General features: G+C 39.3%; 106 protein-coding genes, 4 pseudogenes and 1 riboswitch (2 of these 111 cut by a window edge). Of the genes and pseudogenes, 42 read left to right on the top strand and 68 right to left on the bottom strand.

Translation table 11 applies throughout. The features are described 5' to 3' along the window. Positions 1–71, bottom strand: the 5' portion of a protein-coding gene (locus ACIPUA_RS09390) for a hypothetical protein (protein ID WP_449059588.1). 208 nt of this gene lie to the left of the window's left edge; 71 of the gene's 279 nt are visible here — the first part of the coding sequence; its start codon is at positions 69–71; its stop codon lies off the left edge, out of view. Beyond that, positions 68–313 carry a DinI-like family protein gene (locus ACIPUA_RS09385; RefSeq protein ID WP_449059587.1) on the bottom strand — a complete coding sequence of 82 codons (246 nt, stop codon included), beginning with the start codon at positions 311–313 and terminating at the stop codon, positions 68–70. The genes ACIPUA_RS09390 and ACIPUA_RS09385 overlap by 4 nt, the downstream gene beginning before the upstream one ends. A 219-nt stretch (positions 314–532) precedes the next feature. On the opposite strand from ACIPUA_RS09385, the pseudogene ACIPUA_RS09380 reads away from it, so the two are divergent. Next, positions 533–697 (top strand): annotated as a pseudogene (locus ACIPUA_RS09380) (NADP-dependent isocitrate dehydrogenase); the annotation flags it as partial. A gap of 146 nt (positions 698–843) precedes the next feature. Here the strand turns inward: ACIPUA_RS09380 and ACIPUA_RS09375 are convergent. Next, a pseudogene (locus ACIPUA_RS09375) lies at positions 844–1,008 on the bottom strand (integrase); the annotation flags it as partial. Positions 1,009–1,014: 6 nt separating this feature from the next. Between ACIPUA_RS09375 and ACIPUA_RS09370 the strand changes: the two are divergent. Then, positions 1,015–1,176, top strand: coding sequence for an antitermination protein Q (locus ACIPUA_RS09370; protein ID WP_307862899.1), 162 nt, complete (start codon positions 1,015–1,017; stop codon positions 1,174–1,176). A gap of 80 nt (positions 1,177–1,256) precedes the next feature. On the opposite strand, the gene ACIPUA_RS09365 is transcribed toward ACIPUA_RS09370, so the two are convergent. Together ACIPUA_RS09365 and ACIPUA_RS09360 are read right to left on the bottom strand one after the other, a co-directional pair. Continuing rightward, a complete protein-coding gene (locus tag ACIPUA_RS09365; RefSeq protein WP_449059586.1) occupies positions 1,257–1,571 on the bottom strand; it encodes a tetratricopeptide repeat protein in 315 nt (104 codons plus the stop codon). 269 nt (positions 1,572–1,840) lie between these two features. After that, positions 1,841–1,996 carry a hypothetical protein gene (locus tag ACIPUA_RS09360; protein ID WP_164975497.1) on the bottom strand — a complete coding sequence of 52 codons (156 nt, stop codon included), beginning with the start codon at positions 1,994–1,996 and terminating at the stop codon, positions 1,841–1,843. A 173-nt stretch (positions 1,997–2,169) separates the two neighbouring features. Here ACIPUA_RS09360 and ACIPUA_RS09355 point away from each other — a divergent pair, with 173 nt between their 5' ends. Together ACIPUA_RS09355 and ACIPUA_RS09350 are read left to right on the top strand one after the other, a co-directional pair. Then, positions 2,170–2,415, top strand: a complete 246-nt coding sequence (locus tag ACIPUA_RS09355) for a hypothetical protein (protein ID WP_129466007.1) — start codon at positions 2,170–2,172, stop codon at positions 2,413–2,415. Positions 2,416–2,716: 301 nt separating this feature from the next. Then, positions 2,717–2,938, top strand: coding sequence for a hypothetical protein (locus tag ACIPUA_RS09350; protein WP_042843476.1), 222 nt, complete (start codon positions 2,717–2,719; stop codon positions 2,936–2,938). A 163-nt stretch (positions 2,939–3,101) separates the two neighbouring features. On the opposite strand, the gene ACIPUA_RS09345 is transcribed toward ACIPUA_RS09350, so the two are convergent. Then, positions 3,102–4,094 (bottom strand): hypothetical protein, encoded by a 993-nt coding sequence (locus ACIPUA_RS09345; protein WP_042843477.1) that lies wholly within the window; start codon positions 4,092–4,094, stop codon positions 3,102–3,104. Positions 4,095–5,256: 1,162 nt separating this feature from the next. Here ACIPUA_RS09345 and ACIPUA_RS09340 point away from each other — a divergent pair. Then, positions 5,257–5,715 carry an Hsp20 family protein gene (locus ACIPUA_RS09340; RefSeq protein ID WP_042843480.1) on the top strand — a complete coding sequence of 153 codons (459 nt, stop codon included), beginning with the start codon at positions 5,257–5,259 and terminating at the stop codon, positions 5,713–5,715. 112 nt (positions 5,716–5,827) lie between these two features. Here ACIPUA_RS09340 and ACIPUA_RS09335 read toward each other — a convergent pair whose 3' ends face one another. The 6 genes from ACIPUA_RS09335 to ACIPUA_RS09310 all read right to left on the bottom strand — a co-directional run bounded on the left by ACIPUA_RS09335 (position 5,828) and on the right by ACIPUA_RS09310 (position 11,563). Then, a complete protein-coding gene (locus ACIPUA_RS09335) occupies positions 5,828–6,718 on the bottom strand; it encodes a dihydrodipicolinate synthase family protein (protein WP_166685085.1) in 891 nt (296 codons plus the stop codon). Positions 6,719–6,890: 172 nt separating this feature from the next. Continuing rightward, positions 6,891–7,778: a MurR/RpiR family transcriptional regulator gene (locus ACIPUA_RS09330; protein WP_048607391.1), complete on the bottom strand. Its 888-nt coding sequence runs from the start codon at positions 7,776–7,778 to the stop codon at positions 6,891–6,893. Positions 7,779–7,970: 192 nt separating this feature from the next. Beyond that, entirely contained in the window at positions 7,971–8,444 is a 474-nt protein-coding gene (nanQ, locus tag ACIPUA_RS09325; RefSeq protein WP_048607389.1) for an N-acetylneuraminate anomerase, read from the bottom strand. A gap of 12 nt (positions 8,445–8,456) precedes the next feature. Beyond that, a complete protein-coding gene (locus ACIPUA_RS09320) occupies positions 8,457–9,947 on the bottom strand; it encodes a sodium:solute symporter (RefSeq protein ID WP_042843484.1) in 1,491 nt (496 codons plus the stop codon). Positions 9,948–9,998: 51 nt separating this feature from the next. Beyond that, positions 9,999–10,868 carry an N-acetylmannosamine kinase gene (gene nanK, locus ACIPUA_RS09315; protein ID WP_048607387.1) on the bottom strand — a complete coding sequence of 290 codons (870 nt, stop codon included), beginning with the start codon at positions 10,866–10,868 and terminating at the stop codon, positions 9,999–10,001. Beyond that, positions 10,865–11,563, bottom strand: coding sequence for an N-acetylmannosamine-6-phosphate 2-epimerase (locus ACIPUA_RS09310; RefSeq protein WP_048607385.1), 699 nt, complete (start codon positions 11,561–11,563; stop codon positions 10,865–10,867). The genes nanK and ACIPUA_RS09310 overlap by 4 nt, the downstream gene beginning before the upstream one ends. A 762-nt stretch (positions 11,564–12,325) precedes the next feature. Here ACIPUA_RS09310 and ACIPUA_RS09305 point away from each other — a divergent pair. Beyond that, on the top strand, positions 12,326–12,742 hold the full coding sequence (locus ACIPUA_RS09305; protein WP_048607383.1) for a hypothetical protein: 417 nt from the start codon (positions 12,326–12,328) through the stop codon (positions 12,740–12,742). Between the two features lie 742 nt (positions 12,743–13,484). On the opposite strand, the gene ACIPUA_RS09300 is transcribed toward ACIPUA_RS09305, so the two are convergent. Together ACIPUA_RS09300 and ACIPUA_RS09295 are read right to left on the bottom strand one after the other, a co-directional pair. Beyond that, the gene (locus ACIPUA_RS09300; RefSeq protein WP_449059585.1) at positions 13,485–13,799 is read right to left on the bottom strand and encodes a BON domain-containing protein; all 315 of its coding nucleotides are present in this window, start codon (positions 13,797–13,799) and stop codon (positions 13,485–13,487) included. Between the two features lie 246 nt (positions 13,800–14,045). After that, positions 14,046–14,255 (bottom strand): hypothetical protein, encoded by a 210-nt coding sequence (locus ACIPUA_RS09295; protein ID WP_042843491.1) that lies wholly within the window; start codon positions 14,253–14,255, stop codon positions 14,046–14,048. Positions 14,256–15,184: 929 nt separating this feature from the next. Here ACIPUA_RS09295 and ACIPUA_RS09290 point away from each other — a divergent pair. Then, positions 15,185–15,574, top strand: coding sequence for a nuclear transport factor 2 family protein (locus tag ACIPUA_RS09290; RefSeq protein ID WP_449059584.1), 390 nt, complete (start codon positions 15,185–15,187; stop codon positions 15,572–15,574). 68 nt (positions 15,575–15,642) lie between these two features. Here ACIPUA_RS09290 and ACIPUA_RS09285 read toward each other — a convergent pair whose 3' ends face one another. Next, complete coding sequence (locus ACIPUA_RS09285) at positions 15,643–16,485, bottom strand: MBL fold metallo-hydrolase (protein ID WP_449059583.1); 843 nt, start codon at positions 16,483–16,485, stop codon at positions 15,643–15,645. A gap of 201 nt (positions 16,486–16,686) precedes the next feature. Continuing rightward, a complete protein-coding gene (locus ACIPUA_RS09280; RefSeq protein WP_449059582.1) occupies positions 16,687–18,339 on the bottom strand; it encodes a methyl-accepting chemotaxis protein in 1,653 nt (550 codons plus the stop codon). A gap of 366 nt (positions 18,340–18,705) precedes the next feature. On the opposite strand from ACIPUA_RS09280, the gene ACIPUA_RS09275 reads away from it, so the two are divergent. Continuing rightward, positions 18,706–19,044: a GlpM family protein gene (locus ACIPUA_RS09275; protein ID WP_042843497.1), complete on the top strand. Its 339-nt coding sequence runs from the start codon at positions 18,706–18,708 to the stop codon at positions 19,042–19,044. 163 nt (positions 19,045–19,207) lie between these two features. Next, on the top strand, positions 19,208–19,606 hold the full coding sequence (locus ACIPUA_RS09270; RefSeq protein ID WP_042843498.1) for a hypothetical protein: 399 nt from the start codon (positions 19,208–19,210) through the stop codon (positions 19,604–19,606). A 44-nt stretch (positions 19,607–19,650) separates the two neighbouring features. Here the strand turns inward: ACIPUA_RS09270 and ACIPUA_RS09265 are convergent, their stop codons facing one another. Together ACIPUA_RS09265 and ACIPUA_RS09260 are read right to left on the bottom strand one after the other, a co-directional pair. Then, positions 19,651–20,433 carry a class I SAM-dependent methyltransferase gene (locus tag ACIPUA_RS09265; RefSeq protein ID WP_071548155.1) on the bottom strand — a complete coding sequence of 261 codons (783 nt, stop codon included), beginning with the start codon at positions 20,431–20,433 and terminating at the stop codon, positions 19,651–19,653. A gap of 87 nt (positions 20,434–20,520) precedes the next feature. Further along, positions 20,521–21,012, bottom strand: coding sequence for a hypothetical protein (locus tag ACIPUA_RS09260; RefSeq protein WP_042843500.1), 492 nt, complete (start codon positions 21,010–21,012; stop codon positions 20,521–20,523). Positions 21,013–21,138: 126 nt separating this feature from the next. Here ACIPUA_RS09260 and ACIPUA_RS09255 point away from each other — a divergent pair, with 126 nt between their 5' ends. Then, the gene (locus tag ACIPUA_RS09255) at positions 21,139–21,483 is read left to right on the top strand and encodes a DMT family protein (protein WP_042843501.1); all 345 of its coding nucleotides are present in this window, start codon (positions 21,139–21,141) and stop codon (positions 21,481–21,483) included. Between the two features lie 48 nt (positions 21,484–21,531). Here ACIPUA_RS09255 and ACIPUA_RS09250 read toward each other — a convergent pair whose 3' ends face one another. The 3 genes from ACIPUA_RS09250 to ACIPUA_RS09240 form a co-directional block, all read right to left on the bottom strand. Further along, positions 21,532–22,683, bottom strand: coding sequence for a pyridoxal phosphate-dependent aminotransferase (locus ACIPUA_RS09250; RefSeq protein ID WP_449059581.1), 1,152 nt, complete (start codon positions 22,681–22,683; stop codon positions 21,532–21,534). A 306-nt stretch (positions 22,684–22,989) separates the two neighbouring features. Further along, complete coding sequence (locus ACIPUA_RS09245) at positions 22,990–23,334, bottom strand: hypothetical protein (protein WP_042843503.1); 345 nt, start codon at positions 23,332–23,334, stop codon at positions 22,990–22,992. Positions 23,335–23,531: 197 nt separating this feature from the next. Further along, positions 23,532–23,756 carry a HEAT repeat domain-containing protein gene (locus tag ACIPUA_RS09240; RefSeq protein ID WP_042844310.1) on the bottom strand — a complete coding sequence of 75 codons (225 nt, stop codon included), beginning with the start codon at positions 23,754–23,756 and terminating at the stop codon, positions 23,532–23,534. A 293-nt stretch (positions 23,757–24,049) separates the two neighbouring features. Between ACIPUA_RS09240 and ACIPUA_RS09235 the strand changes: the two genes are divergently transcribed. Further along, positions 24,050–24,427 (top strand): hypothetical protein, encoded by a 378-nt coding sequence (locus ACIPUA_RS09235; protein ID WP_042843504.1) that lies wholly within the window; start codon positions 24,050–24,052, stop codon positions 24,425–24,427. Between the two features lie 50 nt (positions 24,428–24,477). Here the strand turns inward: ACIPUA_RS09235 and ACIPUA_RS09230 are convergent, their stop codons facing one another. Both ACIPUA_RS09230 and ACIPUA_RS09225 read right to left on the bottom strand, forming a co-directional pair. Continuing rightward, a complete protein-coding gene (locus tag ACIPUA_RS09230; protein ID WP_042843505.1) occupies positions 24,478–24,849 on the bottom strand; it encodes a hypothetical protein in 372 nt (123 codons plus the stop codon). Positions 24,850–25,236: 387 nt separating this feature from the next. Next, entirely contained in the window at positions 25,237–25,485 is a 249-nt protein-coding gene (locus ACIPUA_RS09225) for a DinI-like family protein (RefSeq protein ID WP_042843506.1), read from the bottom strand. 584 nt (positions 25,486–26,069) lie between these two features. On the opposite strand from ACIPUA_RS09225, the gene ACIPUA_RS09220 reads away from it, so the two are divergent. Further along, positions 26,070–27,530: an alanine/glycine:cation symporter family protein gene (locus tag ACIPUA_RS09220; protein WP_449059580.1), complete on the top strand. Its 1,461-nt coding sequence runs from the start codon at positions 26,070–26,072 to the stop codon at positions 27,528–27,530. Positions 27,531–27,713: 183 nt separating this feature from the next. Then, complete coding sequence (yddG, locus tag ACIPUA_RS09215; RefSeq protein ID WP_042843509.1) at positions 27,714–28,607, top strand: aromatic amino acid DMT transporter YddG; 894 nt, start codon at positions 27,714–27,716, stop codon at positions 28,605–28,607. A 63-nt stretch (positions 28,608–28,670) separates the two neighbouring features. Here the strand turns inward: yddG and yidA are convergent, their stop codons facing one another. Beyond that, positions 28,671–29,483, bottom strand: coding sequence for a sugar-phosphatase (gene yidA, locus ACIPUA_RS09210; RefSeq protein WP_048607371.1), 813 nt, complete (start codon positions 29,481–29,483; stop codon positions 28,671–28,673). Positions 29,484–29,718: 235 nt separating this feature from the next. Then, the gene (locus ACIPUA_RS09205; protein WP_042843512.1) at positions 29,719–30,102 is read right to left on the bottom strand and encodes a helix-turn-helix domain-containing protein; all 384 of its coding nucleotides are present in this window, start codon (positions 30,100–30,102) and stop codon (positions 29,719–29,721) included. Between the two features lie 333 nt (positions 30,103–30,435). On the opposite strand from ACIPUA_RS09205, the gene mgrB reads away from it, so the two are divergent. Together mgrB and ACIPUA_RS09195 are read left to right on the top strand one after the other, a co-directional pair. Further along, positions 30,436–30,582: a PhoP/PhoQ regulator MgrB gene (gene mgrB / locus ACIPUA_RS09200; RefSeq protein ID WP_042843513.1), complete on the top strand. Its 147-nt coding sequence runs from the start codon at positions 30,436–30,438 to the stop codon at positions 30,580–30,582. Positions 30,583–30,812: 230 nt separating this feature from the next. Next, positions 30,813–32,195: an amino acid permease gene (locus ACIPUA_RS09195; protein ID WP_042843515.1), complete on the top strand. Its 1,383-nt coding sequence runs from the start codon at positions 30,813–30,815 to the stop codon at positions 32,193–32,195. An 86-nt stretch (positions 32,196–32,281) separates the two neighbouring features. Here the strand turns inward: ACIPUA_RS09195 and pagP are convergent, their stop codons facing one another. Beyond that, positions 32,282–32,857 (bottom strand): lipid IV(A) palmitoyltransferase PagP, encoded by a 576-nt coding sequence (gene pagP / locus ACIPUA_RS09190; protein ID WP_042843516.1) that lies wholly within the window; start codon positions 32,855–32,857, stop codon positions 32,282–32,284. A 690-nt stretch (positions 32,858–33,547) separates the two neighbouring features. On the opposite strand from pagP, the gene ACIPUA_RS09185 reads away from it, so the two are divergent. The 3 genes from ACIPUA_RS09185 to thiD all read left to right on the top strand — a co-directional run bounded on the left by ACIPUA_RS09185 (position 33,548) and on the right by thiD (position 36,958). Then, complete coding sequence (locus ACIPUA_RS09185; RefSeq protein ID WP_094301208.1) at positions 33,548–35,104, top strand: YjjI family glycine radical enzyme; 1,557 nt, start codon at positions 33,548–33,550, stop codon at positions 35,102–35,104. Beyond that, on the top strand, positions 35,076–35,942 hold the full coding sequence (locus ACIPUA_RS09180; protein ID WP_449059579.1) for a YjjW family glycine radical enzyme activase: 867 nt from the start codon (positions 35,076–35,078) through the stop codon (positions 35,940–35,942). Before ACIPUA_RS09185 ends, ACIPUA_RS09180 begins: the two co-directional genes overlap by 29 nt. A 218-nt stretch (positions 35,943–36,160) precedes the next feature. Further along, the gene (gene thiD, locus ACIPUA_RS09175; protein ID WP_071548152.1) at positions 36,161–36,958 is read left to right on the top strand and encodes a bifunctional hydroxymethylpyrimidine kinase/phosphomethylpyrimidine kinase; all 798 of its coding nucleotides are present in this window, start codon (positions 36,161–36,163) and stop codon (positions 36,956–36,958) included. Between the two features lie 35 nt (positions 36,959–36,993). On the opposite strand, the gene yegS is transcribed toward thiD, so the two are convergent. From yegS to ACIPUA_RS09140, 7 genes are all read right to left on the bottom strand, one after another. Beyond that, a complete protein-coding gene (yegS, locus tag ACIPUA_RS09170) occupies positions 36,994–37,893 on the bottom strand; it encodes a lipid kinase YegS (protein ID WP_042843519.1) in 900 nt (299 codons plus the stop codon). Positions 37,894–38,330: 437 nt separating this feature from the next. Then, the gene (gene trhP / locus ACIPUA_RS09165) at positions 38,331–39,716 is read right to left on the bottom strand and encodes a prephenate-dependent tRNA uridine(34) hydroxylase TrhP (RefSeq protein ID WP_042843520.1); all 1,386 of its coding nucleotides are present in this window, start codon (positions 39,714–39,716) and stop codon (positions 38,331–38,333) included. Between the two features lie 124 nt (positions 39,717–39,840). Then, positions 39,841–40,530 (bottom strand): envelope stress response regulator BaeR, encoded by a 690-nt coding sequence (gene baeR / locus ACIPUA_RS09160; RefSeq protein WP_042843521.1) that lies wholly within the window; start codon positions 40,528–40,530, stop codon positions 39,841–39,843. After that, on the bottom strand, positions 40,517–41,920 hold the full coding sequence (gene baeS / locus ACIPUA_RS09155; protein ID WP_042843523.1) for an envelope stress sensor histidine kinase BaeS: 1,404 nt from the start codon (positions 41,918–41,920) through the stop codon (positions 40,517–40,519). Before baeS ends, baeR begins: the two co-directional genes overlap by 14 nt. 2 nt (positions 41,921–41,922) lie before the next feature. Then, positions 41,923–45,012: a multidrug efflux RND transporter permease subunit MdtC gene (mdtC, locus tag ACIPUA_RS09150; protein WP_449059578.1), complete on the bottom strand. Its 3,090-nt coding sequence runs from the start codon at positions 45,010–45,012 to the stop codon at positions 41,923–41,925. Then, positions 45,012–48,134, bottom strand: a complete 3,123-nt coding sequence (locus ACIPUA_RS09145; protein WP_449059577.1) for an MdtB/MuxB family multidrug efflux RND transporter permease subunit — start codon at positions 48,132–48,134, stop codon at positions 45,012–45,014. The genes mdtC and ACIPUA_RS09145 overlap by 1 nt, the downstream gene beginning before the upstream one ends. Continuing rightward, a complete protein-coding gene (locus ACIPUA_RS09140; protein WP_449059576.1) occupies positions 48,134–49,384 on the bottom strand; it encodes an MdtA/MuxA family multidrug efflux RND transporter periplasmic adaptor subunit in 1,251 nt (416 codons plus the stop codon). Before ACIPUA_RS09140 ends, ACIPUA_RS09145 begins: the two co-directional genes overlap by 1 nt. Positions 49,385–49,783: 399 nt before the next feature. On the opposite strand from ACIPUA_RS09140, the gene ACIPUA_RS09135 reads away from it, so the two are divergent. Both ACIPUA_RS09135 and ACIPUA_RS09130 read left to right on the top strand, forming a co-directional pair. Beyond that, positions 49,784–50,197 carry a hypothetical protein gene (locus ACIPUA_RS09135; RefSeq protein ID WP_419402287.1) on the top strand — a complete coding sequence of 138 codons (414 nt, stop codon included), beginning with the start codon at positions 49,784–49,786 and terminating at the stop codon, positions 50,195–50,197. Between the two features lie 81 nt (positions 50,198–50,278). Beyond that, a complete protein-coding gene (locus ACIPUA_RS09130) occupies positions 50,279–51,463 on the top strand; it encodes a hypothetical protein (RefSeq protein ID WP_449059575.1) in 1,185 nt (394 codons plus the stop codon). A gap of 72 nt (positions 51,464–51,535) precedes the next feature. On the opposite strand, the gene ACIPUA_RS09125 is transcribed toward ACIPUA_RS09130, so the two are convergent. The 7 genes and pseudogenes from ACIPUA_RS09125 to purM all read right to left on the bottom strand — a co-directional run bounded on the left by ACIPUA_RS09125 (position 51,536) and on the right by purM (position 61,261). Next, on the bottom strand, positions 51,536–52,891 hold the full coding sequence (locus ACIPUA_RS09125; RefSeq protein WP_449059574.1) for an MFS transporter: 1,356 nt from the start codon (positions 52,889–52,891) through the stop codon (positions 51,536–51,538). A 583-nt stretch (positions 52,892–53,474) separates the two neighbouring features. Continuing rightward, positions 53,475–54,755, bottom strand: a pseudogene (gene mgtE, locus ACIPUA_RS09120) (magnesium transporter); the annotation flags it as partial. Between the two features lie 363 nt (positions 54,756–55,118). Continuing rightward, positions 55,119–56,648, bottom strand: coding sequence for an exopolyphosphatase (ppx, locus tag ACIPUA_RS09115; protein WP_042843533.1), 1,530 nt, complete (start codon positions 56,646–56,648; stop codon positions 55,119–55,121). Between the two features lie 4 nt (positions 56,649–56,652). Continuing rightward, entirely contained in the window at positions 56,653–58,722 is a 2,070-nt protein-coding gene (gene ppk1 / locus ACIPUA_RS09110; protein ID WP_042843534.1) for a polyphosphate kinase 1, read from the bottom strand. Positions 58,723–58,778: 56 nt separating this feature from the next. Then, a complete protein-coding gene (gene speG / locus ACIPUA_RS09105; RefSeq protein ID WP_042843535.1) occupies positions 58,779–59,366 on the bottom strand; it encodes a spermidine N1-acetyltransferase in 588 nt (195 codons plus the stop codon). A 204-nt stretch (positions 59,367–59,570) separates the two neighbouring features. After that, a complete protein-coding gene (gene purN / locus ACIPUA_RS09100; RefSeq protein ID WP_042843536.1) occupies positions 59,571–60,221 on the bottom strand; it encodes a phosphoribosylglycinamide formyltransferase in 651 nt (216 codons plus the stop codon). Next, positions 60,221–61,261, bottom strand: coding sequence for a phosphoribosylformylglycinamidine cyclo-ligase (gene purM / locus ACIPUA_RS09095; protein WP_042843537.1), 1,041 nt, complete (start codon positions 61,259–61,261; stop codon positions 60,221–60,223). The genes purN and purM overlap by 1 nt, the downstream gene beginning before the upstream one ends. A 354-nt stretch (positions 61,262–61,615) precedes the next feature. On the opposite strand from purM, the gene upp reads away from it, so the two are divergent. The 3 genes from upp (at position 61,616) to hda (ending at position 64,476) form a co-directional block, all read left to right on the top strand. Continuing rightward, entirely contained in the window at positions 61,616–62,242 is a 627-nt protein-coding gene (gene upp, locus ACIPUA_RS09090; RefSeq protein WP_042843538.1) for a uracil phosphoribosyltransferase, read from the top strand. A 110-nt stretch (positions 62,243–62,352) separates the two neighbouring features. Next, a complete protein-coding gene (gene uraA, locus ACIPUA_RS09085) occupies positions 62,353–63,648 on the top strand; it encodes a uracil permease (RefSeq protein ID WP_042843539.1) in 1,296 nt (431 codons plus the stop codon). A 126-nt stretch (positions 63,649–63,774) separates the two neighbouring features. After that, on the top strand, positions 63,775–64,476 hold the full coding sequence (gene hda, locus ACIPUA_RS09080) for a DnaA inactivator Hda (protein ID WP_042843540.1): 702 nt from the start codon (positions 63,775–63,777) through the stop codon (positions 64,474–64,476). 144 nt (positions 64,477–64,620) lie between these two features. Here the strand turns inward: hda and arsC are convergent, their stop codons facing one another. Next, on the bottom strand, positions 64,621–64,977 hold the full coding sequence (gene arsC, locus ACIPUA_RS09075) for an arsenate reductase (glutaredoxin) (RefSeq protein WP_166686889.1): 357 nt from the start codon (positions 64,975–64,977) through the stop codon (positions 64,621–64,623). Between the two features lie 12 nt (positions 64,978–64,989). Continuing rightward, positions 64,990–66,453, bottom strand: a complete 1,464-nt coding sequence (gene bepA, locus ACIPUA_RS09070; RefSeq protein WP_129465984.1) for a beta-barrel assembly-enhancing protease — start codon at positions 66,451–66,453, stop codon at positions 64,990–64,992. A 197-nt stretch (positions 66,454–66,650) separates the two neighbouring features. On the opposite strand from bepA, the gene ACIPUA_RS09065 reads away from it, so the two are divergent. After that, positions 66,651–67,715 carry an AI-2E family transporter gene (locus tag ACIPUA_RS09065; RefSeq protein WP_042843543.1) on the top strand — a complete coding sequence of 355 codons (1,065 nt, stop codon included), beginning with the start codon at positions 66,651–66,653 and terminating at the stop codon, positions 67,713–67,715. A 52-nt stretch (positions 67,716–67,767) separates the two neighbouring features. On the opposite strand, the gene bcp is transcribed toward ACIPUA_RS09065, so the two are convergent. Next, a complete protein-coding gene (gene bcp / locus ACIPUA_RS09060; protein WP_042843545.1) occupies positions 67,768–68,238 on the bottom strand; it encodes a thioredoxin-dependent thiol peroxidase in 471 nt (156 codons plus the stop codon). A gap of 14 nt (positions 68,239–68,252) precedes the next feature. Next, a complete protein-coding gene (locus ACIPUA_RS09055) occupies positions 68,253–68,810 on the bottom strand; it encodes a glycine cleavage system transcriptional repressor (RefSeq protein ID WP_042843546.1) in 558 nt (185 codons plus the stop codon). A gap of 324 nt (positions 68,811–69,134) precedes the next feature. On the opposite strand from ACIPUA_RS09055, the gene dapA reads away from it, so the two are divergent. The 3 genes from dapA to purC all read left to right on the top strand — a co-directional run bounded on the left by dapA (position 69,135) and on the right by purC (position 72,266). Beyond that, complete coding sequence (gene dapA / locus ACIPUA_RS09050; RefSeq protein ID WP_042844313.1) at positions 69,135–70,007, top strand: 4-hydroxy-tetrahydrodipicolinate synthase; 873 nt, start codon at positions 69,135–69,137, stop codon at positions 70,005–70,007. 16 nt (positions 70,008–70,023) lie between these two features. Beyond that, positions 70,024–71,076, top strand: a complete 1,053-nt coding sequence (gene bamC, locus ACIPUA_RS09045; protein WP_042843547.1) for an outer membrane protein assembly factor BamC — start codon at positions 70,024–70,026, stop codon at positions 71,074–71,076. Between the two features lie 476 nt (positions 71,077–71,552). Next, entirely contained in the window at positions 71,553–72,266 is a 714-nt protein-coding gene (purC, locus tag ACIPUA_RS09040; RefSeq protein ID WP_042843549.1) for a phosphoribosylaminoimidazolesuccinocarboxamide synthase, read from the top strand. A 66-nt stretch (positions 72,267–72,332) separates the two neighbouring features. Here the strand turns inward: purC and ACIPUA_RS09035 are convergent, their stop codons facing one another. From ACIPUA_RS09035 to ACIPUA_RS09015, 5 genes are read right to left on the bottom strand one after another with little or no spacing between them, the layout of a single operon-like run. Further along, positions 72,333–73,181: an energy-coupling factor ABC transporter ATP-binding protein gene (locus ACIPUA_RS09035; protein ID WP_449059573.1), complete on the bottom strand. Its 849-nt coding sequence runs from the start codon at positions 73,179–73,181 to the stop codon at positions 72,333–72,335. Next, entirely contained in the window at positions 73,165–74,010 is an 846-nt protein-coding gene (locus tag ACIPUA_RS09030) for an energy-coupling factor ABC transporter ATP-binding protein (protein WP_430264653.1), read from the bottom strand. The genes ACIPUA_RS09035 and ACIPUA_RS09030 overlap by 17 nt, the downstream gene beginning before the upstream one ends. An 11-nt stretch (positions 74,011–74,021) precedes the next feature. Beyond that, positions 74,022–74,726: an energy-coupling factor transporter transmembrane component T gene (locus tag ACIPUA_RS09025; RefSeq protein WP_129465979.1), complete on the bottom strand. Its 705-nt coding sequence runs from the start codon at positions 74,724–74,726 to the stop codon at positions 74,022–74,024. Then, positions 74,727–75,308, bottom strand: a complete 582-nt coding sequence (locus ACIPUA_RS09020; protein WP_042843553.1) for a membrane protein — start codon at positions 75,306–75,308, stop codon at positions 74,727–74,729. A gap of 34 nt (positions 75,309–75,342) precedes the next feature. After that, positions 75,343–75,768 (bottom strand): PPC domain-containing DNA-binding protein, encoded by a 426-nt coding sequence (locus ACIPUA_RS09015; protein ID WP_042843555.1) that lies wholly within the window; start codon positions 75,766–75,768, stop codon positions 75,343–75,345. A gap of 717 nt (positions 75,769–76,485) precedes the next feature. Here ACIPUA_RS09015 and ACIPUA_RS09010 point away from each other — a divergent pair. Together ACIPUA_RS09010 and ACIPUA_RS09005 are read left to right on the top strand one after the other, a co-directional pair. Beyond that, positions 76,486–76,938, top strand: coding sequence for a DUF441 domain-containing protein (locus ACIPUA_RS09010; protein ID WP_449059572.1), 453 nt, complete (start codon positions 76,486–76,488; stop codon positions 76,936–76,938). Positions 76,939–76,945: 7 nt separating this feature from the next. Then, positions 76,946–78,967, top strand: a complete 2,022-nt coding sequence (locus ACIPUA_RS09005) for a tRNA(Met) cytidine acetyltransferase TmcA (RefSeq protein WP_449059571.1) — start codon at positions 76,946–76,948, stop codon at positions 78,965–78,967. Here ACIPUA_RS09005 and ACIPUA_RS09000 read toward each other — a convergent pair. Beyond that, on the bottom strand, positions 78,948–79,139 hold the full coding sequence (locus ACIPUA_RS09000) for a YpfN family protein (protein ID WP_042843559.1): 192 nt from the start codon (positions 79,137–79,139) through the stop codon (positions 78,948–78,950). The genes ACIPUA_RS09005 and ACIPUA_RS09000 overlap by 20 nt on opposite strands. A 600-nt stretch (positions 79,140–79,739) precedes the next feature. Between ACIPUA_RS09000 and ACIPUA_RS08995 the strand changes: the two genes are divergently transcribed. Next, on the top strand, positions 79,740–80,132 hold the full coding sequence (locus tag ACIPUA_RS08995) for a DUF454 family protein (protein WP_094301207.1): 393 nt from the start codon (positions 79,740–79,742) through the stop codon (positions 80,130–80,132). Positions 80,133–80,189: 57 nt separating this feature from the next. On the opposite strand, the gene ACIPUA_RS08990 is transcribed toward ACIPUA_RS08995, so the two are convergent. The 4 genes from ACIPUA_RS08990 to ACIPUA_RS08975 all read right to left on the bottom strand — a co-directional run bounded on the left by ACIPUA_RS08990 (position 80,190) and on the right by ACIPUA_RS08975 (position 83,177). After that, on the bottom strand, positions 80,190–80,858 hold the full coding sequence (locus ACIPUA_RS08990; protein ID WP_042844315.1) for a M15 family metallopeptidase: 669 nt from the start codon (positions 80,856–80,858) through the stop codon (positions 80,190–80,192). Between the two features lie 11 nt (positions 80,859–80,869). Next, complete coding sequence (gene dapE / locus ACIPUA_RS08985) at positions 80,870–82,000, bottom strand: succinyl-diaminopimelate desuccinylase (RefSeq protein WP_042844316.1); 1,131 nt, start codon at positions 81,998–82,000, stop codon at positions 80,870–80,872. 13 nt (positions 82,001–82,013) lie between these two features. Beyond that, on the bottom strand, positions 82,014–82,388 hold the full coding sequence (locus ACIPUA_RS08980) for an ArsC family reductase (protein ID WP_042843560.1): 375 nt from the start codon (positions 82,386–82,388) through the stop codon (positions 82,014–82,016). Between the two features lie 168 nt (positions 82,389–82,556). Next, a complete protein-coding gene (locus tag ACIPUA_RS08975; protein ID WP_042843561.1) occupies positions 82,557–83,177 on the bottom strand; it encodes a LuxR C-terminal-related transcriptional regulator in 621 nt (206 codons plus the stop codon). Positions 83,178–83,792: 615 nt separating this feature from the next. Here ACIPUA_RS08975 and maeB point away from each other — a divergent pair. The 5 genes from maeB (at position 83,793) to ACIPUA_RS08950 (ending at position 92,568) form a co-directional block, all read left to right on the top strand. Beyond that, positions 83,793–86,072, top strand: coding sequence for an NADP-dependent oxaloacetate-decarboxylating malate dehydrogenase (maeB, locus tag ACIPUA_RS08970; RefSeq protein WP_042843562.1), 2,280 nt, complete (start codon positions 83,793–83,795; stop codon positions 86,070–86,072). Between the two features lie 128 nt (positions 86,073–86,200). Beyond that, positions 86,201–87,073, top strand: a complete 873-nt coding sequence (locus ACIPUA_RS08965; RefSeq protein WP_181468513.1) for a ChaN family lipoprotein — start codon at positions 86,201–86,203, stop codon at positions 87,071–87,073. 128 nt (positions 87,074–87,201) lie between these two features. After that, on the top strand, positions 87,202–87,996 hold the full coding sequence (locus tag ACIPUA_RS08960) for an energy transducer TonB (RefSeq protein WP_071548144.1): 795 nt from the start codon (positions 87,202–87,204) through the stop codon (positions 87,994–87,996). 117 nt (positions 87,997–88,113) lie between these two features. Beyond that, positions 88,114–90,168, top strand: a complete 2,055-nt coding sequence (locus ACIPUA_RS08955; RefSeq protein WP_449059570.1) for a S9 family peptidase — start codon at positions 88,114–88,116, stop codon at positions 90,166–90,168. 141 nt (positions 90,169–90,309) lie between these two features. Then, positions 90,310–92,568, top strand: coding sequence for a TonB-dependent receptor domain-containing protein (locus ACIPUA_RS08950; RefSeq protein ID WP_449059569.1), 2,259 nt, complete (start codon positions 90,310–90,312; stop codon positions 92,566–92,568). Between the two features lie 62 nt (positions 92,569–92,630). Here ACIPUA_RS08950 and xseA read toward each other — a convergent pair whose 3' ends face one another. After that, entirely contained in the window at positions 92,631–93,998 is a 1,368-nt protein-coding gene (xseA, locus tag ACIPUA_RS08945) for an exodeoxyribonuclease VII large subunit (RefSeq protein WP_071548142.1), read from the bottom strand. 171 nt (positions 93,999–94,169) lie between these two features. On the opposite strand from xseA, the gene guaB reads away from it, so the two are divergent. The 3 genes and pseudogenes from guaB to ACIPUA_RS08930 all read left to right on the top strand — a co-directional run. After that, positions 94,170–95,636, top strand: a complete 1,467-nt coding sequence (gene guaB, locus ACIPUA_RS08940) for an IMP dehydrogenase (protein ID WP_042843566.1) — start codon at positions 94,170–94,172, stop codon at positions 95,634–95,636. A gap of 83 nt (positions 95,637–95,719) precedes the next feature. Beyond that, entirely contained in the window at positions 95,720–97,297 is a 1,578-nt protein-coding gene (gene guaA, locus ACIPUA_RS08935) for a glutamine-hydrolyzing GMP synthase (RefSeq protein WP_048607329.1), read from the top strand. A gap of 179 nt (positions 97,298–97,476) precedes the next feature. After that, positions 97,477–97,742: pseudogene (locus ACIPUA_RS08930) on the top strand (tyrosine-type recombinase/integrase); the annotation flags it as partial. A gap of 209 nt (positions 97,743–97,951) precedes the next feature. On the opposite strand, the gene ACIPUA_RS08925 reads toward ACIPUA_RS08930, so the two are convergent. Then, positions 97,952–98,803, bottom strand: a complete 852-nt coding sequence (locus ACIPUA_RS08925; protein ID WP_048607324.1) for a universal stress protein — start codon at positions 98,801–98,803, stop codon at positions 97,952–97,954. A gap of 10 nt (positions 98,804–98,813) precedes the next feature. Further along, a complete protein-coding gene (locus ACIPUA_RS08920) occupies positions 98,814–100,301 on the bottom strand; it encodes a SulP family inorganic anion transporter (protein ID WP_042843572.1) in 1,488 nt (495 codons plus the stop codon). A 573-nt stretch (positions 100,302–100,874) separates the two neighbouring features. Here ACIPUA_RS08920 and ACIPUA_RS08915 point away from each other — a divergent pair. Beyond that, a complete protein-coding gene (locus ACIPUA_RS08915) occupies positions 100,875–101,747 on the top strand; it encodes an SDR family oxidoreductase (RefSeq protein ID WP_369104954.1) in 873 nt (290 codons plus the stop codon). Positions 101,748–101,798: 51 nt separating this feature from the next. Here ACIPUA_RS08915 and ACIPUA_RS08910 read toward each other — a convergent pair whose 3' ends face one another. From ACIPUA_RS08910 to ACIPUA_RS08900, 3 genes are read right to left on the bottom strand one after another with little or no spacing between them, the layout of a single operon-like run. After that, on the bottom strand, positions 101,799–102,116 hold the full coding sequence (locus ACIPUA_RS08910; RefSeq protein ID WP_042843574.1) for a DUF1634 domain-containing protein: 318 nt from the start codon (positions 102,114–102,116) through the stop codon (positions 101,799–101,801). Continuing rightward, positions 102,113–102,964: a sulfite exporter TauE/SafE family protein gene (locus ACIPUA_RS08905; RefSeq protein ID WP_042843575.1), complete on the bottom strand. Its 852-nt coding sequence runs from the start codon at positions 102,962–102,964 to the stop codon at positions 102,113–102,115. Before ACIPUA_RS08905 ends, ACIPUA_RS08910 begins: the two co-directional genes overlap by 4 nt. Positions 102,965–102,967: 3 nt before the next feature. Continuing rightward, positions 102,968–103,717, bottom strand: coding sequence for a GntR family transcriptional regulator (locus ACIPUA_RS08900; RefSeq protein WP_449059568.1), 750 nt, complete (start codon positions 103,715–103,717; stop codon positions 102,968–102,970). Positions 103,718–104,124: 407 nt separating this feature from the next. Here ACIPUA_RS08900 and alr point away from each other — a divergent pair, with 407 nt between their 5' ends. From alr to rlmA, 3 genes are all read left to right on the top strand, one after another. Then, entirely contained in the window at positions 104,125–105,357 is a 1,233-nt protein-coding gene (gene alr, locus ACIPUA_RS08895; protein ID WP_042843577.1) for an alanine racemase, read from the top strand. 224 nt (positions 105,358–105,581) lie between these two features. Continuing rightward, entirely contained in the window at positions 105,582–106,319 is a 738-nt protein-coding gene (locus ACIPUA_RS08890) for a phosphatase (protein WP_042843578.1), read from the top strand. 288 nt (positions 106,320–106,607) lie between these two features. After that, positions 106,608–107,432, top strand: coding sequence for a 23S rRNA (guanine(745)-N(1))-methyltransferase (gene rlmA / locus ACIPUA_RS08885; protein WP_042844319.1), 825 nt, complete (start codon positions 106,608–106,610; stop codon positions 107,430–107,432). A gap of 43 nt (positions 107,433–107,475) precedes the next feature. Here rlmA and mntP read toward each other — a convergent pair whose 3' ends face one another. The 8 genes from mntP to pabB all read right to left on the bottom strand — a co-directional run. Continuing rightward, entirely contained in the window at positions 107,476–108,057 is a 582-nt protein-coding gene (gene mntP / locus ACIPUA_RS08880; protein ID WP_042843579.1) for a manganese efflux pump MntP, read from the bottom strand. 47 nt (positions 108,058–108,104) lie between these two features. After that, positions 108,105–108,247, bottom strand: a riboswitch (yybP-ykoY riboswitch). A 151-nt stretch (positions 108,248–108,398) separates the two neighbouring features. Continuing rightward, positions 108,399–108,857 (bottom strand): DUF986 family protein, encoded by a 459-nt coding sequence (locus ACIPUA_RS08875; protein ID WP_042843580.1) that lies wholly within the window; start codon positions 108,855–108,857, stop codon positions 108,399–108,401. A gap of 89 nt (positions 108,858–108,946) precedes the next feature. Continuing rightward, positions 108,947–109,798, bottom strand: coding sequence for a PTS mannose transporter subunit IID (locus ACIPUA_RS08870; protein WP_042843581.1), 852 nt, complete (start codon positions 109,796–109,798; stop codon positions 108,947–108,949). A 13-nt stretch (positions 109,799–109,811) separates the two neighbouring features. Beyond that, positions 109,812–110,612, bottom strand: a complete 801-nt coding sequence (locus ACIPUA_RS08865; protein WP_042843583.1) for a PTS mannose/fructose/sorbose transporter subunit IIC — start codon at positions 110,610–110,612, stop codon at positions 109,812–109,814. Between the two features lie 82 nt (positions 110,613–110,694). Beyond that, positions 110,695–111,657: a PTS mannose transporter subunit IIAB gene (manX, locus tag ACIPUA_RS08860; RefSeq protein ID WP_215573047.1), complete on the bottom strand. Its 963-nt coding sequence runs from the start codon at positions 111,655–111,657 to the stop codon at positions 110,695–110,697. A 668-nt stretch (positions 111,658–112,325) separates the two neighbouring features. Next, the gene (locus tag ACIPUA_RS08855) at positions 112,326–113,690 is read right to left on the bottom strand and encodes an L-serine ammonia-lyase (RefSeq protein ID WP_131680768.1); all 1,365 of its coding nucleotides are present in this window, start codon (positions 113,688–113,690) and stop codon (positions 112,326–112,328) included. A gap of 279 nt (positions 113,691–113,969) precedes the next feature. Then, the gene (locus ACIPUA_RS08850) at positions 113,970–114,530 is read right to left on the bottom strand and encodes a CoA pyrophosphatase (protein ID WP_042843585.1); all 561 of its coding nucleotides are present in this window, start codon (positions 114,528–114,530) and stop codon (positions 113,970–113,972) included. Then, positions 114,523–115,343, bottom strand: partial view of an aminodeoxychorismate synthase component 1 gene (gene pabB / locus ACIPUA_RS08845; RefSeq protein WP_042843586.1) — the 3' portion only. 550 nt of this gene lie beyond the right edge of the window; only the last 821 of its 1,371 coding nucleotides appear in the window; the start codon falls outside the window, past its right edge — the gene reads right to left on this strand; the stop codon is at positions 114,523–114,525. Before pabB ends, ACIPUA_RS08850 begins: the two co-directional genes overlap by 8 nt.

The raw sequence follows: 115,343 nt of genomic DNA, 5'->3' as shown, positions 1-115,343 counted from the left end.
TTAACGCCCACCTTCACATCTGTAATTCGAGGAACAATATCGATATTACTTTCTCCGCGATCATTCTTCATGCCGGTACCCACGAATCATCTTGCCAAATTTCTTCCAATAGTTGCCCTATCTCTTCTTTCTCATCATCAGTTTTAGTTCCACTAATCGTAAGTGATTGTGATGAGCTCATAGCGACGCGTAAACTCAATGGACCGAACCGGTCACCAATCCTTTTTATAATCTGTTCCTGCAGTGCATTTCTAGTTCTGTCAGAAGGCTTTTGTTTTGACTCTTTATCAAATAGTATCTCTATACGTGGCATAATAAACACTCCAATTGCACTGTGATAATATACAGTGTATTTATATACAGTAATTTATCAAATTGCAAATCTTAATTGGCTCTAAAAGCATTCCCCAAAACTATTTACCACTACGATATAAATCAACGGGTTATATGTATAATTGAAACACCTAAAACCACAAACAATAAAGTTTAAATTTATTTAAAATCAATATGATATAGATTAATTGGGAATATACTGCTGCGCCACATGGGTTGGACTGAAGCCGCTGACTTAATCGTTAAAGGTATGGAAGGCGCAATCGCGGCTAAGACTGTAACTTACGATTTCGAACGTCAATTAGAAGGCGCTAAATTACTGAAATGTAGCGAATTCGGTGACGCAATCATTAAACACATGTAATTTATTACGTGGTGTGATTAACAACGGGAGCCTAAAAACTCCCGTTTTATTTTGCCTTGAAAAATTCCTCTACAAAACTCCAGCAAAACTCTTCTGCAAAACAGGCTACAAAATAATCGTTATTTTATAGCTAAAACCTGCCAATTTTATCCTCGATCATCATGATATTTATCTGTCATTACCTAGCTCTTATGGCCCAATAAAGTTTTAGTACCGATGCCTTGATCTCTATATAACCTTTCTAATAAAGAACGTTGATCATAAAAACTTGGCGGAGTTCCATCTTCCCTCTTCAAATCTGTCTGATCCCTAAGCGGGTGCCGTCATCTGCGGCGTTTAGTGTAATTAGACATTTAGTGCCTGATCTTAACGAAAGGACATGGCGCAGAAACTGGAAGCCGTTCTATGAAAAATTAACGAGCAAATATTTTATTGAAGAGGGTGTAGCTGAATATGCGTTTAGCAAAGTAACGAAATAAATTATTATGATGCTAACTCAGGGGCTATTTTAAATGAAAATATCGAATCAGCAGAAGCAGAATTAGCACCAGAATGAGTATTACCGCCATTCGGCGCATAATTCATCATAATCTTCAATGCCGTTTAAGCACGCTTTTTTAAATAATTCAGAAGCTTTGTCTTTATCTTGTTTAATCACATCGCCATAATAGTAAAGGTATCCTAATTCTAGCTGAGCATCTGCATAGCCTTGATTGGCAGACTTGATATACCACTCAATAGCCCTAGAGTAATTTTTACTAACACCTTTTCCTTCAAAATACATTTCTGCCAAATAGAATTGTACCATAGGGTCACTTGGCTTGTTCGCATACTTTTTGTATATTGAGATCAGGGGATAGATTAGCGCAATCATGATCCGAACCTGCTGCAAATAAAGAGTAAGTAAACATCATAATTGGCAAATACTTTATTTTTATCATAAATTTTCCGTGTAAGGTCTTTAAGGCCTCTATTTAAAAAACGAATAAAATAAATGTAACTAAAGCCAAATAATAGCTAATTATCAAAACTATTTGAATACACTATAAGCATAGATAATTAGCAAAGTTTTCACATGAATTAAGTGTAAGCAAATGCGGAAAGAGAGTACGAATATGAAGACATGGCTGGCGTTAGTTTTATTTAGTCACCATTTTCTACTTTATTTTTAGTGTTTTCGCGTTGAGCATCTGCCTTAGCTTTGTTACTCAGTATTATCATTGTTACCCACACAAGGAATGCAACCGCTGAAATTACCAAGATACCAGCAATCCATAAAATGACTTCAAAAGTAATCATATACTACCCCATAGAAACTCAATAAATTTAGATTAAGTTAGTTTAATGTGTTTAAATTGCAAATATATTAAGTATGTTGAGCAGTAGACCTTTTTTTGAGAAAGTGAATAGAGATGAATTAAATTGCAGGGGGAAATGGTGGATGAACAAGAAGATTTAATTAAGAGTTAGCCGTGGACTGGTGCTGCATTGAAAGTCGCACTGGTAATGACAGTAGAAACAATGAAGCTAACACCATAGGAAGCGGAGGGCAGAACATTACTGTTGTAGCTTGCCCACTCGCAAAACCATACAGAGAAATAATGGCAATAGCCGAAGAGTATGGTGAAAGGGAAATACCTAAATCAATGCGCGATATGCCGTTAGATATTAAACAAACAACAAGAATTCACAATGACCCGCCTAGAGCGGGCTTTTAATAGAAACTAAAATTGTACAAAAATACTGCAATAAAAATAATTAGCGGAATGAAAAATGAAGCAAAGAATGAATTAAAGCACCCTGACATAGATGTGTCGCCTTTATATTTATTATCCATATAAAGCGTTATAGCTATGAAAGAAACAAACGAAACAAGGAAAGCGATGAGAAGTGCGGAAAAAACATCAGCCATAAATCATATAATCTCTAAGTTGCTTTAAGCTACCAGCACTATACATAAGTTAAATATTTATAGCCATCAGCTAATCACTGGTGGCTTTTTAATTTATGGAGACAGTCATGTCAGATAAAAAAGAAATAGCCACCCTATCTATAAAGATATCAGTCGATAGCGCTGACTTAGACAAGTTGGAAGCGCAACTAAAGCGCATTGAAGGGCTGATGGTTAGCACGGGATTAAAACAGCCAGCAAGTGGTGGGTTTGTTGCGAGCCCGTTCTTTGTTAAAAATGGTCAGTTATCTATTAAAACAAATGCAATGCTTGAACTCAATCAGTCATAACGCCATTTCAAACAACAAAATATTCCAAGGGATACGCACTGCACGGTCTTTTTTTGTATATAGCCACCGCAAATCATCAAATCACATAGTCACTTTAATGAAATTGCGGTTGGCTACATTGATACTGTCTATCAATTTAGTGAATTTTAAGGGGGAAGTAGCACTAATGTGTTAACTTGTTGAAACCTAACTTAGGTTCAATAAACCAGTGAATGGTTGAGTTAAAGGTTAATAAAAGAGCGATGCTGATAGTTGATAGCGTTAGTAGTATGACGACTAATGAGCTATATTCCACATGGAAATAAGTTAGGGTTTGTAAAAAAATAAAACAAATAATAGGATGAATCAAATAAACACCTAAAGCATTGTTTGATAGTTTAGCATATTTATCTGTTGATGAAGCGAAATAAATAATACTAGAACCTAAAACTATACTTATACAGAATTTTAAAATATAAATAACAAAAAAAGATGATAAAAAATCAGCGTGAGTACTGTTTATGATTAATCTATTGATACTTTCCTCATAATAAAGTGCGGCTATAGCCAAGGTTGTGCTGATTACAATTATCAAGTAAGGTTTTTTTCTAAGTGAGGATACTTTTTCATTATTAATAAAATAAGCGATGATAAAGAATGGGAAGTATATAATAATAGAGAAAAATTTTGATAAGTTAATTAAATAATTGTTGGCTAAATAAGAAAGAACCAATGATACCATCAAAATACAAGATAATATTGAAATGTTAGATTTTAATCTTGGTGGTAATAATAAAAAAAAAGCTTGCCAAACAGGAGTGGCTAAAAAAAACCATACTCCATTTTGAGGCTCAAGGATATAAACTTTCAAACTTAATTCGCCTGAAAAGTACAATGGAATTGCATCAACTGTTTGAAATGTTAAGTAAATTATAAAGGATGAAAGTAAGCTAAACTTCAAAGATTTCCACGTAGTATTTTTCGTTACGAATGCAACTATAAATACAAACATAGGAATTAATGTTAAGTCGAAAATATCAATAAGAAATGAAACCTTACTTTTATCAGCTAAATTTAAGTAGAAACTAAAAACAATAAAAGAACTCAATATGAGCTTCAAAGTAGGCCAATGTGGTTGGGTAATGTCATTTGACTCTGGCTTGATTTGTTGTTTCATATGGGCGCTCTTAATAGAAATTAGTTCATTATACTGCATTGATATACTTATTTAAAATGAATTCATTGGGTTAATTCAGAAACAGTTTCAATTTATCTTGAATAAATATTAGCTCTATGAATTTAAACCTAAGCTACTGTAATTTATAATTTTTTATTGCCTGAAATCTACATCTATCCTAATATTTACCCTCTACACGCTGAGGGGGATTGATATGCGTAATTGGCTTGGGTACTTAATCTATTTCTCTATTATATTTGCTATAGCAAAATGCTCTATGACTATAGCTCCAAATGCCAACTTCCCGGGTTGATGTTTACCCTAGGAAACATGGGGTTCTTGGCTTGGGGTGACAGTGTTAATTGTCATCATATTTCTAATAACGTATTGCACTTTTACTGTATTCCCACACTATGTGCCACCAACTAATTAACTTCAATTTGCACTCCCTCTAAGCTAATATCATTGAAACTAATTGATGGGATGGTGAGATGAAAGGATACATAGTTACTACCTTGCTAATGATTACTAGCTTTGGTTTTAATGCACATTCGAGCAATAGCATTGACTCATTAGTAGCAGATACAAAAAGGTCTAATTATGGTGATTGGGATTTTATTTATGCTGAAAAAATGAACTATGACTTATGTAAGCTATCAGTAGAGGCTATTTATACGTCTGGTGCAATGGAGCATAAATTAACATCAATAAGTAACCTTAAATACACGTACACATTAACAACATGGACACCAAAACATGTAGTCAGGATTGATTGCAACGGACATGGTGGAAATATAATGATATTGACTGCTGATTATATTGTTCAATAGTTAATCTAGCCTGTCCTTGGTCTGGGTGGTTAAAGATATTTACTGCTCGATATCTAAAAACAGGCGCTTTAAATCGTAAGAATTTGCCATTGTTTACCTCTGCCATCATGATATTTATCAGTTATTTTTTGAGACTTATTCCCCTTAGCGCTTTCTCTTTCAATATAAGTTATACCGTTAGGCGGGCGGGGTAGGCTCACCTGAATTCACATCTCTATAATATAAAAATAGGTAAAAATCATGTCATGGGGTTGAAAAATGACAATTCGTTCTTATCTATATTGTGGGTAAGTCACCTTTACCCTAGTTCAATTAATATTGGAGGAGGAATTATGACTAACATTAGACCTTTTTCACTATTTCCAGCAATTTCTGACAATATGTTGTCGAATCGGTTTGATCAGATAGATCGCTTATTTAGCCAATTAACCGGAAGTAAGCCTGTATCAGTACCAGCCCAGACTTATAATCTAAAACAAATTGATGATAACCATTATGAGTTGACGGTTAGCGTTCCCGGATATCAGGAAAGTGATTTAACGGTATCATTGAAAGGAGGGCGCTTACTGGTAGAGGGGAAAAAAGAGGAAAAAATACAGGAGGATAATGAAAAATGGCTCCATCGTGGAATATCACAAGGGCAATTCACTTTGCAATTCGATCTTGGTAAAAATGTAAAAATAGAGAAAGCTAATCTATCCAGTGGGTTACTGGCTATTAATATTGAATATGAACTGCCAGAAGAAGAGAAACCACAAATGATAGCGATTGAGAATAAAGATAATAAATAATCAATCTTAGTTATGTTGATGCAACAGGGCTGCACGTTATGTGTAGCCCTCATTAATTGATAACATGTTAAGGTATAGGCTATTTTATCAACACTGATTTATACCAAACTGACTATAAGAAATCAGCGGCTTTAAACTTCTCTAATACTTTAGCCTTTTGTTCTACAGTTAATGGGCGTAGCGGGCGACGCGGGTTACCTACATCAATACCATGTAATTGCATGGCAACTTTTCCGGCAGCCACACCACCGTATTCCACTAATACACGAATAATTGCAATGACTTTATCCATACATGCGGCGACACCTTGGTAATCACCTATGTTAAATTTTTCAATGATTTCAAGATAGAGGGGTGCAGCATAATTATAGGTACTTCCAACTGCACTTAATGCGCCACATGCTAACCCAGCAGGTATGAATTCATCGACTCCAAATGGGATATCATATTTACCCTCATTAACGCGTATACAGCGTTGGAATTCATACATATCAGGAGAGTTGAATTTCATACCAGATAAATTTGGGATAGTTGTACCCGCGACTTGTAAAAAACTCTCCATATCAATGTTTAAACCAGACATTGTAGAGTGATAGTAATAAAAACCTTTAGATGGGGCATTCTCAGCGGCTAAACGACAATATTCGACTAAATCATCCACATTACTGGGTTTAAAGAAGCAAGGACCAATGACGGATGTGGCACGAATATCTAATGTATCTGCATGACGTGCCAAGTCTATGGTGTCAGCGATACTTAATGCACCAGTATGAATAATTAACTCTAATCTTCCTTGGCTAGCCTTAGCCCAGCGCTCAGCCACTTTTTTACGCTCTTCAACAGAACAATGAATACCTTCCCCCGTTGTTCCTAATACATAAGCACCGCTTACACCACTTGCAATAAGATGTTCTGCGATTTTATCAATGACAGGGTAGTTTACACTACCATCGGCGGCAAAAGGTGTATGAGGCGCAGCAATTAATCCAGAGAGTTTGTTCATAATAAGTCCTTTGGAGGTTAGCTTCTTAATTTTTTTGTATTTGGAGTTTAGCTCTATATTAGGGAGCATTAGCTGTGAACGCAATAACGAAATTCGCGTTGAAGGAAGATAAAAATGAAAGTGTGATCTTTAGCTGATTTCTGTTGAAAACCGATAAAAATGCATATTGAATTTAGGCAGAATTAATGCTCTTTAATGCATTGAGTGTCCGTAGTTTTTGTTCTTTTACCATATCAGGCTGAGCTTGAACAAGTAGGGTATACAATAAATCTAAAACAAACAATTGCGCCGTTTTTGTACCAATGGAGTCACCTTGTAATTTCCCTTGGCGATTACCATTAATCAAATGGTAATCAGCATATTCCATAATTTGTGATCCTAAATTATGTGTTAGTGCAATTGTGCATGCTCCTGCTTGTTGTGCAAGTTTTAATGCATGAACGGTTTCTGGAGAATTACCCGAATGGCTAATACCAATGGCGATATCACCTGGTTTTAAGAGGGACGCTTGCATATACATAAAATGGTTATTGGTAGCTGCATCAACACGATAGCCAATACGCATTAGCTTGTTTTTCAGATCTTCTGCGGTGATCCCCGAGGAGCCGACACCACAAATAAAAATATAATTTGACGAAAGCAATGCATTTACTGCCCCCTGTACTTGTTTTATATCAAGTAAATTCAAGGTCTCTGACAGCACGTTGTTGATAGTTGCTTGTAATTTTAAACCAATAGTGTGGATGTCATCTTGCTCACTCACTTCTGCATCCAAAATTGGCGATTCTTCACTATCTGATGTCGCCATTTCTATCGCTAAGTCCATTTTAAAGTCTTGGAAGCCTTTATAACCAAGAACACGACAAAAACGTACAACAGTGGCTTCACCTGCTTTTGTCGCTTGGGAAAGTTGAGCTATGGAAAATTGTGTCGTTTCAACAGGGTGAGACAAGATGTAATCAGCAATGCGCTGAGAAACACGCGTCAGGCTATTTTTCATCGCCCCTAACGTATCGAGTATTTTACCCGGTTTCAGTTTGGAAGCTGCCTGTGTTGTCATGTAAATTACCCTTGGTTGCAGAAGAGAGAGGTGAGACAAATTCTGCGAATAAGAGTACCAATTATAATCAGTTAAAAAAAGCCCTTAGTTTACAATTATGTGATGATGATAAAAACACTTTACTCTAAGAGTATTAATAGACAACTGATTGATACATTAGAAATAAAGTGTTTTCGTTAAAAGCAGACTAAATTAGTTTGCTAATGTATTTAAGCGTACTTTGATAACTGCTTTCTTTACGGTGCTTTTTCCTCTTTTTGAAGTAATACCCGGTTTATGTGGTTCATAAGGCATAAAAATGACAAACATATTTGGTACTAACGATACTGTTTGGCAATATTCGATTGTATCAGCCAGTTGATAGTCATCCGCATCATTATAAGGTGTTACATTTTTAGCGGAATTTTGTATTCCATAATCTATTACTTCGTCACCGGATAGTAATATTTGCACGTCAATATAATGATGATGTAATTCAGCACTCTTTTGTTCACGGCCTTGGGTTTCGAATGTCATTACATTGACAAATGCATTATCACCATCAATAGGGTAGCTTCCCGGTTCTAAAGATGCAGGATTGAGTGCTAATGTTTTTTCGATTAGGTTGCGTAGGACTGAGTTTATTTCAGTCATTGTTGCCACATCGGATACATGACCAAACAACATAAGTAACTCCTATTAATTTTCGTGAATTTCACTATCATCTAGTGACACTTGTTTCGCAGCTGAGAAAAATGGCGCCGTAACCGCCCCCACAATAACCACTGACATTGCACCGATCACGCCATAGAAGAAAAAGTTAAGGTCACTAGCATAACGTGTCGCCAATACCGCAATGATACTTACAATAATACCTGCAGCTGCACTGCCTGCATTCGCTCTTTTAATAAAAATACCTAGCATAAACAGCCCTGTCATGGGACCACCCATTAACCCAATTAGACTATTAAATGCATCCCATATTTCAGACTCATCAGATAAAACTAACCAAATAGTCGCTAAGCTGCTAAATACACCTGCAATAATAATTACCAACCTAGCAATTTTCATTTTCTGTTCAGCAAGGCGCTCAACTTTACTTAGGCGAATATAAATATCGGAATTAAAACAACTTGAAATACTATTTAAGCTACTGGATATACTCGATTGTGCGGCGGCAAAGATAGCTGCGATAATTAGCCCTGAAATACCGATAGGCATCTCTGTGACAATAAATAAGGGCAAAATTCCACCAGTATTAAAACCTTCAGGTAATAAGCTTGGGTTTTGTTTGTAATAGACAAATAGGGCTGAGCCAATGGCAAAGAAAAAAATAGGAACAATAGCAACTAATTTAGCATTAGTAATTAAAGTGCGTTTTGTTTGCTCAATAGAATCAGTAACAATGTAGCGTTGGACTACATCCTGACTTGCAGTAAATTGTTGAATATTTGCAAATAAAAAACCTATCATTAAAACTGGAATAGTACTGTCAGTCCAGCTCCATCGTAATTGTGCATCAGGGAAAAATTTATCGGCTTGAGCAGTTGCAGTATATATTTCACTTATCCCACCATCGACTTTAAAACAGATCACAATAAAGATTAAAACAGCACCGGCAGAGAGTAATAGCCCTTGGATAACATCAGTCCAAATAACACCTTCTATGCCGCCCATCCATGTATAAATAATACATAATAGGCTAATAAGGACAACTAATATAATAGGGTCAATCCCAATAAAAGGACGTAGTGCAAGTACAGTTAAATAAGTGATAATTGCAATTCGACCTATATGGAATAACATAAAGGATAAACTAGCAAATAAACGACTGCGTATATCAAAACGTGCTTCTAAATATTCATAAGCAGAAGTTATTTTTAATTTCCGAAAAAAAGGAATATAAAAATAAAATACTAAGGGCAAGATGGCGATTGCTAAATATTGACCAATAATAAAAGTCCAGTCTGAGGTATAAGCTTTTGCTGGAATTGACATAAAGGTAATTGAACTCAGAGTGGTTGCAAAAACAGAAACCCCAGCAGCCCAACCTGGAACTCGGCCACCTGCACGGAAATAATCATCTGCTGTTTTTTGGCGTTTTGAAAAATAAACACCAACAAGTAGCATTGCTGCTAAATAACCAAACAGTACTGCATAATTAACGAAACCAAAATCATGTAATTGCATTTTTTAGTCCTGCCATATGTAAGGTAGTAGGTAAAATGTACGACAGTTTTTTTATTGTTCTCTAGCCCAGAGAGCTGCGCCCCAAAGCCCTGCATTATGATGATAGTGGGCTGGTAAAACCGGTACTTGTAGCGCAGAAGGTTGCTGTGCAATAGTTGTTTGAATCAGTTCAATATAGCCATTAGCTAACCCAACACTACCGCCAAGAACAACGCAGTCGGCATCTGTTATTGCTTTAATATCTACAATTAAATTAGCGATGGTATTTGCTGAACGTTGAATAATTTCTTTTGCTTGTTTATTTCCCTGGTGATAGGCAGTAAAAATAGCTTTGGCATCATGACCAGCAAGTTCATCGATAGCTTGTGAAGCGATTGCACGACCAGAAGCGATGGCTTCAACACACCCATAACGCCCACACCCACAAATAGGTCCGTAGGGGTCTGCAATGGTATGGCCTAGGTGGCCTGCAACACCTCGCTTTCCGAGTTGAAGTTTCCCTTGTTGAATAAGCCCACCACCAACACCGGTTGATACGGTAATAAATGCCATATCGGAGATGGTTTCATGACGATAATGATATTCAGCCCATGCAGCAGCTTGAGCATCATTTAGTATCCAGCAGGGTAAACCAGTTAATGTGGAAAGTGTTTGTTTCAAATGAAAATCTTTTAAGCCACCTAAATTAGCAGGATTCAATGCGGTCAATATACCGCCACAAATGATCCCTGTTGAAGCTACAGCAACAGCATCAGCATGCGCTTTAAGTGGTGAGGTTATGAGCTTTAATGCTTCATATAGTTGTCGTGGTGAAGTGCTAGCAGGAGTCGTTATTTGAGTATGTTGTGTGAGTTGGTTATTTGGGTTAATTAATGCAGCCGAAATTTTTGTTCCTCCAATATCAATCGATAATATATTCATTTCACCAACTCCTGCTGTAATTTTAATGCCTGAGTAAACCAACTACAGACGTGCTCAAGGCGAGTTAATGCCGAACCGACAGTGACAGCCCAAGCCCCAGCATGCATGCCTCTCGCTGCAATAATTGGCGTGTTATAGCGGCCTTCAGCAATGACACGGCAGCCGTTTTCAGCTAAGGCTGTGACTAGCTGTAAGTCAGGTAATTTGGGAGGTTCTCCGCCAGTGTAGCCTGACATAGTTGAACCGATAAATTCTGTACCTAATGCATGGCAATACATCCCTTCATTGAAATTTGAGCAATCGGCCATCGCTAATTTACCTAAGTGATGTATGCGAGCGAGTAATTCATTGACAGGAACTGGTCGTAGACGGTCGGTGCCATCAAAAGCAATGATATCAGCACCTTCTAGCGCTAAGGCATCGACATCACTTAACCACGGGGTGATCCTTATAGGGCTATCCAGTAAATCACGTTTTACAATACCTATAATTGGAACATCAATAAGCGGGCGAGTGGCTTTTAGGTTTTTTATACCTTCGATTCGTACTGCGATAGCACCGGCATTTACTGCAGCTTGAGCCATTGCGGCCACAATTTCAGGCTTGTTCATTGGGCTATTATCAACAGGCTGACAAGATACAATTAGCCCACCTTTTTCTTGAATATCTTTAGTCATTTTTTCAATTAAGACCATATTGAGCTCACTTTTGTGAAATTTAACTCCGATTGATGTTATTTTATGGAGTTAAGTTTCTCAAATGAAAGAGTCGTAATCTGTGAATAAGATCAAATATTAATCCGGAATAATAAGCTCAAGATAAATAACCCAATAAATGAGAAATACATTATTTGGCTTATATTTCAATATGTTTTATGTGTTAAGGCAATACAACAACCCTTTACCATTGCGTATTTTAAATTGAAATAATACACAGTTGTATTCGGTAGGTGGCTTCTAGGTAGCGATATAACCATATAAAGATATAACGTGAGAATTGAGGTTAACAACGTAATGTATGCTCACGAATATCAATTGAAAGCGTTAAACATTGACGAAATTTTAGTTGTTTAGATAAGAAAAATAACTTCACTTATAGCTTGCGTGAAACTAGGGCTGGGGTTAAACCAACAGTTCTAGTCATCGCTTAGGTTCCTAGAATACAGCGATTTAATAGCTTAATTTTTACTCACAACACATGCTGTATTTTTGAAAGGTATAATAACCTAGCTTTATGACAAGTTTAACAGGATGTCGAACAGTTATAACATTTGAAGAAAAACCAATACTACTCATAATAGTATTGGTTTTTAATTAATTATTATATTTAACAATAATTGTTACATTTAATATGGATATTGGGTCGTCAATATAGTCAGTGAAACCTAGCTTAAAATAAAAGTTTTGCTATTCTATTCATATTCTCACTGTTATTTAATTAGAAGTTAGGAAAGTAGGATGAAATTTAAGCTTGGTAAGGTATCTATATTAAGGGCAATCATTATTATTTTTCTAATGGTGATATCATTTATTTTTGGTATATCAATGACTAAAACGATAAATTTTGACCCTATTGAACAGTCTAAAATCAATGTTGCTAACGTATTAGCATATCCAGATGCCGCTAACTTTAGGAATATGGAATATTTTTTCAGTAAAAAAACACAAAACGGGGGGCGTTTAGGCTATATCTGTGGTGAGGTTTTTATGTTTAATAATGATGATCTACCAGATGGGTTTAAACGTTTTGTTGTCAAAGTATATGAGCCACCTAAGGGGTTAATTCTTCTATCTTTTCCTATTATAGAGGGTGGTGATGATGCCTTACTATCTGAACGAATTGATGATGTCTGGAAACTATTTTGCCATGCGTAAATGCGCCATTTTACCTCTTAATTTAGGGGGTAGGAGACAGCTTATGGTTCTAAGTTCTGAGAAAAAGTCGTATCTTGTTAAATTTAGCGTCTATTTATTGTTTATCATTCAAGCAAAAATATAACAAGGCTCATTTGTAGGCTGGGGGAGAGAAACTCTCTGGAAAAGATGAGAAACCGGTATATTACAAACTAAAAATGGTTCCCTAGGATGGGATGGGTTATTGAACCAAAGAAATAGGGCGAAAATAAGCTTATAATCGTTATGAACAATCTTAAATTTGCATTATAATATCTAGATATATTTTTTATAATGGATGCAGTTTAGTGAAAAATGTTGGTAAATTTCTTGGTTTTATGGTTGTACTGCAGTATTCTTTGACTGCTGTCGTTATTTCACTATCCGCATTACTAATACAAAATTGGTTTTTTTTGTAATGTTAGAATAGGTTTATACCCTATTTATATTAAGAATATAATTTACCTGCCTATTTTTGCCCCCATTGAGGGGGAAGGTCTTAGCAAAATAGACTTAGACTTAGATATTGAATGAGTTTGCTGGGGTTCCTTCATATGAAGGATAGTGGTTTTATTAATGAGATAGTTCTAAAGTTTAGGCGATAATACATAAAAGTTAGCGATAATAAATATAGGTTTTATCTTTGTGTCTCTCATATTTGCTCATTAAATATGAATACGATATCAATAAATGCCTCTTTAAAAGAGGCATTTATTGTTTGTAATTAGCGAATTTTCATAGAGTTAATAACAGATTGTACCCCAGCAACTTTTCTTGTTGTTTCAATCGCTTTATTGACATCTGCTTGAGAGTTAACAAAACCACTGAGTTGGACTTGCCCTTTAAATGTTTCTACACTAATTTGCGTTGACTTTAAGTTTTTTTCAGCAAGTAAAGCTGATTTTACCTTTGTGGTTATGACCGTATCATCAATATAGCCGCCAGTGCCTTCACTTTTAGACGATGGTGCACAAGCTGTTAATGTAATGCCCATAAAGATAACGACCAGTATAGATGACATTGCTTTGAAGGCTTTCATATCAACTTCCCCTTATCAGTAAGTAACATCAGTTTTGCATTGGTTTTGATGTGATACAGAGTAAATGTACAACACTTTATACTTTTGTTAAAACTAAGAACACCGATAACATTGTTAAATATAATTGATGACTATAATTATGGCAAAATTTCATGAGAATTTTTTATGTTTTTGATTACAGTAAACTAATATATTAATATTTTATATTTGTTGATCAGTTTATAGTTATCAATGTCAAGGAGTAAGCTAACCATTGGAGCAGTGTTCAAAACTATGCTTAGCCTGTTTAATAGCATGTTTTTCTATATCCCTTAATGTTAAATTCATGGTATCCAACCCCTTGATATCTATTTTGAAACTATGAGTTGAGTTGTCATCCCCAATTAACGTTATGTTTAAACCAACAATTTTTGTGTTTTCTCCACAAATATTTATTTGTGTTAGGTTAAAACGCATGAGTTCACCTTTTTTATAATATAGCTTGATTATTTAATTATTACTTAAATAATCTACGTTAAGTAAACTTGTATTTCCTTAACAAAGGGTTAGATATTGTAACAAAAAGGAGGGGAGAATTAAAATAAGTACGAAAAAACAAGTTTTACACTGTATGGATAACACCATTTACGGGTGGCTGAATACCAATTTTTTGGTAACGGTTACTATTGGCTATTTTGATTATAAAGAGCATATAAACGTAAATTAGGTTTTATCGGCTGTTGCGTTACTTTTAATGGTGCAAGCAATAGAGCTTGGAAACTATCTATGCATAATATTCCTCCTTGATGATTTTTGCATTTAACGCGTTGGTAAGTTATCTAACTTACCAAGAACAATGGCATATCCGAGATATCTAATATTAAATTGCGGAGTACCTAGCTTGCTTACGCTGAGGGCGTTAGCTAAAAATAGTTACTAATTAACTAGATACAAAATGAGACTAAAGGGGGGATAAGGAGTGAAAAAAAGCCCCTGCAAGCAGGGGTATCTAATGGAAATGTAGATTTATAGTTATTGTTATAGCTGCCTATAGTTTAAATGGGCAACTACAAGATGATACCAGTGATTATGTTTTAAACCAAATTAGAGTATGTGTTTAGATAGAAAAAATTTTGGGGGGATAATTTAGGGAGATTAATGTTGCAAAAACCCGTATTGTGCTGTGCAGTCAACAATAAATGCGACAAATTGGCCGTTATTTTAATGATGATTACCGTGCTATTGTTACAATAGGTGAGTAATAGCAGAACGATTGTTAACAGGAAGGTTGTGGTTAAAATATTACATATGTCAGTATGAAAGTTAATAACTCAGACTTTGGCTTGAAATGAAAAATAAAAGACCCATAACAATTAGGGAATAGCTTTTGTCACTAAGGAAAAATAATGAATAATATGCAACTAGTAAAACAAGCATTGAATGCAGTATTGGGAGAAGATATTGGTTCAAGGCCTGTTGCTCAAAAATACTTTTCAGATGAATATATCCAAATTGTTGATGGTAAAAAAATTAATTTTAATGAGTTTATCGCGCATTTACAGGTACTGAAACAGGCAACTCAGTCTATAACTATAACCATTAAATCGATAGCGGAAGGGGAAAATTGTGTACATACCCAGCATTTAGCAAAAGCGATTAAAAAAGATGGTTCAGTTAGCGAGTTCGAAGTATTTGCCTGTTTCCAGATTGCTAATAATAAGATCATACGTTGTGAAGAATTAACAAGAATGCTAAAAGGTGCCGGTGCAGACCAAGATTTAGGCTCAAGAACTTAACATTGATTATTTAAATACAAAATAAAGCTCAGTTTAAAAACTGAGCTTTATAAATTCTATGTATGCGATTAACTAGGGTAGGTTAGTTGTAACCCTGCGCCAACTTCTTGAACAGCAGCATATTGGGCTAGGTGTATTTTTGCATTGAGGTCAGTGCAGTGGCATGGGTGAATGTGCATTAAATCTTGCTGATTAAAGTAATTTCCGGTGCATTCTAAAACTTCTTTCGAGGCTTGTTGTAGATGGAACCCTCCGATTACAGTAACTATTTTATTAATCCCTGTTACCTTTTTAGCGTACTCTGTAATATTACAAATTCCTGAGTGGGAACAGCCTGTTATCACAATCAGTCCTTCACTTGTTTTGATAGCAAGTGCAGTGTCATCAAGGACATAGTCATCAACCTCGTTGTTATCATTATCGAGGGTGGTTCCAATGGGCTCTTGCCCTTCAAAGTTATTTTCCCGAGGGATTTGCCCTAAAAACACGATATTGTTTGAAAGGTAATAAGGTTCAGTCGTTTCAATACAATCAAAATAGGCAGATAAAATATCTTTTGGAGTATTCGCTCCAATCACTTTGGACTGAAATTTTTTTTGTATAAGTGCATCAGGATGGTAAATAAGCTGTTTCGTTTGCTGTGCTTCAATATTACGGCGGTCAAAATGTTGGATTAGGTGCCCTAAGCCCCATGTATGGTCATTATGCCCATGGGAAAGTACAAGATCAGTAATATTAGCAAGGTCGATATTTAAAATGTGTGCATTATCAATAAAGATGTTGGAATAGCCAGTGTCGAATAATATTTTTTTTCCATCGGCTTCGATATGGTAACAAACGCCGGGCTCCCCGCAAAAATAACTATCGATTAAGGTATTGTTGTCGACAAGGACTGTAATTTTTATTGTCATCATTAGCTCATTGTTATTAGTTCAGAAGTCATCGGGATATGTTATATCAGATAAAAAGTAAAAAATATTCAATGACTACTAAATTGACGCTTAGAAAGTAAAGTATTAAAGAGGAGGAACTATGGATAGGTATTGTCAAGGAAATTGCCCTATAAAGAGCAATTTCCTTGATGGCTGCTATTGTAAATGGTTAAGTTTAGATTAGTCTTTTACCTCACTAACATCACTAGTTTCTAATTCTTCCCCATCTTTAGGCTCAGTATGGAAAATAGAAATAATTTCTTCCAGTAAATCAGATTGAGATTCTAAGGCTTTTAATGATGACTGTAATTCACGGGTCATTGAAGCATTAGCTTGTGTTGTACTATCTAGCTCGTTAATAGCTAAATGAATTTGGCTAACACCGTGAGTTTGTTCGTTGGAGGCGAGAGCAACGCTTTGGATCATTTCATTAATGTTCGATGTATCTTGGGCAATCGAAACGATATTGTCATTTGCATCGGCTGCTAATTGGAAACAATGATTAATTTTATCATTTGAATTATTAATCAAGAGTTTAATTTCTTTTGAAGCTTGAGTACAACTAATGGATAACTCACGCACTTCATTAGCAACCACAGCAAACCCTTTACCATGTTCACCTACTCGAGCAGCTTCAACTGCAGCATTCAAGGCTAATAAATTAGTTTGAAAGGCAATATTATCGATGGTGGAAGTGATTTTGCTAATCTCTTTAGAGAAATCGACGATATCATCCATATTTTCTACGACATCAGAAATCAGTTCATTACTTTTTTCAATTGTGACACTCGTCGCCGACATGAGCTGGCATGACTGGTTGGTATTAGCCGTATTTAATTTAAATGAGGAGTCCAGCTCTTCTACACTCGCCGCAGTTTCCACAATCGCAGCTGCTTGTTGGTCTGCACGAATGGAAAGGTCGTGATTCATTTGAGTAATATCACTCAGTTCAACTTTGATGTGGTGAGTGTTGTCATAAATATTTGTTACAATATCGACTAGCTTACTTTGCATGTTAGAAACATGCTGCTTTAATAGTTTTATTTCAAATAAGCCCCGATTATCAAAACTATGGTAGAGAATACCCTGACTTACTTTTTCAATACCATCAATAACTTGGTTTAATGGTCGAATAAAGAAAAACTGTAAAATAAACCGGATAAACAAGGTTACAAGGGTAATTATCGTCATGATGACTATTAGCCCTATGATGCTTTGTTTATACAGCTGTTCACTCGCTACAGCAATATCGTGATAGTTTGCATTTAATTGCTGATGGTAATTAATGTAGTTTTTTTCGAACGTATCTTGGAACCCTTGGGTGGGCTGATTTAAAAAATCATACGTTTTACCTTGTACTAAAAAGACCGAGAGCTCATTTAAGGCGGCATAGAGTTCTTTATAAGCCTTTTCTAATTCAGAATAAGCTTCACTATTTTTATAGAGAGAAGATGAGGAAAACGCTTTCCAGTAACTATCAGTCTCTACCATTTTTTTATGATAAAACTCAATAAGACTATCAATATCAGTATTGGATGTTTTCATCTTGTTGATGATAAGTAAATGTCGAGAACTGGCGCGGTTTAAGGTGTTTCTAGCTTGTAATAACGATTGCCATGTGTTGTTTAATTCTGTTTGTTCATTATAAATAGTATCGAGTTTAGTTAATGTGGTTTGATACTGCTTTAAAGAACTAAAGAAAAACCAGCAAGTTGAAAGCAATAGAATAATAAGAAGCCCTGAGATTAACCAAACAAGGGTAGTTGTTTTAAAACCGGATAAAGCAAATTTAGCTGAGCTAAATTTAGTTATTTTTGAAGTATCAGACATCATTAATTATTTCCTTTCATACCATCGAGTAGTATGTTTGCACACATACAAATTCCGACTTCTAAACATAACGTTGTTAACCTCGAGCATATTCAAGCAGTCCGATAGCTAAAAAGTTATATGTAGTCACGCGAAAGCATCAGGCGTAGGGACTAATTGAATGTATCGGCACCAATTCCGGATACTTTATATTCAACAATTTGACTTAGCTCATAAAATTGAATAAAAAATAAGTGTTTTTACGCATGCAGGAGGAGTGGTGTTACAAAAGGCAAATAATTTGTGCATTATTGGTAGCTAGAATGTAGTTATCATTCTTTTAATCGAAGATAATCACATTCTAAGCTTAATTTAACTTTTGAGTGTCTTATGTTGTCATTATTTTTTAAATGCATTTTAGGTGCTTTAGCGGTGCTAATTATTGCGTTATTATCTCGTAGTAAAATTTATTATATTGCTGGATTAGTTCCTTTATTTCCTACATTTGCCTTAATAGCTCATGTTATTGTGGTACAAGAACAAGGAACGGAAGCGCTAAAAAAAACAGCTTTATTTGGCTTATGGTCTCTCATCCCTTATGCAATGTACTTATTAACCGTGTATTTGTTTGCAACTAAAATGACGGCCTTGGCAAGCTTAAGTCTTGCTACGGTTGTATGGGTAATTACAGCGATAATATTAGTTTATATATGGCAACTTGCTCAGTGAATTATATTAAAAATAGCCACTAGGTTATTTAAATATATTGACATAAGGTTCCTATATTTAGTGTATTATGTGAAAAAAAGAATTCCATGATTTTAAGAGTCGCAAAATATTAAGGCTAAACTATAATGATATGCAGTGTTCTCCATAGAGCTTTAAGATAAAAATGTTATTAAGATCCTTAGTTTTACTATTAGTCGCTGGTTGTGCGTATATTGCGGGTATTATGACAGAACTCGCATTAGATCCTGAATTAGATACTGAAAGTCGAGTAAAAAGCTCTGTCGAGGATTTTCTTGCTTACCCATCAGCGGCAAATTATAAAAATGTTCAGTACTATGTATTAACAAAAAGTGATGAAGGGGACGAAACAGGTTATTACTGCGGTGAGGTTTTTGGCTTTGAGAATGAGCTACCTCATGGGTATAAAAGATTTATTATACGCTTACATAAAAATAGAGCTGGGAAGGTGATGGTATCCATTCCTTTCGTAGAAAAAACAGATGATATAATCCCCCCTGAACAATTTGAGGCAGTATGGGATAGATACTGCCATAGAGCTTAGCATCCTATTGCTCGTTAACGGTAAGTTAACGAGTTCTTATAAAGCTAATTTGTTTTGATGGCCAAAGTGGCTAAAAAAGTTGGCAAATAATTATCAATAACAAACCGTGGGTTGGGTTGCCAGTCTTCTTCAAAGCCCACAATATGAAAACCTACTTTCAGTTGCCCGCCAATTAAATCAGTTAATGAGTGACCAAAGACAAAAGCGTCTTGGTTAGCTTGTTTTTGTGCTATTTGTTCGGAGGATAAGGTGGCTAGCTCAGAAAATGGCATCTTATAGGATGGTTTAATAATACCTTGTTCATCGTAATGTTTATTTCGTTCTCCAACAAAAACTATTGGATTAAAGAAACTGGATAATAACCGGCCATTAGGTTTTAAAATGCGATAACACTCCTGCCAAACAGGTGTAACGTCCGGAATATACAGATTAGAGATGGGATGGAATATTATATCAAATGTTTCATTCGCAAAAATATCTAATGAGCGCATATCCCCTTGAACTGTTTTCAATGTTAAGTTATCTCTTTCGGCGACTTTTTGGTCTTTTTCAAGTTGCTTTTGAGATAAATCGAAAACAGTGACATCTGCCCCAGCAGCTGCTAATACAGGGGCCTGTTGCCCCCCTGCGGAGGCTAAACACAGGATCTTCTGACCATTAATATTGCCTAACCAAGTTTCATCAACGGGGCTAGGTGTAAGATGGACTTTCCATTTCCCTTGTTTAGCGTCATTAATAGTCTGTGAGTCAACAGGAGTTGACCAAGCTAATTGTAATTCTGCTTGTTTATCCCAAGCTTGTTGATTTGTAGTTATGATATCAATCATAAAGTGTACTCCAAAATACAATAATTTGTTCTAGTGTAATAGATAGACGGAAAAACTGAAACAAAAAAGTGTACCAATTAGTACAATTTAATTTCCTATTACGAGATAATAGTGCGTCCCCTGAAAGTCAAAACTGGCAACGTTATGCATACCTATTTTTAAATGTGCGGCAAGAGACCTGTGGTTAGCCGCATTGATGAAAGCCACAGGTTTTCCGGTATTGAAAGCACATATGTTGTCGTAAAGAGATTTGAGAATATTGTTTCCTCTATAATTAATATCAATACATACAGGGCCATAGAACCAATTGCCATTCATTAGCCCACTGTTTTGTTCAAGAATTAAATGGGCGATAGGGGGTAATGCGGTAGATGTGCTGGCAAAGCTAAATACAACGCCAATAATTTTTTCAGCGTCACGTGCAACAAATGTTGATAAGCTATTGGCATACATTGCACCCACTTTGGGTAATGGGTACTCCCCTAAAAGACCACCTTGCTGAGATTCGGCATTAGCTTGTAATAATATTGCAACTTCAGGGCAATCTGCTTGTGTCATTAATTCATATTTAATCTTCATTATTACCTCTAACAGGGGAAAATAGGTTTGGGCAGATGGAATAAACGCTTTGGGTGGGATAAGATTGTAATGTGATGTTATTCAACTCATAATAGCGGCCTCAAATTTCTGGCTTATTAAAATAGAATGCTAACTAAACTTTACCCCGTATTTTTACTTGTAATTTCAAATGTATTTATGATGTTTGCTTGGTATGGTCATTTGAAATTTACAACGAAGCCGTTGTATATAGTCATTTTTTTTAGTTGGTTAATTGCATTGGTAGAATATTGTTTCGCTGTACCAGCCAATCGGCTAGGGCATCAATATTATACTGCGGCTGAATTGAAAACGATGCAAGAGGTAATAACGCTCTGTGTTTTCGTTCTATTCTCAGTATTGTATTTGGGAGAAAGTTTTACGGTTAACCATGTGATTGGTTTTATTCTTATTTTTGCAGGAGCTTTTTTTATTTTTAAGGGGCCATTTTAATTAATAAAGTAATCGAAAGGCCCCATGAATCCGATAGGTGCTTAGTATTTAAACCCATCCTTTCTTATGAAATTGCTTTAATATAACAACAAATTGCAGCATTTCTTCTGGCGTTCCTAGAGTGAGCCGGTTCCACCCAATAATTGGAGGAAATTCGCGGCCAACCATCACATGAGCATCAGCCATACGTTGTTGATAAGTTTTCACATCACCGTTAACCTTATGAAAAATGAAATTGGCTTGTGAAGGCGCATATTCCAAACCTAATTCATTGAACGCTTTTTCTACTATCATGCGAGATGTGTTATTAGATTTAAGACTATGTGCGATAAATGGTTTATCTTTTAACGACGCTATAGCAGCAACAGCCCCTGCCGCATTGGTATTATCGATGGATAAAAACTCATCAACAGCAGCAATGGTCGCTGGGGAAGCGACACCATAACCAATTCTTAAGCCTGCTAAGGCGAATATTTTTGAAAATGTACGAGTGACAATTAAATTATTTTGATCTTTTTTTACTAATTCTATCGCGCTAGTAAAATTAGGGTCTTCAACATATTCTGCATAAGCTTCATCGACAATAAAAAATAAATTATCAGACTGACTATTCATCCACTTTTCGAGTTGATTGTGAGGTGTAATCATCGCAGTAGGGTTATTGGGATTGCAAATATAAACTATAGATAACCCTTCAAAATCTTTTGTGGCTTGCTCCATTTTCGCTAAGTCAAAAGCAAGCTCTGCGGTTAGCGGGATTTTCGTAACTTTCACACCCAGTGAAAGAGAGTAAAGTTCTGCATAATTAAAGGTTGGGTCCGGCGTCACTAGTTGAATTTTTATTCCACGTTGGTTGGCTCGGTTTGCTAACATTGCGACAGCAGCTTGGATAATTTCTGATGAGCCGTTACCAATACTGATGTGCTTGTCAGATAAACGGTAAAGTTCTGCAATATTAGTTAAGAGTTCAGCACGTGCGGCATCTGGATAACGAAATGCACCCGGTAGTGCGTTAATAACTGCCTCTCTAGCTTTTACTGACATGCCTAACGAATTTTCATTAAAATTAAGCAATAGTGGATGTTGTTCGTCAGGCAAAACAGGGCTATTTGTTTGTGCAATAGATTGATTTGAAAAAGCATTAATTGCAATGCTACCTGCAATCAATGAAGTTGATTTAAGAAATGAACGACGATCCATGATTATTCCCTGAAATTATTATTTTTGAATCTGTTAGGTTACTTAAAATCGTATTAAAGTAAATAATTATTTGCTTTTTTTGATTTTTTATTCACCTAGCAATTGAGGGAATGATCAGGTTTTATCTATATTGATAACGCACTTAAGTGTATAGCATTATGGCTGGCTTTTAGGGGCTCATGTTGGTAATGCAAATATAATTAATTATGTAGTTACGAATTGGCCCTCGTAGTGATAAAAATGCGGTGTGAACCACCGCAAATATTTCTAGTCGAGTTATATCAAGGGGTGGCTTGATATAAAACATTATTGGCCTTGGACTGGTGTATTGGGTGTGATTTCAATAACGGCGACTTTGACCATATATTGTTTCCCGTTTTCTCCTTTAGGGGCATCAACTGCAATTTTTTTCAGTGCTTCATCTGGCTGAGTTGTTTGGATAGCAGTTGAATATTGCATCATTCCTTGATAGCGACCGGTATTGTTAAATTGGCGAAAGTTATCACATGGTCTATTATTATATTGCTGTTGATTTTGATACCCACCACGGTGCCAAGAACCATTTCCGTAGCCATCCCCAGGGTACGCAAATGTAGAAAAACTAACAGCGATTAAACTTGCACTGATAATTAATGGTTTTAATATATTCATGGCTTATCTCCTTTGGAATATTTATTAATTATCATTCTGTCAATATATTTAATTAGTTCAATCGGATTTACTTATCTAAATGAATAAATCACTATTGTGACAATATTTTTCCATTATTTATTCACAATGAAAATATATTGTTAAAACAATTAAGTTAAAGTTAATGTTTTCATCGGGTAATTTTTGGTTTTTTTATTCTATTGTTTTTCATAGAAAAATTTTGCTAGCTTGCTGAGTGATATAATAGAGGCGACAGCAATATCTTTATTATAATCATCACATAAAACTAATAACCTATCGATTGCATCTTGTTGTTCAATTGAACATTTATAATCACCTAATGCAGTAATTGCTGCTATTTTAACATCATTGTTGTTACCGTAGGTTAAATCAACTAGATTTTTTACAATTTTTTCTTTCATAAATGACTTAGAAAATAATAAGTAGGGGTAACCAGTATAAAACTGAGAAGAAAAATATAAAATGTTTTTTTTATCAATACTAAATATAAAAATATTAATATGAAAAATATTAGTTCTGTCGATTAATTTTGGTGTATCTGAAAAGTGAGGAGTTTTTGTCATTATCTTTAAGGTTTTATCATACTTTTAACGGTATTGAGGGCAGTGAATATCAAAGGCTCAAATTGTTCACAAAAATTGATATGATGCATTTATAATATTCTCAAATGTCATAAATGAAGAAGGGTAGTACGTTGAAACGTATAAAAACAAAATTGTTGATTGTTCTGTTGTTAGCACTTGGTGTGTTTGGCTACCATTCTTATACCAGTATCGGGGATTCTGATGTTAAGAATGAGGCGCAACGTTTGGTTGAAGCGAAGCTGGGTAATGCAAGCAATATTGAGTTTAATGATGTTGAAATAATGCAAAAAGGTGAGTTTAAAGAGGGAGAAAACTACCGTGTGTGTGGGAAATATCATTTACCTTCACAAGAAAACCCTTTGCCGTTTGTCGCAAATGTTATCATCAAGGATGGGCGTTTTTCTGAACATGAACAGTTGATTATAAGTGAAACGCAGGAATTACAACTTTCAATAGAAAGATTGTGTTCTAAAAAAGAAACAGATTAACAAAAAAGAGCTCAAAGCGAAATTTGAGCTCTTTGACTTTAGCCTAGTAATTAAGACTTATTTAATAATAGCTCAGTTTGTAGTTTACAAGCTGAGATTGAATCGTTCAGTGATTTTTGAAAATCTGCTTCGTTAGCAAAATTAGATTTGTTACTGCGTATAGCATCAATGGCAGTGGCTAGGTTTTGACGAAGATCGGATTCAAGAGTTTCTAATTGCTTCAGATCTACATTCTCACTTTTCAATTTAGCAATAGTTGCTTGGGTTAATTCACTATTGGTTTTGTTAGTGCTGTATGCTTCACTTAGCGTTTGACCGGTGATTTCGCAATAATCATTGGCTAATTCGCTTATATTTAAAGGGGCATTTTCTGCCATAGCAAGGACTGGAGTCAGGCAAAAAGCCAGTAATAAACGCTTCATAATCATACCTCTATTTTGCACACGATGAATAGTAACTCTATACAGTATCAGCGAAATACTATAGCAGATTAGACCTAAAACGGGGGGTATTGATAACTTTATAGCATGATTTCATAAAAAAGAGCCAGTATAAATACTGGCCGCTATAATCAGCAAAAGCAATGTAAATGAAAATTACGTTATATACTTTAGCATATAACGATAAAAAATAAAGCGATTTACCATAATTTTAAAAAAGTTAAGGAGAAGTATGACCTTGATCAGACTTTAAACTGCGATAAGGGTAGGGGTGAGTTGAGGCTACACAAATTGAAATCAAAAAATTAACCAGCTGAACACTTTTGTTAAGGTTACAGCTGGCTATGTAATAAAAGGCTTATTGATCAATTATTGCTGTAACCAGTGCCCATGCTTTAAGACATCTTCAACAAGTTCATGCAGCACTATATGGACTTTATTATCATCGTGAAATCCATTAGTTTGGAAAGTTGTTGGCCCACTGTCGTGGGTGATCAGCAAATAACTACCAGGATATACTTCCAAAACCCGGGCTTTTAGCTCATCTGTAAAAGCTTGGTATGATTTTTCTGAGAGTTGAGATGTAGAGTCATCAGACAGCTTTATCGTAATTTCCATATGTTAACCTCTTGTCTAAAAAGCGAAATTTCAATCAGTTTATTGTTAACGCAAAGTATAATCAACTATCTTATTTAGATGATACGAATTGGTCTGGTTGTTCATTGGTTGGTTGATATGATTTATTAAATTTTGATTTTAGATTAAAAATAAATATAGCTTAACCGACTCGTTTAATTATAAGTAATCGTGTTAGCTGTTATTGTATTTAAATTCATTTCTTGCTAATAAGTTAGCGGGAGTTATTAATCTCATTAGTTATGCGATTAAAAAAAAAGCTAAAAATCAAACGTTTGATTTTCTGTAAGTCAAATAGAGGAGGGGTGTTTTATCTGTCTGTTTTAAAAGAATTTTGTTGCTATTTTCTCTAAAGAAATGAGTTCGGAATCTCCATTAATAGAAAATGAATGAATAATAAATCGAAAAAAAATTTACATTAAAGATAAAAAAATATAATTTCAAAAAACAAAAAGAAATATTTTATTTTATTTTTTGTTTTCTATTCTTTAATAATTATAAAGAGTAGATGCGTGCTAATTAGCAGCTAATTCTTCATTAGTTAATTTAATAAAAAGGAGAGCGATTTGATAGAACATATAAACACATTAACTAATTTTATTTGGGGTTATTTACTCATTTATTTACTGTTGGGAGCAGGGTTGTACTTTACTATTCGCTCAGGTTTTATCCAAATTAGGCATTTTAGGCATATGTTTGGGGTGTTAAAAAATAGTAAACAGACAGATAGTGCAGGTATTTCATCATTTCAAGCATTGTGTACCAGCCTAGCAGCCAGAGTCGGAACGGGCAATTTAACTGGGGTAGCAATCGCGCTAACCGCTGGTGGGCCAGGTGCTATTTTTTGGATGTGGGTTGTCGCATTGCTGGGGATGGCAACTTCATTTGTTGAATGTACTTTAGCTCAACTATATAAAACTAAAGATGACCAAGGTAATTACCGTGGGGGGCCTTCTTATTACATGCAAAAAGGGCTAAATCAGCGTTGGATGGGGGTATTGTTTTCAATTTTCCTCATTATTGCATTTGGTTTAGTTTTTAATGCAGTCCAAGCCAATTCTATTGCACAAGCAACGGCTGTTGCTTTCGATTTTAATCCTGTTTATGTCGGAATTGGTTTAGTTTTATTAAGCGGCGTTATTATTTTTGGTGGGTTAAAATCTATTGCTAAGGTCGCTGAATTAGTTGTTCCTGTTATGGCTACAGCTTATTTATTATTGGCATTTTGGGTTGTGGGGCACCACATAGAGCGGTTACCTGAAGTATTTATGTTGATTATTAGTAATGCATTTGGTCTACAAGAGGCGGCTGGTGGGGCGATTGGGTATGGTGTTGCTCAGGCTATGACTCAAGGTATTCAACGTGGGTTATTTTCGAATGAGGCAGGGATGGGGTCAGCACCAAATGCAGCTGCATCGGCGTCACCTTATCCCCCTCATCCTGCTTCGCAGGGCTATGTACAGATGCTCGGTGTTTTCATGGATACGATAGTGATTTGCAGCGCGACTGCGATTATTATCCTTTCTTCAGGGGTTCTCGATGGTGGTGTCGAAAAAATTAATGGCATCGAATTGACACAGTTAGCGCTGTCTTCAGCAGTCGGGAGTTGGGGAAGCACATTTATCGCGATTGCTATCTTCTTTTTCGCCTTTACTTCGATAATTGCAAATTATGCTTATGCAGAAAGTAACATGATTTTTCTAGAGAATAACCATACGGCTGGTTTGTTTATTTTCCGTTTGGCGGCATTGGGGATGGTGATGTTTGGTGCTCTTGCAGAAATGCCATTTATTTGGAAATTAGCCGATTTGTCAATGGGGCTGATGGCAATCACAAATTTGATCGCTATTCTTTTGTTATCGGGTATCGCATTTAAATTAGCAAAAGATTATAAGCAGCAATTAGCGGCGGGGAAAATACCCACTTTTGACATTAATCAGCACCCTGAGTTGAAAAAACAATTTGAAGAAGGAATTTGGGAAAAAGAACAGGTTGATAAATGGGTTGAAAAAGAATCTTCGCGTTAGTGGTTAAAGCTTCATTATGAAATTCTTAGGTGAGAAACCTAAGAATTTTTTTATGTACGATTAGAACGTAATACCAGTAAAAGATCTTGCATTATAATTCTTTGAGCTATAAGGTTTTTTAAAATATTAAGCGCCACCATTTTTGGTATAAAACATTTTTAGAACTAAATAGCTGGGAATATTATGAAGTTAAATCAGTATGCTGCAACGTTTTACGGGGTCATTTCTATCTTATTATGGAGTACGATGGTTGGGCTGATCCGCAGTGTAAGTGAAAACTTTGGTCCTGTTGGTGGTGTTGCACTCGTTTATACGATTGGCTCAATAGTGTTAGTTCTTGTAATGGGGGTACCAAAAATAAAGCAGTACCCTAAACGCTACTTATTTTGGGGAACGATACTATTTGTATGCTATGAGCTTTGTTTTGTTTTAGCGTTGGGGTTAGCAAACAGTCGACAACAAGCGATTGAGCTGGGTATGGTGAATTATTTATGGCCAAGTTTAACAATTGCTCTCGCAGTTTTTTTTAATCGGCAACGTTTCACTCTATTATTAGCGATTGGGCTAATTTTAGCCTGTATGGGGCTTGTTTGGGTTATTTCAGGGGACCAACCGCTTTCAATTAATGCTGTTCTTGCAAATATTCAAAGTAACCCCCTTTGTTACTTTTTAGCCTTTAGCGGGGCGATTATTTGGTCTTTTTATAGTAATGTGACTAAGCGCATTTCGGGGGGCAATAATGGCATGGTGCTATTTTTCATTTTGACCTCAATCGGCTTATGGGTGCTTTATTTTTTTAGCTCACCAACACCATTTATTATTACTAGCCAAAGTATTTCGCTTTTAGTCGTTGCCGCTATTGCAACAGGGGGAGCTAATGCCTTGTGGACACTGGCTGTGATTAAAGGCAATGTGGCATTTTTAGGAACACTTTCTTACTTTACTCCTGTTATTTCAACAGCTTTCGCTTCAGTATTATTGAGTACTGCATTGACATTCAGTTTTTGGCAGGGTGTTTTTATGGTCACAGTTGGTTCGATTGTCTGTTTTTGGGCGACCCGACAAAAGCGCGTATAGGAGCAGTAGCCCGCAGCGCTTGCGACGTGCGAGCGCTGGTAAAGCGAATGAATTCTAAGCTAGTTAGACATTAATAAACTTATTAATGGCGATAGCAACACCGTCTTCATCATTTGTATTTGTGACAAATTTTGCCATTTTCTGGATAGGCTCTAAAGCATTAGCCATCGCAACTGAAACACTTGCATATTGTAGCATTTGGATATCATTATTTTGATCGCCAATACTCATCACTTTGTCGGGTGTGATTCCTAATTTTTCGCAAATACATTGTAAGGCGGCACCTTTACTTGAGGTTTTTGTCGATATTTCAAGAAAGTAAGGGCTGGTTCGGATTAATGAATAACTATCAAACACATTCTCAGGGATATAGCTAATGCCGACTTCCAGTTTTTCTGGGTGGTCGATGATCATAAACTTGGTAAAAGCGAGCGAGTTATCCATCTCATTAACAGGGCTATATATCAGCGGTGTGTTGGTTAAATAAGCATCGGCAACAGTGTAATGGCTAATATGACGGTTTGTGGTAAACATACAGTTATCTGCGAGGGCATGCATGTGAACGCCGATATTTCTAGCCAGCTCTTCAAAATATTGGAAGTCATCAAAATCTAGCAGGTTTTCAATGAGGTGGCTGCCATCATTTGCTTGATGGATAACACTACCATTATTACTTATACAATAATTGTCAGAGCTATTTAAACCTAATTCTTTTAAGTATGGGAATATGCCAGAGAAAGGGCGGCCTGATGCTAAGACAATATGAACACCCTTTTGTTGTGCTTGCTTGATAGCGTCTTTTACTGCGGGAGATATTTGGTGCTGGGAATTAAGTAACGTGCCATCTAAATCAATGGCGACCAGTTTGATTGACATCCAATGCCTCCTAAAATTAGTACTTTTCTCCCAGTACCTTACTCCAATTATTTAGAATGTAAATTACCTAACTCGATGTAACAGGTGTGATCAAGAGTATAAGACCGCAAGAAGATACTGGCGAACAGAACACAAGATAATGTGACTGTTCAGAAAACCGATTGAAATGACAATGTTTTATGGCATTAAAACTAAAAATAGTAATAAGCTTTTAATTAATGCGATAAAAACATACTCACTCATAATCACCAGTTAAGTGCAACGGTTGTTTGACATCAAGCTGAATTTGTTCATTTTGCCTGAAATCAAACGGCGTAATGCCATACTCTTTACGGAACATGTACGTAAAATGGGATTGTGAACCAAAACCGAAATCCAAAGCGATATCGAAGATTGATTGGTTGCTGTTACGCAGTAAGTTAACCGCACCAGCAAGGCGGCGTTGGCGTATGTATTTACCTAGTGAAATCCCGGTGACTTCTTTGAAAATTTTTTGCATATGCCAAAGTGAATAGCCAGAGTAAGCCGCGAGTTCTTCTAAGTGGATCACGCGTCCTAAGTGTTCTTCTATCCATTTACTCAAAGCATAAACAAGAGCTAAGTGGTTATCTTGTGGCATCTTATATTATTTCTAGTTTTACGGTAGCAGAAGTATACACAACTTCATTTCACCATGACAAAGGCTGCTTGTGCGGTATTTCTCATTTTTTGGGCAAAAAAAGCACAATCAGAATAAGTTAACGGGCAATAGTACTTAAAATGAGCAAGATTTTTGTAAAAACAGGTTAATTGCTTATTTTCCTCAAATTTGTGACCGCAAATTAGAGTAGTATTCATTCTGCGAATGTATTGCAGCTAATGTAATTAGCACAGTCAATGATAAAGCGACCGCGCCTTACCATTGTAATCATTTGAAAAATAAAATCATCATTGATATTTGAAGGAATGTTAGGTGTTTGGTCGTAAAATATTTATTGCTATTATCGTCATCTTAAGTTGCCTTTTTCTCTATCTTTTAGCGATGGACAGCCTTTGCGATCAAGGAGGAGAAAACTTTATTTTTGGTATTTGCGGTGTAACTGACTTGTTACCATTTTGAATTTGCTTTTTAATGCACAATACTTGATATTGAGTCGGGATAATTTTCTGCCAGTATCGTTATGTAATACGATGAAAAATAAAAACAACTAATAACACCTCCTGATGGGCTGTATTAATGTGAAACAGAGCCAGAAGAATGTAGTGTTAATAAGAAAATTCAAATAAACTTGTACGATTATCATAATTTTGGACGATAAAAAGCAAGTAATAGGACGAAAGGGTAAAGTTATGGCGCAACAGCAACAGACGCTAAAGCGGGGATTAAAAAATAGGCATATCCAGTTGATTGCTTTGGGGGGCGCTGTTGGTACAGGGTTATTCCTCGGGATTGCAACAACAATTCAAATGGCAGGGCCATCTGTTTTACTTGGTTATGCATTATGTGGGTTTATTGCTTTTCTCATTATGCGTCAGTTGGGCGAAATGATAGTTCAGGAGCCTGTGGCAGGTTCATTTAGTCATTTCGCATTTAAATATTGGGGCGGTTTTGCAGGTTTTCTGTCTGGGTGGAATTATTGGGTGATGTTTATCCTCGTTGGGATGACTGAACTGACTGCCGCAGGGAAATATATGCAACATTGGTGGCCTGAATTACCTATTTGGGTGTCAGCCGCGGTATTTTTTATCGCAGTAAATGCCATCAATTTAGTGAATGTGCGTTCTTATGGTGAAACAGAGTTCTGGTTTGCGTTAATTAAAGTTATTGCTGTTATTGCCATGATCATCTTTGGTTGTTATTTATTATTAAGCGGTCATGGTGGGCCACAGGCGAAAGTCAGTAACTTGTGGGAGTACGGTGGTTTCTTCGCGAATGGCTTTAATGGGCTAATTATGGCTCTTGCGATTATCATGTTTTCGTTTGGTGGCTTGGAATTGGTGGGTATTACGGCTGCTGAAGCAGAAAACCCAGATAAAAGTATTCCCAAAGCGATCAATCAAGTGGTTTACCGTATATTGATTTTCTATATTGGGTCATTAGCGGTGTTGTTAGCGTTATACCCTTGGGTTGACCTTGACGGAAAGACTAGCCCATTTGTGTTAATTTTCCACGAGTTAGGTGATTTACTGGTCGCAAACTCGTTGAATGTCGTTATTTTAATAGCTGCACTCTCCGTGTATAACAGTGGAGCATATGCGACTAGCCGTATGTTGTATGGCTTAGCGCAGCAAAACAATGCGCCAAAATTCCTTTCAAAAGTGAATAAGGGTGGTGTCCCTGTTATGGCTCTACTTGTTTCTGGTATTGCAACTTCAGGTGGGATCTTAATTAACTTTCTGATGGAAGGTAAGGCTTTCGAATTATTGATGTCTCTGGTGGTAACCACATTGGTTCTTAATTGGATTATGATTTGTGTGTCAAACTTGAAGTTTAGAGCTGCAATGAATAAACAGGGCATTGAAACGAAGTTCAAAAGTATTTGGTATCCATTTGGTAATTACCTGTGCCTAGCCTTTTTGCTATTGATTCTAGGGATTATTTTGACGATGGATGGCTTACGTATTTCGGTATTAATTATTCCGTTGTGGATAGCCGTTCTATGGGTCGGTTACCAATTCTCTGGGGCTAAAAAGCAGGGGCTTGCTAAAAAACAACAAACAGAGCAAGCTTAGTTAATTGATTTATATATAAATGGCCGGCAGATAAAAATCTCCGGCCATTTTTTATGGTATCTCATCAGGTCACTAAAAAGGGTTAATTACCATTGCCAACGTAACCAAGCAAATAAGACGTTCCCGTTATTATAGGTCCCTGGGATATAAGTAGCTTGCAGTGAGAGCTTGTCATATTCCACTGACACTAAGGGAAGTGGCGCTGGGATGGGAATATAAAACATGTCCCGACGCGCCGTGACACTCAAGGTAAAACCAGCCCCCATGCGAAAACCATCTATGTCTCCAGGAACCCACATTTTTTGAAATGCATATCCAGCAATCGGTTCCCAGTCATTATGTGAATCTTTGAATGCCATTGCGTAGAGAGCATGCCAATCATTATCCTCATCATAACGATACTTACCCAGACCAAACCCCCAAGGCCTTTCGTTGTATTCGTCTGTTTTCTTTTTGTCATACATTGCACGGTTATGCCACGTGACGGCAGGAACATAGAGTTCATATTTATCGGAGTCCCATGTGTTACTCACGTTGTTGGTAAACTTGTTCCATAAGTTTGTTGATTGACCGTCGGCAATCGCGGGCGATGGTATGCTGATTGCAGCGCCTATAACGAATGATGCGCTTACCATAAATTGTATATTTTTATAAACTCTCATTGTAAATCCAGTTTTGTATCGCAGATATAATAATGACAATTAGCTCGCTAATAATCATAAAACTAGCATTATTATAATAATTTTGAGCCTAATTATTTTAATTAAGATATACGCAATATCATAGTATTTATTGCCTTGTTAAGGGGAATAACTCAATAGCCATATCAAAACGGTTTAATTTTGAAGGTCCAAAACCATAGCTATTTAACATTAAGTATAATTCTAGCTTATAAAACAACCATTCCAAGAGTCCAATTTTCCTAAAAAACGCATCAATACTAAGTATAGATATTCTATTGACGAAGTATCAAGTGATAGAAGTGGTAGAAAACGGGATAAAAAATGCAGGAGACACCCGTAATGCGAGTGAGTAACAACTTGTAATCTCAAGAAAATAAGTGAATACAGCTAATAATGTAGATGGCGTAGACATTTATAGAAAAAACGATGTAAACAAATCAAAAAAGCATGATGAATGTCAAATAATCAGTAGGCGCAATGGGATGAAATGGAAGTTATAAATAGGAAATACAAACTGCCAAATAGGTGAATGATGATAGGGCTGATTTTCCTTTGATTTTTCAGATGATGAGTCTCATAAAATAGTAATTTTTAACCATTTTAGTGGTAATCATTTCTGGAACGTAGCAGGGAAAACCATCAGTGCCTTAAATAATGAGGACCATCACTATGATGAAGCGCCAGAAACAACTTACTGAATATCAAGCCAAATGTTTGGCGATTACGACAGATAAAATATTATCACCTAAACAAAAATCGAATTTTTTAGCGATAGAAGCGGATAGCCATATTCCTTACCTAGCAACCAGCCAAGCCTTAGCTGATGCATTAGAAAATGGTGTGATTTGCGATATGTATGAAGGGAATGCGCCGTATAAACCTCGCTATGTATTACCTGATTACGCTAAGTACCTTAAGCAAGGTTCCGATTATTTAGAGCTTCCTCCTGCTGCGGATTTTGATGATGCATTAAACCACTTGATGATTGTGTATCATCACGTCCCGTCGGTAACAAATTTTCCTGTATTTCTTGGGTATTTAGACCAACTATTGATGCCTTATGTTGGCGAGCTTACTGAGGAACAGCTGTATCCAAAATTAAAACGATTTTGGATACAGCTAGACCGGACTTTGCCGGATGCGTTTATGCATGCGAATATTGGCCCAGATGACAACCTAATTTGTCGTTTGATTCTACGTATTGACGCAGAGTTAAAACAAGTTGCACCGAACTTAACATTTGTGTACCACCCGCAGCGCACCCCTGAACCACTTTTCCTTCAAGTAATTGAAAATATTTGTGAATGTAGTAAGCCACATATTGCGAATGATATTATTCATAGTGCGGCATTTGATGGCCTAGGTTATGGTATTGTCAGTTGTTATAACTCACTACCGATAGCGGGTGGTGGTAGCACTTTAGTACGGCTAAATTTACGGGAAGTTGCATTACGTAGCCAAAATGCGGCAGATTTTTTAACTGTCCAGTTGAAAAAGTACTGTGAATTGCAAATGGAGTTAATCGAAACGCGTAGTGCATTTTTATTTGAAGGATCTAATTTCTTCCAAACCAGTTTTCTTGTGCATGAAGGGTTAATTGAGCCGCAGCGTTTTACCCCGATGTTTGGGATTTATGGATTAGCAGAAGCCGTTAATATTTTGATGGAAAAAGACGGTATTCAAGGGCATTACGCACCAGATTCCCCTGCATTACCGCTAGCTTATCAAATTAGTGAGCAACTGGCGGATTTCGTTGAAACGACCCCCGTAAAATATGGTTATAAAAACCGAGCAATGCTACATGCGCAATCAGGGATTAGCTCTGATACTGGAACCACACCTGGGGCGCGTATTCCATATGGGGAAGAGCCAGACCCAGTTTCACATATCCAAACGGTGGCACCTCATCACAAATACTATTTATCTGGCATCAGCGATATTTTGACTATCGATGAAACTATCAAACAAAATCCACAAGCACTATTACAACTATGCAAAGGGGCATTTAGCTGCGGAATGCGTGAATTTACCGCAAACGTAGCAAGTAATGATTTAGTCCGTGTCACCGGGTACATGGTGCGTTTATCTGATATTGAAAAGTATAAAACGGAAGGCTCTAGAAGTAATACAACGTGGTTAGGGGAAGAAGCGACTAAGAATTGTAATATTACCGCCCGTCAGCAACGAGTGATTAGCCATGAGCAATCGATGCGCTATACTGAATAAGGTTATTCCTTTTTCTTGCGTGGATGGCCCCGGTAATCGGCAAGTCATATTTTTGCAAGGGTGTAATTTACGGTGCTTAAACTGCCATAACCCCTATACCATGGCTATTTGTGATCACTGTGGGGACTGCGTTGTAACTTGCCCCCACGGTGCTTTATCACTCATTGATGGTCAAGTCGTTTGGGATAACGTAGCTTGCCAGCTTTGCGATACGTGTTTGCAGACTTGCAGTAAAAACGCGAGCCCAATGACCACGGTTCTTAGTGTTCATGATGCTATAAATAGCCTATCGAGAAATGTTGCCTTCCTCAATGGGGTCACGGTCAGTGGCGGGGAGGCGACCACTCAGTTGCCTTTTATTATTGATTTGTTTAAAACCATTAAAAACTCACCTGAACTGAATCATTTAACCTGCTTTATTGACAGTAATGGGCATCTTGCTTCTACAGGCTGGCGCAAAGTTATCGAATATACGGATGGTGTAATGATAGACCTGAAAGCATGGAGTGATGAATGTGCATTGCGGTTAACGGGTAGAGATAACCAACGGGTATTTCAAAGTATTCAATTGCTGGCTGAAGCGAATAAATTGTATGAATTGCGCCTATTATTTATTCCGCAGCAAACAGATTATTTACATCATATTGATGAATTAGCGAATTTTTTAACTAGGCTTCCTACGGATACACGGGTAAAAATTAATGCATTTCAGCAACATGGTGTAAAAAATGAAGCGGCTAATTGGCCGTCAGCAACCAAAGTGCAAGTAGACGATTCTGCCCAGCAACTTCAGCGCCGTGGTGTTAGGAATATTTATTTACCTAACGTATATTTATAAGATGAATTAATCCTTTTTATGTGAGATATACCTTTTTTAAATCTAAGTCATTCAATTTCACACACTAATTGCTGGTATTTGTTAAATGATATGAGACAATCATGGCAATTTATTGTCTGGTTTTAAGCACATTTCCAGTAACTGATAACGGCTAATAGATTTCTAGCGTGAATGTGATTGTTGCATTCATACGCTTTCACATAAAAAGGAGGGCACTCATGAGGATCAACGCATTAACCATCGCTGGGACAGACCCATCTGGTGGGGCAGGTATTCAAGCCGATTTAAAAACCTTCTCAGCATTAGAGGCCTACGGTACCAGTGTGATGACGGCATTAGTGGCTCAGAATACGAAAGGCGTCCAATCAGTACAGGATTTGCCTGCTGAGTTTGTTGCTGCGCAGTTAGAGTCTGTACTTAGTGATGTCCGGATCGATAGCGCTAAGATTGGTATGTTGTTTAATCAACGTAACATCACCGTAGTGGCTGAGGCTCTGAAACAGTATAATATTCCATATGTTGTTTTGGATACTGTAATGGTAGCCAAAAGTGGCGATCCATTACTGCTACCTGATGCGGTTGACTCACTGAGGCAACAGTTAATTCCGTTAGTTTCACTCATCACACCAAATTTGCCAGAAGCGGCTGTATTGCTCGATGAAAAAATAGCGCAAAATGAAAGCCAAATGCTAGCTCAAGGTTATAAGTTACTTCAAAAAGGTTGCCAAGCGGTATTAATGAAAGGCGGGCATTTAAGCGATGCAGAAAGCCCTGACTGGTTGATTACCCCAGAAGGTGAGTGGCGGTTTACTTCTGTTCGTGTTAACACGAAAAATACCCATGGTACTGGGTGTACATTGTCCGCCGCATTAGCTGCATTACGACCTCGTTATGCAGATTGGCAGACGACTGTCACAGAAGCAAAGGCCTATTTGCAGGCCGCGTTAGAAAAAGCGGATAGTTTGGAAGTTGGAACAGGGATCGGCCCTGTACACCATTTCCATGCATGGTGGTGATTGCTAAGCCCTTCTTCAAGGGCTAATTCATTGTATTAAGCTAATAAGTTACATTGCGGCGGTAATCGGCATTGTATTGCACCAGCTTGTACTTTAAACGTAAATGTATCCCCTGAAAGGGGTTCACCGTCTAAGTTTAGTATCATGTCATGGGGAGAGGAAATTTTAATCCATGATAGTTTCTTTTCAATAAGATGCTCATTCTTATCGGTTGAAAATAAATTGGTGAAAAATGCGGGGATCACGTCTCTGGCAGGGATAATCAATAAATTAAGGGCACCATCGTTAATTAATGCTTGAGGGGTAAGTTGTTGCCCTCCACCAGCTTGTTTGCCATTACCAATAGCGATAACTAAAGTTTCGCCTTCCCAGCTAAAGTTGTTGCCTTCAATATGGCAAATATCCGTTTTTAGAGTGTCAGGGCGAAATAGGCCATTAATGACATAAGCCGCACCGCCTAATGCAGATTTTAGGGCTTCGGGAGTTTCTGTGGTGATCCGCGTACCAAAACCGCCTGTTGCCATGTTAAGAAAATAATACTTTTCATTAACCCGTATGATATCAATGGCGACCGACCTGCCTTTTATCGCAAGTGCTAATGCGGCCTCAACATCTAAAGGAATATTTGCGCTGGTGGCAAAGTCATTTGCCGTCCCCATGGGGAGTATACCCAAAGTAGGGCGTGTCTCTGAGGGGAATTGCATCAACGTGCTTGCAACCGCATTAATGGTGCCATCACCTCCAGCCGCGATAATGGTGTCAACACCGTTTTCTATCCCTTGGGCGATAAACTGGCGAGTGTCAGTTTTTTCCCACGGAATACGCACTTGTATTTGATGGCCTTCTTCGCGTAGGTGAGCAATTGCTTTGCGTAATTCGGGGTTATTAGATTGTTTACCATTAAGAATAAGCATAGCTGATTGATATTTACTCATAAATATTTATCCATGCGGCTAATATTTAAAATAAGTATAAAAGAGTTTTGCTTATTTTGTTACAGAAAAAGAGAGAGCAAGAGCATTATAGGAGAAAGAGAAAAAATAACAAAAAAGAAATGGCTAGCTCAAGGGAGATTGAGCCAGCCAAGGAGGTGGTTCCTAGTCTTATTTTATGACTTTCTAGTTCTTCGTTTTCGAGAGTGACTATACGATATTGAATAGCCAATTGATGTGATCTGTTGCATAAAATTGGATATTAGGTGCACTTTTTAATGAAAATGTCAATGACGAGAATGATTATCAAATGAGAAGAGCATGTAAAGTGAAATGAACAACGGTATTATTAGCAAAAAAAGCTAAGAATTTGAATAAATAACCTTCAAATTCTTAGCTTGTATATTATAGGATACTTTAGTAAACCTATCTTTATCTAACTAACCCGCAAGGTGGTTTTCTGACTGAGTTTGATGTGGGTCTCGCGTTGTCGCACCAGCAAGGTTGCGGATCAATAAACCAAAATTGACGTCGATATCTTCAGGAATTGGTAGATAAACAATATGACCATTACCCGGAGCGACTTCAACGGCGTCACCTTTGCGGTTTGTTAGTGCTTCTAAGGTAAAGACAATATTGCCAGCAGGTGTCATTATTTCTAGGCTATCACCGACACTAAATTTATTTTTAACGTCGACTTCTGCTAACCCATTAACACGTTTACCGGTAAATTCACCCACAAACTGTTGGGTGTCGGAGACGGAATAGCCATATTCGTAGGTTTGATAGGCGTCATGAGTATGGCGACGTAAGAACCCTTCGGTGTAACCGCGATGTGCTAACCCTTCTAAAGTGGAGAGCAAAGTCGGGTCAAAAGGTTTACCAGCTACAGCATCATCAATCGCACGGCGATAAACTTGTGCTGTTCGAGCACAATAATAGAATGACTTAGTCCTACCTTCAATTTTAAGCGAGTGAACACCCATTTTAGTGAGGTTTTCAACATGCTCAATCGCCCGTAAGTCTTTAGAGTTCATGATATAAGTACCATGCTCATCCTCAAAGGCAGTCATGTACTCCCCAGGGCGCTTAGCTTCTTCAATCATGAAGACTTTATCGGTTGGTGCGCCAGCACCCAGCGTTGGTGCGACATTCTGGACAGGGATCGGCTCATGGATATGAACAATGTTACCGACATCGTCTTCTTTGCCTTCTTGAACTTTATATTCCCAGCGGCAAGCATTAGTGCATGTGCCTTGATTTGGGTCACGCTTATTAATATAACCAGACAACAAACAACGACCAGAATAAGCCATGCATAATGCACCGTGGACAAAAACCTCAAGCTCGATTTCAGGGACTTGCTGGCGGATTTCTGCAATTTCTTCGAGTGATAATTCACGGGATAAAATAACGCGTGTTAAGCCCATTTGTTGCCAAAATTTCACCGATGCCCAGTTAACCGCATTGGCCTGTACGGATAAATGAATATCCATTGCAGGGAAGGCTTCGCGTACCATCATGATAAGACCCGGGTCTGACATAATTAACGCATCGGGGCCCATTTCAATGACTGGGGTTAAATCACGAATAAAGGTTTTTAATTTAGCATTATGTGGGGCGATATTAACGACCACATAAAACTTCTTACCAAGGTCATGAGCTTCTTGGATACCTTTGGCTAAGTTTTCGTGATTAAACTCGTTGTTACGTACGCGTAAGCTATAACGAGGTTGTCCTGCATATACTGCATCTGCGCCATAAGCAAAGGCATAGCGCATGTTCTTCAATGAACCGGCAGGGGATAAAAGCTCTGGTGTAAACATGGTTATTCTCTATCTGATGTCAAGTCAGCACTAACTCGGGAGAGATAGTGTTTTTAAGGGATGGCGATTTTAACTCTATTTCAGTCAAAATCCAAATATCCCACAAAAATAGTATGTCTATTGGTTAGTATTCATCCCACCGATAACCAAGACCATAGATTGAACGTATAAAAGTTTTTTCGCTATCAAGAGATTCTAATTTGCGGCGTAAGTTTTTTACATGGCTATCGATAGTACGGTCAGTAACAACACGGTGATCGTCATACAAAATATCAAGTAATTGGTCGCGCGAAAAAACTGTTCCCGCATTATCAGACATAAATTTCAGTAACCTAAATTCAGCAGGAGTTAACTCAAGTAACTGGGAGCCATAACGAACTTGAAATGCATTTTCATCAATAATCAGTTTGGTTTGGTGTTGTGGCGGAACAATGTTAGGTTGGCAGCGACGTAAAATCGTTTTAACACGAGCAACGACTTCGCGTGGGCTAAATGGTTTACAAATATAGTCGTCAGCGCCAATTTCTAGCCCTAATAAACGGTCTATTTCTTCTGTTTTGGCGGTGACCATAATAATAGGGATATCACTGAATTTACGTAATTCGCGGCAAATTGAAATACCATCTAAGCCGGGTAGCATCAGGTCTAATAAAATGAGCGCGGGCTGATGTTGTTGTACGTAAGGGAGCACTTCATCACCACGCGAAAGTAACGCGGGCTGGTAATTAGCAGCTTGTAAGTAATCATAAAGGAGTTGCCCAAGTTTAGGTTCATCTTCCACTATCAATACGGTCAAATTGCTATTTTCCACCATGGTCACGACCTTTATCCTTTGATTGAATAGGTAAATTAATGGTTATTTTTACACCGCCTAATGAAGAAGGAGTGGCAGTAATTTCCCCATTATGGGCTTCAACAATATTATAGCAAATGGCAAGCCCTAAACCGGAGCCACCACTTGCGCGATTTCGTGAGCCTTCTGCACGATAAAAACGCTCAAACAAGTGCTGGCATTGTTCAGTGGTTAAGCCGGGGGCACTATCTTGCCAAACAATACAAAGTTGATGTGGGCCTTGTGTCACCTTAATGACTATTTTTCCTTGAGGGTCGGTATAACGCAGGCTATTTTCCATTAAATTATAAAACAATTGGGTTATGCGGTCTGGATCTGCAAACATAATCGCTTGTTCGCTTAATTGCTTTTCAACGGTTAATTGCCTTGTTTCTAAGCGCCAACGAGCTTGCCCAATAGCCATTTCAATCAATGGGATAATATCGGTTGATTGCTTGCGGTAAACTAACGAACCCCTGTCCGATAGGGAAAGTTGGTGCAGGTCATTGACTAACTTAATTAAAGTTTGAGTTTCATTTAGTAATGAATTAATGGTTTCAGGCGTCGCTTGGCGTACGCCATCTTGTACGGCCTCAAGTTCCCCACGAAGCACCGATAACGGTGTGCGCAATTCATGGGAAATATCCGCCATATAATCACGGCGCATTTGCTCGTTTTTTTCAAGAGTCGAAGCGAGATGGTTAAAATCTTTTGCTAATTGGCCGAGTTCATCACGACCTGTATCAGGTACTCGAGTGGTAAAATCCCCATTGGCAAGTTGGTTGGTACCTTCTAACAAGCGCTTGATAGGCTTTAAAAAGCTGCGGGCAAGAAAGATAGTGGCTATCAGTGCGACAAATAGTGATAAGCCAGCGATAACCCAACTAGTATACATTTGTTTACTATCAAACCGTCGGTCCAGTGCACTGCTAATGCCATCTTCATAACTCGCCACTAACCAGCCAACAGTATTACCGTTATTAATGATGATAGGCTCACGGAGTACCTTGTTCGGTAAGGGGGTGTCCCGACCAAAGATCAGAGTATCTTGCGTGTCATAGACCCAAAATATGGTGCGCCAACGTTGGCGCATGGGTCCACGATGCTGTTGGTGCTCAACCGATCTCAAAATGCGAAAGAATGTCCTTTCATCACTAAGGAGAAAGCGCCAGTTACCCGTTTCTTCATACTGATCAGCGAGTGCCGCAGAGACGAGTTCGAGGCGTTGTTGATCGTTTTCTTTAATATAATCAATAAAGCCATGTTGGAAACTCATACGCACACCTTGGTGCATGATCACCACTAACAACAGGCAGGTTGCAAAAATAGCCACAAAAAGTCGGGTACTTACACTATTAAGCCTGATTTTCATGATTACTCTCCACTAACTGCCGTTGGAATTGTTCTTTTACGTTGCCAATATTGTCTTAAACTATCAAAACTTAGGTATACAACGGGGGTGGTAAATAAAGTCAGTAGCTGACTCATAATGAGCCCTCCGACGATTGTGATACCAAGGGGTTGGCGCAATTCAGCACCGTCACCGCTACCTAACATCAGTGGAAGTGCACCGAAAATTGCGGCTAATGTTGTCATGAGTATTGGGCGAAAACGTAACAAACTAGCACGGAATATGGCTTCACGAGCGGTAAGTCCCGCGGTTCTTTGTGCTTGAATAGCAAAGTCGACCATGATGATGGCATTTTTCTTCACAATACCGATTAACAACATAATGCCAATTAAGGCGATTAAACTAAATGGGGTGTCAAATAATTCTAGGGCTAATAATGCACCTACACCCGCTGATGGCAGTGTTGATAAAATGGTCAGTGGGTGAATATAACTCTCATACAAAATTCCCAGAACTAAATACACCGTAACAATTGCGGCTAAAATGAGGAATAATTGTGATTTTAGCGTTTCTTGGAATATTTGTGCGGTACCCGCAAAACTCCCCCTGACTGTTGAAGGAACGCCAAGGGCGGTCATTGTTTTTTCAATTTCGACTATTGCGTCATCCAAGGTATAACCATCGGCTACGTTAAATGCAATGGTCGATGAAGCGGATAGCCCTTGGTGGTTAACACTTAATGGAGCATTGGCGGGTTGCCAACGCGCAAAGTAGGAAAGGGGGATCGCTTGTCCCTGATTATTAATCACAAACATTTTGTCGAGGGAACTGACATCTTGGGTGTATTCAGGAGCGACCTCCATCACGACTTTATATTGGTTCATTGCTTCATAAATGGTAGAAATTTGACGTTGGCCAAAGGCATTATTCAGTAAACTATTGGCCTCACGAACATCAATACCTAACTGCGCCATTAAATCCCTATCATAGGTAATGGCCATTTCAGCGCCTTTGTCTTCTTTGTCTGAGTTAACATCGGTTAATTGGGGCAAATCGCCTAATGCCTTACGGATAGCAGGCTCCCAATCGCGTAAAGCAGATAGCTCATCGGCAAGAAGGGTAAATTGGTAACTGGCATTGGCTTGTCGGCCACCGACACGGATATCTTGAACGGGCATCATAAATAAATTAGCCCCAGGCTCATTGGCGAGTTTCAATCTTAACCGGTTGATTACTTGAGCCGAGCTTTCAGTGCGTTCGCTAAGGGGTTTTAATGAAATATACATAAAACCACTGTTCACACGGCTGCCACCCGTAAAACCAGTGACATTATCGGTAGCGGGGTCATCTTTCACTTGTTGCATAAAGCGGGTCATTTTTTCTTTCATGGATTGGAAAGAAATACTTTGGTCAGCGCGGACAAAGCCCATAATGCGGCCAGTATCTTGTTCAGGGAAAAAGGTTTTTGGCACGGTAATATATAAGTAAACATTGAGCCCAATAGTCGCGAATAATACCGCTAGAACACTACGACGATGATTTAATACCCAGTTTAAAGCCACTGCGTAACTTTCTTGTAGGCGTAGTAATACTCGACCAAATCCCCGATGCTTTGCTTTGATATTACTACCGCGTTTCTTCAGCAAATAAGCGCACATCATTGGCGTCAGTGTTAAAGAGATAACCAGTGAAATCCCAATTGCGGTGGCAAGTGTAATTGCAAACTCGCGGAATAAGCGGCCGACCAAGCCGTCCATTAACAGTAGCGGAATAAAAACAGCTACCAGAGAAATACTCATAGAGACAACGGTAAATCCAACTTCGTGGACGCCTCGTATTGCGGCGATAAAGGGTTTAGTTCCATTTTCAATATGGCGAGAGATATTTTCTAACACCACAATGGCATCATCAACCACAAAACCAGTTGCCACTGTCAGTGCCATTAATGATAAGTTGTTAAGGCTAAACCCGCATAAATACATAGCAGTGAAAGTCCCGATCAGCGAAACGGGCACGGCAATCGCAGGGATCAAAGTCGCTCTACCTGAGCGTAAGAACAGCAGAACAACTAAAATAACTAAGGCAACGGCAATCAATAAAGCGCGTTCGACTTCTGCTAAAGATGCACGGATAGTCGGCGTTCTATCTTGTGCGACTTTTAAGTCAATAGCGGCGGGGATCATGTCATTGAATTCAGGCAATTCAGCGTGTATGCGGTTAACTGTCTCAATAATATTGGCACCCGCTTCACGGCGTATAACAATTAAAATAGCGGGTTTGCCATCAGCCATACCCGCCGCACGAATGTTTTCAATAGAATCTTTAACGTTAGCAACATCACTCAATTGGACGGCATTACCATCACGGTAGTGAACAATAATAGGGCGATAGTCTGCCGCTTTTTTTAGTTCATCGTTCGTCTGTACCTGATAGCGTTTTTCATCATCATTAATATACCCTTGAGGTTGACGAACATTGGCGCTGCTAATCGCAGACCGGACGGCATCTAAAGAGACACCTTGGTTAAATAAGGCGGTTGGGTTTAATTCAACACGAACAGCAGGGAGTGAACCGCCTCCAACGGATACTTCACTGACTCCTTCGATTTGTGCGATACGCTGAGCGAGGCGTGTTGAAGCAATATCATAAATTTCACCAGTGCTCATCGTTTCTGATGTCATCGTTAGGATCATAATCGGAGCATCAGATGGGTTGGATTTATAATAGCGTGGGCGACTTGGCATACCGCTGGGCAGTAGTGTTTGTGCAGCATTAATAGCAGCTTGTACTTCACGTGCTGCATTATTGATATCTTTATCTAGGTTGAACTCAAGGGTGATTGTTGTTCGCCCTAGAGCACTACTGGATGTCATTTCGCTGATCCCTGCAATACTCCCCAAAGAGCGTTCAAGGGGAGTAGCCACGGAGGATGCCATTGTTTCTGGTGAAGCCCCAGGAAGTGACGCTGTCACGTTTATCACAGGATAATCTACTTGGGGTAACGGGGAAACAGGTAAAAATAGAAAACTTAAAGCGCCACATAAGGTTATGGCGACGCTGATAAGTGTGGTCGCGACAGGGCGACTGACAAACAGGGCAAAAAAGCGCTTCATTATGACACCTGCGCCTTATTGGTTTGACGGCGTCGCTTAAAATAATGAGAAAGACGGTCAAACAATAAATAAATCACAGGGGTAGTAAATAGGGTTAAAATTTGGCTCATGATAAGCCCACCAACCATACTGATCCCTAAAGGCTGACGTAATTCCGCTCCGACACCCGTGCTCAGCATTAATGGCAGTGCACCTAACAAGGCAGCCATTGTGGTCATTAATATTGGGCGAAAACGCAGTAAACAAGCTTGGTAAATCGCATCATAAGGGGACATCCCTTTTTCACGTTCTGCCGCAAGGGCAAAATCAATCATCATGATAGCATTCTTTTTAACAATACCAATCAATAAGATAATACCAATAACGGCAATGACATCGAGGTCTTTTCCCGCCATCATCAGTGCGAGTAGTGCACCAACACCAGCGGTTGGTAGTGTAGATAAAATGGTAATAGGGTGAATAAAGCTTTCATACAAAATCCCTAACACGATATACATCGCAATAATAGCTGCGGCAATTAACCAAATAGTACTACTTAATGCAGCTTCAAAAGCCAATGTAGCGCCTTGGAATTGTGTGGTAATGGATTTAGGCATGGCAATCTGCGATTCGGCGTATTTGACAGCATTAACAGCGGCTTCAAGGGATGCACCCTCGGCAACGTTAAATGAGAAGGTAACCGCAGGGAACTGGTCTAGGTGATTAATCGCTAATGGGCCAGTACCTTCTTGAATATTGACTAGTGTGCTTAATGGGACCATCGCGCCATCAGTCCCTTTTAACCGAACATCGTTTAGTGCATCCATCCCCTGACGGGTTTGGGTATCATGCTCTAAAATGACGCGATATTGATTAGATTGGGTATAAATGGTCGAGATCATGCGTTGGCCAAATGCATTATATAAGGCATTGTCAATTGCAGACATAGTGATACCAAAACGGCTGGCAGTATCGCGATTAACATTAACATAAGCGACTAACCCTTTATTTTGCCAATCGCTACTGACATCGGCTAAATCAGGTTGTTGCTCTAACGCGGTTAATAGCTGAGGCACCCAAGTTGCTAATTCATCTAAAGAACCGGCTTGCAAGGTAAATTGATATTGAGTACGTGCCACTTGTGTATCAATGGTTAAGTCTTGCATGGGTTGTAAATATAAATTGATGCCAGAAATTTTGTCTGCTGATTGTTGCAATCGGTCAATAATTGCCACGACACGATCTGCTCGGTCATCTAGTGGTTTTAACGTAATCTGAATACGTGCATTATTAAGCGTTGCATTGGTGCCATCGACGCCGACATAGGTGGTGACATTATCAACGGCAGGGTCGGCTAATAGTTTAGAGACGACCTCTTGTTGTTTTTGTGCCATTGCCGCAAACGAGATAGATTGGCGGCTTTCAATTGAACCTTGGATAATTCCACTGTCTTGCAATGGGAAAAAACCTTTCGGTATCCACATATAAAGCAATACGGTCAATACCATGGTGCCCACAGCAACTGACAGGGTTAACCATTGGTGATTTAGAATACGTTTTAGCCAAATCGCATAACCGGCCACCATACGGTCAAAAAAACGCTCACAGGCTAATTCAAAACGGTTATGTTTATGTTGCGATTCAGGTTTTAATAAGCGAGCACACATCATCGGTGTTAAAGTCAGAGAAACCACCGCAGAAATTAAAATTGCGACGGCAAGGGTAATGGCAAATTCGCGGAATAGTCGACCAACAATATCCCCCATAAATAATAATGGAATTAACACAGCCACTAATGAAAAGGTGAGGGAGATAATGGTAAAACCGATTTCCCCTGCGCCTTTTAATGCCGCCACTAAGGGTTTATCCCCTTGTTCAAGGTAACGGGAAATATTTTCGATTACCACAATTGCATCATCGACGACAAACCCTGTCGCAATAGTCAGGGCCATCAGCGTGAGGTTATTGACAGAGAAACCGCAGAAATACATCACTGCGAAAGTACCAACTAAGGAAAGTGGCACCGCAATTCCTGGGATCAATGTGGCTATCCCATTGCGCAAAAACAGGTAAATTACCATTACAACAAGGGCGATTGCCAACATTAACTCAAACTGAACATCACTGACCGAGGCACGGATAGTACTGGTTCTATCCGTTAGAATATCGACATTCACTGATTTAGGTAAACTTTCAATTAACTCAGGCAATAAGGCACGGATAGTATCTGTCGTTTCAATAACGTTAGCACCGGGTTGGCGCTGTACATTAATAACAATAGCTTGTTGATTGTTAGCCCAAGCACCTAAATAGGCATTTTCAGCACCTTGTACTATGGTCGCAATATCACCAAGTCGGACAGGAGCACCATTTTGAAAAGCCACAATAAGTTTGCGGTAATCATCAAGGGATTTCATTTGGTCATTAGCAGACAAAGTGACTGCACGGGTCGGGCCATCAAAACTCCCTTTTGCAGAGTTAACATTCGCGTTATTAATTGCTAGGCGAATAGTTTCGCTATCTAAGCCTTTTGCTGCCATGGCTTGTGGGTTTAAATTTACCCGTACCGCAGGGCGTTGACCACCGGCTAGTGTCACTAAACCTACACCATTAACTTGGGAAATTTTCTGTGCAATACGTGTTTCGATAATATCTTGAACTTGTGTTAACGGCATCGCATCAGAGGTAACCGCTAAGGTTAAAACCGGTGGATCAGCTGGGTTAACCTTATTATAAATTGGTGGATAAGGCAGATCAGAAGGTAATAGGCTACTCGCTGAGTTTATCGCGGCTTGAACTTCTTGCTCCGCAACCTCTAAAGGTAAGGTGAGTTGGAACATTAACGTGATTACCGATGCACCGCCTGAACTTTGCGATGACATCTGTTTTAAGCCTGACATCTGGCCAAACTGAGTTTCCAGAGGGGCGGTGACCGCAGAGGTCATCACGTCTGGGCTGGCGCCTGGGTAGAGTGTAACGACTTGAATTGTTGGGTAATCGACTTCTGGAAGCGCCGAAACAGGTAAAAAACGATAGCCAATGATCCCTGCGAGTAAAATAGCCACCATGAATAATGTCGTGGCGACAGGGCGTAAAATAAATAAGCGAGAAGGACCACCGCCTTTTGGCATTTCAGGCTGCATTACGCTTTCTCCGCGCTATTTGGTTTATCTTTACGAGGCGTTTGGGCTTTTTTTGCAATGCTCTCAGGGTTAACGACTTCTACGGTGGTGCCATCAGTCAGTTTATCAACACCATCCGTAATCACTTTGGTATTTGCGGCTAGCCCACTTTCGATAACCACTTGCTGGCTATCTTGCATCCCAACAGTGACAGCGTGTTTACTGACTTTATTATCGTCACTTAAAACCCAGACATAATGGCCATCGTTACCCATTTGTAGTGCGGCAGTTGGGATGACCACGGCATCTTGCAAGGTTTCGACTTGCATTTTTATATTAACAAATTGATTAGGAAATAATGTTTCATCTTCATTCGTGAAGCGGGCTTTAATTTTTAATGTTCCGGTGGCGGCATCAATTTGGTTATCGGTACTTAATAATTCACCACTAGCGATCAGGGCAATATTATTTCTATCCCAAGCTTCGATTAAAACTTTTTGACCGGAAGATTGAGCTTGTTGGATAGCAGGAATATCCCCTTCTGGTAAAGCGAAGAGCACATCAGCGGGTTGCGTTTGAGTGATCACAACAATCGGAGTTGAAGTTCCTGAGGGAATAAAATTACCGACATCAACAAGTTTTAGGCCAACTCGTCCAGAAATTGGCGCTGTGATTTCACTGTAAGCTAATTGTAATTTTGCATTATCCACCGCGGCTTGATCGACTTTAATACTCCCTTGAGCTTGCAAAACGGCCGCTTTTTGGTTGTCTAATTCTTGTTGTGAAATAACGTTACTGCCAGCAAGTTTTTGATAGCGAGTCAAATCTAGCTGTGCATTGGCTAACGTTGCTTTGTCTTTAGCAAGTTGTCCTTGCGCCTGTGAAAGCTGAACTTCAAATGGACGAGGGTCTATTTGAGCCAGTAAATCACCGGCATTGACATGTTGACCTTCAGTAAAATAAAGCTGCATCAGTTGGCCTTCAACGCGGCTAGTGACGGTGACAACATTAGCGGCTTGAACTGTACCGAGCCCCGATAGAAAACGTGGTACCTCTTTTTGCTCTGCCAGTGCAAATTGGACAGGGGCGAGTACCCTAGGTGGACGTCCCATGGCGCTGCGTTGTGAGTTAGGTTTTGCCACGTTACTGGCATTAGGCGCTTCAGATTGTTGTGATTGTTGATAAAAATACCAAGAGGCTCCGGCTGCAACAAGGATAGCAACGAAAATAGTAGAACGAGTCAATGTTTTACGGCGATTTTGTTTATTCATTTTGGGTTGGTCGCTCAATACAAAAAAGGAAGCTCAGTGAGTTTTTAGAGCAAAAAACTAACTGAAAAGAGTTAGTTAGGCATATTAATAGTTTAACGTGATAGGTACAAAGAAAAATGGAGGAAATATGAATAAGTGTCAATTTATGTTTGCTTTGCTGCATATAGTGATTAATTGTTAAGCATAGAACAATTTTAGGACATTCTCCAAAAACAACAAAACCCCAAAAAAGCATTAAAAATCAATCTAATAAAACTTACAAGTTTGATCTGTAAATGAATTAATTTGTTTTATATTAATTAAAAATTAGTTTAATTAATATAAAAATAATAACGTTTGCTCACTCTTTGAAAAGAGTCTAGAAATTTAATAACTGTATATATTAAAAGGAATTAATCAATGATTTTATACGATACTTCAATTTTATCAGATATCATTTATGACACTAAAACTTTTGCAGCACAAGTTTCCGGCACAGAAGAGGTAGAAATGCTTACTTCAGAAGTGAAAGGAATATTCTCTCAGGTTCAAAATTTAAATGTATCAACACAAGTAAATAAAAATGTGGAGTCTAACCATACCGAGAATTATAAAGTTAATACTCCTGAAGTGGAAATAATAGGTTCTGAAGCACAAGAAATATTGGCTATGCTTGGTAAGGTTAATTTATTAGATATTGAAACCTCTGTACAAAGCGATGCTTTGGTTTCTGCATCAAATAGCCTTTTGCAAGATGAAGTCATCTCTGTAAATCAAGATAGTGGATTTAAATATATTCATTATGCACTTGAATTACCTATTGCAACGCTGTAGTTAGTATTAACAAAATGGTCCCTAAAATTAATGTCAAATTAAATTAGGGACCATTTAATTATTTATCTATAGGGAGAATATATGAATTTAGTTAAAATTAGAACAGAACAGTTAAAAAAAACAGTGAACCAGTATAAAAAAACAATTGATCTTGAACTGTTACATAGAAAGATAAATAGACGAATTGATATAAAATATAAACTAGATGCTCTTCAACTAAAGCTAGAGAAAAAAAGTGAAGCATTAATAGAAGAATATATCAAAACATACAATGGCTATATAGAAAAAATTACAGATGTTATACAAAAAATGTCTCAGTCTAATAAGGAGAATATGAATGGTTTTATAAAAATCATATCAAAAACACCTATGCACTTTGAGGAATATATAAACGAAACTATAAAAAATTTCGCTAATATACCTACAAAGAAGGATATATACGCTCCAAGAATGGCAAGCTATTTGGAAGATATTAAGTATAGCTATAAAAATAAAGTACAATTCGTAGAGAACACCTATAATATAAAGCATTATATAAATGATGTTATTATGATAACCCAAAAGCAACTCTGCTGCAGTGATAGTGACCATCACTTCCCAAATGAAATAGTATCAAACCCCTTTGATTTTAAAGTTGACACCCAAAAATATTATGATGATAGGGTGAAAAATATGAGTGAATATCATAGTAAGGCAGCAGTGCAATTCCCAGAAATTAAATCTTTAACATTGGAAATATTAAATACTGAACAGAATCTTAATGATAAAGAAGTTTGGCTAATTAACACGTTACTAGCAGAAAAAAAGGATATTGTAAAACTTGAGGAGGAGGGCAGCTATAGCGGTGTTGACTACTTCGGGGATGAGCTTTTCAAATATAAAATGTTGAATGATGATTTTAAAAAAGTAGAGATAGATATAATAGTGAAAATGGAAATATTAAAATATATACCGAGTGGAGCTAAGAATGATGAGCTAATGGATAAAATCCTATCGTTATCTGGAAAAAAAAGAGACCTTAAACAACAAATAGCAAAAACAGAAAAAAATATTAAAGAGTTGATTGTAAGAAATAAATTTAACTATCCCGAGATAGGGGCAATGACAGCTGAAGAATCTAAAGAATGCGAACAAATCATGGCTTCATATATAAGCGCTTTTAAGGAAGATGGTTCATCAAGTAGTAATCATTTAGAATCGAGTAGCGTTAATGCAGGTTTGATACAGGGTATTAAACTAGATCAAACTATTGGTCTAGATATATAGTAAGATGCAATAAATAGAAACGGTCTGACGCCAAGATACGTACATCAGACCGTTTGAAAGTTAACGATTTAATTACGGTGTCGTACTCGTATTTAAAACTGTTGAATGGCTTTCATTATCTTGGTTGTTTGCCGTCCAGCCTTTCCATGAAAGAGGTAAAAATGCGACCGCTACAGCTAATAGCGATACACCAGCAACATAGTATGCAGGTGCCATATGGGACTGTTGTAACCATGCCCCCGTCAGAATTGGGGTCAAACCACCAAAAATTGCATAAGCAACATTGTAAGCAAATGACAGCCCTGAATAACGGATTTCAGGTGGGAATGCACGCGTGCTGATAATAGGCGTTGTTGCAATCGCACCTACAAAGAAGCCCATTAAGCCATAGTTAAAAATTAAGCTAGTTGCTGAAATATCTGAAGATAACGATGAATAGAAATAAATCGCGGTAACAGCTAAACCACCCCAAGACAAAGTCATGGATGTCCGAGTCCCTGTTTTATCGCCTAACCATCCCCAGAAAATACAGCCTAAAGTTAAGGTCAATGTCGCAGCACAGTTGGCTTGCAATGCAACATTGCGGTCAATATTGTAGATCCCTTTTAAAACGACATCTGGGGTCATCAAAATAGTGACAACAATCGCTGTTGATAAGGACCAAGTTAGCGCGGCGGTAATCATACAAGCTTGTTTGTGTGATTTAATGACCGTTTTGACGGGTAACTCTTGAGATAATGCTTTTTTCGCGGCTAGCTCTTTAAATATGGGGGTTTCTTGTAAAAAACGGCGCAAATACACGGAGATAAAGCCAAAAATACCCCCGAGAATAAACGGTATACGCCATGCAAAGTCGTGGACTTCAGTAGTGGTATAAGAACGCTCAATAATAATGGCCACGATAGAACCAAGTAAAATACCACCTGTAATACCTGACGTTAATGTCCCAACCCCTAAGCCATAACGTTGTTTAGGGGTATGTTCGGCAATAAACACCCAAGCCCCAGGCATTTCCCCACCAATGGCAGCACCTTGCATAATACGCATCAATAATAGTAATAACGGTGCTGCTGCACCAATTGTTTCAAAGGTTGGCAGGAAACCGATTACAAAGGTAGGGAATGCCATTAAGAAAATACTTAAGGTGAACATTTTCTTACGACCAATTTTATCCCCAAAATGGGCCATAATAATCCCACCAAGTGGGCGAGCTAGGTAACCAGCAGCAAACAACCCTAAAGTAGCCATTAACGCAAGGAATTCGTTATCCCCAGGAAAAAATAGCTGAGAAATAATTTTTGCGTAAAAAACGAAAATAACAAAATCATAAAACTCAAGCGTACCCCCTAAAGAGGATAAACCTAATGTTTTATAATCTTCTTTACCCAAGGGCCGCGCCGAGGGTTGGCTGGCTGGTTGCGATGTCATAACACTTTCCTTCTAAAATACTTGAAATATCAGTATAGGATAAATTCAAGATAACAAGCAGTTGCTCAAAATAATGAGTTAATCATATTTATTGGGTGCAGATAAGAGGCATAAACGTTGGATGGGTATAACTTAGTTTAATACACAGTATCTTTTTGCATATGCTATTTATAGCAGGAAATTCTATATTTTGTAAACCTCGGCACCAAAAACAAGAATCATATTCTGGTTAGTTGCTGTTAGTTAAATTAAGTGCCCACTCTGGCAGTGAATAGCCTTATATGATGTTAATATTATGAAATTTGCAGAATATCGTATATCGAAAACAGGGTTTTATTTAGCTAATTAATATTAATTTAATAATTTCTTACGTTTTTGAATAACAAAAAATATTATAAGAGTTGCTAGGGAAATACTGTGATCCTAAATAGTCATTATTCTAACTAAACATCTTTAGCAAAAATGAACATGACTAAAGAGCCGACAGTGACTAAAAGTTAACAATTTGAAATGTATTAAAGAAAGGGATTACTAGTGATAAAGACGCATGCCCAGAAAGGTAACTGGACATGCATAGAGACAGCTAAACTAAGAAAAGGGTGGCTAAGCCTAGGAAAATAAAGAAACCGCCTGTATCTGTAATTGCAGTGATCATCACACTGGAGCCAATAGCAGGGTCTTTACCTAGTTTTATCATGATTAGCGGGATAAGCACACCCATAATCGCGGCCATTAATAAGTTTAGAACCATAGCCAGTGTCATGACTGCTCCCATCGCAATATCGCCATAGAGGAAGTAGGTAACGACACCCATTATACCTCCCCAAACAATACCATTAATAAAGGCAACGCCAAGCTCCCTGAGCATTAAGAAAGAGAAACTACCGCTTTGAATCTGGTGAAGCGCTATAGCACGGACAATCATAGTGATAGTTTGGTTACCTGTATTACCGCCAATACCAGCGACGATAGGCATTAAAGTGGCGAGGGCAACTAATTGGGAAATCGTATCTTCGAACACCCCGATAACTCGGGAAGCGACAAAGGCGGTACATAAATTGATAGCAAGCCATGTCCAACGGGTTTTGACTGCTTGGCCTACGGGAGCAAAGACATCTTCTTCAGGACTTAACCCCCCCATACGACGAATACTGTTATCATTTTCTTCGCTGATGTTATCAACGATATCTTCAACGGTGAGACGGCCCATTAACAAGCCATTGCTGTCTACGACAGCGGCGGAAATTAAGTCATAGCGTTCGAACGCGCTTGCTGCATCTTCGCCTTTTTCATCGGGTAAGAAGGTGACGGTGTCTGTTCGCATGACCTCAGCAACGATTTTATCGGGTGATTGTGTTAAAATCGTGGTTAATGGTAATTCACCTTGTAGATAATTATTGTTATCTACAACGAAAATTTTATCCGTTGCTTCTGGGATTTTGCCTCGTTGCCGTAGATAACGTTGAACCGTTTTTAATGCGACATTTGGACGGACGGTGACGAACTCAAAGTCCATCATTTGCCCAACGCTATCTTTTGCGTATTGCAAGACTTCTCGGATGCGGCTACGTAAGCTGGGTTCTAAATAGGTTAGTAATCTACGCATCGTATCGCGGGGTAAGTGTTCCGCGATATAAGCTTGCTCATCAACATGCAGGTTAGCAACTGCGCGCAGAAGTTCTCTATCTGACATATCCTTGATTAGACTGTCCCAGACAGAAACAGAGGCTTCAACTAGCACTTCACCGCGTTCGTTATTATCAACAAGGCGCCATAGTGCGAGACGCTCATCGTATGGGAGCATCTCTAAAATATCCGCGATATCAGCGGTGTGCAGGTCAAGAAGTAACTCTTTTACAGTATTGATTTTTTCACTAATTGCTTTGTCATCAATACTGACGTGTTGATCATTTTCAACAAGTGCATGGACGAACTCTTCGTCGTCTAAAAATAACGTCAGAATTTGCTGGCGGATATGCGCCAGTTTTTGTGAGTGCGGGTTTACTGTTGGTACCGCATCGATTGAGAAAGCAGGTTGTGACATTTTAATCCTTAAAGCAATAACAGCGCACAGCGCTTTATATTAATTCGCCTACGAGGGGACGAAATTTATTATCATTATTGTCGCCCATTTAAATAATATTTCAAACAGTTGAATTAAATAGGCAGTGATTTCACAGTAATCAACCAATAAAATCAGAAGAAATCACTACAATAATGGCGTAAGTTACTTGGTTTCCGCACTAATACGTAATGACCAACCAGGAACATCCTCCCAATAATCACTTTCTTTTTCTAAATCCAGGGCCATCAAGGCATTCTGCACGAGATATTCCTCTGGTAAATAGAGTGCCCAGTGGCCTTCATCTGTTTCTATTCGTAATGAAGTCGGGGTTGTTGTTGATTGGCGTTGGTTATTTAATAATATGGCAAGCCGCAAGATTTGAATTAGCGGCATAAATTGTTTTCTTTTAAACAGATTAAATTTGGGAATATCGTCATATTTTATGGCTCGACGGTGATTACGGACTAGCGTGGCTAATAATAATTGCTGCTCTTGATTAAAACCGGGTAGGTTAGTGTTTTGTAAAATATAGGCAGAATGGCGGTGCATGCCACTATGATTAATACTTAACCCGACTTCATGCAGCATAACTGCCCAAATCAAAATAGATTCTAATTGAGGATTAAGCTGTTTGGGGTTTTGCTGACCCCACTGGTAATACAGCTCTTCCATGGTTTTTAGAACGCGCTTTGCTTGTTCTCTATCAATATTATAGTGCTCGGCAAGGCTTAATGCAGTGCGTTGACGGATATCTTGGTGGCGAAAACGGCCTTCCATTTCATACAGAACCCCTTCACGTAAAGCACCATCGGATAACCGTAATTCTTTAATATCTAATGAATCAAATACAGCCAATAAAATAGCCAGTCCTGGAACGAAAACCTGCTTACGCTCGTTGGACAAGCCGGGAATGTTTAATGCGCTAAATGACTTATATTTCAACGCCATTTGTTTAATTTCAGCCAGTCGTTCTCGAGTAATAATACCGTCTTTATAGCCCAGTTCTTGTAATACACTATGTGTTGCTTTAATTGTGCCAGAAGCCCCCATTGCAACATCCCATGTGTATTTTTTAAATAAAATAGCCGTACTTTCTAATTTTAAACAGGCGCAAAGATAAGCACGATTAAAAAAATCAGGGGAAATGGTTTCGTTTGGAAAGTAAGTGCGAGCAAAACTGACGCAACCCATTCTGCGGCTTTCAATGAGTAGTGGCTCAAATTTTTCACCGATAACGATTTCCGTAGAGCCGCCCCCGATATCAAGAACAAGCTTGCGACCTTTCTCCGGCTGGGTGTGCTCAACTCCCATAAAAATTAGCCTTGCTTCTTCTTGGCCTGAAATAATTTCAATGGGATAGGGGATAATTTCTTTGGCGCGTTGCAAAAACTGCTTCACATTGGTTGCAACGCGTAATGAGTGGGTGCCAACAATACAAACATTATCAGGCGAAAAACCCTGCAAACGCTCTGCAAATAAAGCTAAACAAGAAAGCCCTCGTTCCATTGCTTCTTCACTGAGTTCGTTGGTATCACTCAGCCCATCAGCAAGGTGGACACGCTTTTTAAGGCGGGTGAGCACTTGTAATGCCCCATTGACAACACGTGCGATGACCATATGAAAACTGTTTGAGCCTAAATCTATTGCCGCAATTTCTTGTGGCCTTGGTGATGATGTTGAAGTTATTGGCATAGTATCAAGCTCTGGTATCTGGTGTTTCAAGTGATTTTAAATATTCATAAACAGCAAGTTGAGAACGTATTTTTCGCTTATTTCCGCGAGGAACATAATGATTACTCAAATCTTTGTCAACATAACGGGCTTTTACTGTATCGCTAAATTGCAATTCTAGAATATCTAAAACACGTTGTTTTAAATGAGGATCAACTAAACTCACTGCAACTTCAATACGATAGTCTATGTTACGAGTCATCCAATCCGCTGATGAAATAAACACTTTTTCGTCCCCTGCATTAGTGAAAACATAGACGCGGTCATGTTCAAGAAAGCGGTCAACGATGCTGGTGACTTGAATATTTTCGCTGTACCCCGATTGACCTGCCACTAAAGAACACATGCCACGGACTAATAAACGAATTTTAACCCCTGCATTAGAGGCATCATACAGTTTATCAGTGAGTTCTTTATCAACTAAATTATTAATTTTTAATGTAATGCCGCTTGGAAGCCCCGAAAGTGCATTGGCTATTTCTTGGTCAATTAAAGCCATTAATTTAATGCGAGTATTTTGTGGTGAGACCATTAAGTTGTCAAAGGTGACTGGGCGGTACGGGTTTTCAATAAAACTAAATACTCGGCGCACTTCATTAGTGATTTGTTCGTTAGCGGTGAGTAATGAATAGTCGGTATATAACCGAGCGGTTTTTTCATTAAAATTACCTGTCCCAATATGGGCATAGCGGATAATTTGGCCTTCTTCCATACGTGAAATGATAAATAATTTCGCATGAATTTTCAGGCCAGGGGCAGAGAAAATAACATGGACACCCGCTTCGGTTAGTCTTTTAGCCCAATGTATATTAGCGGCTTCATCGAAACGTGCTTGCAGTTCAACGACTACGGTGACCTTTTTACCGTTATGGGCGGCGTGGATCACGGAATCAATGATGCGAGAGTCTTTCGCAACACGGTAAATATTGATTTTTATCGACAATACATTAGGGTCAAAGGAAGCCTGACGCAGTAATTCTAAAGTATGCTCAAAGGTATAATAAGGGTAATACAGCAGTACATCACGTTCTCGAATAGCATCAAAGCCATTGCGGAAATTATCAAACCAGCGGTGACGTAACCTTGGTAGAGGTTTGTTCAATAAGTTTTTATTCCCTTCATTAGGGAAGTTAATAAAGTCTTTAAAGTTATGATAGCGCCCACCTGCAATGACCGAGTCGTCATTAGATAACCCCAATTTTTCACGTAACAAAGCAACCATTTCATCAGGCATATCACGTTGATACACAAAACGAACTGGCTCTGCGGTTAAACGTTGCTTTAACGTTGAAGACATAATCTCAAGCAAGCTCGATTCCATTTCTGAGGCGATGTCATATTCGGCATCACGGGTCATTTTCATCGAATAGGCGTTGAGCTCATCATAATCGAAAAAACCTTTAAAAATTTCATCGAGGGTATAACGTAAGATATTATCAATTAATATCATTGATTTACGTCTTTTCGGCTTTTCTGGTGGTAAGTTAACAAACCTTGGAACTTTATCAGATGGAATTTCTAATAAGGCGTATTGAATGTGGTTACCATTAATGATTTCTATCGCAAGATAGGTGTAATCGTCTTTCAGAAACTCGACTAAATCAGTATCTGGATTGATTAAAATGGGGGTGATGTGCTGGCGTAGGTTTTGCCGGAAATACTGACGTAACCAAATCTGCTGACGTGGGGAAATTTGCCGTTCATTGATTAAAAATATTTGGTTACGAGCCATCTCAAGTAACAAATCATTATACAGAACGTCAAACTCTTGTTCCTGTTTGGCAACTTTAGATTGGATGCGCTTTAATAAGTGACGGGCACCACTTGCTGAGCCGCGTTCTTCATTGATTAAAATCCGGCGTTTCACATCAGCAAAACGAACTTTATAAAACTCATCTAAGTTATTGGAGTAAATGCCCAAAAAACGCATACGCTCAATAAGAGGGTTACGCTTATCGGCTGCTTCTTGTAAAACGCGCTCGTTAAAAGATAGCCAGCTTAACTCTTTTTCATGATAGAGACGTTCTTGGGACATTATAACTCCGTATTAGACGCTTGTTACTTTTTAAGGCTTTGATTTCAGCCAGCTAACTAAATATGTTGTTTAATCGCTTTATCTTGAGCAACAACACTTTCTGGGTTAGCAGACTGTTGTTTCATCGCAAAATATTGATGCTGGAAAATACACATGCGGATAGCCGTGTGGTAGCGCCCATTTACGAAAAATTCGTCAATCAACTCACCTTCAGTATGAAAGCCTAGTTTATTATAAATATGGATAGCTTTGATATTTTCTTTATCAACAATTAGGTAAAGTTTATATAAATTTAATACAGAGAAAGCATAGTCCATTGCAAGCTTTGCTGCACGACTTGCGTGGCCACGACCTTGATGGCTTGGTGCAATAATAATTTGGAATTCAGAGCGACGGTGAATATAGTCAATTTCAACAAGCTCAACTAAACCCACTTTTTCGCTATCATTCTCAACAATAAAGCGCCGTTCGGATTGGTCATGAATATGTTTATCGTAAAGATCGCTTAGCTCAACAAAGGCCTCATAAGGCTCTTCAAACCAGTAACGCATAACACTGGCATTATTATCAAGTTGATGAATAAATGCTAAATCTTCACGTTCAAGTGGGCGCAACCTAAACGGATGAACTTGCCCGGTAGTCATAAAACACCTCTAAGTTAGTGAGTAAAATGTTATTTATAAAAACGTTGCGTCTAGGATAACATGGTTTTTCGATAAAATAATGACACAGCACAGACAGATCTACTCCTTGTTGAAGAATAGTTCACTTTATGCAGAGGGATTTGATTAACCGCTAAAAATAAAAGAGAAAAGGGCGGAAACTCCGCCCTTAGCTAACAATATAAATTATAGCGTTGATGATGCAATAGAATAACCATTCGGTGGTAAAATTTGGTTGTCTAATAACGCGTTACCATCGTGCATCGACAAACGGCCACTAATAAACCATTCAACAACGATTGGGTAAATGGTATGTTCTTGCGTTTTTACGCGCTCAATAAGAAGTTCTTCGGTATCACCAGTGAAAATAGGTACTTTGGCTTGTAAAATTACAGGCCCACCGTCAAGCTGTTCTGTAACAAAATGTACGGATGTACCATGTTCTTTATCGCCATTTTCCAGCGCCTTCCGATGAGTGTGTAACCCAGGGTATTTGGGCAATAAAGAAGGGTGGATATTGAGCAATTTCCCCGTAAAGTGATTAACGAAAGGTGCAGTTAAAACCCGCATAAAACCAGCTAGAACAATTAAATCTGGCTGGTATTGTTCAATATATTCTAACAGGGCGGTGTCATAAGCTTGGCGGTCGGTATATTGTGTCGCATCAAGGTAGAAGGCGGGTATCCCAGCCTTCTGTGCACGGACAAGACCATAAGCGTTGCCTTGGTTGCTCACAACCGCGGCAATTTGAGCATCAATTTCCCCTGAATGGCAGCTATCAATTAATGACTGCAAATTACTACCACTGCCTGAAATGAGAACAACAATTTTCTTCATTAGCGGATCACAACCTGCTCTTCCCCCACAGGAAGCTCACCAATAGTACCAATTTGCCAAGCTTTTTCACCAAGTTGGGTTAATAATGCTAAAGCAGCTTCAACTTCACTTGGTGGTAAGGCGACGATGATGCCCACACCGCAGTTAAAAGTGCGGTACATTTCGTGGGTACTAACATCCCCAGCTTGTTGTAGCCAGTCAAAGACAGCAGGCCATTGCCAGCTATTTCCATCAATAATTGCTTGGGTGTTATCAGGTAATACACGAGGAATATTTTCCCAGAAACCACCCCCTGTGATATGTGCGATTGCATGGATATCACGGTTAGCAATCAGTTCTAATACGTTTTTAACATAAATACGGGTTGGTTCTAATAAATGGTCAGCTAAAGGTTTACCGTCTAATTGTGTGGTTTCCGGATTAGTTTGGCTAACGTCTAAAATTTTACGTACCAAAGAATAACCATTTGAATGAGGACCACTTGAGGCTAAGGCAATTAATGCATCCCCTGCACTGACTTTGCTGCCATCGATGATCTCGGAGCGTTCGACGACACCGACACAGAAACCTGCAACGTCGTAATCTTCCCCATGGTACATGCCGGGCATTTCTGCTGTTTCGCCGCCAACTAATGCACAGCCTGATTGTTTACAGCCTTCTGCGATACCAGTGATAACGCTTGCCGCAGTGTCGACATCAAGTTTACCGGTTGCATAATAATCGAGGAAAAACAGTGGCTCAGCACCTTGAACGATTAGGTCATTGACACACATCGCAACCAAGTCAATACCAATAGTATTATGGCGTTTTAAATCCATTGCTAGACGTAATTTTGTGCCTACACCGTCAGTACCTGATACGAGTACAGGTTCACGATATTTTTGAGGCAGGGAACATAATGCGCCGAACCCCCCAAGCCCGCCCATGACTTCTGGACGGCGAGTTTCCTTTACCACACCTTTAATACGTTCAACCAAGGCGTTACCTGCATCAATATCGACACCGGCATCTTTATAGCTAAGAGAGGTTTTATCAGTCACTACGGCCCCCAAGGCAATTACATTTTGAGAAAATTAACTTCATTAGCATTATTCTAACAGGCTAGGCAAACGTTTGCGATAGCTTTATCAATGAAAATTTTTGTCATTGTCAGGGGAAAAGAAATGACAATATTCAGTAAATAAACATCAGCCAAAAGAAATGAGGTCACGGAGATGGTGATTGCTGTTTATCAAATATCAACTTAGCTGAGATAAGCTATAATATGAAAAAAATGGGTCTAATTGTTGTTGTTTTGACCAAAGTCAAGGGTAATCTAGTGGCAATCGTAGCTAAAAGAGGTATAATCCGGCGATTTTTTTGTCCGCCGACGTCTTAAATAGTAGGAGAAAACCATGAAGATCGTTGAGGTAAACCACCCTCTCGTTAAACATAAACTCGGCCTGATGCGAGATCATGATATAAGCACTAAACGCTTTCGTGAACTGGCCTCAGAGGTTGGTAGCCTACTGACTTATGAAGCAACCGCTGACCTTGAAACTGAAAAAGTGACTATCGATGGTTGGTGTGGTCCTGTAGAAATAGAACAAATTAAAGGTAAGAAAATCACTGTAGTACCAATTCTCCGTGCAGGTATTGGTATGATGAATGGTGTGTTAGACAGTATTCCAAGTGCACGTATCAGTGTGGTTGGTGTTTATCGTGATGAAGAAACACTACAACCAGTTCCCTATTTTCAAAAACTCGCCTCCAACATTGAAGAGCGTATGGCACTCGTTGTTGACCCAATGCTAGCAACGGGTGGTTCAATGATTGCGACTATCGACTTGTTAAAAAATGCAGGTTGTACGTCAATTAAGATACTTGTGCTTGTGGCTGCTCCTGAAGGTATTAAAGCTTTAGAAGCTGTACATCCTGATGTTGAATTATATACCGCTTCCATAGATGAGCGTCTTAATGAAGATGGTTATATCGTTCCGGGTCTGGGTGACGCGGGTGATAAGATATTTGGTACAAAATAATGATAAGCCGACTGAGAAGTCGGCTTTTTTTTGATTTATTCGTAGAGAACCACTGTATTTAAAGTGATAAGCCAATTCAGTAAAAAATTGCTAAAAGGGGATAAAATAAAATGACACGTCGCACCATCAGTGTTGAAGAAAGACCGCCATTACTCCAAACCATACCACTGAGCTTCCAGCATTTATTTGCTATGTTTGGCGCAACCGTTGTCGTACCGATTCTGTTTGGCGTAAACCCAGCAACAATATTATTGTTTAACGGGATAGGCACCCTGTTGTATTTATTTATCTGTAAAGGGCAAATTCCTGCTTATTTAGGGTCTAGTTTTGCTTTTATTTCGCCGGTATTGATTTTATTGCCACTCGGTTATGAATTGGCACTGGGTGGCTTTATTATTTGTGGTGTATTGTTTTGTCTTGTTGCATTGATTGTTAAAGTTGCGGGAAGGGGGTGGATTAACGTGATGTTCCCACCCGCGGCTATGGGGGCGATTGTTGCCGTTATCGGTTTAGAATTAGCTCAAACAGCAGCAAGTATGGCTGGTTTATTGCCTAAAGATGGCGCCACAGTCGATAGCAATACACTAATCATTTCCCTGACGACATTATCTGTAACTATCCTTTGTGCGGTTGTTTTTCGTGGTTTTTTATCTATCATTCCGATTCTAATTGGTTTTTTAGTTGGTTATGCACTTTCTTACTTTATGGGCATTGTCGATTTTACACCCGTAATCGAAGCACCTTGGTTTGCAATTCCAACTTTTTATACGCCACGCTTTGAATGGTTTGCTATCTTAACCATTTTGCCTGCTGCATTAGTGGTAATTGCAGAACATGTTGGCCACCTAGTTGTGACTGCAAATATTGTTGAACGGGATTTGATGAAAACACCGGGCTTACATCGTTCTATGTTTGCAAACGGTTTTTCTACTGTAATTTCTGGTTTTTTTGGTTCCACGCCGAATACGACATATGGCGAAAATATCGGTGTTATGGCCATTACTAAGGTATACAGTACTTGGGTTATTGGTGGTGCAGCGGTAATAGCGATATTACTTTCTTGCATTGGTAAGTTAGCTGCGGCGATCCAATTAGTGCCGGTACCGGTGATGGGTGGGGTATCACTCTTATTATACGGGGTAATTGGTGCATCGGGTATCCGTGTTCTAATTGATTCGAAAGTGGATTACAACAAACCGCAAAACTTGATTTTGACGTCAGTGATTTTAATTATTGGTGTCAGTGGGGCGGTGATCCATATTGGTCAAGCAGAACTTAAAGGTATGGCACTGGCTACGATTGTTGGTATTTGTATGGCATTGTTATTCCGCTTTATTACCTTTGTCCGGCCTGAGAAACAGTTTGTGACATCAGAAGTGCAAGAGCTTAATAGTCATAAAAAATAATTCACATTGTTTTCAATACGCCGCTCAAAATATTGGGCGGCAATTGGAAACCGTTCTTATTCATCTCTCCTCGTTTTTTATGGTAAACTGGGAGATGAAAATTGATTTGTACAGCCAGAGGCGCTTCTGAACACACCATCACAGCTTTCATTACCACTATATCTTCCAGATGATGAAACCTTTGCTAGCTTCTATGCCGGGGAGAATGGGGCGTTGTTGTCTGCTATTCAGTCTGCAATTATTCAACCACATGGTAGCTATATCTATTATTGGTCGCGTGAAGGTGGTGGGAAAAGCCATTTATTGCATGCTGCATGTGCTGAGCTTTCTGAACAGGGTGTTGCTGTAGGCTATGTACCACTCGATAAACGTGCATATTTTGTTCCTGAAGTATTAGATGGCATGGAACATTTATCATTGGTTTGTATCGATAACATCCAATGTATAGCGGGTGATGAAGAATGGGAAATGGCTATTTTCAATTTATATAACCGTATTTTAGAAATTGGCCGTACTTGCCTGTTAATTACGGGTGATAGACCCCCACGGCAGATTGAGTTGAAATTACCGGATTTGGCCTCTCGCCTTGATTGGGGGCAAATCTACAAGCTGCATCCACTTAGCGATGAAGATAAAATATGGGCTCTTCAATTACGTGCACGTATCCGTGGTTTTGAGCTTCCTGAAGACGTCTGCCGGTTTGTGTTAAAACGTCTTGATAGAAAAATGGGGACATTGTTCGATATTCTCAATAAACTTGACCATGCCTCGATTGTTGCACAGCGAAAACTCACCATTCCATTTGTCAAAGATATCTTAAAGCTCTAGTCAATATTATTGATTAAATCAATATATAAAACTAAAGGCGATAGACTCATGCATATCGCCTTTTAAACAATGTTTGGTAGAAAAGAAATAACTTAAGTCAAACTCAATAATATATTGAGTACGACTTTTATCACCAAACAGTTTTTATAAAATTTCAAGTACCTGCTCAGGTGGTCGGCCTAAACGTGCTTTATCGCCGTTAACCACAATAGGGCGCTCAATCAGCTTCGGGTTTTCATGCATCGCTTTAATTAGTTGATCCTGTGTTAAGCCGTTATCACTTAAATTCAATTCTTTATATAAATCTTCTTTGGTGCGCATTAACTGACGAGCATCTTTAAACCCTAACATCTTGAGCAGTTTTTTGATTTCACCCGTTGTTGGGGGTGTTTTTAAGTATTCAACCACAGTGGGAACAATGCCTTTTTGCTCTAACAGGGCTAAGGTTTCACGGCTTTTAGAGCAACGAGGGTTGTGGTAAATCTTAATCGAATCCGTCATTATATTAACTCCTTACGGTTTTGCATTTTTATCACGTAATTGCAGTTTTATCAGTGCATCGATTCGCGCATCATAGCGCTGTTGTTCATAACTGCCTAATTTGCTCTTACGGCTAGCATCAGTGAGATAATTAATCGCAGTATCATAATTTCCGCGCAGTGCCATACCTTCAGCATAAGCTGCTAACTCTTCAGTACGGTTACCTTGTTTAGCAGACGCCTCTGCCAGTAGATCCCAACCGATGGGGTCATCTGGATAATCGAAAGTGTATTTATTTAGCAAGGTTCTGGCTTCTTTATATTGATGGTCATTAATTAATGCATTCGCAAGATTAACAATAAACACCGTATTTTGAGGGGATTTCTTCAAGGCATTTTGCAAGCGCGTAACGGCTTTTGATACACGATTTTGCTCAATATCAATATCCGTCATAGTATCGATAAACCAAGGGTTATCAGGCTGTTTAGCTAATAATTCAGCCATGATTTTACCTGCATCTGCGTATTTTTTATCTTGCGACAGAATCAAGGCTTTACCATACTGCGCGGCTATTTGTTCTTGTGCAGAGCCTTTCCCATAATTTTCAATAATCTGGTCTAATGCATGTTTTTGGTCTGAACTATACATTGCCAATATACGGACTCTGGCTAACATAAAATCCAGTGAAGATGGCACGCTGACTTTAGCGTATTGATTTGAACGGTTTCGAGCATCCGCTAAGCGGCTATCTGGTAAGGGGTGCGTTAGCAAAATTTCAGGGGGTTTAGACATATAGCGTGTTTGGTCTGACATCGTTTGCATAAAATCAGCCATTGCATGGGGGTCAAAACCAGAACGCCTTAGTGTTTGTAAACCAATACGGTCAGCTTCTTGTTCATTCGCTTGTGTAAAGCTGATCATGCCTTGTTGCACACCGGCCATCGTGCTTGTCAGTGCGGCAAAACCTGCTTGCGGATTTGCCATCACTAATAATAAAGAACCAATCGTCCCCGCAATCGCAAGAGGGGTGGTACTTTTTTGATCCTCCATCATCCTGGCAAGATGCCGTTGGGTGACGTGTGAAATTTCGTGAGCCATCACCGAAGCAAGTTGGCTCTCATTTTGGCTGTAACGAAATAGCGCGGAGTGTAATACGACATTACCGCCAAAATAGGCGTAAGCATTAATATTAGGGTTATTAACGAGATAAAACTTAAACGGTGTTTTAACTGAATCGGCATTCTTTACTAACCGCATACCAAGTTTGTTAACATATTGAGTCAACAATGGGTCGTAAATGAGTGGTGTACTAGCACGGATTTGGCGTGTAATAGCATCACCCATAATAATTTCTTGGTTGATGCTCAGTGTGCCCCCAGCAGTGGTGCCAATATCAGGTAAGGTGTCTTCTATGGCACTATAAGCAGGTAAAACTGCACCGTTCATCAGTGCGGCGATCATGAAAGCCAATAATGGGTGTTTGAATTTTTTCTTCATGAAACGTGAGTATCCCATACAACATTTAAAATTTAGGGTAAGTACCGACTTTATTTCGAGTGTATATAGGGTAAGGCAGCAAATAACTCGAAAAGTTTAAAACATATGATAGCAAAAGCTATCGTTAAATCTGTTCTTCGGTATAATTTTCGATAATTTAAGAACTGTCCTTTGTGTTATTTCCCCAGGAGCTACAAATGCTGGAATTGTTTTTACAGTGGTATCGTCGGCGTTTTGCTGACCCACAAGCCGTTGCACTTTTTACACTACTGGTTTCTGGTTTTGTGATCATCTTCTTTTTCAGCAGTATACTAGCTCCGTTATTGGCAGCAATTGCTTTAGCTTATTTACTCGAGTGGCCGACGCATTTACTACAACGTGCGGGGTTATCACGCTCTTTTGCTGTGAGTATCATTTTGACCCTATTTGCGGGAATAAGTGCCATGGTGATTTTAATTATTGCCCCGACAGCTTGGCAGCAAGGTATTAATTTGATGGCCGATCTACCGAATATGGTTAACCGTTTCAATGAATTTGCACAGAAACTCCCTGAGCAATACCCTGCATTGGTTGATGTTGGCATTATTGATATGATGGCTGATAATTTACGCAGTCGCATGTCAGGTATTGCAGACTCTGTCGTAAAAGCGTCTGTGGCATCACTGATTGGCATTTTTACTTTAGCTGTTTATTTGGTTTTAGTTCCACTGATGACATTTTTCCTATTAAAAGATAAAGAACGTATTAGCCAAAGTTTTTTAAAGCTATTACCTAAAAACCGTTTATTAGTAGGTAAAGTCTGGGTAGAAATGAATGAGCAAATTACCAACTATCTACGTGGCAAGGTAACAGAAATGGTGATTGTGGGTGTCGTCACTTATTTATGTTTTGCGTATTTTGACCTGCGGTACTCAGTATTATTATCAGTGTTGGTAGGGGTTGCTGTTTTGATCCCGTATATTGGTGCGGTAGCAGCAACAATTCCTGTCGTTATTGTTGGGTTATTTCAATTTGGTATTGGTAGTGAGTTTTGGTACTTGATGCTGGCTTATTTAGTGATCCAAGGGCTGGATAGCAATGTTGTGGTGCCTTTGTTGTTTTCAGAAGCCGTCAATCTACATCCACTAGTGATTATTTTATCTGTTGTCGTTTTTGGTGGTTTATGGGGAGTGTGGGGGGTATTTTTTGCAATCCCATTGGCAACGCTTATTAAAGCGGTTATTCATGTGTGGCCTGAAGACACCAACGAATTAGTAAAATAAGTTTAGAAAATAGTGCTGTATGGCCCATACAGCACTATATAAAGACCGAAAATTAAGCGTTCGCGGTAATGTATTCGAGGACGATTTCGTGGTGATTGCTGGTTTTGAAATTGTCAAATACGTGTTCTATTTTCCCTGTTGGGTCAATGAGGAAACTGATACGATGAATGCCATCATAGGTTTTCCCCATAAATTGTTTTTCACCCCAAACCCCAAATTGCTCACATACTTGGTGCTCTTCGTCTGATAATAAAGTGAAGTTCAACATTTCTTTTTCAACGAAACGAGAAAGTTTCTCTGGTTTGTCTGTGCTAATCCCTAAAACCTCGACACCTTTCGCTTTTAGTGTGTCCATTTCATCACGCAAACCACACGCTTGAACGGTACAACCTGGAGTCATCGCTTTAGGATAAAAGTAAACTAATACGCGCTGACCTTGATAATCAGAAAGATTGATGATCTCACCATCTTGGTCAGGAAGGCTAAATTGAGGCGCCTTATCACCGGCTTTCAATGGGTTCATTACATATATCTCCGTTAACTCTGCATATTGGGGTTGTTGATAATGCTTATGTTGCCTTTAGCATTTAGCATTGTACATAGTTGTTGAAATTTGTTTTTTATAATTATGCCGTTATCGTCCAACGGGTCGTGTGCAGTAATCTGAATTTCCAGTTGAGCGGGCATATCATTATTGGCTGGTTGAGTCTTAGAAACAAGCTCTGCAATATTACATTGCGAAGTTGTGAATAAATTTGTGAATTGCTCGACAATCCGTGGTGCATCGTCGACAACCACGTTCACCGTTACTGTCGATGGGTAATAGGTTGTTTGAACACTTTGAGTTCTTTTCATGACAATCAGCAAGTCAAGTTCCGCCCCTTTAGGAGGCAATGTCGCCTCTAATAGAGTGATGGCATTCCAACTGCCGGATAACATCATAATAAACGTAAACTCCTTGCCAAACATCGCTAAACGACTATCTTCAATATTACAGTCACACTCACTAACGAGGCGAGTAATCGTGTTCACAATGCCCGGACGATCTGTTCCTAGCGCAGTAATCACAAGAAATTGCTGTTCAGTCTTAGGCAAAGTCTGTCCCTTAATGTTTTTGATTATGTCAGTTAAACACTTAATTAGAATATAGCAGTAAATACAGTTGTCATAAAACTGACGCCAGATGCAGGTAAGGAAACCATAAAAAATGGCATCTGCCAAGAGAAAGCACACACTCTTGCGAGAAATATCAGCGAATTATTACTTCTATTTAAGTTAATGTCTCTGGCATTAACAAAATTCATTAAAATCTTGCTGTTGGGTGGTTTTCTTCTTGGAAATGAAAAAGTAACATGGGGGTTCAATTATTAAGGGGGTATCGTCATGGCTAATGGAAACGCAAATTATAAAGATTTTTTAATGGGAAGCATTGTTGCAGTTATAACACCGATGGACTCAGCGGGGCGTTTAGATAAAGCCAGTCTGAAAAAACTGGTGGATTACCATGTTGAAAGCGGAACATCTGCCATTGTTTCTGTTGGTACAACAGGCGAATCAGCAACCTTAACTCACAAAGAACATGTGGATGTAGTGAAAGCCACCTTAGAACTTGCTGATGGGCGTATCCCAATTATTGCTGGTGCAGGTGCAAATGCGACAGCAGAAGCTATCTCTTTAACCAATGAATTTGAAAATAGTGGGGTAGTTGCTTGCCTGACGGTAACACCTTATTATAATAGGCCTTCTCAGGAAGGGCTATATCAACATTTTAAAGCAATTTCAGAGAACACTAGCTTGCCACAGATTCTTTATAATGTACCATCACGGACAGGCTGCGATATGTTACCTGAAACCGTAGGGCGTTTAGCGAAATTGGCGAATATTGTCGCAATTAAAGAAGCGACAGGGAACTTAGCTAGGGTTCATCAAATCAAAGAACTGGTTGATGATGATTTTGTACTGTTAACCGGTGATGACGCGACAGCACTCGATTTCATGCAACTCGGTGGAAAGGGTGTTATTTCAGTAACTTCTAACGTTGCTGCACCGCAGATGGTAAAAATGTGTGACTTAGCGCTTGCAGGCAAATATACTGAAGCGCGCGAATTAAACAAAAAACTGATGGGGTTACATCTTCAGTTGTTTGTTGAACCAAATCCAATTCCAGCGAAATGGGGCTGTCATCGCTTAGGCTTGATTACAGATGGTACATTGCGGTTACCTATGACACCGCTAACCAGCTCAGGCCAGCAAAAAGTGGAAGAAGCCTTGAAACTCGCTGGGTTACTGTAAAATTTAGGGAATTTTAATGGCAACATTATTGCAAAAATCGAAGGTTATGAAGGTTGCTGGCCTGTCACTTGTCGTGTTACTGGCAGCCTGCTCCAGCGATCAGCGCTATAAACGTCAGGTCAGCGGTGATGAGGAATACCTCAATGCTGCGCCATTGAAAGTGTTAAATGTGCCACAAGGGCTTACATTACCAGAAGCAAATGGTGAGTATGATATCCCTAAAGCCACATCAACAGGCGCAGTAGGGAAAGCTTTAGATATTCGTCCCCCTGTACTGACAATTTCGCAATTAGCGGGTTCACGCACGGAAGATAGCGCGCAAGCAAGTCGTTTGTTGCTAGAAAATACACCTGAAAATAGTGCTCTTTGGTCACAAGTCACCATGATCCTAGAACAAAGAGGCATCCCAGTTTCATCGAAAGATGATGGCTCTCGCTCAATTGAAACCAATTGGGTCAAGTGGGATCGTGCTGACGAAAACGTGCCTATTGAAAGCCGCCATAAAATTACGGTTAAACCTGAAAACGGCATGATGGCATTAACAGTCACCAGTTTAGGGTTACGCCAAGGTGATGAAACTATTACTGATACTATTGAAGTTCAACGTTATAACAAATTATTGTTAAACGAATTAACTGATAATTTATATACGTTGCGTGATACTTCAAATAAAAACAGTATCCAAAGTGCCTATGGGATCATAGATGTTCAAACAGGTAGTGACGATACAGGCCTTCCTTTAGTCGTTGTCCGTGCGCCATTTGATGCGGTTTGGGAAAGGTTACCTCATGCACTAGAAAGTGTAGGCATGAAAGTTGGCGACCGTTCTCGCTCTAGTGGCTCTGTCACGGTAACTTACAAAGGCTTAAGTAGCTCAGAATGGCAAGCTCTGGGGGTTGATGACCCATCTATCCCTGAAGCGGATTATAAATTGCAGGTTGGTGACTTAAACAACCGTAGTACGCTGCAATTTATCACCACTAAAGGTGTCGCATTAACACAGAAACAAAATGATGAAATGGTCGCGGCATTAAAAGCGGCGTTTAGTAAAGTTCCAACGAATAAATAATTATATTTCATTTTGGTAAAACAAATAAAAACCGTGGCTTGCAATACAAGTCGCGGTTTTTTTATGGGAAATTTTAGCCAAATTGAGTGTGTTCAAATTGGGGAAAAGGGATGAGTTAGCTCATCATAAGTTTATAGATAGATAATCATTTTAAATATTATTGCTATCTTGCCAATATGAGATGCCATAAAACGAATGGACAAAAAATCAGTGTTTATGCTGAAGTAATCGTTTGCGTCCGCCTGAGAATTTTATTATCATAATTAGCGCTAAAATATAAAATATTGTATATCAGTGGGTTAGCATAAGCTTTTACATTGGCATATAACTAGCTGAAACAGAGTAGAAAATTAACAGTGAACCGTATTTTTAAATGGTTTTTCTTCTGTTAATTATCTTTTCTGTAAAGACAGAATGATGACAGAATTCCCATATCATTTTTTATATAGATTAATCACATCTCTGGAGTGTGTAAGATGCAAAAGAAAGCTGAGTTGTATCGTGGTAAGGCAAAAACTGTCTATACCACAGAGGATCCTGATCTGCTGGTTCTGGAATTCCGTAATGATACATCAGCACTCGATGGTGAGCGTATCGAACAATTTGATCGTAAAGGCATGGTTAATAATAAATTTAACCATTTTATTATGAGCAAATTAGAAGAGGCGGGTATTCCAACACAAATGGAGGCACTGCTTTCTGACACTGAAGCACTAGTCAAAAAACTAGATATGGTTCCAGTTGAATGTGTTATTCGTAACCGCGCAGCGGGTTCACTTGTTAAGCGCTTAGGTGTTGAAGAAGGTATGGTATTGAACCCACCTTTATTTGACTTATTCTTAAAAGATGATGCGAAGCATGACCCAATGGTCAATGAGTCTTATTGTGAAACCTTTGGTTGGGTTAGCAAAGACAATCTGGCAACAATGCGTGAACTGAGCTACAAAGCAAATGAGGTTCTGAGCAAAATTTTTGCCGATGCCGGGCTCATTTTAGTCGATTTCAAACTAGAGTTTGGTTTATATAAAGGCCAAGTGGTACTAGGGGATGAATTCTCTCCAGATGGTAGCCGTTTATGGGATAAAGCAACCCTTAATAAAATGGATAAAGACCGTTTCCGTCAAAGCCTTGGCGGCTTGATTGAGGCTTATGAAGAAGTTGCTCGTCGTATTGGTGTACCGCTAGATTAATCAATTTTCCATTATTTTAGGTATGGATCAGCCTGCTATTCAGGCTGATTTTGACGAAGAGTTATGTTACTTAAGGGACGATTGGTTCAGAAAATTGGTTACCCAAGACGATGGGGTGATATAAGGTTGTTCCAGTTGTTCCAGTTGTTCCAGTTGTTCCAGTTGTTCCAGTTGTAACTGTTGGCTAAGTGAAATCAGTGTTGGGGCCGGAAGAGACGACTCAACTTGCAGTTTAGGATGACATAATATAGATAATGGCGACCCATCAGCGATGAGCTCCCCATTTGATAAATGTAAGGTCCGCTGGAAATGGCGTGCTACAAAGTCAAGGTCATGGCTAATGGTGACCACCGTAACCCCTTTTTCACGTTGCAATGTTAGCCAATGCTCGAATCGGCGCATCCAACATGCATCGAAATCACGGCTAGGCTCATCGAGTAATAATAATTTAGGAGAGATAGCCTCTAAACAGGCAACAGCAACCATTCTTCGTTGGCCTGCATGCAAATCTAAAGGGTGTTTATCTGCAACATCAGTGAGGCCGCAAGTCTTTAGCGCATGTAATGTACGTGTTTGAATTTCAGCTTTAGCGTATTTTTGTCGCTTTAAACCAAAGGCGATTTCGTCTTTGACTCGACTATGAAAAATTTGTTTTTCAGCTTCTTGAAATAAAATACCGATCTGGTTTGCTCTATGGGGTGCAGTAATGGCACTGAGCTTTTGATTGTCGAGGTGTATATGACCGCTGGTGGGTTGCAATAAACCCGCTAAAAGTCGCAATAGTGTTGATTTCCCCGCGCCATTATCCCCCACTAAAGCTACCCATTCTCCAGAGTATATGGAGACAGATAAGCTCTTAATATTATCATGACTAGAACTTGGCCAACGGTAAGTTAGCTTATCGAGTTGCAGCATACCGCTCCTTAAATGCTTGCACCAGTTGGCTTTCATTATGGGGGATATTACCAACCCAAAGACCTTGTTTGACTAGCTCTCCCACGGCTCGCCATGCGTCTGGCATATTAATAGTTTCAAGTGCAGCAAGAAAAATATCATTCAAGCTGCCGACGGCTTGCATTTTTCCTGCTTCTAAAAATGCTTTACCAGAACTTAATAGCAAAAAAGTACTGCAAAAATGGGTTGCGGGTAATAAATTGCGCTCAAATAACATTAAACTACAACCAGTTTGTTCGGTGTATTGCTTGAGTTGAATTAAAATATGCTGTGTCGCACTAGGTGTTAACCGACTAAATGCCTCATCGAGTAGCAGTAATTTCGGTTGCATTGCTAAAGCGCTGGCTAAGACGACACGCTGAGCTTCACCACCCGATAAGGTTGAAGGGTGCCGAGTACGTAAAGGCTCACAGAAGGTTAAACGGATTGCTTGTTCAACCCGCCTATCTATCTCTTCTGGTGCTAACCCTAAATTTTCAGGCCCAAAGGCTATTTCTTGCTCGACGGTAAAAGCACAGCCTGATAGCTGTAAATGTGGGGATTGTTGAATGAGTTGCCGGCTAGTTGAAGCTTGAATTAATGAGCCTGTTGTCAATGTTCCGTGTAATACATTGGCGACACCTTCAATTTTCCCACGGATTAAATCATCATGCCAGCCCGCAAGTAGTTGGGCTAATGTACTTTTACCACTGCCATTGCCCCCGTATACACATAGCCACTGGCCTGGATCGAGATGTAAATCTATCGGCCCTAATAAAATTTGCTCTGTTCCTTGTGGAATAAAGCACATTTGTTGCAAATTCACCACCACAGAGCTAAACCACCTTCAATAAAAATAAATATGACTAACCCGTAGCGTAAGGATATTTGCCATAAACTGTCAGCGGGAGGGTTAAGGGTCGTACGGTTAGAGCTGTATCGAAAGCCACGCATATCCAGCGCGGCACTGCGGATACTCAACTCATTGAGTGTATTACTGGCTAGTGGAAATAATAAGGCCGGCAATGATGTGATGCGCTGCCAAATCCCGCCATTTAAGGGAACTCCGCGAGCAATTTGAGCTTCACGGATAGTTATCAACTGTTGGCGTAGTTGTTCAACGAGTAATAGTGGACCTGCCAATAAATAGGCAAAGCTTGCGGGCAACCTGCTAGCAAATAGGGCTCGAATAAACCGCTCCGTCGGGACAAATTGCAACCAAAGTTGGGAGCCACTAATAATAGTTAATAACCTAAACCATAATGCCATGGCAAAATCTGGGCGGCTATTTTTCAACGTATCCCCTGTGAGTATCTGGGCTAACCAACCACTATGGATAAGCCAGAGACCTGCCGCCATGGGTATCATAATCCACGCGACAACACGCCAACGATGACGAGCGGGTTGCCATAATAGTAATACCATAAAAGTACTACAACCTAGCAGAGCTAAAGGCCACCCCAAAGGCAAAAATAGTGAACTCGCACTCAGCCAGAGCCAAAGCGTCAGCGAGGTAAACGGGTGCATTTAACTTACCTTAGCCATATTGGGGTAGTTGCGTTGCACTCGCTCCGGCAATTGGCGAACCAGCAGCCAAGCAACAATAGCGGAAATAACTTTATCTGCGATGTTGGCACCTAGAACGGTAATCGCGACTGATTCAAGTAAGTTATCTCCAACGGCATGGAAATAGGCAACGAAAAAATCAGCTCCACTACCCGTCGTCCCTGCAAATAAGTAAGTGCGAATAGGGACAGCAACGAGCATTAATGCAAAGGTAATAATGACCCCGGATAAAATAACTCTAGGTAAGGTGCGAAAACAGCCGGCACGGGCTAACAACCCAGCACTGAGGCCGATCATCATGGCTACGGGGGCAAATGCTGCGGCGATAGGCCCGCTGAGTAATCCCCACAATAAATTGGTTAATAAGCCACTAAACAAGGCGACCCAAGGGCCTGCTAATAACGCACAAATTAGCGTTCCAATAGAATCGAGAAAAATAGGCAGTTTTAACATAGAGCTTAATTGCCCAATAATCATATTAATCGCGATCGAAAAAACAATTAAAGTCAGTGTGCGACTAGAAATAATCGACGTTTTGCTCATGACAACGTATTCCTTGCTATGATGGAATAATAAATTAACGAGAGGTGATAATAAGTTCTTCGTAACCTGAAAGAGGACACGGTTCACGTGTGAAATTGGTTTTTTCAAGTTCACCAATCACCAGTTCTAATGTGGTTCTCACTGTGCAACCGGGCATCATATGGCCACCAAGCACTTTGCCAGTTTCGTCAGCAACCGCCAGATGAAGGTGTTCACCTTGGGCATCCAACGTACCGATTAAAGAGACAATCTCAAATTTACCTGTTGTATGATGCGTTATATCCTGCCCAGCGAAACGTAGAGCAACATTGGTTAAGCTGCCAACACTCCCAGCAATAAACGCAGCTTGCAGACGATGATGTGCAATTTGTTGGCGTAAGGATAAAATCACATCTTCATCGGGTACTAAGCGGATAGCAATAAAACGAGCGTTGGAATAAAGGGGTAAAGGGTGGGTCATATCATTAATCCTAATTATTGTGCTAGTAATAAGTGCCACACAATTTAGTAAATTATCAATTATCTTGGTTTATGACTTTTTATATTAATAACTGATGGATATTATACTCAATAATTACCAATTGTCTGGGAACAAAGGTGTTTGAGTGCATCTTTAGTAAAACGCACTGTAAGTTGGTGTTTATGGTGATGAATATGGGAAAAATGAAGAAATAAAAAAATAAAGAGTTATGAATATCCCGAATATTTAGCTTAAGTTTTATTGCTTACAGGTGGATTTAAACTTAACGGTGTTTTTCTGAGCACGATAAACGGATAACCATGGTTTATGCTAGCGAGTGTTTTCTTTAATATGGATAAATTGCTAAGGGAAATGTCTACTATTCCCGTTTAAACCATCCTCGGATGGTATAGCTTTGGGGATAGTTCAGTATGCTAGATGGGCAATATTCGTATTCATACATGCCTTTAGTTAGAATAAAGCTAAAAATATTAAACAGCATCAATTGATATTAATAAGTAATACAAGTGTAATTACTAAGTTAATATGATGGAAGGAGACAGTCAGTTTTATTATTCATTATAATAATAGGTTAGCAAAAACAAAATAGAGCATGTATATATTTGCTTCTTTGATGATGAGCCAATAACATGTTTTGAAACCAATCATTTTAGCTGTTCGTAAAATAATAATTACGCGTTCTACAGGGATAAATCTATGAGTCATGTTGATCCAACATTAATCATCCTACTGGTATTAGCTGGGTTAGGGATCATAAGTCATAATATGACGGTCACTCTTGCGATGTTATTTTTATTGGTGGTTAGGATCACGCCATTGAATAATTATTTCCCATGGATTGAAAAATATGGGTTAACAATCGGCATTCTTATTCTCACTATTGGGGTGATGGCTCCTATCGCAAGTGGCAAAATAACAGCGAACGAAGTCCTGAGCTCATTTGTAAATTGGAAATCAATCCTTGCCATCGTGATTGGTATTGCCGTCTCTTGGCTAGGTAGCCGTGGGGTGACTTTAATGTCACATCAACCTTCTACAGTCGCAGGGTTATTAGTCGGGACAGTTATTGGTGTCGCTTTGTTCCGCGGCGTTCCTGTAGGGCCGTTAATTGCGGCTGGGATCTTGTCATTATTAATTGGGAAATCATAACATTACTATGGTTGAACTATTATCTCCCATTGTAGAACAGCTTCGTTTTCTGGGCATGCGGCGTCTTTTGCTCCTTTCAGGAGACGATGCTTGGGTCGAGCAACAACTGATAAACTTACAAGAAACACTAAAGGGGGATTGGTTAACGCTATCCTCTAGCTTACCGAGGGCGGTTCTACCTGAAAATGCACACTTGTTGTTAGGTCGGGAGTTTTTACACGGTATTTTTGACGCGCGTAAAGGCCTACATAGTGAAGCATTGGCAATATTATCTGGGGCATTGAAGGCTGGCAGTCTGTTGGTTTTATGTACCAAAGAGCCGTCGAGATGGGCAGCCAGTGAAGATGTGGATAGCCTACGCTGGAATGAGCAACACGGTATTATTCCCACTCCTAATTTTGTATCGCACTTACAACACACAATTCACTTATCGGATACCGTATTATTTTACCAGCAGGGGAATACCCCCAGTTTTTCATTGTTGGAAAATAAAACCAAATGGTTGCCAGCAACAGGTCAACCAACCAAACAACAAAAAAAAATTATTAGCCAATTATTACATGCTCAAGGTGGTATTTGGGGGGTAATAGCACCTAGAGGGCGGGGGAAATCGACCCTTGCGGGGATGCTAATACAACAATGGCCTGGGGAGTGCTGGTGTTGTGCTCCAGCGAAAGTGGCGACAGAAGTGTTAACACAACGGGCAGGTAAGCCAATTACGTTTTGGTCCCCAGATAATCTTTTGTCGTTTTGTCGCCAGAAAAAAAACATTACTGCAGATTGGTTAATTATTGATGAAGCTTCAGCCATCCCAAGCTATATTTTGCGTGAATTAGTAGAATACTTTCCTCGAGTTTTATTGACGACGACCGTTGATGGTTATGAGGGAACTGGGCGTGGTTTTATGTTGAAATTTTGTGCTAGTTTGCAAAATTTCACAGCACTTCAGCTTGATGAGCCGATGCGTTTTGCTCGAAATGACCCTTTAGAGCTATGGCTTAACCAAGCACTCCTGTTACAAGAACCAGAATGTCAGAAAAATAAGGTTGATGCCATTGAGTATTTAGGGATAACTCAAATGGAATTGGCGGCTAACTATACCCAACTTAGCGCTTTTTATGGCTTATTGATGAGTGCGCATTATCGAACATCTCCTTTAGATTTAAGGCGTTTATTGGACGCAAAGCAACAACATTTTATGGCGGCAAAAGCTGTCGGCCATGAAAGCACTTTCATTGGTGCTGTATGGATGGTAGATGAGGGGCAATTAACTGAAGCGCTAGGCTGGCTAATTTGGGCTGGTTTACGCCGGCCTAGAGGGAATTTAGTTGTACAGTCATTAGCCGCACACAGTTATTTTCCGAATGTTGCTCAATGGAAATCACGTAGGGTAATGCGTATTGCCGTTGAGAGCCATTATCGAAGAAAACAAGTTGGTTTAACATTATTAGAAAAGCAACAGGTTATTGCGAAACAACAGGGTTTGGATTTTTTATCAGTCAGTTTTGGGTTAACCCCTGATTTACTCGCATTTTGGCAAAAAGCAGGTTTTCGGTTAATTCGCATAGGGGACCATAAAGAAGCGAGTAGCGGGTGTTTTACTGCGATGGCAATATTACCGATTTCGAGCCGCGCATCTCAATTTTGTGAGCAAGGTGAATTGTTGTTACAGCGGGATGTAGCCTGGCGTGAGGATTTATCAGCGTTTAATTTACTAGTAAGTGACCAACAGCAGTTAATGGATGAAGATTGGTTAGAACTAGTCGGTTTTAGTGAGTTTAAACGCCCTCTAGCAGCAAGTAAAAGTGCCATTATGCGTTTGTTAACTGTAACTTCAAATGAACTACCTTTGTTAAGTAGGCATTTGCAATCATTAGAGCCGATAACTCAAATTTGCGCTGATATGGCATTAACAGGGAAAAAACAATGGCTACAATTAGCGAGAAAAGAGGTTGGTACACAAGTAAAAAAATACCAACCCGATTTGCTTAGCAAAATAAAACAAAAGATTATTTCTTTTTGTCATTAGGCCAGTCATCCTCATCGTCCCATAAGTGGTTATTATCTTTATGAGGAGGGAGTTCAGGTTTATCATCTAGGTATTTTTTGGGGTCAAGTCTCAGCATTTCTTTTACTGAGTTCCAAATAATACCGACTAGTAAGAGTAAAATTATCCACCAGTAGTCAGCTAGCCATTGCATATTCACCTTCCATTCGTCATTCTTTGAGCTGTCTGTGCGTTGATTTCGCTCAGTCACCCTAGTCACATACGGATGTATGCTCCTAGGGATGCCTTCTCTTATCGCCTTCATACAACTCAAATAATTTAGAATGGGTATGGAACAGTCATTCTTTGAGCTGTCTGTGCGTTGATTTCGCTCAGTCACCCTAGTCACATACGGGTGTATGCTCCTAGGGATGCCTTCTCTTATCGCCTTCATACAACTCAAATAATTTAGAATGGGTATGGAACAGTCATTCTTTGAGCTGTCTGTGCGTTGATTTCGCTCAGTTACCCTAGTCACATACGGGGGTATGTGACTAGGCGAGTTTCCTATCACCTTTATTAGAAATTAAACGGTATGATAAAAATATAGCTATACCCGTTAAAATCGGACAATACCTTCAGCACGCTAAAATAAAGGTAATCATAATCATTTCAATCGGCAAAATCGACTTTTCATTACGCCTATTTACCATTACAGTATATCATTGATATTACTATGAGTTACCACAGATTTTGTAAGGTATTTTACCTTAGTATCTGCTTATTTCTTATTCTTTATAAAGGAGGAGGAGTTTTGAAAAAATTGTTCCTCATTACCATTGGATGGTTAGCTGTTGTACTGGCTTTTGCTGGTGTGGTGCTTCCCGTTTTGCCAACAACCCCTTTTTTATTATTAGCTGCTTGGTGCTTCTCTCGCTCATCACCACGTTTCCATCACTGGTTGCTATATCGTTCGTGGTTCGGTAGTTATATTCGTCATTGGCAAAAACATAAAGGGTTACCAAAGGGGGCTAAACCTAAGGCTATTATTTTAATCTTATTAACATTTTCATTTTCTATTTGGGTTGTTAGTTACCTTTGGTTAAAAATAAGCTTATTGGTACTGTTATGTTGGTTGTTAATGTTTATGTATAGGCTTCCAGTGGTTGATGAACAAATTTCAGGGAAAAATAAGAAGGTTTCATAGACGGGGAATTCCAATCTATGAAACGCAATATAATAGGGGGAAATGTCTTAGCTAGTCTTATACATCTAGGCGAATATAACGCTCAAATACATAATTTAAGTTGTTGATTAGCCAATTTTTACCATAGATCTCTTCTTGCTGTAACACTTGTTTAATCACTTCAGGTGTTAATAATTGCTCAGCTTCATGCGCTAAAGGCCAATAACTAATATGCCACGGTTCGTATGCGACACCAGCATCAATTGCTGTGAACGGGCGATAAAAATCGAATGTTGACATATTTTCAGTAAGCCAATCATTTAGCTCTGCAAGGTAGCCCCCAGCCTCATATTCCCATGGTTCTAACTGCAATGTTTGCCCTGTAGGGATACGCAAAGGGTCATAAACATCAATCTCTGTGCCCCAGTGATGGCGACTGGCTCCGGGTAATGCGGACCAATGCAGAATAGCTTCACATAGTTCCCCTTCAGAAAGTTGGCTGATATCTAATGGTTGACTATGAGTATCAAGAACAGGGCGCAGGCCGGTAAATTTTTCATTCCAAATAAGTTGTTGACGTGAAAAATCACGAAAAGCACTTGCTGACTGTAATTTAAAGCCCGCTTTAGTCGCGGTTTGTTGCATTGCAAGAAACGCTTTTGTTGCATTAAATTGCAAGCGATGTGACCCGCCAAGCGTAACTAAATGGTCTGTTGAGCGGCCAGTTAGCATTTCAATAGTGAGCATATTATTGGTGGTCATAGTATTAACAACTCCATGATCCTCTCATAGATTAAAGCTAATTGTTGTAGGTCATCCACTTTTACGCATTCATCAACTTTATGAATTGTTGCATTTAATGGGCCTAGTTCAATCACTTGAGTGCCCATTTGAGCGATAAAACGGCCATCCGACGTACCACCACTGGTTGAAAGTTCAGCGTTTTGACCCGTTAATTCATGAATTGCTTGTAATGTAGCGGTAACTAATTCGCGTTTTTCTGTCAAAAAAGGTTGCCCAGATAGTACCCATTCAATTTTATACTCAAGTCCATGTCGTGATAACATTTCAGTGACCCTGTCACGTATTTGTGTGTCAGTCAACTCAGTACTAAAACGGAAATTAAATTGGACAGATAATTCTCCAGGGATCACATTACTTGCCCCTGTCCCTGCATGGATGTTAGCAATTTGCATCGTCGTTGCTGGGAAAAAATCATTACCAGTATCCCATGTGGTGGTCGTAAGCTCATGCAAAAACGCACTTGCGCGGTGAACTGGGTTAGTTGCTAAATGTGGGTAGGCGACATGGCCTTGTACGCCGATGATAGTGAGGTTAGCTGTGATTGAACCTCTGCGACCATTTTTAACAATGTCACCTAATTGAGCTTGACTAGAAGGCTCACCGACTAAACAGTAGTCGACGCGTTCTTGGCGCTGCATTAAAGTTTCAACGACTTTAACAGTACCGTCTAACGCATCTGCCTCTTCATCTGAGGTGATTAAAAAGGCTAAACGACCCTGATGGTTGGGGTGTTTTTCAACAAATCGCTCTGCAGCGACGACCATTGCTGCGACTGAACCCTTCATGTCGGCAGCACCACGGCCATAAAGATGCTGATTTATAATCGTAGGTGTAAATGGTGGTGTTTGCCACTGAGCACTATTACCTGCAGGGACAACATCAGTGTGACCTGCGAAGGCTAAAGTAGGGCCTTTTGCGCCACGAAATGCCCAAAAATTTAATGTATTCCCAAAGGGCATGGGCTCAATAATGAAGCCAATTTTGTCTAGGCGTTCAATAAGTAAGGCTTGGCAGCCTTGGTCATCAGGGCTGATTGAAGGGCGAGCAATAAGTTCTTTGGCAAGTTGAATAACCGGACAATCCATTTTAATCACCTGATTATTTAATGAAGTTTTGGTACTCATCCGCATTAAACCCAACTAGATAACGGTTATCAGCGGAAACAAGTACAGGGCGTTTGATCATCGCAGGCTCTGCAAGTAATACCTTTTTAGCGCTATTAGCGTCGATAACGGCATTTTTTTCATCATCAGTCAATTTACGCCATGTAGTACCACGCTTATTAACGAGGATTTCCCAGTCAATGTTATCCATCAGTGTAGAAAGTAATGCATCACTAATTCCATCAACCCGATAATCATGGAACTGATAATCAACCCCATTATCCTCTAAGTATCGGCGAGCTTTTTTTATGGTGTCACAATTTTTAATTCCGTACATAATATAAGGAGAAGCAGCAGGGGTGTTCGACATACAATGGTCCTCAAAAAATAGCGATATACCTTATATAATGCGGGAAAATGCATTGAGGATCTACCCCAAAATGGTAAATAGATATCAAGGTTATTATTTGCTTGCATATAGTTTATTTCATAAATATTAAATGAATTAAACTGAGCGTTAATATTAAATTATATAGATTTATTTTGAGCGCATATATATTAAGCTTGCTTCAAGTCGTGAGCGGACACGTAGCTTCTTAAGAATATTGCGTATGTGAACTTTCACCGTTTCCTCTGAAATAAAAAACAATTTAGCTATTTCCCTATTTTTTAAGCCTAGTGCCATTTTGTGAATGATTTCACATTCGCGTCGAGTTAGTGTTGATAAAGGGTCAGTAGATTGATGCCGTGTAATAAGCAGTTGATATATTTTTTCACTAAACACATGCTGGCCTTCTGATGCTTTTTTCATACTATAAAATAGCATATCTAGATCACTGTTTTTTAATAAATAACCTTGAGCACCGGAATCGATAGCATTATACACATCAGTCTTAATAGTAGATGCAGATAACACTAATATATAACTATTTATACAATGCTTACGAAGTGAGCGTATGGTCTCAAACGTTTTATTCCCTCGAATATTAGTATCAATTATTATTAGGTTAGGGTGTAACTGTGTTGCGACATTCAAAGCGTCGTTACAGCAGCAACATTCAGCAATTATAGTAAAGTAATCATCGGTATTTATAAGTTGACGTAATCCGAAGTGTATGATCGGGTGTTCATCAATAATCATTACTGAATAATTAGACATAGTCGGTTCCTTTGTCATGTCTTAAGGAATATCATATTTTCCATATAGAGAGTGGGCTGTTAAATAATTTATTTAATATATAATTAATATATATAATAGTGTTTTGTCACTATGTATTAGGTTGTTATATATTGCCTGCATTGCTGAAATAAGTTACTGAAATATGTTATGAGAACACGATATAAAAATAATAATCACAAATTTTGATAATACATTAAATTGGTGTAAATAATATCTAATATTTTAATATGATAATGATAAAAAAATAATCATGAAAGTGAAAATAATATTTTCACAATTTAATTTGCATGTTTTTTAAATTGAAGGAGTACATAATGATATATGATTTATATAAAATTAATAAATATCTTAGTCTGTGAGAAATAGATTAATATCTTAAACATGTTGCTGTTATCACTTATATTATTGGTAGAGGCAGAGGGACTTTGAATGGATAAAACGATAGCGCAGGTAAGGTATCTGCAGACATATTGCTGATAATATCATCGTAACCGAAAGATTTTTCTGGAAATTGCCAGCATGATCATGATTTGCTAGTGAGATGTGTTTATACTGTTAGCGCTCTTACCTTACCAATTTTGAAAGGACTTGACGATGGATGATAAATTAAAACAAAGTGCTCTTGATTTTCATGAGTTTCCACATCCTGGGAAAATTACTGTTACTCCAACTAAACCATTAACAACCCAGCGCGATCTTGCATTAGCTTATTCCCCCGGCGTTGCTGTTCCATGCCTTGAAATTGCTGAAAACCCACTTAAAGCTTATCGTTATACTGCTAAAGGTAACCTTGTTGGCGTTGTGTCCAACGGTACGGCAGTTCTTGGGTTAGGTAATATTGGTGCTTTGGCAGGTAAACCTGTCATGGAAGGGAAAGGCGTACTATTTAAAAAGTTTTCTGGCGTTGATGTCTTTGATATTGAAGTTGATGAAACAGACCCAGACAAACTGGTTGATATCATTGCTTCGCTTGAGCCAACTTTTGGTGGTATTAATTTGGAAGATATCAAAGCGCCAGAATGCTTTTATATTGAACAAAAACTGCGTGAACGCATGAAAATACCCGTATTCCACGATGACCAACACGGGACAGCGATTATCTGTACTGCTGCGGTTATCAATGGATTACGCATTGTAAAAAAAGAGATTGGTGACGTCCGTCTAGTGGTTTCAGGCGCGGGAGCCGCATCAATCGCTTGTATGAATTTATTAGTCGCATTAGGCTTAAAACGTGAAAATATCACAGTTTGTGACTCAAAAGGTGTTATTTATAAGGGTCGTGACGAAAAAATGGATGTCACTAAAGCGGCCTATGCGATTGAAGATAACGGCCAGCGTACTTTAGCTGATGCGATACCAAATGCCGATATTTTCCTAGGTTGTTCTGGTCCTCGTCTTTTAACGCCTGAAATGGTGAAAACCATGGCAAAAGACCCACTCATATTGGCGCTTGCCAACCCAGAGCCTGAAATTCTTCCACCGTTAGCCAAAGAGGTTCGTCCTGACGCCATTATCTGTACAGGTCGTTCTGATTATCCTAACCAAGTTAATAACGTTTTATGCTTCCCATTCATTTTCCGTGGTGCACTGGATGTGGGTGCGACAACCATTAACGAAGAAATGAAACTAGCTTGTGTGTATGCCATTGCAGATTTGGCTTTGGCAGAACAAAGTGAAGAAGTGGCCTCTGCGTATGGTAATCAGGACTTATTTTTTGGCCCTGAATATATTATTCCTAAACCATTTGACCCACGCTTAATTGTTAAGATTGCTCCTGCTGTTGCAAAAGCCGCTATGGATTCAGGCGTTGCAACACGACCAATCGAAGACTTTGATGTGTATATCGAAAAATTAAATCAGTTTGTCTATAAAACAAATTTGTTTATGAAGCCTATTTTCTCTCAAGCGAAAACAGAGAAAAAACGCATTGTTTTGGCGGAAGGGGAAGAAGAGCGCGTATTGCATGCGACTCAAGAATTAGTTTCATTAGGTTTAGCGTTCCCTGTTTTAGTTGGGCGTCCTAGTGTGATTGAAATGCGCATTCAAAAGCTTGGCCTACATATTGAACTAGGTAAAGATTTTGAAGTAGTAAACAATGAAAATGACCCACGGTATAAAGAGTACTGGCAAGAATACTACCAGATTATGAAACGCCGAGGCGTCTCACAAGAAATGGCACGTCGTGCTGTAATCAATAACCCAACCTTAATTGGTGGGATCATGGTATTGCGTGGCGAAGCGGATGGGATGATTTGCGGTACTGTCGGAAGTTATGGTGAACATTACGAAGTCGTCAAAGAACTATTTGGTTTCCGTGAAGGTGTTCATACCGCAGGTGCGATGAATGCCTTGCTACTACCAACCGGTAACACGTTTATCGCCGATACTTATGTTAATGAAGACCCTACACCTGAAGAGCTAACAGAAATTACTTTAATGGCGGCAGATACCGTACGTCGCTTTGGTATTGAACCAAAAGTTGCTCTGCTTTCTCGTTCTAGTTTTGGTTCTTCGGATTGCGCATCAGCACAAAAAATGCGCGATACACTTGCGATGGTTAAAGCACGTGATCCGCACCTTGAAATTGACGGTGAAATGCATGCCGATGCGGCCTTAATCGAATCAATTCGCAAAGATGTGATGCCTGATAGCCCATTAAAAGGTTCAGCTAACTTATTGATTATGCCTAATATGGAAGCAGCTCGTATTAGTTATAATTTACTGCGAGTGACTAGCTCTGATGGTGTTACTGTAGGGCCAGTATTGATGGGAGTAGCGAAGCCTGTGCATATTTTAACGCCAATTGCTTCAGTACGTCGCATTGTGAATATGGTGGCATTAGCCGTTGTAGAAGCACAAACTAACCCGCTATAGGTTTTGTGTTAATAACTTAATATTATCTGTAAAGACTTCTGTTTTTATAAAATAGAAGTCTTTTTTAATTGAAAATGATTCTCATTATCTGTATTTTGTAGTGTAGACTACAGCATACGGAAAGTATAATGATTTCAATTAGATTAATATCAAAAGTATCCATTTTTATCGTCGGGTTATTCATTATTAGCGGTTGTGTGCAAAAAGTTACACCGTCCATAGTACAACTAGATAATCAGCTTACTGGGCCAAATCAATTGGTTGATTTGTCTACCGGAAAACCAATTACGCCTCAACAACTTATCCAGCAACTCGCACAATCCACTCATGTGGTTGTGGGGGAAAAGCATGACAATCTGTATCATCACCAAATAGAGCAGTGGGTTGCTCAGGAAATGCAACAGCTTCGCCCTCAAGGCTCTGTGTTACTTGAAATGATTACGCCTTCACAGCAAAACAATATCACCAAGGTGCAAGCTCAGATGCAAAGTAACCTTTATATACGTGATGAAAAGCTACAGGCGGCTATTAAGTGGAATACTGGCTGGCCTTGGGGCTTATACGGTAATCTGGTAAGGCATTTACTTAGTCAGCCATATCCTTTGTTGAGCGCTAATTTAGATAAACAGGTTATTACAGAGGCTTATGCTAATCCACCTGTACTAAAAGGCCAGTATTCAACGCAGTCAGTAGTACAAGATACAATTCGGAAAACGATTAAAAGCTCACATGGTGGGGAACTTACCGTTGAACAAGTAGAAAAAATGACTGTTATTCAGCAGATGCGTGATCGGGCAATGGCACAAGCGTTAATCAATGCGCCAAAACCTGCGTTGCTGTATGCCGGTGGGTACCACGCAACCCGTGCAATCGGGGTTCCTTTACACTTACAAGATTTAGCTCCTGAAATAGAATTTAAAGTTTTGATTATCTCCGAAGAGGGTAATCAAATTGAAAACTTACATGCTGATTATGTTTGGTATACGCCAAAGAATAATTAATTTCGCATAAGATAAGTAATATTCATTAATTATGCGAATGATTTAACATTAAAGGCAATAAATGCTTTTCATTTACATTTGTTATTGATTATCATTTATATACTTTTTTTATGATAAGAAAGATGAAAATGGTGGCGATGACTTTAGGTTATGAACAAGCAACAAAAACCAGTAGCTCAGTTGTATTAGCGGTTCTTTTACACATAATGGTTATTGGTTTCTTTATTCGTACTATAGAAGATAAATGGGATGATTACTTACCATCACCTTCAGTGGTAATGGAACTCTCTTTTGAGTCAGAAGCAAAACAATTAACTGAAACTAATATTGGGAAAACACAAGAACTCTCGATAGCAAGCGAAGCAAAGCTAACTCCTGACGATGAGTTTCTTGAACCGGTTGTTCCAGTTAATGAAGATGCTGAATTATTAGTGGCGAAAATTAAAAAAAAGAAAACACAACCAGAGGTCAAAAAAGCACATAAGGAAATTAGTAACAAACGAATAAGTGAAATTGAAAGCGATAATTCAAAAGCGAGTTCTGCCCCGGTGACTAGTGAGGCGGTGGCTAAACAACAAACACAGCGCGTTGCTGCACAAGTTGATAGCAGTTCTCAAGCGGATGATAGCAAACGTCAATGGGAAGCAATGGTACTGGGGCAGTTGAACAAGTTTAAGCGCTACCCTGATGATGCGAAAAGGCGTAATAGAATAGGGCGTCCTATCATAAAATTTGAGGTTGATGCACAAGGTTATGTATTAGACAGTGTATTAATTAAAAACTCCGGGACGCAATCATTAGATAGAGAAGCACAACGTGTCCTTTTGAGAGCTGAACCATTGCCACCACCACCAATTGATATGTTAGTTAATGGAAAGGTAACGGTGAAGTTACCTATTGATTTTAATATCATCAATGATTAATCAGGGTAAGAAATGCTAACACATTTAAATCTATTGTCAGGCTTCTCTCAAGCCGTTAAATTTTGTCTCATTGTATTATTGGGACTACAGACAAACGCAAGTTTTGCGGAGGAAAGAATGATTGCACCAAAGGCACAAAAACAGCCTCATACGATGACTATTCATGGTGATACGCGTATCGATGATTACTATTGGCTGCGGGATGATGCAAGAAAGTCACCAGAAGTTATTGAATACTTAACACAAGAAAACAACTATACACAGCAACAACTTCAATCTGGAAGTTCGTTAAAAAAAGAAATTTATGATGAGTTGTTTTCTCGAGTAAAACAAGATGATGAGTCAGTTCCCTATAATTATAATGGTTATACATACCGTTCACGAGTCGTTGCGGGTAAAAACTATCCGATATATGAAAGACGCCCTATTAATAGTGATGGTGAATGGGTTGTCTTAGTTGATGGTAATGAACGCGCTAAGGGCACCGAATATTATCGCATGGGGGCATTAGCCATTTCGCCGGATAACACCACGCTAGCTATTGCTGAAGATCGCCAAGGGCGTAATGAATTTGCTGTGTCATTTCGCAAAATTAAGGGGGGCGAATGGCAAGAAAATATATTAACCAATACATCAGGTAATATTGTTTGGGCCAATGATAACCAAACACTATTTTATGTGAATAAGGACAAGCAAACATTGTTGCCTTACCAAGTGGTTAAACACCAATATGGTACACAACAAACCCAAGATAAACTGGTGTATGAAGAAAATGATGACACTTTTTACGTTAGCTTAGCGAAATCGACGTCAAAAGATTTCATTTTAATTGGTATCACGAGTACTGAAACGTCTGAATACCGGTTAATTGATGCTAACCAGCCACAAAATGAAGTTAAAATTCTACAACCGCGTCAAACAGGGGTTGAGTATTATCCTGATCATTTCAACGGTAAATTCTATATTCGCTCTAATCACCAACACCCATTATTTGGTTTATACATTGCAGACAATATTTCAGCGCCGTGGTTAAGCTTTATAGCCCCTCGTGATGGGGTAGATCTGGAAGATTTTGCTTTATTTAATAATTGGTTAGTTGTGGAAGAACGTCAAAATGGTTTGGTGAATATCCGCCAAATCAGTTGGTTAACGCATAAAGAAAACCAAGTAAGCTTTGATGACCCAACTTACATGGCGTGGATCGGGAATAACCCTGAGCCTGATACGGATACACTACGCTACGGTTATTCATCAATGACCACGCCATCTTCAGTATATGAAATTAATATGCTGACTCAAGAAAAGCAGCTTCTAAAACAAGAAGAAGTTAAAGATTTTAATAAACAAAATTACCAAAGTAAGCGTATTTGGGTTACTGCACGAGATGGTGTAAAAGTCCCTGTTTCCTTGGTTTACCGTAAAGATCTTTTCAAACAGGGGCAAAACTCATTGTTAGTCTATGGTTATGGCGCTTATGGTTACGGAATTGACCCATCATTTAGTTCATCCCGCTTGTCTTTGCTTGATCGTGGCTTTGTTTACGCGATTGCTCACATTCGTGGTGGTGGTGACTTAGGTAAAAACTGGTACATACAAGGTAAAACAATCCACAAGATGAATACCTTTACTGACTTTATTGATGCAACCAAAGGGTTATTATCAGAAGGTTACGGTAAAGCAGGGCATGTTTATGCCATGGGGGGAAGTGCTGGTGGCTTGTTGATGGGGGCGGTTGTGAACATGGCGCCTAATTTATATGAGGGTGTGGTTTCCGCTGTCCCATTTGTTGATGTGGTGACTACCATGTTAGACCCGTCAATTCCTCTGACGACAGGGGAATACGATGAGTGGGGGAATCCAGAAAACGAAGAGGATTACTGGAGAATAAAAGCTTATAGTCCATATGATAATATCAAAGCACAACATTACCCACATATTCTAGTGACGACAGGGTTACATGACTCTCAAGTTCAATACTGGGAGCCTGCTAAATGGGTAGCTAAATTGCGAGATATTAAACAAGGTGATTCATTATTATTATTAGAAACCAATATGAGTGCGGGGCATGGTGGTAAGTCAGGGCGTTTTAATGCGCTAGACGACATAGCTCGTGAATATAGCTTTATCTTAATGCTTGAAGATAAACCCAAATATTTTCCATATTTAAAATAATAATTAACCTATAAAAATTAGGTGTTCTTAGGGCAGCAACAATATTAATGGCATTGTTGCTGGGCCTTTTCACAGGCACTATTTTGTTCTGTGTTAGCAATGTGAGCGTATGACACTCAGTACGTTTACAGGAATGGTTTAATGAATAATAAAACAATAATTATGGTAGCTGGTATTATTGCCACTAGCTACCAAGGGGTTGCTTTAGCTGAAAATACGCAGCAGAAAAATAAACAGAAAAATAATGTGGTTAATTTTAGCCAGTTAAAAGTTTCGGGTGCGCAGAAACAAACCCCGCTCGTCAAAGCATTAGAAAAACCCGGTGCTTACAATGCGGTTGGTACGGAAAATAAATTACAGTCGATGGACAAAATTATCCGCACGATGCCCGGTACTTATACCCAAATGGATGGCAGCCAAGGAACGGTGAATGTTAATCTCCGTGGTCTGAGTGGTTTTGGGCGCGTGAATATGATGGTTGATGGTATCACGCAGAGTTATTATGGAATTTCCCCGAGTCAATATACACATGGACAACAACCAAATAATGATTTTGGCGCTTTAATTGATCCAAATTTTATTGTTGAAATTGAAGTAGAAAAAGGGCAATTAAATGGAGGAAATAGTGTTAACGCTTTAGTAGGGAGCGCAAATTTCCGCACTATCGGTATTGATGATGTGATTTTTAAAGATAATTTATATGGGCTCCGTAGTAAAGCTAGTTGGGGAGATAATGGTCTCGGTTATAATGGAATGGTGGCGGTTGCAGGGAAAACATTATTACAAGATGATGGTTATTTTGGCGGCTTAATTGCAGTTAGTGGCCATAATATTCCTGGTAGTTATAAAAATGGTGATGGGTTTGATAGTGACGAGTTTGCCACTGATTCCACTTTCAAACAAAAGCCCCAATCGCAATTAGCCAAATTGAAATATAAACCTAATGACAGCCATGAATTAGAATTCAGTGGTCGTTTCTTACAAAATAAGCTCACGAGAAGAAAAATTAATAGTGAAGATTATTATATTAAATATAAATATACGCCGCTGAATGAGTTAATTGATGTTGAGGTTTTAGCGAGCCATGGTAAAAACGACCAACAATTTGAAGGTGACTCATTAGGTTGGGCATTAAGGCAAGGTAAGTCTAAAAATATTGGCGATGGACTTAATCTTTCTAATACAAGTCGGTTTTCATATGGTGATGTTGATTTTCAATGGAAAGTAGGTTCTAAGTTATCTAAAACGAAATATGAGCGCGAGGTTAGTTCTGTTATTGACCAAGATACGTTGAACTATAACCCATTCTCGCCAAGTGGGTCGTTAGATCTTGCGAGCGCCTATACACAACTAGAAGCAAAGTATGGTATCTATACAGCAATTTTTGATTTGAACTATATGAATTACCACTTAAAAGGTTTCAAACCTGCATGTGGCGATCAAGATTTTTGTTTTCCACAAGAAGCCGCGACTTTAAATTTACGGGGTAATGGTTTTAACCCCGGAGTTTTATTATCAGCAGAAATTATTCCTGAATTCCAGCCATTTGTTAGTTATGCGCATTCAATGAGAGCACCGAATACGCAAGAGGTTTTTTATTCTCAAGAAGGTGGTAATTCAATGAACCCATTCTTAAAAGAAGAGAAATCACAGACATGGCAAGTTGGTTTTAATAGCTTTAAACCGGATTTAATTTTTGAAGGTGACCAGTTTAATATGAAGGCATTATGGTTCCATACAAAAATTAAAGACTATATTACGAGTAAGCCTTATTTACTTTGTCGCCCAAGATCAAATGCTGAACTGGCTTGGTGTTTGATGAATGATGATGTATGGGACAAAGAATTCCCAGAATTTATGCGTAAAAGCTATATGTATGTCAATGAGCCTCATGATGTTAATCTACGTGGCTATGAATTACAGGCTAATTATGATGCAGGTATAGTTTATTCAACATTATCCTATACCAAAGAAACTGGGGATCAACCTAACTCCATAGCTAAGGTTGCTGATTTTAGTGCGGGAGATTTCACTGAGCTTCCTGATTATTATGTGACCTTGGATTCAGGTGTGCGTTTATTGGATGAAAAATTAACCGTAGGTACAACTATTACATGGACCGGCCCTTCAAAACGAATTGGTGTAGAGTCTATCGTTGATAACGATGGAAATGCACTAAAAGATAAGTATGAAAAACAACCTACAATCATTGATTTATATACAGACTATGAAGTTAATAAAAACGTTAAATTGATGATGACGATTAATAATGTAACGAATAAAAATTATTCGGATGCACTAAATCGTGCAAATTCTACCGCTATTATGGAAGAACGCGGTAAAAACAATGCAACAGCTAGAGGGCGTACTTATATGATTGGCGGACAGGTGCGTTTCTAATCAACGTATCAGTTTAATACCACTTATCTCGTTATTTTTATCGAGATAAGTGGATAAAATAATCATTTCGATACTCTTTTGGCTTTAACCTTTTCAATATGGGTAACTTGGCTTTCAACCCAGCCATCATTAAGGCGAGTTTTCAGTGGTTGGCCGATTTTCACTTGGCTGGTTTTTTTCAACACTGTACCTTTAGCGGTTTCACTGATACTAAACCCGCGAGCTAAGGTAGCTAATGGGCTAACCGCTTCCATTTTTGAACAAGCTACTGCGAAACGTTGGCGGTAACTATTAACCAAACTCGTGACCATATTCTGCAAATGATACTGTGTCTGCTGCAACTGTCGCTGCTGTTTTTGCAATTGAGGGCGCAAATCATTTTGCAGTAAACGGCGATTAACTTTTTCGAATTTAACCGTTGAATTTTGTAGTTGTCGAGTCATCGACTGCGCCAGTTTTTGTTGCAATAAATTAAGCTGGTTATGTTGCCTTGCCAAACGCAATTGCGGGTGCTGTTGCTGTAAACGATGATGTAAACGAGCAAACCTTTGTTGTTGACCCGCCACGTAATAATCCATTGCCATTTCAAGATGTTGCTGTGCTGATTTTATCTGGCGTAGCATCTCTAATTGGTTACGGCTGACTAACTCTGCTGCGGCAGAAGGCGTTGGTGCTCGAACATCGGCAACATAATCCGCAATCGTCACGTCAGTTTCATGACCAACAGCACTAATTATAGGCAGTTGGCTAGCAAAAATAGCCCTAGCAACGATTTCTTCATTAAAGGCCCACAAATCTTCAAGTGAACCACCACCGCGACCAACGATTAATACATCGCATTCCTGACGCAAATTTGCCAGCTCAATCATTCTCGCAATTTGGGCTGGTGCCAATTCACCTTGAACCGCTGTAGGGTAAATGATAATTGGCAGTGAAGGGTCACGACGGCGTAAAATGTTTAAAATATCATGTAATGCAGCCCCGGTTGCCGAAGTGATAATACCGACGCATTTAGCTGGGCTAGGCAAAGTTTTTTTATAGGTGGCATCAAACAAGCCTTGCGCATTTAGAGTTTGCTTTAAAAGCTCAAAGCGTTGTTGTAACAAGCCTTCGCCAGCAGGTTGCATGCTTTCGATGATCAATTGGTAATCACCGCGAGGCTCATACAAAGTCACGGTAGCCTTGACTAAAACTTGTTGGCCATTTTGTGGGCGAAATGTCACACGCGCATTTTGCCCACGAAACATCGCTGCACGAACTTGTGCACGGTCATCCTTCAAGGTCAAATACCAATGACCTGAACTTGGCTGCGAAAAATTAGAAATTTCAGCAGTTAGCCAAATACGGCCCATTTGGTTATCAAGAAGTTCGCGAACCGCTTGGTTTAGTTTACTAACTGAGTAAATAGCACTATTTTGTGATGTCGACATGTGAGCTAGATCAAATTTTAAAACAAGGACTTAATTGATAGATACTAACGTAGCCATTGGAGTTATCAAGTTTTTTTTCAAAAAAAGGCTGGAAGCAACCGATTACGGTGTGTATAATTCCGCGGCAATATTTTATACCTTTCCATAACGCTGCCTGGTGGGATATTGCCTATGTTACGCATTAAAAAAGAAGCACTAACTTTCGACGACGTTTTACTCGTTCCTGCACACTCAACGGTATTGCCAAATACTGCAGATTTATCAACTCAACTGACTGCAAACATCCGCCTAAACATTCCTATGCTTTCTGCAGCCATGGACACCGTTACTGAATCTGATCTTGCAATCGCGCTAGCTCAAGAAGGCGGTATCGGTTTTATCCACAAAAACATGACCATCGAGCGCCAAGCGGAAGAAGTCCGCCGTGTGAAAAAACATGAAAGTGGCGTCGTGACAGACCCTGTTACGGTGACGCCAGATACAACAATTCGTCAGGTACAAGAGTTGTCTGAACGCAATGGTTTCGCAGGTTACCCTGTGGTAGCTAAAGACAATTCATTAGTGGGGATTATTACTGGCCGTGATGTCCGTTTCGTCACTGACCTTGACCAGCCAGTTACTGCGGTAATGACGCCGAAAGAGCGTTTAGTTACTGTGAAAGAAGGCGAAGCGCGTGAAGTCGTGTTACAAAAAATGCATGAAAAACGTGTAGAAAAAGCCTTAGTGATTGATGATAACTTTCATTTGTTAGGGATGATCACCGTTAAAGATTTCCAAAAAGCAGAACGTAAGCCTAATGCTTGTAAGGACGAACAGGGGCGTTTACGTGTCGGCGCAGCCGTTGGTGCCGGAGCAGGTAACGAAGAGCGTGTTGACGCGCTGGTTGCTGCTGGCGTTGATGTATTATTGATTGACTCATCTCATGGTCACTCTGAAGGTGTATTACAGCGTATTCGTGAAACGCGTCAAAAATACCCAGAATTACAAATTATTGGTGGTAACGTTGCGACAGCCGAAGGTGCAAAAGCATTGGCAGAGGCAGGAGTTAGTGCTGTAAAAGTAGGGATTGGCCCAGGTTCTATTTGTACTACACGTATTGTTACTGGTGTTGGGGTTCCTCAAATCACTGCTATTGCAGAAGCGGCAGAGGCATTGGCTGGCACTGGTATCCCTGTGATTGCAGATGGGGGAATTCGTTTTTCTGGTGATATTTCTAAAGCGATTGCCGCTGGGGCAGCTTGTGTCATGGTTGGCTCTATGTTTGCGGGGACTGAAGAATCGCCAGGAGAAACTATTTTATTCCAAGGTCGTACCTATAAAGCATACCGTGGTATGGGTTCATTAGGAGCTATGTCTAAAGGTTCTTCAGACCGTTATTTCCAATCTGATAATGCGGCTGACAAACTTGTCCCTGAGGGGATTGAAGGCCGTGTGGCGTATAAAGGCCGCTTAAAAGAAATTATTCATCAACAAATGGGCGGGCTACGCTCCTGTATGGGGCTGACAGGTTGTGGTACTATTGATGCGTTAAGAACAAAAGCAGAATTTGTTCGTATTAGTGGTGCTGGTATCCAAGAAAGCCACGTTCATGACGTTACTATCACAAAAGAATCTCCGAACTACCGTTTGGGGCAATAATCGATAACGTTTCAGGGTGGTGCGGTTAATTAATACGCACCACCGATTTTATTTTTGACTTGAATTTTTGGAATTCTCCTCAAATGACAACAAATATCCATAAGCATCGCATTCTTATCCTTGACTTCGGTTCGCAATATACACAGCTGATTGCCCGTCGTATCCGTGAAATTGGCGTTTATTGTGAACTCTGGGCGTGGGACGTTACAGAAGAGCAAATTCGAGAATTTAATCCAAATGGTATTATTCTTTCTGGTGGGCCAGAAAGCACCACGGAATCAGATAGCCCACGCGCTCCTGACTACGTGTTCAATGCAGGCGTACCTGTATTAGGTATTTGCTATGGCATGCAAACAATGTCAATGCAATTAGGTGGCGCAGTTGAGGTTTCAGGCGAGCGTGAATTCGGCTATGCAAATGTAGAAGTTACTGAGCAATGTGAACTGTTCCGTGATATTCATGATTCATTGAATGAAGCTGGCAAGCCTGTTTTAGATGTGTGGATGAGTCATGGAGATAAAGTGACTGCGATTCCAGCGGACTTCAAAACGATCGCAAGCACACCAAGCTGCCCATATGCCATCATGGCAAATGAGGAAAAAAGGTTCTATGGGGTTCAATTCCACCCAGAAGTTACTCACACACACCAAGGTTTAAATATCTTAAAACGTTTTGTACAAGATATTTGCCAATGTGAGGCACTATGGACACCAGCGGCAATTATAGAAGACACGGTTGCGCGCTTGAAAGAGCAAATCGGAGATGATCATGTATTGCTGGCACTTTCAGGTGGCGTTGATTCATCAGTAACGGCTCTGTTATTAAACCGTGCAATTGGCAAGCGTTTGACCTGCGTATTCGTTGATAACGGCTTATTACGTTTAAATGAAGCAGACCAAGTGATGGAAATGTTCGAGGGTAAATTTGACTTGAACATCATTCATGCTAAAGCTGAAGATCGTTTCTTAAGTGCATTAGCAGGGATCAGCGATCCTGAAGCTAAACGTAAGAAAATTGGCCATGTATTTATCGAGGTATTCGATGAAGAGTCATCGAAGCTTCCTAACATTAAATGGCTAGCACAAGGGACAATTTACCCTGATGTTATTGAATCCGCCGCTTCAGCGACAGGTAAGGCACACGTTATCAAATCACACCATAACGTAGGTGGTTTACCGGATGACATGAAGTTAGGTTTGGTTGAGCCGTTAAAAGAACTGTTTAAAGATGAAGTACGTAAAATCGGTCTTGAACTGGGCCTGCCATACGACATGTTATATCGCCATCCATTCCCAGGACCAGGCTTAGGCGTTCGTGTACTCGGCGAAGTTAAGAAAGAATATTGTGATTTACTACGCCGCGCAGATGCTATCTTTATTGAAGAACTGCATAAGGCAGATTTATACCATAAAGTTAGCCAAGCATTTACCGTGTTTTTACCTGTTCGCTCCGTCGGTGTGATGGGAGATGGTCGTAAATACGATTGGGTTGTTTCTCTGCGTGCTGTTGAGACTATTGACTTTATGACCGCTCATTGGGCGCATTTACCATATGATTTCTTAGGCCGTGTATCAAACCGCATTATCAATGAAATTAGCGGTATTTCTAGGGTCGTATATGATATTAGTGGTAAACCACCAGCAACAATTGAGTGGGAATAATCCTGCAATAAGAATTAGCTGGCACTGACTAGCAAAATAACGACTTAAGCCCATGTAAAAGTGGGCTTTTTTGTTTTTATGGCTTGCCGTATCTGGCACTGATTAGCAGCGTCAAGCACAAGTTGAATGGGGTATTAAAGTTGGTATTATCGCAAGCAGATGCCATTAATGGCAGATAAGAGTCGTTCACCTTTGGTCGCTATGGCGTTGGGGGTATCACTATGGCAAAAGCCCGTGAGTGACTTGGTGAAGCCAAGTGGATGGTCGCCGATGGAAAGTCGCCAGCGAAGGAGAAGGCCCGCAACAGTGACTCATTGCGCGTGAGATTGTACTCCAGATATACCGGTAGGCTACTGAGCGAGGCTAGAAGGTTGAGAACCTAGCAGAGTTGGTAAGGCCAGTAAGTATTGCTAGGTTTGAGCAGAGAGATCGAACTCTGACGCCTGAATAAATCAGGGTCATGTACCACTAGGCTGAAACTGGCCGAACGATGCCGGAGGACTTTAAGCAAGCCTTGGACACCATTCGGTATGCGATACCGAGCTAATTGCTACGAAGAAAGACGGTCACGGACCGCCTATAATCTACAGAGGGCTAATCAATCTCTCCAATTACAAAGTTAAAAAATACACATTTTTGCAAAGTAGAACAAAGTTAGCGCAAAACAATCATAGGTATTTCTGTTTGCTCAATCATTTCCATTGTATTACTACCTAAAAATATACTTGCTAATTTAGAGTGAGAAAAAGCACCCATCACAAGCATATTAACACCACTGCTTTCTTTGTACTTCATTAAAGCATCAAAAATTTTCCCTTCTAATAAACTAGCTTTCACCTCAAAGCCGCTATTAGTTAATAACTCTTTCGTTTGCTGGAATTTTTTTTCTATGTTTGGTGCGCTATTTTTTACAGTGACTAAATGGCAGGTCAAATCATGTAACAGCCCACCTTCAATAATACGTTGCACGGCTTGGTCCGCAGTTTCTCTGCCATCATAAGCAAGCATAAAGCTTCTAGGTGTTTTAAATGACTGATTCACAATTAGTATTGGTGTGTGGACTCTACGAATAATTTGTTCAATATGAGAGCCAAGTGTCTTGAAATATCCAGCATGTTGTTGACCAGACTTCCCAATAATAATGAGTCTTGCATCATTTTCAAGAGCACAAATGGCTTCAACAATACCACTGTGACGCTGTGTTTTTTCAACATCATGGCAACCGTTGGCAACCAAAAGAGCCTTGGAGTGTGCCAAGATTTCCTTACCAAGGGATAAAGCAACTTTACTGCGTTGTTCGTCTAAAGCGGCCATTTCATTGAGAAGTGAAGAGCGGGCGCCAAGGCCAATGGCTCCACTTAAATCTTCTGTAGCTGGTGAGTGATTTTTTTCAATAGCATGCAGTAGCAAAACAGGTTTATTCAACTGTTTAGCAGACCAACAAGCGGCTGCACATACCTGGTCAGAAACCGCAGAGCCATCAATACAGGTAATTATCTTATTCATAAGTTTCTCCTTAGTGGCCTGCCATTAATTTTTCAACTTCCTTTGGATCGTTATGGACGCCAAATTTATCAACAATAGTTTCTGTCGCCTCACTCATTCCAATAATTTCAACTGTCGCACCTTCCCGCCTAAACTTAATAACGACTTTGTCTAAAGACGACACGGCAGTAATATCCCAAAAATGCGCTTGGGTTAAGTCAATGGTTACCTTATCAACCGCTTTTTTAAAATCAAAGGAATCAATGAACTGTTCAGATGAGGCAAAGAAAATCTGACCAACCACACGATAAGTACGTGAAGCATCATCAGTTTGCGCTGTTTTAACTACCATGAAGCGACCAATTTTGTTTGCAAAGAATAACGTTGCCAATAAAACACCAACGAAGACACCAATCGCTAGGTTATGTGTTGCCACCACAACAATAACGGTCGTGATCATGACGATATTGGTTGATAATGGATGCTTTTTTAAGTCTTTAATTGATGACCATGAGAAGGTTCCGATTGAAACCATGATCATAACGGCCACCAGCGCCGCCATCGGGATCTGTTTTATCCATTCATCCAAGAATACAACAAGGATAAGTAAAAATAGGCCCGCACTAAAGGTAGATAGTCGCCCACGACCGCCAGATTTTACGTTGATAATAGACTGCCCTATCATGGCACAACCAGCCATACCACCGAGTAATCCAGAGCCAATGTTGGCAATACCTTGACCTTTACATTCACGGTTTCGGTCACTTTGAGTATCCGTCAAATCATCAACAATCGTGGCTGTCATCATTGACTCTAATAAACCTACAATGGCAAGACCTAAGGAATAAGGAAGGATAATCATCAACGTGTCGAAATTTAGTGGCACATCAGGCCATAGAAAAATAGGAAGCGTGTCCGGTAATTCCCCCATGTCACCAACGGTTCGGATATCCAAACCTACGATCATCGCAAATGCGGTGAGAACAACAATACATACTAAGGGTGAAGGGAGAGCTTTGCCGATAATCGGGATATATGGAAATAAATAGATGATAGCTAAACCTATCGCCGTCATAGCATACACATGCCAAGTGACATTGGTAAGCTCAGGCAATTGAGCCATAAAAATTAAAATAGCAAGCGCATTAACAAAACCTGTTACGACAGAACGAGATACAAAACGCATTAGGCTCCCTAACTTAAGGTAGCCAGCAACTATTTGGATCAAACCGGTGAGCAATGTTGCAGCAAGCAAATACTCAAGACCATGCTCTTTTACCAACGTAACCATGAGTAATGCCATTGCGCCTGTTGCAGCGGAGATCATACCCGGGCGACCACCCACAAACGCTATAACAACTGCAATACAAAATGAAGCGTAAAGACCCACTTTGGGGTCAACACCTGCGATGATGGAAAATGCAATCGCTTCAGGTATTAGCGCTAAGGCAACAACAGTACCTGCTAAGAGGTCTCCCTTGATGTTGGAAAACCATTCAAGTTTCATTTTTTCGAGCATAGATAGCCTTATAAACTGAGAGACAATGCAGGCATACAAAATTAAATCGCAACAACGATTAACTTCATGCGCAGATTGTCATATTTTTTACTAGGGGTGAATTTGTTCGACCAAAGACCTGCCATTGGTGGATACGGCATAAAGTGAGTCACGTTGATAAATGTGACTTTAGAGGAGAGTCAGGCGCCTAGGGTGGCGTAATATGCAAAACGAGTTCCTTTCTATAAGAGTTCAGATTATAAAGAATTTAGATTATAAAAATAACTATTCATGATACCGTAGATAATCTGTAGTGGCAACTTAAGGGGGCCCTATACACATAATCAGGCCACTACCAGTTGAGTTTCTGGGGAGCTTAGTAAGAGAAAGCCAACGGAGTATCCCACCGGTTCGCTAAGCGCTCCAGATAGCCATAACGATTTTTTTATTTTTATCGTTTTTAATTACGAGTAATAGTAGATAATTTTGACGGTATTATTGACGGTATCACAGAGCATAGAGTAGGGTTAATTTTGAAAGACGATAATGTCAGTATTCAATTAACTTAATTTGTGGCTACCCTAAGGTTTAAATGTGAAAAAAGTTTTAGTTGCAGGTGCTACAGGCTATTTGGGGCAATATCTCGTTGCAGAATTAAAAAAACAAGGTTATTGGGTCAGAGCGCTTGTCAGGAGACAAAACCAACAAGGGTTGGTGGCTAGTGCCGATCATATCTATGTTGGGGAAGTGACGGAACCGAACACACTGCATGGTGTTACTGAGGGAATAGACGTCGTTATTAGTGCGGTTGGAATAACCCGACAAAAAGATGGTTTGACCTATATGGATGTTGATTATCAAGGTAATATCAACCTATTAGATGAAGCAATAGCTGATGAGGTAAAGCAATTTGTTTATGTTTCAGCTATCGATGGCGATAAAAACCGACACTTAAAGATATTTGAAGCAAAAGAACGTTTTGCGGATGAACTCAAACAATCTTCTCTTTCTTCTATTATCGTTCGTCCCAACGGCTACTTTAGTGATATGGGGGATTTTTTGAAGATGGCAGCTTCTGGGCGAGTTTATTTGTTCGGTGATGGTCATGTGCAAATTAACCCAATTTCGGGTAAAGATTTGGCTGAATTTATCGTTAAGGCCCTTAATCAGGGGCAAGTAAGGCAGGAACTATCCGTGGGAGGGCCTGAAGTGCTTTCTCTAAATGATATTGCCAATTGTGCAGCCCAAGCTTTAGGACAAAATATCAAAATTAGCTATCTCCCTGACTGGGTTCGTAGGGGAAGTATTTTTGCAGTTCGGCATTTCACGCCGCAAAAGTTTTATGGCCCAATTGAATTTTTTCTGACATTTATGGGGGAAAGCCACTTAGGTGAACCTGTAGGAGGTGATCGACTCGAAGATTTTTATCGTAACGAAGTTAACATGCTGAAAAAAGTAGATAACTGACTTGAAATATCTAGTTCGCTGGGTCAATAGGGAAATAAGCAGGGATCAATATTACAGTTCAATAATAACGCCTGCGGCGATAAAGACGAGTACAAGAGTCGTAATCGCGACATAAACATAATCTCGGTCACGTATAAAAAAGGCTAGCATTAAAATAACGCGTAATACAGGCAAAAGAATAAACAATGCAATGCCCGCACTCACAATGTCAGAGCCATGTAGTGGAAGTAGGGATGTGCCCCAAAATGGTTTTAAAGCGGTTAAGGCTACACCAATGGCAATCAAGGTTGTCGCTAACCATGTTCCGTAGCGAAGTAACAGAGCGATGACTTGGTCCCGTAATTCTAAATACCCTTTCTCAGACTTCATAGTGTTCCAGCAAAAATGTGTATATCAAAAGCGCTCATAAGCATTTGAAATGCTAAAAACGCCAGAATGATGACAAAAAAGATACGCAATTTATCGGCAGGTAGCCCTATAAGTAAGCGTGCTCCGATAATTGAGCCAATAACTGAACCTAAGGCGATAGGGCCAGCAACATTAATGTCAATATCCCCTCGAACAAAATAAGCCCCTGCACTGGCTGCTGCTGTCACCCCAATCATGAAATTGGATGTAGCGCTTGAAACTTTAATGGGAAGGCGCAAGGCGCTATCCATGGCAGGTATTTTGAGTACACCAGAGCCAATTCCTAATAATGCCGAAATCAACCCCGCCCCGTACATGAATATCATACCAAGAGGAACACGACTGACGTAATAGGGGACTTCCTGCCTAGATTGGCTTTCTGGAAAACTAGAATGTAAGCGTAAGGTTGTAGCCCAGCGAGTTTGATTGATTGGAGTAGCAGCAATGACTTCATATCGGCGAGTTAACATCTGTTTAGCTGAAATTGTGAGGATCATGGCAAAGAGGCCATACAGTACAGGGGGTGAGATGAGCCCAATTAACAACACCCCTGTCAAGGCACCAAATGTAGTGGCTGTTTCAAGTACAATGGCTAGACGGGTATTGGTTAGGCGATTTTTGAGAAACTGACCTGCACTACCACATGAACACGCTATGACGGAGACCAGGCTTGCTCCAATGGCGATGTGGATTTCTACACCAAAAATTTGCGTGAGAATTGGCACAATAAAAATGCCACTTGCCATCCCCAGTATTCCACCAAGCGCACTTGCTGCACAAGCCGCGATAAACAGTAATAGAGCGTCCATTATTTAGGCTTTCGGTGAGGTGCGTGGACGACGAGTTAAACGCGTGACGAAGCTAATCAGATCACCGCGATAGTAGAGCTTTTCATAATCAATGGGCTGGTGGCCTGTGGTATAGGATGTTCGTTCGATTAAAAAGATAGCACTACCTGTATCAATATTGAGAGCAAGAGCGACATTAGAAGGGGCTGTAATAGCTGCAAGGCGATATTCTGCCTCAGTTAATGGGATAGCGTATTTATCTTCGAGTAGAGAAAAGATGGGTTCAGCATCTAAATCGTGTGTGATAATTTTTTCTCCAATTTCTTGAGGGAGATAGGTTTCATCGAAAGACATGGCGATGCCATCGGCAAGGCGGACACGCTGGAGCCGCATTACGGCACTTCCAGGTAAGATGCCAAGTTGCTCAGCTACATGTGTATCGGCAGATACGATTTGCTTGTCTAATAGGCGAGCCGTTGGGATACGACCAAGGGCTTGCATATCCTCAACAAACCCAGTCAACTCAGTGAGTTCTTGGTTGATTTTAGGCATGGTCACAAAGGTCCCTTTACCACGCCGGATTTCAATTTGTTCGCGCAATACAAGGTTCTCAATCGCCTTGCGTACTGTTGTGCGGCTTGCATTAAACCTTTCTATTAGGCGATCTTCGGATGGCAATTGGCTGCCTGGGGGGTATATACCATTGGAAATATCAGCCGCGAGAGCTGATTCGATTTTTGCGTAAAGCGGTAAGTGTTCAGGATTAATATTCATACCATCATCATGACATCATGATGTCCCTATGTCAATGTTGTCTATGAGGTAACGAATGTAATTAAAAATAGCCCTATAGAGCCCCAATAATGGGCGAATATGATATGCAAGATAACCATGTGGCAAGCATTAAATAAGCTGCTATCAAGCCACCAAGAAATAAGCTAAATGGATGGTAACAGTGTAATAAACATAAGTAATGGGTTTGGGAGGATTAGGTGCGATAAGAAACATTGATTATATTTATGCGTGTAGTGTGACTTTTTATGCATTAAAAGTGAATTATTACTTGTTCAAATTATTCAAATTGATATTATCACGGTGAAATGTATTTATGCAGGTCAACGTCCCCAAAATGAGAACAACAACGGATTGGGGTGAATATCACTATAGTTAAGGAATAATTTGTGGCTTTTCGTTTAAAATATCTTGCATTACTACCGCTATTTGTTGCTACGACAGCATGCCAACAACCGTTTAATACTAATGCTAATGATGTAGCAACACCTGTAGTACAAACCCAATCCGTAGTGGTTAATAACTCATGGATTGAAATCTCACGAGGCGCATTAGAATTTAATGTGCAAAAAGTTCAAGCTCTATTAGGCGATAAATCCTCTCTTTGCGCGGTATTGAAAGGGGATGCTTACGGTCATGACCTTTCATTAGTTACCCCCATTATGATTGAAAACAATGTTCAATGTATTGGCGTAACAAACAACCAAGAATTAAAAACAGTGAGAGACTTAGGTTTTAAAGGCCGTTTAATGCGAGTGAGAAATGCGACTGAGCAGGAAATGGCACAAGCGACACAATATGACACGGAAGAACTCATTGGTAATTTAGCAATGGCGCAACGTTTGAATGCGATTGCAAAACAACAAAATAAAATCATTCCTATTCATTTAGCGCTAAATTCGGCAGGGATGTCCCGTAATGGACTCGAAGTAAGCCATGCCGCTGGTTTGAATGAAGCGAAGCAGATTTCAGAATTACCGCAATTAAAAATCGTGGGAATTATGTCTCACTATCCAGAGGAAGATGAAGCTCAAATCCGTAAAGATCTTGCAAAATTCAAGAAAGGATCACAACAAGTCTTGGCGGTAACTGGAATAAAGCGTGAAGATGTGATGCTGCATGTGGCGAATACTTATGCAACTATTACTGTCCCCGAGTCGTGGCTAGATATGGTGCGTGTAGGAGGGATCTTTTATGGTGACACCGTTGCAACGAACGACTATAAACGCGTAATGACGCTTAAATCAAATATTGCTGCGGTGAATCATTACCCTAAAGGAAATACTGTGGGTTATGACAGAACTTATACTTTGAAACGAGATTCTGTTTTGGCCAATATTCCTGTTGGTTATGCTGATGGCTACCGTCGAGTATTTAGTAATACTGGTCATGCATTGATCAATGGCCAAACTGTTCCTGTGTTAGGAAAAACATCAATGAATACCGTCATGGTGGATGTTACTGATTTAAAACAAGTCAGCCCAGGTGATGAAGTCGTATTTTTTGGTAAACAAGGGAATGCCGAGATAACGGCTGAAGAAGTTGAAGATATCAGTGGCGCACTTTTTACAGAGATGTCGATCCTGTGGGGCGCAACAAATAAACGTGTTTTAGTCGACTAGTTTTAATCTCGAAATATTCAACTTGAACCCGCGATTATCGCGGGTTTTTGCGTATTAAATACGATTCCAGATAAAGTGCAATGTATTGTTATAAGTTTATAAAGTATAGGTCTATAAAGTGCTGTTTAGCTTAATTAGTATCGAAACCTTAACCTTGATATGTTAGCTTGAATAAGTCGTTATAAGTGATAAAGCAAATAGAAGAATTAGAAGGATATTATATTATGTATCAAGTTGATTTACATGCGCACACCATTGCCAGCACCCATGCATATAGTACGGTGAGTGAATATTTTACGGAAGCGGCAAGCCGTGGTGTAAAGCTATTTGCGATCACAGACCATGGACCTGAAATGCAAGATGCCCCTCATGAATGGCATTTTGGTAATATGCCTATCTTACCTCGGATTGTTGATGGTGTTGGTTTACTGTATGGTATTGAAGCTAATATAAAAAATAAGCTGGGTGAGACAGACTGTAATGAAAAAATAGCACGTCATCTGGATATTATATTAGCGGGTTTTCATGAGCCGGTATTAGAGCCCCAAAGTTTAGCTGATAATACAGAAGCCATGATTGCAACGATCCGCAGTGGTAAAGTGCAAATCATTACGCACCCTGGAAACCCTAAGTACCCCATCGATATTAAAGCGGTTGCTCAAGCGGCGAAAGAAAGTAATGTTGCTTTAGAAATGAATAACTCATCATTTCTCCATTCCCGAGCGGGTAGTCAAAAGAACTGTTTAGAAATTGCAAAAGCGGTTAAAGACAGTGGAGGTTGGGTTTCGCTGGGGTCTGACTCTCACTTTTCAGGTTACTTAGGTCGTTTTGACCGTGTCATTGAAATGCTGGACTCTATTGATTTCCCACAATCTCAGATCCTGAATGTAACACCACGTCGTGTGCTTGATTTTCTTGAATCTCATGGGCGTAAACCAATCCCTGAATTTGCTGATTTCTAAGTATATTGCTTAGGATATTCTGCAATAAGAATGAAAGCCGCTCAGTCAGATATGAGTCCGGCTTTTATTTTTAGTTCTGCATTAGGTGAAGAATATAATATCAGTTTAATGATAATAAATTAAAAGCAGAGAAAAAAGAGAGCAAAGAAAAATCTGCGCAGGCGGGTAAGCCTGTAAAATAATTTAATGGAATATCGTTAACGTCACGGTGTCATGGGAAATAATTCTATGGCGCTGCATGATGGCTGATATGGTATACTGCTCATTATTTTTAAATCAGTGATGTTTATGAACTATCAATGCCCCCTTTGTTTTAAACCCCTTCAAAAAGTACAAAATAGCTTTCGTTGTGAAGCTAACCACCAGTTTGATTGTGCAAAAGAAGGTTATGTTAATTTATTACCTGTGCAACATAAACGTTCAAAAGACCCCGGTGATAGCGCAGAGATGATGCAGGCTCGTAGGCAGTTTCTTGATGCGGGGCATTATCACCTGATGCGTGACAAAGTTTCAGAAAAAATAGCCCAATTTATTCCGTCATCAAATATGAGTTTGCTAGATATTGGTTGTGGGGAAGGGTATTACACTGATTATTTTGCACAAGAACTGAAAAAGCAAGACGAGCAAGCCACGGTCTTTGGGTTAGATGTGTCTAAAGCGGCAATCCGTTACGCGGCTAAGCGTTATAAATCAGTACATTTTTGTGTGGGGACTAGCCACCGATTACCTTTTGCGGATACAAGTTTCGGTAGTATTGTCCGAATTTATGCACCATGCAAAGGGGAAGAATTAAGCCGTATCTTAATATCTAAGGGGACTCTAATTACCGTCACTCCAGCAGCAGAACATCTGCAAGAATTAAAAGCATTGATTTATGATGAAGTGAAATTGCATCCTGTTAAAGAAGAAAATCTACCTAATTTTGTTCTATTAGACGAAACACGGTTAAATTATAAAATGTCACTGGCAGGCAGCGAAGCTTATGAATTGCTAGCAATGACGCCATTTGCTTGGCGTGCGTCTGAAGAAGTTAAGCAAGGTTTATTATTATCTAATGTGAAGAATTATACTGCTGATTTCTTGATCCGGGTTTACCAATATCAGGGTGAGTAGAACGCTTAAAATTGCCCCCTAAGATAATTAGGGGGCAACAAAATTATGAAGCGTACATAAATAATTCAAGGTGCTCGAATAAGATATTAAACCCGATACCAATTAATACTAATCCACCTACAATTTCGGCTTTTTTCCCTAATAATGGGCCGACATAACGGCCGATCATCATCCCAACAGTCGCCATTATCATCGTCATTAAGCCAATAGTCATTGCAGTATGAACGATGTCTACTTGTAAAAATGCTAAACCAAGACCGATTGCCATTGCATCAAGACTAGTGGCTATCGCTGATAATATTAGGTTTGTTGAGCTATGACTTGACGGCTTTGAACAACATTCTTCATCTTTTGTTTTAATGCTCTGCCAAATCATACGAGCACCTAAAACAAATAATAAAGCAAATGCAATCCAATGATCCCAACGAATGACATATTGACTTGCAAGTATCCCAATACCCCAACCTATAATTGGGGTTATGGCTTCAATGAAGCCAAAAATAAATCCAGTGCGGAGAATTTCTCTGAAGCGAGGTTTATGCAAAACAGCACCTTTGCAAATGGCTACAGCAAAGGCATCCATGGATAGTGCAAGGGCTAAGATAAGGGTAGCGTAAAAGCTCATAACAAGAACCTCGGTTGGGTGTTTCCATATACACATAAATTACCCCCAACCAAAAGGCTTATTTATGTGTCTATGGTCTTGCCAACCGAATCTGGTGTCCGCACCACGTTTGAAACCAAACGAGTATGTTGATACGGACTTTCTGGTATATATATAATACCAGAACAGGCTACTCCCCAATGACGTTGAAAGAAAGATACCACATTTTATTTTAAAGGCAACAATTAATTAATTGTGGATATTAAACGTTAGTGAGAATTATTATCAACTAGGGTATTAAGAAAAAAAAGGTTAATTATAAAATTAATTAACCTTAGTTTTATTATGAATATATATAATGATTATTTATGATTAATTAAAAACTCATAAATTCTTTGTAAATCATCAAGGTGAGATACTTTTATGTAAATTTTCTTTTGTTCTAACCCTATTATTAATATGCCATCTTCAGATAAATTCATTGTTTTTATTCTTTCGTATAAAATAAAAGTATTGGCAAAATAAAACCCAGTTTGTTTAAAAAATAGCTTAGGTGTTCTTATAAATGCCAAGTAAATAGACATGAATATAGTAACCAATAATAAGTAAGTGGTTAATAAATTACCATGACGAACAATATTTGTGTAAATAACAATACATATTAATACAATAAAAATGGTGGCATCAATACGATGTTTTCGTTTTAAGTTGATCTTTAATAACGTTTTGCCTTTCAGTAAATGCTGAATAAATTCGTCATAAATTGCATACACAAGCATGAGCAAAATGATAATAGCGAGAATGGCATCATTGAAAGTCATTGGAGCGCCCTTGGATAAGTAAACATGTGCAGAGCTTAAAATTAAAAAAGGGAGGCTGCAACCTCCCAATTCAAATAATTACAAGAGAATTATGGTGCTAAGAATTTCAGCCAAGCACCTAAGATACCAAGACCGAAGAAACCGATAATAATCCATAATGCATTAACTTTATGGCGTAAGAGCCACATACATCCGAAGGTTAATAACAATGGCACTAAACCAGGCATTAATTGGTCTAGGATCATCTGTACAGTCGTAATATCTTCTACACCTGTAGTTTGGTTTTTGATGCGCGAAACCTCAAGTGGAATATTGACGTGTGTCCACTTGTTTACTAAGGCCCCCATAACAAACAAACCAAGTATTGAAGCTCCCTCTGTTAATTTTTGTAGGAAGCCGCCTCCCATATCTTGAACAATATCGATCCCTTTCTTATAACCATATGAAATTCCATAGTATAAGGTGAGTAACCGTACTAGGTTGAATAAAAAGAAAAAGAGTAATGGGCCGAGTAAACTACCTGTCATCGCGATCCCAGCACCGAGTGCCGCAAAGACAGGGCGTACTGTTCCCCAGAAAATTGGGTCACCGACACCAGCAAGAGGCCCCATGAGACCGACCTTGATACCGTTGATTGCCCCGTCATCAATGTCTGCACCATTAGCGCGTTGTTCTTCCATTGCCATCGTCACGCCAAGGACCGGCGCTGCAACGTATGGGTGCGTATTGAAAAATTCTAAATGGCGTTTAATCGCTTGTTTACGGTCGTCATTATTTTCTGGATAAAGGCGGCGAATAACAGGGATCATTGAATAGCAGAAGCCGAGAGCTTGCATACGTTCAAAGTTCCAAGAGCCTTGGAATAAATTGGAACGCAAAAAAACACCGCGAATATCGCTCTGAGTCAGTTTTTTCTCTGTAGATTGAGTTGTGTCAACCATGATTGCGTTCCTCCTAGTCTAATTCATTATCAAGATTGTTGTTACTATTCCCTTGGCTCACAACAACTTGAGATTTGTTGTATTTAGGGCTGAGTTGGATGTAAAGTACGGCCATGACAACACCAATGACACCCAGAGCAACGAGGTTGAAATCTGTAAAGGCTGCAGTGACAAAGCCTAGGTAGAAGAACGGCATCAGATAGCCTGCACGCATCATATTAATGACCATTGCATAACCAACAACAACAATCATACCCCCAGCGATATTTAAGCCACTTGTGACAACTTCAGGGATTGAACTTAGCAGTTGCTGAACCTCGGATGTCCCTACAGAAACAGCAACAATAAGCGCAGGAATAGCAACGCGCATAGCTTGCAAGACCAGTGCTGAAACGTGAACTACGCTTAGATAAGTCAAGTTACCAGTCGTTGTAGCCCTATCAGCTGCGTGTTGGAACGCAACAGTAATGGTACGTACGATAATGGTTAATACTTGCCCAGCAGCTGCAAGAGGAATGGCTAATGCGATACCAGCACCAATGCTTTGCCCACCGGCGATGACCAAAATGGTTGAAATAATTGAGGCGAGTGCAGCATCAGGTGCGACCGCGGCACCGATATTCATCCACCCCAAAGCTATCATTTCCAAAGTACCACCGATGATGATACCTGTTTTCATGTCTCCCAAAACGATACCAATAAGCGTACAGGCAACGAGAGGGCGGTGAAACTGGAATTCATCGAGGATTGACCCCATCCCCGCGATACATGCAACGATGAAGACCAGTACTATTTGAACAACGGTAAGTTCCATTGTTTAATCTCCTGTAACCAACAAGTTTTAAAATCTGTTTGAGTAATGGATAAAGAACTAAAATAAAAAATTGTATTAAGCATTATTTTTTGAGCTTGCTAATTAAGTCCATCATGTGGACTTTGTTGTCAGATGAAACTTTTCTGACTTCAAGCTCAATATTTTTGTCATTCAAATAATTAAATGCATCGATGTCTTCTTGGTTGATTGAAACCGCATTGGTTACCATGGTTTTACCATCATGGTAAGCCATACCACCAATATTAACGGACTTGATTTCAACACCTTCTTCGACAATACGTTTAACGTCTGTTGGGTTAGTAAACAGCAACATAACACGCTCACCTGCATATTTCGGGTTGTTATAAACGCGAATGCATTTAGCGACATCAACAACATGAGCGGTTACCCCAGGTGGAGCGACTTGTTTGAGTAATGTTGAACGGACTTGGTCTTTTGCTACCTCATCACTGACAACAATAATTCGCTTAACTTGCGTTTCTTTGGTCCAGCGAGTTGCCACTTGGCCATGAATTAGACGGTCATCAATACGGGCAAGGGCTATTACCATATGTTCACCCGGACCAGCTTTGATTGGCGCTGGAGCAGGAGTACTTGGTGCCGCTGCTGCGGGCGCTGTTTCAACTTCTTTGAACTTAAATGAACGAACGCCACCACGACCAGTTTCTAATGCTACAGTGATCAGTTCGCTCAAGGTGGGGTTATCATCACGACACATAAAGGTTTCAACTAGCATTGGAACATTTACGCCAGTGATGATGTCATAGTTTTCATGTTGATTAACGATACGACTTGCGGCATTAAATGGGCTACCTCCCCATGTATCAACTAAAAACAGTACGCCTTTTGAAGTATCTAAATCAGTTAGTTTTTGAGTGTATTTATCAAACAGGGTGTCTGCATTTTCCCCAGGGATAAAATCAATAAACGAAACATTGTCTTGTTCGCCTATTAACATCTCGGTTGTTCGAAGAAGCTGTTCTGCAGCGACTCCGTGTGTACCAATCATAATAGCTATACTCACTATTTTTCCCTCATAGATAGATAAAACGAAATATTATCTGTAGATAAAACGGATGCTAAAGTTAGACTCCTCTTTATCAATTTCCCCTGTATCATAATATTAGCTGAATAATTACAAATTACTCATGGTATCCATAAGCCAGCTACTTATCTTGTTAGTATCGAGTCCATATGTAGCATAACATTTTGTTTTAACCTAAAAACTTGTTTCGCGTCAGAAAAATAAGAATATACCTAAAATCACTTATTAATTTGCGATTGTTATCTTTTTATTTGTTTTTTGTTAGGTTTTATTTTTATCAATTTTTAATTGAGTGGATTGTTATTGTGTTACAGGTAACAAAAAATTAAGCAAAAATAGGCTGTCATTGATTTTTTGGTTAAAAAATGGGCGGGTTGGCGGGGGGTTTGATTGTTGATAAATAATGTAAAGAAGCACTTTTAGCATAAAATAGCATAGCTTCCATTTTGATGCTGTTGATGAAATATATAATAAACAGTAAAAAACAAGGTTTTTTGTGGGGGAAATGATTAATTAAACTTGAAGGTTGTGGTAGGAAAAGACAGTGCTAACCAAATGAGCGCTTAATTGCAGATAAAAACGCCCTCAATGCTATCGACTTGATAATAGAATGAAGAGGGCGTTAACGTGTTTACCGTAGGTTAAAACTAATCACATTGCACCTTGATAGCTAAACCACCGCGGGAAGTTTCACGGTATTTGGCATTCATGTCCTTCCCTGTTTCGTACATAGTTTCAATCACTTTATCGAGAGAAACACGAGGTTCACTGGTTCTGCGTAATGCCATTCTTGCTGCATTTATGGCTTTGACTGATGCGATTGCATTACGCTCAATGCAAGGCACTTGTACTTGCCCAGCAACAGGGTCACAGGTTAGTCCTAAGTTGTGTTCCATGCCAATTTCAGCGGCGATACAAACTTGCTCTGGGCTGCCTCCAAATAGCTCGGTAAGGCCTGCAGCAGCCATTGAACATGCGACACCGACCTCACCTTGACAGCCAACTTCAGCTCCTGAAATTGATGCGTTCATTTTATATAAAATGCCAATTGCGCCTGAAGCTAAGAAATAGCGCATATACAGCTCAGGGGTAACTGGCTCAATACAATGATTGTAATAAGCTAATACGGCGGGGACGATACCACATGCTCCATTGGTAGGGGCAGTGACAACGCGGCCTCCTGCGGCATTTTCCTCATTAACGGCTAAGGCATACATATTGATAAGGTCGATAACATTCATCGGGTCATTTGAAAGTTTACTTGATGATGTGACCAGTCGATTTAGTGCCGGTGCTCGACGAGGAACGCGTAGTGGGCCCGGTAAGACGCCTTCAGTATTTAAGCCACGCTCAATACAAGCTTGCATCGTGTGCCACACATCAGCGAAGTATTCTTCAATTTCTTGTTTAGTATGGAGATCTAGCTCATTTTTCATCATTAAACTAGAAATAGAAAGACCTGATTTTTTGCAATTCAATAATAATTCGTCAGCAGAATTGTATGGATACGACACAGGTTTGCTATCAAGGATGGATTGACCAAAATGTTCTTCATCGACGATAAAACCACCGCCGATAGAATAATAAGTTTTGGTATAAATTTCTTTATCACCATTAAATGCATGAATTGTCATGCCATTCTCATGTAAAGGCAGGTTATCTTGACGAAAATTCATGCCGCCTTCATTTGGAAAGTCAACAACCTGAGTTCCATTAGCTAGCGGGAGTTTCTCTGACTCTTCCACATTTTTGATAAAAGTTGGAATAGATTCAATGTCAACGGTGGCAGGCATATTACCTGCTAGCCCCATAATAATGGCGATATCAGTATGGTGCCCTTTTCCAGTAAGCGATAATGACCCGTAAACATCCACAGAAATACGAGTAACGTTAGGCAATATGCCTTTGCTTACCAAATCATCGACAAATTCTTTCCCAGCTTTCATCGGACCGACGGTATGAGAGCTTGAAGGGCCAATGCCCACTTTAAACATGTCGAAAACGCTTATCACGCAGGACTCCTTAAAAAAAAGATGAAAATATAGTGCTTTATTTTAAAAGGCGCTACTTTACTGTTATTTAGTAGTGTTAACCAGTAAGTTTAAAGTATTTTTTGAAATAAGGTAGTTGAGGAGTGTGAATTGAAGGTAAATAGCACAAAATGTCTGTGAATTGTCTAAAAAGTAGTCAGTATAAAGATGGATATTTTGTAAGATCTGACGCTATATAACGGCTATCTAAAAATATCACACTGTAATAACGGCGCTATATGGTGAATAGTTATGAAAGGCTCAATCTAGTTGTAAAGCTAATTGGTGGATTATTGAGGCAGTCAAACCCCAAACTAACCGCCCGTTATACCAGTAAAAAAAGATGCGACTGTGCCGCCCTGAACGCTTTATATCCACGAATTTATGGCGTTGAAGTGAAAGTGCATCAAACAATGGAACTTCAAAGATAGAAGCCACTTCGCTGGGGTTCGCTTGATATCGAATATTATTAGGTAAAAGCCCAACTATAGGGGTGACCTCGTAGCCACCATAACTTTGGAGTGGGGCGAGTTGGCCAAGTACTTTAACTTTTTCCGGAGGGATCGCCACTTCTTCGTAAGCTTCACGTAAGGCGGTGTTGATGGGTGAGCCATCCTCGGGGTCACTTGCCCCCCCAGGAAAAGCCACTTCTCCTGCATGAGAACGTAAGAAAGGGGAGCGTTGCGTAAGAAGTAACGTTGGGTGCGGTTTATTGATTATTGGCAAAAGAACCGCAGCCGATTTACCCGCCTTGAATACAGGCTGGCGGGTTGTCGGCAAAGTAAACTGAAAACGATTGATAAAGTTATTCAGTTCAGTCATCTTTATTTAGTGCTCCTAATACAGGTAAAATCAGGCTTAATTTATCAAATGTCTCTTGATATTCTCTGTCAGCTTGGCTATCAGCAACAATACCACCACCAGCCCAACAGTAAATTTGTTTTTTATAGGTCAATAAAGTACGAATAGTAATATTGCTATCCATATTCCCACAAAAGCTAATATAGCCTATTGCACCACAATATCCATGTCGACGATGCGGTTCTAATTCTTCAATGATTTCCATTGCTCGTATTTTAGGTGCTCCGGTGATTGACCCTCCAGGGAAACACGCTCTTAATAAGTCAGCAGCACAATACTGTGCATCTAATTTTGCGCAGACCGTACTAACCAAATGGTGTACAGCAGGAAATGACTCCACTGCAAATAACTCAGGGACATTCACTGACCCTGGCTGGGCAACTCGGCCAATATCATTACGTAATAAATCGACAATCATGACGTTTTCTGCACGGTCTTTGGTTGAGTTTGCTAATTTTTCTACTTGAGCAAGGTCATCCTGTTCATTTTCTAGACGGGGAAGTGTTCCTTTAATTGGGCGTGTCTGAATATCGCCATCCTGTAAAAAAATAAACCGCTCAGGGGACATGCTAATGACTGCGTTTTCAGGTAAACGAATAAAGGAAGAGAAAGGGGCTTCATTACTTTCTAACAGAGCTAGAAATGCATTCCATTCGTCCCCTTTATACTTAGCTTTAAATCTTTGAGCTAAATTGATTTGATAGCAATCACCATTACGTAAATATTCATGAATATGCGCGATGTTTTGGTGATATGTCTCTTCTGACATGTTTG

Source organism: Providencia sp. AGC89 (assembly GCF_053543535.1).
The sequence above is the reverse complement of the archived record's forward strand: the minus strand, read 5'-3'. Positions and strand labels throughout refer to the sequence as shown.

Bases quoted from the DNA above. Each gene is read 5' to 3' on its own strand.
- uraA (WP_042843539.1), top strand. From the start codon at position 62,353: ATGACACGTCGCACCATCAGTGTTGAAGAAAGACCGCCATTACTCCAA.
- yegS (WP_042843519.1), bottom strand. From the start codon at position 37,893: ATGAGTAAATATCAATCAGCTATGCTTATTCTTAATGGTAAACAATCT.
- ACIPUA_RS09035 (WP_449059573.1), bottom strand. From the start codon at position 73,181: ATGCTGCAACTCGATAAGCTAACTTACCGTTGGCCAAGTTCTAGTCAT.
- ACIPUA_RS09345 (WP_042843477.1), bottom strand. From the start codon at position 4,094: ATGAAACAACAAATCAAGCCAGAGTCAAATGACATTACCCAACCACAT.
- baeR (WP_042843521.1), bottom strand. From the start codon at position 40,530: ATGGTGGAAAATAGCAATTTGACCGTATTGATAGTGGAAGATGAACCT.
- ACIPUA_RS09300 (WP_449059585.1), bottom strand. From the start codon at position 13,799: ATGAAAGCCTTCAAAGCAATGTCATCTATACTGGTCGTTATCTTTATG.
- dapA (WP_042844313.1), top strand. From the start codon at position 69,135: ATGGGAAGCATTGTTGCAGTTATAACACCGATGGACTCAGCGGGGCGT.
- bepA (WP_129465984.1), bottom strand. From the start codon at position 66,453: ATGAAGAAAAAATTCAAACACCCATTATTGGCTTTCATGATCGCCGCA.
- ACIPUA_RS08870 (WP_042843581.1), bottom strand. From the start codon at position 109,798: ATGGTTGACACAACTCAATCTACAGAGAAAAAACTGACTCAGAGCGAT.
- ACIPUA_RS08960 (WP_071548144.1), top strand. From the start codon at position 87,202: ATGGTGGCGATGACTTTAGGTTATGAACAAGCAACAAAAACCAGTAGC.
- ACIPUA_RS08950 (WP_449059569.1), top strand. From the start codon at position 90,310: ATGAATAATAAAACAATAATTATGGTAGCTGGTATTATTGCCACTAGC.
- ACIPUA_RS09265 (WP_071548155.1), bottom strand. From the start codon at position 20,433: ATGATTGATATCATAACTACAAATCAACAAGCTTGGGATAAACAAGCA.
- ACIPUA_RS08975 (WP_042843561.1), bottom strand. From the start codon at position 83,177: ATGTCTAATTATTCAGTAATGATTATTGATGAACACCCGATCATACAC.
- thiD (WP_071548152.1), top strand. From the start codon at position 36,161: ATGAGGATCAACGCATTAACCATCGCTGGGACAGACCCATCTGGTGGG.
- guaA (WP_048607329.1), top strand. From the start codon at position 95,720: ATGACAACAAATATCCATAAGCATCGCATTCTTATCCTTGACTTCGGT.
- ppk1 (WP_042843534.1), bottom strand. From the start codon at position 58,722: ATGTCCCAAGAACGTCTCTATCATGAAAAAGAGTTAAGCTGGCTATCT.
- ACIPUA_RS08955 (WP_449059570.1), top strand. From the start codon at position 88,114: ATGATTGCACCAAAGGCACAAAAACAGCCTCATACGATGACTATTCAT.
- ACIPUA_RS09145 (WP_449059577.1), bottom strand. From the start codon at position 48,134: ATGCAGCCTGAAATGCCAAAAGGCGGTGGTCCTTCTCGCTTATTTATT.
- ACIPUA_RS09365 (WP_449059586.1), bottom strand. From the start codon at position 1,571: ATGATTGCGCTAATCTATCCCCTGATCTCAATATACAAAAAGTATGCG.
- ACIPUA_RS09340 (WP_042843480.1), top strand. From the start codon at position 5,257: ATGACTAACATTAGACCTTTTTCACTATTTCCAGCAATTTCTGACAAT.
- ACIPUA_RS08890 (WP_042843578.1), top strand. From the start codon at position 105,582: ATGTATCAAGTTGATTTACATGCGCACACCATTGCCAGCACCCATGCA.
- pagP (WP_042843516.1), bottom strand. From the start codon at position 32,857: ATGAGAGTTTATAAAAATATACAATTTATGGTAAGCGCATCATTCGTT.
- ACIPUA_RS09195 (WP_042843515.1), top strand. From the start codon at position 30,813: ATGGCGCAACAGCAACAGACGCTAAAGCGGGGATTAAAAAATAGGCAT.
- baeS (WP_042843523.1), bottom strand. From the start codon at position 41,920: ATGAAAATCAGGCTTAATAGTGTAAGTACCCGACTTTTTGTGGCTATT.
- ACIPUA_RS09305 (WP_048607383.1), top strand. From the start codon at position 12,326: ATGAAATTTAAGCTTGGTAAGGTATCTATATTAAGGGCAATCATTATT.
- mntP (WP_042843579.1), bottom strand. From the start codon at position 108,057: ATGAGCTTTTACGCTACCCTTATCTTAGCCCTTGCACTATCCATGGAT.
- ACIPUA_RS09000 (WP_042843559.1), bottom strand. From the start codon at position 79,139: ATGCAATGGCTAGCTGACTACTGGTGGATAATTTTACTCTTACTAGTC.
- upp (WP_042843538.1), top strand. From the start codon at position 61,616: ATGAAGATCGTTGAGGTAAACCACCCTCTCGTTAAACATAAACTCGGC.
- ACIPUA_RS09310 (WP_048607385.1), bottom strand. From the start codon at position 11,563: ATGGTCTTAATTGAAAAAATGACTAAAGATATTCAAGAAAAAGGTGGG.
- dapE (WP_042844316.1), bottom strand. From the start codon at position 82,000: ATGGATTGTCCGGTTATTCAACTTGCCAAAGAACTTATTGCTCGCCCT.
- ACIPUA_RS08905 (WP_042843575.1), bottom strand. From the start codon at position 102,964: ATGGACGCTCTATTACTGTTTATCGCGGCTTGTGCAGCAAGTGCGCTT.
- yidA (WP_048607371.1), bottom strand. From the start codon at position 29,483: ATGTCAATCAAACTGGTCGCCATTGATTTAGATGGCACGTTACTTAAT.
- ACIPUA_RS09350 (WP_042843476.1), top strand. From the start codon at position 2,717: ATGTCAGATAAAAAAGAAATAGCCACCCTATCTATAAAGATATCAGTC.
- ACIPUA_RS08920 (WP_042843572.1), bottom strand. From the start codon at position 100,301: ATGCTCGAAAAAATGAAACTTGAATGGTTTTCCAACATCAAGGGAGAC.
- ACIPUA_RS09260 (WP_042843500.1), bottom strand. From the start codon at position 21,012: ATGAAGATTAAATATGAATTAATGACACAAGCAGATTGCCCTGAAGTT.
- ACIPUA_RS09255 (WP_042843501.1), top strand. From the start codon at position 21,139: ATGCTAACTAAACTTTACCCCGTATTTTTACTTGTAATTTCAAATGTA.
- speG (WP_042843535.1), bottom strand. From the start codon at position 59,366: ATGACTACCGGGCAAGTTCATCCGTTTAGGTTGCGCCCACTTGAACGT.
- xseA (WP_071548142.1), bottom strand. From the start codon at position 93,998: ATGTCGACATCACAAAATAGTGCTATTTACTCAGTTAGTAAACTAAAC.
- ACIPUA_RS09125 (WP_449059574.1), bottom strand. From the start codon at position 52,891: ATGACATCGCAACCAGCCAGCCAACCCTCGGCGCGGCCCTTGGGTAAA.
- ACIPUA_RS09290 (WP_449059584.1), top strand. From the start codon at position 15,185: ATGAATAATATGCAACTAGTAAAACAAGCATTGAATGCAGTATTGGGA.
- ACIPUA_RS09135 (WP_419402287.1), top strand. From the start codon at position 49,784: ATGATTTTATACGATACTTCAATTTTATCAGATATCATTTATGACACT.
- ACIPUA_RS09015 (WP_042843555.1), bottom strand. From the start codon at position 75,768: ATGACCCACCCTTTACCCCTTTATTCCAACGCTCGTTTTATTGCTATC.
- yddG (WP_042843509.1), top strand. From the start codon at position 27,714: ATGAAGTTAAATCAGTATGCTGCAACGTTTTACGGGGTCATTTCTATC.
- ACIPUA_RS09330 (WP_048607391.1), bottom strand. From the start codon at position 7,778: ATGACAACACAGGCAGCTTCCAAACTGAAACCGGGTAAAATACTCGAT.
- ppx (WP_042843533.1), bottom strand. From the start codon at position 56,648: ATGCCAATAACTTCAACATCATCACCAAGGCCACAAGAAATTGCGGCA.
- ACIPUA_RS09010 (WP_449059572.1), top strand. From the start codon at position 76,486: ATGAGTCATGTTGATCCAACATTAATCATCCTACTGGTATTAGCTGGG.
- ACIPUA_RS09185 (WP_094301208.1), top strand. From the start codon at position 33,548: ATGATGAAGCGCCAGAAACAACTTACTGAATATCAAGCCAAATGTTTG.
- ACIPUA_RS09250 (WP_449059581.1), bottom strand. From the start codon at position 22,683: ATGGATCGTCGTTCATTTCTTAAATCAACTTCATTGATTGCAGGTAGC.
- nanQ (WP_048607389.1), bottom strand. From the start codon at position 8,444: ATGTTGTTTGGTCATGTATCCGATGTGGCAACAATGACTGAAATAAAC.
- nanK (WP_048607387.1), bottom strand. From the start codon at position 10,868: ATGAATATATTATCGATTGATATTGGAGGAACAAAAATTTCGGCTGCA.
- ACIPUA_RS09020 (WP_042843553.1), bottom strand. From the start codon at position 75,308: ATGAGCAAAACGTCGATTATTTCTAGTCGCACACTGACTTTAATTGTT.
- ACIPUA_RS08875 (WP_042843580.1), bottom strand. From the start codon at position 108,857: ATGACTTTCAATGATGCCATTCTCGCTATTATCATTTTGCTCATGCTT.
- bamC (WP_042843547.1), top strand. From the start codon at position 70,024: ATGGCAACATTATTGCAAAAATCGAAGGTTATGAAGGTTGCTGGCCTG.
- ACIPUA_RS08865 (WP_042843583.1), bottom strand. From the start codon at position 110,612: ATGGAACTTACCGTTGTTCAAATAGTACTGGTCTTCATCGTTGCATGT.
- ACIPUA_RS09280 (WP_449059582.1), bottom strand. From the start codon at position 18,339: ATGATGTCTGATACTTCAAAAATAACTAAATTTAGCTCAGCTAAATTT.
- ACIPUA_RS09065 (WP_042843543.1), top strand. From the start codon at position 66,651: ATGCTGGAATTGTTTTTACAGTGGTATCGTCGGCGTTTTGCTGACCCA.
- ACIPUA_RS09130 (WP_449059575.1), top strand. From the start codon at position 50,279: ATGAATTTAGTTAAAATTAGAACAGAACAGTTAAAAAAAACAGTGAAC.
- ACIPUA_RS09360 (WP_164975497.1), bottom strand. From the start codon at position 1,996: ATGATTACTTTTGAAGTCATTTTATGGATTGCTGGTATCTTGGTAATT.
- ACIPUA_RS09025 (WP_129465979.1), bottom strand. From the start codon at position 74,726: ATGCACCCGTTTACCTCGCTGACGCTTTGGCTCTGGCTGAGTGCGAGT.
- trhP (WP_042843520.1), bottom strand. From the start codon at position 39,716: ATGTTTACACCAGAGCTTTTATCCCCTGCCGGTTCATTGAAGAACATG.
- guaB (WP_042843566.1), top strand. From the start codon at position 94,170: ATGTTACGCATTAAAAAAGAAGCACTAACTTTCGACGACGTTTTACTC.
- ACIPUA_RS09140 (WP_449059576.1), bottom strand. From the start codon at position 49,384: ATGAATAAACAAAATCGCCGTAAAACATTGACTCGTTCTACTATTTTC.
- purN (WP_042843536.1), bottom strand. From the start codon at position 60,221: ATGAAGAAAATTGTTGTTCTCATTTCAGGCAGTGGTAGTAATTTGCAG.
- ACIPUA_RS09270 (WP_042843498.1), top strand. From the start codon at position 19,208: ATGTTATTAAGATCCTTAGTTTTACTATTAGTCGCTGGTTGTGCGTAT.
- ACIPUA_RS08850 (WP_042843585.1), bottom strand. From the start codon at position 114,530: ATGACTGAACTGAATAACTTTATCAATCGTTTTCAGTTTACTTTGCCG.
- ACIPUA_RS08980 (WP_042843560.1), bottom strand. From the start codon at position 82,388: ATGTCGAACACCCCTGCTGCTTCTCCTTATATTATGTACGGAATTAAA.
- ACIPUA_RS08990 (WP_042844315.1), bottom strand. From the start codon at position 80,858: ATGCTCACTATTGAAATGCTAACTGGCCGCTCAACAGACCATTTAGTT.
- ACIPUA_RS09005 (WP_449059571.1), top strand. From the start codon at position 76,946: ATGGTTGAACTATTATCTCCCATTGTAGAACAGCTTCGTTTTCTGGGC.
- ACIPUA_RS09205 (WP_042843512.1), bottom strand. From the start codon at position 30,102: ATGCCACAAGATAACCACTTAGCTCTTGTTTATGCTTTGAGTAAATGG.
- ACIPUA_RS09225 (WP_042843506.1), bottom strand. From the start codon at position 25,485: ATGGAAATTACGATAAAGCTGTCTGATGACTCTACATCTCAACTCTCA.
- ACIPUA_RS09335 (WP_166685085.1), bottom strand. From the start codon at position 6,718: ATGAACAAACTCTCTGGATTAATTGCTGCGCCTCATACACCTTTTGCC.
- ACIPUA_RS09285 (WP_449059583.1), bottom strand. From the start codon at position 16,485: ATGACAATAAAAATTACAGTCCTTGTCGACAACAATACCTTAATCGAT.
- ACIPUA_RS08965 (WP_181468513.1), top strand. From the start codon at position 86,201: ATGATTTCAATTAGATTAATATCAAAAGTATCCATTTTTATCGTCGGG.
- ACIPUA_RS09030 (WP_430264653.1), bottom strand. From the start codon at position 74,010: ATGTGCTTTATTCCACAAGGAACAGAGCAAATTTTATTAGGGCCGATA.
- ACIPUA_RS08900 (WP_449059568.1), bottom strand. From the start codon at position 103,717: ATGAATATTAATCCTGAACACTTACCGCTTTACGCAAAAATCGAATCA.
- ACIPUA_RS09385 (WP_449059587.1), bottom strand. From the start codon at position 313: ATGCCACGTATAGAGATACTATTTGATAAAGAGTCAAAACAAAAGCCT.
- ACIPUA_RS08925 (WP_048607324.1), bottom strand. From the start codon at position 98,803: ATGAATAAGATAATTACCTGTATTGATGGCTCTGCGGTTTCTGACCAG.
- ACIPUA_RS08910 (WP_042843574.1), bottom strand. From the start codon at position 102,116: ATGAAGTCTGAGAAAGGGTATTTAGAATTACGGGACCAAGTCATCGCT.
- ACIPUA_RS09245 (WP_042843503.1), bottom strand. From the start codon at position 23,334: ATGAATATATTAAAACCATTAATTATCAGTGCAAGTTTAATCGCTGTT.
- ACIPUA_RS09230 (WP_042843505.1), bottom strand. From the start codon at position 24,849: ATGAAGCGTTTATTACTGGCTTTTTGCCTGACTCCAGTCCTTGCTATG.
- mdtC (WP_449059578.1), bottom strand. From the start codon at position 45,012: ATGAAGCGCTTTTTTGCCCTGTTTGTCAGTCGCCCTGTCGCGACCACA.
- maeB (WP_042843562.1), top strand. From the start codon at position 83,793: ATGGATGATAAATTAAAACAAAGTGCTCTTGATTTTCATGAGTTTCCA.
- ACIPUA_RS09295 (WP_042843491.1), bottom strand. From the start codon at position 14,255: ATGCGTTTTAACCTAACACAAATAAATATTTGTGGAGAAAACACAAAA.
- ACIPUA_RS09275 (WP_042843497.1), top strand. From the start codon at position 18,706: ATGTTGTCATTATTTTTTAAATGCATTTTAGGTGCTTTAGCGGTGCTA.
- purC (WP_042843549.1), top strand. From the start codon at position 71,553: ATGCAAAAGAAAGCTGAGTTGTATCGTGGTAAGGCAAAAACTGTCTAT.
- arsC (WP_166686889.1), bottom strand. From the start codon at position 64,977: ATGACGGATTCGATTAAGATTTACCACAACCCTCGTTGCTCTAAAAGC.
- ACIPUA_RS09180 (WP_449059579.1), top strand. From the start codon at position 35,076: ATGAGCAATCGATGCGCTATACTGAATAAGGTTATTCCTTTTTCTTGC.
- ACIPUA_RS09320 (WP_042843484.1), bottom strand. From the start codon at position 9,947: ATGCAATTACATGATTTTGGTTTCGTTAATTATGCAGTACTGTTTGGT.
- rlmA (WP_042844319.1), top strand. From the start codon at position 106,608: ATGAACTATCAATGCCCCCTTTGTTTTAAACCCCTTCAAAAAGTACAA.
- ACIPUA_RS09240 (WP_042844310.1), bottom strand. From the start codon at position 23,756: ATGAAAGAAAAAATTGTAAAAAATCTAGTTGATTTAACCTACGGTAAC.
- bcp (WP_042843545.1), bottom strand. From the start codon at position 68,238: ATGAACCCATTGAAAGCCGGTGATAAGGCGCCTCAATTTAGCCTTCCT.